The organism is Isoptericola luteus, assembly GCF_020297055.1.
Classification (GTDB): Bacteria; Actinomycetota; Actinomycetes; order Actinomycetales; family Cellulomonadaceae; genus Isoptericola; species Isoptericola luteus.
Map to the genome: position 1 here is coordinate 115,015 of NZ_JAIXCQ010000002.1, position 115,343 is coordinate 230,357.

Consider the following 115,343-nt stretch of genomic DNA (forward strand, 5'->3'; position numbering starts at 1 on the left):
GCGACTTCCCGACGCGCACCGCGCTCACCCCCAGCGCGGAGAAGAGCGGTCCTCTTTGCACCCGCTCCAGCTCGATCTCCAGCGCGTCGCGACGCGACGGCGCCTCCGGGGAGAGCAGGTCCTCCACGCTCGCGCCGAGCGCGCGCGCCACCGCCTGGAGGCGCGCGATGGTCGGCTCGCGCTTGCCGTTCTCGAGCATCGAGACCTGCGACGGCGCGCGCCCGATCGCTGCTCCCAGCTCCTCCAGGGTCATCCCGCGCCGGGTGCGCAGGTGCCGTACCCGGCGGCCGATCGTGAGCGCGTCGGGCTCGGCGTCGAGCGGGATGGTGGTGCCCGCGGCGCCGGCGTTCCTGGTACCCGGGGCTGCTGAGGTCGAGAAGGCCATGGTCGAGGGTGACATGCGCCACGCCTTCCGTCCAGGAGAAGAACCGTGAAACTTCTACGCAGATTCGCTGGCCGAGCCGGTGCGGGGCACGCCAGAGTCGTCATCACGACAGACGTTCCACCGCGATCCCCCCGGGTCGCCACGACCGAGAGGCAGCTCCCATGACCGCCACCCTGGAGCCCCAGTCCACCCAGACCGCCCGCACCGGCGACCAGACCCAGACGGCCGCCGAGCTCGCCGAGCGGTGGGCCTCCGACCCGCGCTGGGCCGGCATCGAGCGGAGCTTCACCGCGGACGACGTCGTGGCGCTGCGTGGTTCCGTCGCCGAGGAGCACACCCTCGCGCGTCGTGGCGCCGAGCGCCTGTGGCGCCAGCTGCACACCGAGGACTACATCAACGCGCTCGGCGCGCTGACCGGCAACCAGGCGGTGCAGCAGGTCAAGGCAGGCCTGCAGGCCATCTACCTGTCCGGCTGGCAGGTCGCGGGCGACGCGAACCTCGCGGGCCAGACCTACCCGGACCAGTCGCTCTACCCGGCCAACTCGGTGCCGGCCGTCGTGCGCCGCATCAACAACGCCCTGCTGCGCGCCGATCAGATCGACGTGTCGGAGAACGGCACCCCCACCCGCGACTGGGTGGCGCCGATCGTGGCGGACGCCGAGGCCGGCTTCGGCGGTCCCCTCAACGCGTACGAGCTGATGAAGTCCATGATCACCTCCGGCGCCGCGGGCGTGCACTGGGAGGACCAGCTCGCCAGCGAGAAGAAGTGCGGCCACCTGGGCGGCAAGGTGCTCATCCCGACGCAGCAGCACGTGCGCACGCTCAACGCCGCGCGTCTCGCGGCCGACGTCGCCGACGTGCCGTCGGTCGTGATCGCCCGCACCGACGCCGAGGCCGCCACCCTGATCACGTCCGACGTCGACGAGCGCGACCGTGAGTTCCTCACCGGCGGCCGCACCGGCGAGGGCTTCTACGAGGTCCGCAACGGCATCGAGCCCTGCATCTCGCGCGCCAAGGCCTACGCGCCGTACGCCGACCTCATCTGGATGGAGACCGGCACGCCCGACCTCGAGCTCGCGCGCCGGTTCGCCGAGGCCGTCAAGGCCGACTACCCGGACCAGATGCTGGCCTACAACTGCTCGCCGTCGTTCAACTGGAAGAAGCACCTGGACGACGAGACGATCGCGAAGTTCCAGCGCGAGCTCGGCGCCATGGGGTTCAAGTTCCAGTTCATCACCCTCGCCGGGTTCCACGCCCTGAACTACTCGATGTTCGACCTCGCCCACGGGTACGCCCGCGAGCAGATGTCGGCGTACGTGCGGCTGCAGGAGGCCGAGTTCGCCGCCGAGGACCGCGGCTACACCGCGACCAAGCACCAGCGAGAGGTGGGCACCGGGTACTTCGACCGCGTGTCCACGGCGCTCAACCCCGACGCCGCCACCCTCGCCCTCGCCGGCTCCACCGAGGCCGCCCAGTTCTGACCCCCGCGAGACAGAGCCCTTCTCCATCTCGCGGAAGACCGCCGGAGGTACGCCATGACCACGCTTGCTCCCCCCACCACCCGTCGCACCACCGACACGCCGCTGGCCGACACGGCCGCAGGCCCCGCCACCTGGGGCTCCGAGTCCCTCGCCGAGGGCAGCGTCACCCTCTCCGCACCGGTCGGTGAGCGCGACGAGGAGATCCTCACCCCGCAGGCGCTGGCGTTCCTGGCGATGCTGCACGACCGCTTCGCCGACGACCGCACGGCCCTCCTGCTCGAGCGTCAGCGCCGGATGCGGCGGATCGCCGACGGCGAGGACCCGGACTTCAACCCGGCCACGAGGCCCGTCCGCGACGACCCGTCGTGGCGGGTGGCGGGGTCGGCCGGGGCACCGGGGCTCGAGGACCGGCGGGTCGAGATCACCGGCCCGACGGACCCGAAGATGACGATCAACGCGCTCAACTCAGGGGCCCGCTGCTGGCTGGCGGACGCCGAGGACGCGCAGGCGCCCACCTGGCGCAACGTCGTCGAGGGCCAGCTCGCGCTGCACGACGCGATCCGGGGCGAGCTGACGTTCACGAACGACGCCGGCAAGCGGTACGACCTGCGCTCGGACAAGATCGCGGAGCTCCCGACGATCGTGTTCCGGCCGCGCGGCTGGCACCTGTTCGAGTCGCACCTGGCCTACACCGGCCCGGACGGCTCGACGCAGCCGGCGTCGGGCACGCTCGTGGACTTCGGGCTGTACCTGTTCCACAACGCGGCCGAGCTGATCGCCCGCGGGCGCGGGCCGTACTTCTACCTGCCCAAGCTCGAGGGGTACCGCGAGGCGCGGCTGTGGAACGAGGTCTTCTCGGCGGCGCAGGAAGCGCTCGGCATCCCCCTCGGCACCATCCGGGCGACGGTGCTCATCGAGACCCTGCCGGCCGCGTTCGAGATGGAGGAGATCCTCTACGAGCTGCGCGACCACTGCGCGGGCCTCAACGCGGGGCGCTGGGACTACCTGTTCAGCATCATCAAGTGCTTCCGCACCCGGGGCGAGTCCTACGTGCTGCCGGACCGCGGGCAGGTGACGATGACCGCGCCGTTCATGCGGGCCTACACCGAGCTGCTCGTGGCGACGTGCCACCGCCGCGGGGCGCACGCCATCGGCGGGATGAGCGCGTTCATCCCCGACCGCCGCAATCCGGAGGTCACCGAGCGCGCCGTCGCCCAGGTGTGGGCCGACAAGACGCGCGAGGCGAACGACGGCTTCGACGGCACCTGGGTGGCGCACCCGGATCTCATCGAGGTGGCCCGCGGCGCCTTCGACGAGGTGCTCGGCGAGGCCCCGAACCAGGTGTCCCGGCTGCGTGACGACGTCACCGTGGGTCAGGCGGAGCTGCTCGACGTCGCCTCCGCGCGGCGTGCCGGCGCGACGGTGACCGGCGCCGGGCTGCGCACCAACATCTCCGTGGGCGTGCGTTACATCGAGTCCTGGCTGCGCGGCGGGGGCGCCGCCGCCATCGACCACCTCATGGAGGACGCCGCGACGGCGGAGATCTCCCGCTCGCAGGTGTGGCAGTGGATCAACGCGGGGACCACCACCGACGACGGCGAGCCCATCACACGAGAGCGGTGCGAGGCGGTGCTGCGGTCCGTCGTCGTGGAGCTGCCGCGGTTCGGCGGCGACCGGTACGCCGACGCCGTCGCGCTGTTCCGCGAGGTGGCGCTCGGCGAGGAGTTCCCGCCGTTCCTCACCACCGGCGCGTACGCCCGCTACCTCGCGGCCTGACCGGCTCCCCGCCCGCGCCGGCCCCACCCACCGTCGGGGGGGGGGGGGGGGGGGGGGGGGGGGGGGGGGGGGGGGGGGGGGCCGGGGGGCGCCGGCGCGCGCCCCGCGCCCCGGGGCGCGGGGGGGGGGGGCCCCCCCCCCGCCCCCCCCCCCCCCCCCCCCCCCCCCCCGCCCCCCCCCGACGCGGGTGCATTCTCGGGCGGGGGCTGTGGATGAGCGCGGCGGCACGACGGCGATGTGCGGCAGGGTGTTGAGGCATGAACAGAGGCATGGACACGCTCACCGAACCGTTCCACCCGGGCGACCACGTCGCCGACGACGCCGAGCTCCTCGAGCTCGCCACGTTCCTCGCCGGGGGTGTCGCCGCACGACGTCGCTGCCTGACCCTCACGTGGCTCGACGCCGACGACCGCCTGCTCGGCCTGGTCATGCCCGTCTCGGACCTCCCCGTCGCACCCGAACCCTCGACGCTCCCCGGCCTCGGTGGACTGATGGGTGCGGTCCTCGCGGAGAACGCGCCCGGCGGCAGCGTCGTCGCCGTCCTGGAGCGACCCGGCGACCCGGCGATCAACGCCGGCGACCGGGCCTGGAACGCCGCGCTGCGCGCGCAGGACGACGCCCGGGTGCGAGGCGTGTTCGTGGCCGCCGGCGGCGCGGTGCGCCCCCTGACCCTCGACGACGCCTACGACGCCGGCGACGCCCCTGACGCCCCGTGACCTGCCGGCTCAGCGACGCGCCACGAAGTACGCGTTGATGAAGTCCTCGTCCAGCGTCTCCACCCGCACGTCCTCGAAGCCCGCCTCGGCCAGCATCCGCAGCGCGGTCTCCACGCCCCAGACGGTGCCCAGACCATCGCCGTCGAGCCCGAGGGACACCGTCATGCAGTGCATGGTCGAGACGGTGTACAGGTAGGGGGCCCACGGGATCTCGAGGTTCTTCTCCAGGTCGCTGGACGCCCTCATGTCGACCATCAGGAAGACGCCGTCCGGGTCGAGGTGCGCCGCGACCTCGGACAGCACCGCTGCCGGGTGCGCCTGGTCGTGGATCGCGTCGAACGCGGTGATCGCGCCGAAGGTCCCGGTCCCCGCGAGGTCCGCGACGTCGCGCACCTCGAAGCGTGCGTTCGGCAGGTTCCACTCCCGCGCCTCGGCGCGGGCCGCCTCGACGGCGTCGGCCTCGAAGTCGTAGCCCACGAGCTCGCTGCGGGGGTACTCGCGCGCCAGGAGGTTCACCGCATGACCCTGCCCGCAGCCGATGTCGGCGAGCCGGATCCCCTCGGCCAGCCGTGCGGCCAGCCCCGGTACCAGCGGGACGACCCGGTCGATCAGGGCGGCGTCGTTCGTCTGGGCGCTCTGCTCCGCCATGAGGTCGTGGAACCTGTCGAACGCCGGGTAGCCGACGCCGCCGCCCTCGCGGAAGCACCTGACGACGGGGTCCTGGACCCCGGCGAGCAGGGGCACGAACTGCATCAGGGAGGCGAGGTTGTCGGGGCCCGCGGCACGCGTGAGCACGGCGGCGTGCTCCGGCGGGATCAGGTAGGTGGCGGTGGCCGGGTCGTACGTGACGATCCGGGCCGCGGTCATCGCGCCGAGCCACTCGCGCACGTACCGCTCGTGCAGCCCGGCCTCGGCCGCGATCTGAGCGCTCGTCGACGGCGGCAGCCCGGCGAGGGTGTCGAAGAGCCCGGTCCGGTGGCCGATGCTGACCATGAGGGTCGTGGCGCCGGCGCTCAGCGCGCCGAACATCTGCCCGGCGAACTCCTGGACACGGGCAGGGTCCACCGCTCCTGCGGCGGCGGGTCGGGCGTCCGTGGTAGTCATCTCGGTGCTCCTTCGCGCGAGGTCGTTGCGGTGCTTGCGTCCACCACCGACGCTAGGGAGCGTCACCGGGGCCGCGCATCGGTCGAATCATGCAGACGTGCCCTGCCCGGTCCTGCACGGTGCGGTCCCTCAGAGCAGGTCGTGGTCCCGGGCCCACGAGACGGCGCCGGTGCGCGAGGAGAGCCCCGTCTTGACGTAGACGTTGGCGAGGTGCCGCTCGATCGTGCGTTCGCTGATCCCCAGGTGTCCGGCCGCCTGCCGGTTGGTCCTGCCGGCCGAGACTGCGGCGAGCACCTCCAGCTCACGGGGAGTGATCCCGGCGGGCGCGGGCGCGCGTCGCTCCTGAGCGGACAGGCGAGCCAGGTCGCGGGTCGCCCCGAGCCCGGAGAAGGCGGCGGCCGCAGAGTCGCGCTCCCGCCGGGCGGAGTCCCGGTCGCCGAGCGCGTCCAGCGCGGTGGCGAGGTCGGCGCGGACGCGCGCCACCTCGTACGGCGCGCCGACGGCGTGCCAGCGGGCCCTCGCCTCACGCAGCAGCACGACCGCCTCGGCGGCCTTCCCGGCGGCGGCGAGCGCGGTGCCCCGGCACCGTGCCGCCTCGGCCCGCCAGCCCGGGCTGTCGTACGCGACGGCGATCGTCTCGAGCTCGTCGAGGCACGTGGCGGCGCGGCCGGGATCGTCGGCCGCCAGCCACACCTCGACACCGGCCACCAGCAGCGGGGCCCGGTGCAGCGGGTGGTGCACGACGGCGAGCGCCGCGTCGAGCACCGACGCGGCGACGGTGACCCGCCCGCGCCGCAGGTGGCAGAGCGCAAGACCGGGCAGCGGGTCCCGGCCCAGCTCGTGCGCCTGCCGGTAGCACCTCTCGGCGTCGTCCAGGGCACCCCGCAGCCGGTGCAGCTCCCCCATCCGGTAGTGCGCCTCCGCCACCACGACCACGTCGAGGTCGGCGATCTCCCGCACCGCCCGGGACGCCTCCTCCTCGGCCCGGGCCCATTCGCCCTCGACCACCAGGAGCTGGACCCGGTGCACCCGGCAGATCCCGGTGAACATCACGGCGGGCGCGTGTCCACGGCACCACTCCTCGGTGAGGTCGGTCCAGTGCCGGGCGCGTCGGACGTCCGCGAGCTCGTAGCAGACCTGCATCATCCGGCAGTAGAGGTTGCCCGCCCACTCGGGCACGACGGATCCCGTGCGGACGGTCAGCATCGCCTCGTCCCACCGGCGGGCGGCGTCGACGGCCTGCCCCCGCAGCGACGCCACCTGCCCGAGGAGGAACAGGCCGAGCGCCTGCAGCGTCGGCTCGCCGGTGCCGTCCCCGATCTCCCACACCTGCCGGGCCAGCGCGTCCGCCTCGTCGAGGCTCGACGAGCTGCCCGCGCCGGCCTCCGCCAGCATCAGGTCGGCGTCGAGGGCGAGCAGGTAGCCGCGCTCGGGGGCGCCGGGCACCTCGTCGAAGATCCGGCGGGCGCGGGCGAGCCAGCCCGCCCCGACGTCACCGCGGCCACGCACGACCTCGGTGAACCCGAGCTCCAGCGCGACGAGCCCCGCGCGCGCCGGCTGCTCGGTCCGGAGCCTGCGGTACACCACGGCGTTCGCCGCACCGGACTCGTCCGGCAGCCCGAGCCACCAGCAGGCCGTCGCGAGCGCGGCGAGGTCGTCCGTGCCCAGCGCGTCGTCGCTCGCGGCGGCCGCGGCCCGGTACCGGTCGCGCACCGTCGGCCAGTCGTGATCCGCGAACGCCGCCCTCGCGGCGCGGAGTGCGGCGCCCCGCCCGTCCGACGACGGAGCCACGGTGCTCGACATGCCGACGTTCCTCCCCTCACGGTCAGACTACGGACGCCCCGGGCCGCTCACCCCGGAGCCCGGTGCTCCCGTCATCGCCGCCGCAAGCTCCTCGCGCGAGTGGATCTGCAGCTTCAGGTACACCTTCCGCAGGTGGTACTCCACGGTCTTCGGCGACAGGAACAGGGCCGCGGCGGCCTCCCTGGTGGTGTGGCCGTCCGCGAGCAGCAGACCCACCTGGAGCTCCTGGGGCGTGAGGTCGGCGTGCCAGGTGTCGCCCGACCGCCGGACGACCTCGCCCGTGGCGGTGAGCTCCCCGGCGGCGTTGTCCGCCCAGCGCACCGCGCCGAGCTCCTCGAAGGTGGCGAGCGACGCCCGCAGGTGCGGCCGTGAGTCCACACGGCGGCCGGCCCGGCGCAGGCGCCTGCCGTAGGCGAGCCTCGTCCGCGCGGTCTCGAACACGTCCGCCGTCCGGCCGTGGAGCTCGAGAGCGGCCGGGAACGGGCCGTCCAGGTCCTCGTCTGCGGCGACGAGGGCGGCCGCCCGCGCGGCCCGCGCCAGCGCCCACGGCCGCCCCTTGGCGCCGGCCGCTGCCGCGTACGGGCCCACCCGCAGGCGCGCTGCCGGCAGGTCGCCCGACCGGACCAGCGCCTCGACCAGCTCGGGCACGGGCGCGAGGTCGACGTCCTTCATGCCCCGGCGTGCCAGCAGCCCCTCCAGCCCGGTGAGCTCGGCCACGGCGGTCGCGACGTCGCCCACCGAGAGCGCCAGGTCGCCCAGCGCGAAGTGCACCCACGCCTCGAGCAGGTACATGTCGCCGTCGCGGCACAGGGTGAGGGCCTCCGACGCGTCGGACCGGCAGCGCTCCTCGTCCCCTTGCCGGGCCGCGTGCCAGCAGCGGCCGGCCAGGGCCGCGGCGAGCGGGCCCACCTGCCCGGTCTCACGCGCGATGTCGACCGCCAGGGTGTACTCCGCCGTCGCGCGGCCCCATTCCGAGCGGGTCGCGTGGCCGCGTGCGGCGAGGAACAGCAGGTCGGGCAGGTCGGCGACCGTCGCGACCCGGCGGACCTCCGGCACCTGGCGTCCAAGGTCCGCCGCGTCTGCCGCGTCACGCAGGTACAGCGGCGCGATCATCAGCCACTGCCACCAGCGCGGGTCGGCCGCGAGGTGTCGCTCGGCGGCGAGGAGCGGCACGGCGGCGGCGACCTGGTCCGTGCCGCCGCGGCCCGCGAGGACCCGGGCGATGCCGCAGCCGAGCAGGGCCAGGGCACGGACGCGCGGCGTGGACGCGACGGGCGCGAGCGCCTCCAGCTCGTCCGCGAGGTCGACGGACGTGGCCGTCTCCCCCAGGAAGAACGAGACGTACGCCGCGTCGGCGAGGTGCTGGACCCGGTCGTCCGGTCTCGCCGCGTCGGCGGCCAGCCGCCGCAGCATCCCGACCGCGTCGCGCAGCGCCCCCGTCCGCGAGGCCACCCGGGCCCGCAGCTCGAGCGCCGCGCCGTCGGTCGCGGGATCCGGCGGCTGCCGGGTCAGCTCGTCGAGCAGGCCGAGCGCGCCGCGCGCGTCGCCGGCGGCCCAGGTGGCGCGGGCGGCGCGGAGCAGACGGTCGCGCCGGGCGGTCGGGGACGCGCTCAGCGCGGCGGCGCGGCGGTAGGCCGACGACGCGACGGCGTACCCCGCGCGCACCTCCGCCCGCTCGCCCGCCGCGTCGAGCATGCGGGCGATCTCCTCGTCGACGCCCCAGACCGCCGCGGACAGGTGCCAGGCGCGCCGGTCGGCGTCGGCCGGCGACAGCGCCGCCGCGACCGCACGGTGCACCGCGCGCCGCTCGGCCGCGCCCGCGTGGGAGTACACGACCGACTGCAGCAGCGGGTGCCGGAACCGCAGGACGCCGCCACCGCCCACCGTCACCAGGCCGGCGTCCTCCGCCGCGGCGAGAGCACCGGGGTCGAGGCCGAGACCTGACGCGGCGGCCGACACCACGGCCGTGTCGCCGTCGGCCGCCGCCGCGACGAGCAACATCTGCCGGGTCGCGTCGGGCAGCCGCCGGACACGGTCGGCGAACGCCCGGGTGATGGTCTGCGGCACGGTCGACGGCAGGCCGGGGACCTCCGGCCACAGGGGGTCCGGGTGGGCCGCGAGCTCGATGAGCGCGAGCGGGTTCCCGGCCGCACGGGCGTTGAGCTCCACGAACCGCGCGTGCGGCACCGGCGCACCGACGGTGCGTTCCACGAGGTCCCGGGCGGGCCCGGCGTCGAGGCCGGTCAGGCCGAGCGCCGGGATCCCTTCCACGAGTGGGTCGGCCTCGGGCGTCCGGCCCGCGAGGAGCATCGCCACCCGGTCCGCCGAGATCCGGCGGGCGGCGAAGAGGACGGCCTGGGCCGACGGCGCGTCGAGCTCCTGGAGGTCGTCGACCAGCACGAGCACCGGTCCGCCCTCCGCGAGGCGGGTCAGGATGCCGAGCGTCGCGGCGCCGACGGCGAGACGGTCGCCGGGGTCCGCGTCGGCGCCGCGCCGCGCGCCCTCCCCGGCACGCCGCGGGGCGCCGCTCTGCGCGTCCCCCAGGGCGAGGGCCGACGCGAGCGCGTCCGCCTGTCGCGCGGGGAGGTCGGCGAGCAGGTCGAGGGACGACCCGAACAGCTGGGAGAGCCCGGCGAACGCGATGCCGGACTCCGCGGCCGTCCCGGTGGCCCGCAGCACCCGCAGCGAGCCCTGCGCCCGGGTGGCGGTGTGCTCGAGCAGCGCGCTCTTGCCGACGCCCGGTTCTCCGAGGACGGCGAGCCGGCCGGCCTCCCCGAGCCGGGCCCCGGCCATGAGTCGGCCGATCCTCGCGACCTCGGCGTCGCGCCCCAGGAGCACCCCCCGAGTGTAGGCAGCGTCGCACGACCAGGTGGGGCCCCTGACGCGATCTCACCCGGCCGGTCCTTACGGTCGGTCGATGGACGCCAGCGCCCGCCGGCGACCGGCCGACGGAGGCGACGATGACCGACACACGGACGACTGGCGACCCGACCGAGGCACCGCAGGTCGACATGGACACCCTGATGGCGTTCGTGTTCCGCGCCGTCGAGGAGGCGGGCGCGACCCTGAACGCCGGCCTCGTCGTGATGGGCGACAAGCTCGGGTGGTACCGGGACCTCGCGCAGCACGGGCCGAGCACGCCCGCCGAGATGGCGGCCCGCACGGGCACCGCGGAGCCGTACGCCCGCGAGTGGCTCAACGCGCAGGCCGCGGGCGCGTACGTGACCTACGACCCGGCGTCGGGCCGCTACACGCTCCCGCCCGAGCAGGCGGTCGCGCTCACGGTCGAGGACAGCCCGGCGTTCCTGCCCGGCCTGTTCCAGATCGCGCTGGGCACGGTGCACGACACCGACCACATCCTCGACGCCGCCCGCGCCGGCACCGGCGTCGGCTGGCACGAGCACGGCGTCGACGTGCACGTCGGTTGCGAGCGGTTCTTCCGCCCCAGCTACCACGCGAACCTCGTCGGCTCGTGGCTGCCCGCCCTCGACGGCACCGTCGACCGGCTGACGCAGGGGGCGGTCGTCGCCGACGTCGGCTGCGGCCACGGCTCGTCGACCATCCTCATGGCGCAGGCGTTCCCGGGCTCGACGTTCGTGGGCTACGACTACCACGAGGGGTCCATCGCGACCGCCCGCGAGCGGGCCGAGGCGGCCGGCGTGGGTGACCGGGTGCGGTTCGACGTCGCGTCCGCGCAGGACTTCGCGGGCACCGGCTTCGACCTCGTGACCATGTTCGACTGCCTGCACGACATGGGCGACCCCGTCGGCGCCGCCCGGCACGTGCGGGGCGCCCTCGCCGACGACGGGACGTGGATGATCGTCGAGCCCATGGCCGGGGACCGGGTCGAGGACAACCTCAACCCCGTGGGCCGCGCGTACTACGGCTTCTCGACCCTGCTGTGCACGCCGACGTCGCTCGCCCAGGACGTCGGGCTGGCGCTCGGCACGCAGGCCGGGCCAGCGCGCATCCGCGACGTCGTGACCGCGGGCGGGCTCTCACGCTTCCGCGAGGTCGCCCGGACGCCGTTCAACCTGGTGTACGAAGCCCGTCCCTGACGCGCCGACCGCGCGCTCCCCCCTCGCCGAACAGGAGGTTGGCACCGCAATCGACCGCTTGAGGCTGTCAAAGCGGTGTCAACCTCCTGTTCGGCCGGGCCTGGGGCCGCTTCGGGCTCAGGCCGCGTAGCGGGGCGCCAGGGCTTCCGTCTGCGCCATCGGCCTGAGCGCCCGAAGCGCATTCCGCCGATCATCTCTGAGGCGCATGGAAGCGAGCGGGACTGAGCACCGTCGACGTCCTCGCGAGACATCCCCGGGAGAGGAGCTCGGTGAGGTCCGCCGCCTGCGCGAACGGACGCCTCCGCCTCCGGTTCGCATCGAGCTGGGCCGATGGGGCGAGGGAAGCCACCCCTGTCCCTGCCCTGCCCCTGCCCGAGCGGCGGGTAGAAGGCCCCGAGCTCAAGAGATTGCTCGACAATCTGCTCCCCTGAGGGCGTGGCGCGCACCGTGCTCGAACGCGAACATCTCGCGCACCCCGGCGACACCTTCGGGCTGCTCGTGCGCGTCGGCGCCGAGTGTGCCGGCGCCGTGCAGCTCCTCCCCCCAGGCACGGCCCCCTCGCACGGGGACCATCGGGCAGCGCCGCGAGGTGCACGTGTACCACCCGATGGCGCTGCACCCCGACGTCGAGTCGTTCGACGTCAGGCTCGACCAGCTGCTGCGCAGCAAGGTGGCCCTCAAGGATGCCGTGGTCGTCCCGCAGGAGGTCAAGGAGGACGAGCTCGTCTCAGCCCTGCACCTCCGCTGACCTCACGCTGCACCCCTCCCCTTCCCCGCCGAACAGGAGGTTGACACCGCAATGAGCGCCCTGAGGCCGGTATTGCGGTGTCAACCTCCTGTTCGGCGGGGAAGGGGAGGCGGGGCGCCAGGAGGCCCGCGGCGCGGGATGGGTCAAAGTTCCTGGACTTCCGCGCCGCGGCGGAATACTTTCACCTCGGACGACTGCTGTGACCGGATTCACAGCGTGCGAGACGAGAGGCGGAGCCGTGGCCGACGTGCTGGTGCTCAACGCGGGCTATGAACCGCTGCACCGCGTGTCGCTCAAGCACGCCGTGACGATGCTCGTCCGGGGCGTCGCGGTGGTCGAGGAGTCGGTCGAGGGCCACACGTTCGGGCCGTATCCGCTTCCCCGCGTGCTGCGGCTGGTGCGGTACGTCGCGATGCGGTGGCGGTACCGCTCCGCGGGGCGGCCACCCGTCACCAAGGACGGCGTCAAGCGGCGCGACGGCGAGTGCGCGTACTGCGGCGGCCCCGCCCAGACGGTCGACCACGTGGTGCCGCGCTCCCGCGGCGGGGACACGTCGTGGCTCAACCTCGTGGCGGCGTGCGAGCCGTGCAACGCGCGCAAGGCCGACCGCACCCCGCTCGAGGCCGGCATGCCGCTGCGCCTGGCCCCGTTCGTGCCGCCGCCGGAGCACGGGCTGGTGCGCCGGCAGCGGCGGTTGCCCGCCGCTGCCTGACGCCGCCCGCCACCGCCCGCCGGCTGTCTGACGACGCCGCCGGCGCGCGTCGCCGCGCGTCAGGCCAGCGGCTCGCTCTCCGGCGGGTCGGTGACCAGGGGCGTGGCCCCGGTCATGGGGCTGGACCCCGTCGCGGTGAGCGCACGGGAGGCGATGACGGCGCTGGCGAAGTTCGCGTGGCACGACGTGCAGTACCACTCGGGGGTGGGCACCGGCACCTCGAACCCGCCGTACACGACGTCCGGCTCGGCGTTCATCACGTCGTCCTGGAACGTCATGCCCCACACCACGCGCTTGGTCTTGCCGCGAGCGCCGCACCCGGGGCACTGCGGTCGCATCCGCGCACGCTGGGCGGCGACGGTGTGCGCGTGCATGAGGTCGTGGCAGGGCTCGCACAGCAGGTGGACGTCGCGCACGACCTGCTCCAGGGTGCGCCCGCCGGCGGTCGTGGTGCCGAGGCGCACGGCGCCGTCGTCGTGGGCGTGCATCTGCTGCACGTCGACGAAGCGTTCGCACGACGCGCACCGCTCCTCGCGGCGCATGGCCCATCCGGTCACGGCCCGGTGGCCGAGGATGCGCAGGGCGTGCACGTCGGGTGCCGTCTTGCTGGTGCCGCAGTCGCCCGGGTCGAGGGTGTGCACCGGCCCGGTGCGGAACTGGTCGGCGATCCCGTCGAGGACCAGGCGGGCGTGCTCGGCCGGCAGCCAGCCCGACGACCCGGTGTAGTTGTCGGCGCCGTCGAACAGGTCCGCCCACACGATCGGACGGTCCGGGCCGAACAGGTCGTCGGTGACCCAGCTCTCGCCCTCGGTCGCGCCCATGAGCTCGACGGCGGCGACCACGCCGGCGTCGCCCAGGACGGTCACCACGACGTCCCCGCGCTGCGGCCCGTCGTTGCCACCCGGGAGGCTGTGCTCGCGCGAGCGGGTGGCGATCGCGATCGACTCGCGCAGCCACTCGGCCGACCAGTGCAGGTAGACGGACGGCACGAGCCACGCGGGCATCGCCGACAGGGAGGGCAGGGTCTCGTTCTCTCGGGTCACGGGCAGAACATATCGGGCGAGAGCCCCTGCGCGACACCCGGTGGCCGGGTCGTTCCCTGCGTCGCGCTCAGGCGGTAGGTTCGCGACCAGGCACGACGGCGTCGCCGGCGCTCCGGCGGTGATGCTTGCTGAGGGCAGCCGCCACCCGAGGAGGGGCCGGATGGACATCGCACTGTGGGTCGTCGCTGGGTTGCTCGCCCTGCTCTACCTCGCCGTGGGCGTCGTCAAGCTCGTCCGCGGCAGGCGCGGGCTGGCCGACCGCATGCCGTGGGTGGAGGACTTCGGCGACCTCGTGGTCCGGTTCGTCGGGCTGTGCGAGATCGCCGGAGCGGTGGGCCTGATCCTCCCCTGGGCGACCGGCCGCGTGCCCGTCCTGACGCCGGTCGCCGCGGCGTGCCTGGTCGTGCTGCAGGTGCTCGCGATCTCCGTGCACGTGCGCCGGCGGGAGACGTCGCAGCTGGGCATCAACGTGCTCCTGGCGCTCCTCGCGGCGTTCGTCGCCGTCGGCCGGTTCGCCGACGTCCTCGCCGCCTGACCGACGCCCCGCCGCCCGACGCCGCCTTCAGCGCGCGTCGGCCGACCGCTCCCACTCCTCGTCGGTGAGCAGCCGTGACCGGATGAGGAAGCGCACCCCTTCGGGCGCCTCGACGCTGAACCCGGAGCCTCGCCCGGGCACGACGTCGATGGTCAGGTGGGTGTGCTTCCAGTACTCGAACTGTGCCCGGCTCATCCACACCGGCACGGTGAACTCGTCCCGCGGCGCGCCGGGCCGGTCCTCCGTCTCGTCCTGGAGGTCCAGGTCGCCCAGGTGCACGTCGGCGTCGCCGAGCAGCAGGTCGCCGTCGGGGTAGCACATGGGGCTCGAGCCGTCGCAGCACCCGCCGGACTGGTGGAACATCAGCTCGCCGTGCTGACGCCGCAGCCGGGCGAGGAGCCCGGCCGCGGCGTCCGTCACGGCGACACGGGAGATCGTGTCGTCGGTCATGTCTGGTCCGTCGCCGCTCAGAAGAACCCGAGCTTGGTGCCCGAGTAGCTGACCAGCAGGTTCTTGGTCTGCTGGTAGTGGTCGAGCATCATCTTGTGGTTCTCGCGCCCGACACCGGAGCCCTTGTACCCGCCGAACGCCGCGGCCGCCGGGTAGGCGTGGTAGCAGTTCGTCCAGACGCGGCCCGCCTCGATGGTGCGCCCGGCGCGGTACGCCACGTCGCCCTGACGCGACCAGACGCCGGCGCCGAGCCCGTAGAGGGTGTCGTTGGCGATCTTCATCGCGTCGTCGAAGTCCCCGAACTGGGTCACGGACACCACGGGCCCGAAGATCTCCTCCTGGAAGATCCGCATCGAGTTCTTGCCCTCGAAGACGGTGGGCGTCACGTAGTAGCCGCCCGCCAGGTCGCCCTCCATCTCGGCGCGGTGCCCGCCGGTGAGCACCGTCGCCCCCTCGGCCTTGCCGATGTCGATGTACGACAGGATCTTCTCGAGCTGGTCGTTGCTCGCCTGGGCGCCGATCATCGTGTCGGTGTCGAGCGGGTTGCCCTGCGTGACGGCCTTGGTGCGCTCGAGCGCGTCACCGAGGAACTGGTCGTAGATGTCGGCCTGGATGAGCGCGCGCGAGGGGCACGTGCACACCTCGCCCTGGTTGAGGGCGAACATCGTGAACCCCTCGAGCGCCTTGTCGTAGAAGTCGTCCCGCTGCGCCGCGACGTCCGAGAAGAAGATGTTCGGGCTCTTGCCGCCCAGCTCCAGGGTCACGGGGATGATGTTCTGCGAGGCGTACTGCATGATCAGGCGTCCCGTGGTGGTCTCGCCGGTGAACGCGATCTTGCGGATGCGGGGGCTGGACGCGAGCGGCTTGCCCGCCTCGACGCCGAAGCCGTTGACCACGTTGAGCACGCCCGGCGGCAGCAGGTCGCCGATGATGTCGACGAGGAACAGGATCGACGCGGGCGTCTGCTCCGCGGGCTTGAGCACCACGGCGTTGCCCGCCGCGAGCGCCGGCGCCAGCTTCCAGGTGGCCATGAGGATGGGGAAGTTCCACGGGATGATCTGCCCGACGACGCCGAGCGGCTCGTGGAAGTGGTACGCGACGGTGTCCTCGTCGATCTCGGAGATCGACCCCTCCTGGGCGCGGATGGCGCCCGCGAAGTACCGGAAGTGGTCGATGGCGAGCGGGATGTCGGCGGCGAGCGTCTCGCGGACGGGCTTGCCGTTCTCCCAGGTCTCGGCGACGGCGATCTCCTCGAGGTGCGCCTCCATGCGGTCGGCGATCTTGTTGAGGATGTTGGCGCGCTCGGTCGCCGACGTGCGGCCCCAGGCGGGGGCGGCCCCGTGCGCGGCGTCGAGGGCCGCCTCGATGTCGGCGGCGTTGCCCCGCGCCACCTCGGTAAACGGCTGCCCGTTGACGGGGCTCGGGTTCTCGAAGTACTGCCCGCTCGACGGCGGGACGTACTCGCCGCCGATCCAGTGGTCGTAGCGGGGCCGGTACTCGGCGATCGCCCCGGGCTGGCCGGGGGCTGCGTAGACGGTCAAGGGATGCCTCCTCGCAACGTGCTCGCGGCGCCTCGTCGCGCCGCGATGCCGCGACGGTAGACGGCGGCGGGTTGCAGCACCGTTGCAGTCGTCGCCCGGGCGGTAGCGGGCTGGCAGGCGGACCGAGCCGCCGGCACGGGCCGACGCCCAGCCGGCGCCTGACCGGCGCCAGCCCGTCCCCGCGGGCTCAGCCGCCGAGGTCGGCGTCGAGCAGGGTGACGTGGGCGAGCGCCCGGATGGCCTGCGGGCTGCCGTGCGGCGCGGCGGCGAGGAGCCGCACCCAGGCGGCGTGGTCGTCGGTGCCGTCGATGCCGCGCACCCACGTGTCGAGCGCGGCGGGGTCACCGGAGGCGAGCACGGCGGCGCGGACCTCCGCCGCGAGCTCCGCGCGCAGCCGCTCGACGCCGGGTGCCACGGACCTGCCCAGCAGCGGGGCCGCGTAGGCGTCCAGGGCGCCGTGCACGTCCCCGGCGGCCAGCGCGGACCGCACGAGCCCCGCGTCGGTGCGCAGCGGCCGCCCGAGCCGGTACGGCCGCGAGTCGGCGAGCAGCGGCCCGACGACGCGGCGCAGCCGGGAGACCTCGGCCCGCACCGTGACGTCGGACAGCGCCCCGGGGTGCAGCAGGACGGCGAGCTCCTCGGCACCGAGCCCGCGCGGGTGCTCGGCGAGGAGCAGGAGGATCTCCGCGTGCCGCAGCGACAGCGGACGTGGCCCGTCCCCGGTGCGCAGCAGCGGGCGGCCGAGCACCTGGAGGTCGACCGGCGCCTGGTCCGCGGCGGCACGGCCGCCGGCCCCGACGGCGCGCGCGGCGAGCTCCCGCTCGACCGTGGCGACGGTGGCCCGGACCAGGGACAGCACGACGTGCGAGGCCGCGGCCCGCCGGCCCGTGACGTCGAGCACGCCGACGACGCGCCCGGCGGGGTCGCGGATCGGGGCGGCGGCGCAGCTGAGCTCCTGCACGGGACGGGAGAAGTGCTCGGCGCCGATCACCTGGACGGCGCGACGCGTGGCCAGCGCCGTACCGGGCGCGTTCGTGCCCACGCGGTCCTCGCGCCAGACGGTGCCCTCGACGAACCCGACCCGGTCGACGACCCGCCGCAGACGCCGGTCGCCCTCCACCCACAGCAGCCGCCCCGCCTCGTCGGAGACGGCCACGACCAGGCCGTCGTCGGCTGCGCCGTCGACCACGAGCTCACGCACCACCGGCATCACCGCCGCGACGGGGTGCCCGGCGCGGTACGCGGCGAGCTCGCCGGAGGCGAGGGAGACGCCCGGACGGGGGGTGTCGGGGTCGACGCCGCTGTGCAGCGAACGGCGCCAGGACTCGGCGACCACGGGGTCGACGCCCCCGGGCGCCTCCCCCGTGCCGAGAAAGCGCTCGTAGGCGGCCCGCACGGAACGCGGGTCACGGCGCACGCCCGTGCCGCCGCCCGTGCCGCCGCCCGTGCCGCCGTCCGCGCCGCCGACCGCGCGCGCCCTCGAGGCGTCCGACCGCTCCACCCGACCTCCCGACGTCGTCGTCCGGTGCGTGCGTGCGGCCAGTGTAGGGCGCCTCGGTCCCGACGGCCGGGCTGCTGCCTCAGTTCCGTCCGAACGCCGCGCGCAGCTCGTCCTTCGCCCGCTCGAGGACGTCGCGCCGCCCGGCGGGCAGGCTCTTCCCCGCGCGGTTGACGGAGAACGTCAGCATCGACATCGCCGACTGGTACGGCGTGCCCCGGCGCCGGTCGCCGGCCTCCGCGGAGCGCTGGAGGGTCGCGGCGATGCGCGCGGGGTCGTCGTCGTCCTGCGTCGCCCTGCCCGATGCTCAGCCCGTCACCGGCATCGTGCGGCTCAGTCGCGCTGCGCGAGGCGCCTCGCGAGCACGGCGCACACGACGAGCTGGAGCTGGTGGAAGAGGATCACCGGCACGGCGATGACGCCCGCCGCCGCGACGGGGAACAGCACGCTCGCCATCGGCAGGCCGGTGGCGAGCGACTTCTTGGACCCGCACATGAGCAGGGCGACGCGGTCCTCGACCGGCAGCCGCAGCGCCGCCCCGCCCCACCAGGTGACGGCCAGCATGACGCCGAGCAGCAGCGCGCTCACCGCCAGCAGCGCCACGACCGCCCACGCCGAGATGTCTGCCCATACGCCGGCGGCCGAGGCCGCGGCGACCGCGGAGAACACCACGACGAGGATGGTGCCGCGGTCCACGGCCTGGGTGAGGCGGCGGCGCGCGCGGACCCGCTCGCCCACCCAGGGCTGCAGGAGTTGCCCGACGACGAACGGTGCCAGGAGCTGCAGCAGGACGGTCCGCAGGCCGCCGAACCCGCCCGAGGCCCCGGCGGCGACGCCGTCCGCACCGCTCATCAGCCACAGCACCAGCAGCGGGGTCAGCACCATGCCCAGCACGTTCGAGACGGTGGCGCCGCAGATGGCACCGGCGACGTTCCCGCGCGCCACCGACGTGAACGCCACCGACGACTGCACGGTCGACGGGAGCAGCGCCAGGTACAGCATCCCGGCGGCCAGGGGCGCGCCCACCAGCGGCGTGACCGCCCACGCCACCACGAGCCCGAGCACGGGGAACACCACGTACGTGGCGGCGAGGATGCCGCCCTGCAGCCGCCAGTTCCGCAGCCCCGCCCACACCTCGCCCGTGGACAGCCGCATGCCGTAGACACCGAAGAGGACGGTGACCGCGACGTCCGCCACGACGTCGGCCACCCGCTGCACGTCCGGCCCGATCGGCACCACCATGCCCAGCACCAGGACGCCGACCAGGGCGACGACGAACGGGTCCACCCACCGGCTCAGGACACGACGCACCGGGCGAGTCTACGGACCGGCCCCGCGCCCCGGGCGGCGCGCGCTCCGGCCATGCGCTCCGGTCGTGCGCTCCGGTCGTGCGCTCCGGTCGTGCGCTCCGGTCAGTGTGTCAGCGCACGACGCAGCCCGTCGACGAGCGGCGTCGTCGGGCGGCCGATCAACCGGGCGAGGTCGCCGGACGTCTCGGACAGCAGGCCGTCGCCCGTGTTCGCGTCGAGGCCGGCGAGGAACCCGGCGGTGCCCTCGTCCAGCCCCGCGCCCACGAGCAGGTCGCGGTGCTCGTCGGACGTCAGCCGCCGGTAGGCCACCGGGCGGCCCAGGATCTCGGCGGCGGTGCTCGCGAGCTCGTCGAAGTCCCACGCCGCGTCGCCCGACAGCTCGTACACCGCGCCGTCGTGCGACCCGTCGCGACCGACGTCCAGCGCGACGACGGCGGCCGCCTCGGCGTAGTCGCCACGGCTCGCGCTGGCGACCCGGCCGTCCCCGGCGCTGCGCGCGATCTCGCCGGTCTGCGCGGCCTGCTGCACGTCGGGGACGTAGTTCTCCGTGTACCAGCCGTTGCGCAGGAACGTCGTCGAGAGGCCGGACGCCGCGAGCAGCTCCTCGGTGGCCTTGTGCTCCGGCACGACCACCAGCGACGAGGTGTCGGCGTGCGGGGCGCTCGTGTAGACGACGCGGGAGACGCCGGCGCCCTTCGCCGCGTCGGCCACGGCGCCGTGCTGGCGGACGCGCTGGCCGATCTCCGAGCCGGAGACGAGCACGAGGACGTCGACGCCGTCGAGGGCGGTCGCGAGCGTCTCGGGGCGGTCGTAGTCGGCCTCACGGACGACGACGCCGCGGCCGGCCAGGTCGGCGACCTTGCTCGTGGTGCGCGCGAGCGCCACGACGTCGGCGGGCGAGGCGCCGCGGGCGAGCAGCGACTCGACGACGAGCCGGCCGAGGTGGCCGCTGGTTCCGGTGACGGCGATGGACATGCTGGTGCTCCTTCGGGTGCGGGCGGCACGGCCGAGCGCCGGGCCTCCGCCAGTATGCACTTACTTTTCGTTAGTGCCACCCATTACGCAGCATGGCGTGCCCAACAGTGCCCGCGGCGGGGAGGAGCCGTATCCTGGCGCGATGACGGACGCCCGCCCCCTCGAGGATTTCGGCCCCACCGACGCCATGGTGGCCGACGTCTTCCAGCGCGACTGCACGTCGCGCCAGCTGCTCGAGGCCGTGACGGGGCGATGGGGCGTCCTCACCGTGGTCGGTCTGCGCGACGGAGCCGTGCGCTTCAACGCGCTGCGCCGCCGCATCGACGGCGTGAGCGAGAAGATGCTCGCCCAGACCCTGCAGACGCTCGAGCGCGACGGCGTCGTCGTGCGCGAGGTGCGTGCGACGATCCCGCCGCACGTCGAGTACTCCCTCACCGCCCTGGGCCGGCGCGTCGCCGACGACCTGACCAGGCTCATCGACGTCCTCGAGGGCGCGACCGTCGAGGTCGCCGCGTCCCAGCGGGCGTACGACGCCCGCCGGGACGCCTGACGTCACCCGTTGTAGCGCACGTACAGGTAGACCAGCACCGCGGCCACGACGAGGCCGACGATCACGGCGAAGACGATCTTGCCGACGCTGAAGGGCCGCTTGCCGACGACCTGGCCGGTGTTCGCGTTGACCATGACCTGCCACTGCTTGCCCGCGTACACGTAGGTCGCGATCCACAGCGGGAGCAGCACGAGCTTGAACATGACGTCGGCGTACGTGGTCCGGACGGTGCCGACACGCTGCTCGTCGCCCCCGATGTCCTGGCGGACGTCGCGCGTGATCGTCTTGGCCATCGTCGACTTGGCCCGCTCGAGGCCCTCGGGCGGCTCGACCTCGTACCGCGCCGCCGAGAACCCGGCGAGGTACTCCGGCCGGAACGGGGCGGCGTCCTCGAGCCGCCATGGCCCGAGGCGGGCGAGATCGCGCTCGGCGACCTGCGAGGAAGCCGGGACGAGCACGTCGTCGAACGACCGCTCCACCTGCCCCGACACGGGCTTCCAGCTCACGCGGCGCTCCTGCCGCTCCTCGTCCCCGTTCTTGACCGTGACGTAGTACGCGTCGCCGCGCTGGCCCGTGTACGCGGACGACGTCTCGGCGTCGAACGTCCAGTGCGGCAGGTACGAGCCGTGGAGCGACTCCGTGTCGCCGACCTTCTTGAGCTCGCCCGGCGCGAACCAGCGCGAGCGCACCCAGCGGCGGAACGCCTCGCGGGCCTGCGCCCGCTCGACGCCGAACGGCACGACCGCCTCCGGCTGCACGAGCCCGTCGGCCTCCGCCACGGCCACCAGGTGGCCGCCGCAGAACCGGCACGCGACGGACAGGTCGGTGCCCTGCGTGGTCGCGCCGCACCCGTCGCACGTCAGCAGGCGGTCGTCGAGGAGCGCGGCGCTCGACCCGGCCTGGGCGGCGGCCCACGCCTCGAACGAGTGCTCGTCGACGGCGTCGTCGTCCGCGTGGACGATCGCCTCCTGTGCGCCGCACGCCACGCACCTCAGGTGCCCGGTACCGGGCGCGTACGCGAGCTGGGACCCGCACGCCTCGCAGCGCGTGCGGACGAGCTCGCCCTGGGCGTCGTTCACCGTCAGCCCTCGCTGCTCGTCGACGTGCCGGGTGCCGGCGGCATCGGCGGCAGCGGCGGCGGCGCCGCGGCGAAGAGCGAGGCGAGCGCTGGCACCTGCCCGGCGGCCGTCCAGGCAGCCATGCCCTGCTGCCACACGAGCGTCTCGCGCGTCACCTCGCCGGCGTGGACGCGCGCACCGAGGTCCGTCGTCGTGCCAGGACCGGCCTGCGTGCCGCCGACCGCCCAGAACCACGACGGCGTGGCCGGCAGCGGCGGCGGGCCGGCCTGAGCCGCGGGGGCCGACGGCGCAGCCTGGGCGCCGGGCGCGAGCGTCTGGGCCATCTGCTGGCCCATCGCCATCCCCATGCCGAGCCCGAGGCCCTCGCCCGCGCCTCCCGGGTTCGCGGCGGCGGTCTCGATCGCGTTCGCCGTCTGGAACTTGGTGTACTGGTCGAGGTTCCCGACCACGGCCATCTGGGTGCGCTTGTCGAGCGCCGCCTCGACCTCCGGCGGGAACGACACGTTCTCGAGGACGAAGCGCGGGACGGCGACGCCGTACTCGGCCAGGTCCGCGGTGAGCTGGCCCGCGAGCCGCTCGGCGATCTCGCGCTGGTTCGCGGCGAGGTCGATCGCGGCCACGCCCGCCTCGGCGAGCGCCTGGCCGAGCTGCCCGACGATGAGACGACGGAAGTAGTCGGCGATCTCGTCGGTGCGGAACTGCGGGTCGGTGCCCACCAGCTGGCGCAGGAGGGCGGCCGGGTCGACGACCCGCAGCGCGTACGTGCCGAACGCACGGAGGCGGACCGCGCCGAGCTCGGGGTCGCGCAGGATCACCGGGTTCTGCGTGCCCCACGTGAGGTCCGTGAACTGGCGCGTCGCGACGAAGTAGACCTCCGCCTTGAACGGGGAGTTGAACCCGTACTTCCAGCCCTTGAGGGTGGACAGGATCGGCAGGTTGCTCGTCTCGAGCGTGTACGTGCCCGGGCCGAACACGTCGGCGAGCCGGCCCTCGCTGACGAAGACGGCCGTCTGGCCCTCGCGCACGACCAGCTTGGCCTGGTTCTTGATCTCGTTGCCCTGGCGGGGGAACCGCCACACGATCGTGTCCCGGCTCTCGTCGAGGAACTCGATGATGTCGATCAGCTGTCCACGAAGCTTCTCCATGAAGCTCATCCGGACTCCTTCGGTGTCGTACGAGTCGGGCGCGGGCGCCCCGGCGGGCAGAGCATAGCGGCGCGCACCCACGACGATGAAACCCTCAAGGATTGGTCAAACACCGAGGCCCGGGCGCCGGGGCGGCCGATCGTCGGGCCGTCGCGCTCCACGCGCCGGTGACGCGCCGGCACGAATTCACCCGGCGGTCAGTACTCGACGCGCGTGCCGAGCTCGCGCCAGGCGTCGAACGGGGCGAGCGGGCGGCTCGCGCGCGCCTGCCCGACGACCATGATGCTGCCGGACCGCCGGGTCGCGGCGTCCGCGGAGAAGTAGTCGTAGAACACGGCGTCGTCGAAGCCCGCCGCCGCGGCGTCGTGCCGGTCCGCGGCGAAGCGCACGGCCTCGACGCGGGCCCACAGCGCCGAGGCGAGGCACATGGGGCACGGCTCGCAGCTGGAGTAGAGCGTGGCGCCCGTCAGGTCGAAGGTGCCGAGGTCGGCGCACGCGCGGCGGATCGCGGTCACCTCGGCGTGCGCGGTGGGGTCGTTGTCCTCGGCGACCCGGTTGGTGCCCTCGAAGGCCCGGCCGTCGGCGGTCACGAGCACGGCGCCGAACGGCCCCCCGGCCTGGGCGACGCTCGCGACGGCGAGCGCGACGGCCCTCTCCAGGTGCTCGGCGTGACGACGTTCTCCAGGACTGCCTCTCACTGTGACCTCCCACGGTCTCGGCGACGACCGACTCCCGCCCGGCTGATGGCTGCCGGTGTCGGATCGACGCGTCTGGTCGACCACCGCCCGACTCTTCGTCAGGCGGCCCGGGCCCGCCGTCGGCACGACGACGCTAGCAGCGGGCACCATCTCCGCCCCGTCTCAAATTGTGGTCCCAAATGCTGGACATGCTCTGTCGGCCCACGTCGCCGTGTTCCTAGAGTGGCCCTGGACCCACCCGCCCCGCCGATCCTGGAGGAACCATGGCCGCACCCACCGACCCGACCCCGCGCCTTGCCGAGTACGCACACCCCGAGCGGCTGGTGACCACCTCCTGGCTCGCCGAGCACCTCGACGAGCCGGGCCTGGTCGTGGTGGAGTCCGACGAGGACGTGCTGCTCTACGAGACCGGGCACATCCCCGGCTCGGTGAAGATCGACTGGCACACCGACCTGCTCCAGCCCGTCGAGCGGGACTACCTCGACGGCGCCGGGTTCGCCGACCTGCTGGCCGACCGCGGCATCTCCCGCGACACGACGATCGTGCTCTACGGCGACAAGAACAACTGGTGGGCCGCGTACACCGCCTGGGTCTTCACGCTGTTCGGCCACGAGGACGTCCGCCTGCTCGACGGCGGCCGCAACCTGTGGGTCGCGGAGGGCCGCGAGCTCACCACCGACGTCCCCACGCCCGAGCGCGGCGACTACCCCGTCGTCGAGCGCGACGACACCACGTTCCGCGCCTTCAAGGAGGACGTGCTCGCCCACCTGGGCAACGGCCCGCTCGTCGACATCCGCTCCCCGCAGGAGTACACGGGTGAGCGCCTGCACATCCCGGACTACCCGGAGGAGGGCGTGCTGCGCGGCGGCCACATCCCCACCGCGCACAACGTGCCGTGGGCCACGGCGGTCGCCCAGGACGGCACCTACAAGCCGCGCGCCGAGCTCGAGGCCATCTACCGCGAGGGCGGCCTCGGGATCGCCACGGACGACTCGGTGATCACGTACTGCCGCATCGGCGAGCGCTCCAGCCACACCTGGTTCGCCCTGCGCTACCTGCTGGGCATCGACGACGTGCGCAACTACGACGGCTCCTGGACGGAGTGGGGCAACGCCGTGCGCGTGCCGATCGTCTCCGGCGCCGAGGTCGGCGAGGTCCCCGGCAAGGCCAAGGCCGCCCAGGCCGCCTGACCGCCGAGCCCCCGGTCGGGCCCGTCGTGCCTTCGTGCCGACGGGCCCGACCTCTGGCCGGAGGGTCCGACCGGTGACCGGACGGGTCCGACCGGCGGCCGCCCGCGTACGAGAGACTGGATCCATGACCGACACCCCTGCGCTGCCCGCGGCGCTCGCGGAGATCCGCGAGGACTTCCTCGCCCTGCCCGAACGCGAGCGGCTGCAGCTGCTGCTCGAGTTCTCCCACGAGCTGCCGGACCTGCCCGAGCGATACGCGTCCATGCCCGGTCTGCTGGAGCGCGTCGAGGAGTGCCAGTCCCCGGTGCGCGCGTTCGCCGAGGTGGACGACGACGTCGTGCACTTCTACGCGACGGCGCCCGCCGAGGCGCCCACGACGCGGGGGTTCGCGTCCATCCTGGCGCAAGGGCTGTCCGGGCTGTCCACCCAGCAGGTGCTGGACGTCCCCGACGACTTCCCGCTGATGATCGGGCTCAACCGTGCCGTGAGCCCGCTGCGGCTGGGAGGCATGGCGGGCATGCTCACGCGGGCCAAGCGGCAGGTGCGCGAGCAGCTGGCCGCCTGAGCCCTGCCCCGGTCGCTCAGAAGTCGAACAGGTCGCCCAGCCAGGACTCCTTCTTCTTGCGGCGGCGGTACTCGTCGCGGCGCGGGTCGTACGGCCGGTCGTCACGACGACGCTCGTCGTAGCGCGGGTCGAACCCGCGGTCGTCGCGACGCCGATCGTCCGGCCGCCGGTCCGCCGTGCGCCGGTCGGGCACGGGCCGGTCGTCGAGGCGCGGGGCGTAGGGCATCGTCGGGGCCCCCGCCTCCGCCGCGATCTCGGCCTCCATCGAGCGGTCGATGATCTTGTCGAGCTCCCCCCGGTCGAGCCAGACACCGCGGCACTGGGGGCAGTAGTCGATCTCGACGCCCTTGCGCTCGGTCATGACCAGGACGGCATCGTCGTGCGGGCACTGCATCGTGGGCTGCTCCTCGTTCGTCGCCGGACGGGCGTCGCCCGGCGTGCGGCATCGGCGGCATCGGCCTTGTGCACGCCTGAACGTGCCGCGCCCTCCTGAGGTTCCCACACCCTGTCGCCCGGCCAGCCCCGCCGTGGCACCTCCCGGTGTGCGAGAGTGTGCCCATGACGGTGCTCGTGGCCTACAACCCCTCGCCACACGGTGAGGCGGCGCTCCGGACCGCGATCGACGAGGCGGCCCGCCGACGGGCCCCCCTGCACGTCGTGGCCCTGGCACCGCCCGACGACGGCGGCCCCGGTCCGCTCGAGGCGCTGCTGGCCGCCGTGCCGGACACCGTGGAGGTCCAGCCCGTGACCGTGCGGCCGCACGGCACGGAGCCGGCCGACCTCATCCTCGACACCACGGAGAGGACGGGGGCGGTCCTCGTCGTCATCGGGTCCCGCAAGCGCTCGAGCACGGGCACGTTCCTCATGGGCACCACGACCCAGCGCGTGCTGCTCGACTCCCCCGTGCCGGTGCTCGTCGTCAAGGACGTCTACGACGCCTGACGCCACCGCGCGGTGACCGCCCGCGACCCCGGCCTCACCGACCAGCCGTCAGCTCTCGGGGTCGCTGCCCCGAAGCTCTCGCCCGGCGCGCCGGCACCACCAGCGGTCGCAGGTCGGCCCGCGCGGCGCCGATCGGCTCGACCGGCACACGCTCCACGCCCCCCGCCTCGGACACCCACCACGACAGGTTCGGCGCCAGGGCCGCGTAGCTGTCTCGCAGCACGTAGCGCAGCACGGTGTCGGCGAGCCGGACGCCGTCGCGCCAGGCGTCCGTGCCCGACGGCAGGGCGAGCACCCGCAGCCCGCGGCGGAAGACCTCGCGGCCGTCGACCACCTCGTACCCCGGCACGATCCGCCGCACGGTGCTGAGCGCACGGAACATGAACGGGGGCGCCTGGACGAGCAGCAGCGGGGCGTGCGGCGCGAGCTGACGCGTGAGCCGCCGGTCGTCGAACACCACCCCGGCGGCGCGCAGCTCGTCCGCCATCCACTGCAGGGACAGGTCGGACAGCCCGCAGCGTGCGCCGCCGCCTCCGACGTCACCGTGCGTCCCGGGGAACCACACCTGCTCGACGCGGCCCGGCGGGTCGTCGTCGGGCACGCTCCACAGGCACGGCGCGAAGGTGATCCGGCGCTCGTCGATGGCGAGGGCCTGCCGGGCCGTCTGCACGATCGAGCCGAGGGAGACGTCGTGGAAGCGGTTCTGGCGCCGCGACGGCCCCGGCACCCCGAGCGCGCCGACGGTGTCGAAGACGCCGAGGAAGCGCACCGGGACGGCGTGGCCGTGCGCGGCCTTGAACGTCGCCTTCGCCGCCCGGACCTCGTCACCCCGGCGCAGGACGGCGTCGGCGCGGCGTCGCCGCCACGACCCGGGACGGGTCCGCTCCACCGCGCGCTCGGCGGCGGCGACACGGCGCGGCGTGGGCGGCTTGAGCCGGTAGACGCGCTCGGCCTCGCAGAGGAGGCCCTCGTCGACCGCGTCGGCGCGCAGCAGCCCCACCTGGGACAGCATCCCGACGATGCTGCGGGCCGTGTACGCGCCCCGGGAGTACCCGACGACGACGATCTCGTCGCCCGGGCGATAGTTCATGGTCAGGAACCGGTAGCCGTCGACGACGTTGCGCGTGAAACCGTAGCCGAACGCACCGCCCAGGAGCTGGTCGACGAGGTAGCCGCGGGCGCCGACGCCCGGCACGTAGCCCACGACCTGCGAGACGCTCTGGCCGCCGGGCCCGGCGCACTCGCCGACCCGCACCGCTCGCGCGAGCTTCTCGATGTTCGACACCTGGTCGTTCACCGCGTGGTTCCACGTGCCGTCACAGCACAGCACCAGTCGTCTCATGATGGTCCCTCCACCCTTGACGGAGGCGGCCCGGAACCATCCTGATACCGCTCGACCGGCGCGGAGGGCGGTTCAGCGCAGCCGGCGCAGGAAGTCCCGCGTGCGCTCCCGCTGCGGGTCGTCGAGCACCTGGCCGGGGGTGCCGCGCTCGTGCACGCGGCCGGCGTGGAGGAACACCACCTCGTCGGCGACCTCGCGGGCGAAGCCCATCTCGTGGGTGGCGACGAGCATCGTCGTCGGGCCGCCGGCGACCCCGTCCGCGCGCAACGACAGGAGGAGGTCGAGCACCTCCCCCACGAGCTCGGGGTCGAGCGCCGAGGTCACCTCGTCGAGCAGCAACAGCTCGGGCCCGTTCACCAGGGCCCGCGCGATCGCCGCCCGCTGCTGCTGGCCGCCGGAGAGCTGGTCGGGGTACGCCCGCGCGACGTCGGCCAGCCCGACCCGCTCCAGCACCGCCATCGCAGCGTCCTCGGCCTCGGCGCGGCGCCTCCCGTGCACGACGCGCGGCGCGAGCGTCACGTTGTCGAGGACCCGCAGGTGCGGGAACAGGTTGTACTGCTGGAAGACCATGGCCAGCCGGGCGCGGACGGCGTCCGCGTCGACCCACGGGTCGGCGACGTCCTCGCCGTCGAGCAGCACCTGCCCGTCGTCGACGTCTTCGAGCAGGTCGACCACGCGCAGCAGCGTCGACTTCCCGGATCCCGACGAGCCCACCACGACGACGCACGACCCCTGCTCGACGTCGAGGTCCACACCGTCGAGCACGACGTTGAGGGCCGCACCGGTGCCGAACGACTTGCGCACGCCGCGCAGCGACAGCAGCGGCGCCCCCGTCACACCGCCAGGGGCCCTCATCGCACGACCCCCGCGCCCGCGACGCCGCGGAGCTGACCGCGCCACCCCTGGCGTGCCGACCACGCGTCCACCACGCGGGTCAGCGGGATCGAGATCACGAGGAACAGCAGGCCCGCCACCACGTACGGCGTGAAGTTGTAGTCACCGGTGGTGGCGATCTGCGCGGCCCGGATCGCGTCCACCGCACCGAGGATGGAGATGAGCCCCGAGTCCTTCTGCAGGGACACGAGCATGCTCGCGACCGGGGCGGCCACGTTGCGCACGGCCTGCGGCAGCACGACCCGCCGCACCGTCTGGCCGCGCGTGAGGCCCAGGGAACGCGCTGCCGCCACCTGCGACGGGTGCACCGACTCGATGCCCGCCCGGAACAGCTCGGCGAGGAACGCCGTGTACGTCAGCACGATGGCGAGCCCGCCCAGGAACGCGGCGCTCACCGGCAGCCAGGTCAGTCGCAGCGCCGGCAGCCCGAAGCCGACCAGCAGCAGCACCAGCAGCAGCGGAACGCCGCGGAACACGTCGACGTAGGCCACCGAGAGCAGCCGCAGGGGGAACAGCACGGGCAGCCGTGACGTGCGCACCACGGCGATCAGCATGCCCACGACCAGGCCCACCCCGCTCGCGACCGCCCACACCCGCAGGTTGAGCCAGAGCCCTTCGGCGACCTGGGGCAGCACCTCCCACGCCCGCTCGGGCGAGAAGAACGCCTCGCGCGCCCGTTCCCAGCCCGGCGCCGTGACAACCACGTACCCGACGGCGGCGACCACGAGGGCGGTGGCCACGCCCGCGACCAGCAGCGCACGGCGCCGCTGGGCGCGGCGGAACGCCGTGCGGGCCCGCGCCCGCTCCGACGGCTGCCAGCCGTCGGCCGCCTCGTCCCCCGCGGAGCTCACCTGCGTCCGACCGGTCAGGAGAGCTCGGGGACGTCGTCGGACTTCAGCCAGGTCGTCTTCAGCTCGTCGAGGGTGCCGTCCTCGGCGAGCGTGTCGACGGCGGCCGAGACGCACGCGGTCAGGGCCGAGTCCTTGTCGAGGACGAGTCCGAGCTGCTCCGGCTCGCCCACCGACGGCAGCGTGCCGACGACGTGCGTGTCCGGGAAGTAGACCGTCGTCGCGGCCACGCCCTGGTCGACGTCCATCACCATGGCGTCGACCGTGCCGGAGCTCAGTGCCGTCATGCCGTCGGCCACCGCGCTGAACGGCACGACCTCGACCTTGTCGCCCCATGCCGCCTCGGTGACGTCGAGCGACGTCTGGGAGGCGGTCACGCCCACCTTGGCGCCCTCGAGGTCCGCCAGGCTCGCGGCGGCGGAGAACTCGCCGGAGTCGGCGACGATGACGCCCTGCCGGCTGGTGAGGTACGGGCTGGAGAAGTCGACCGCGCCCTTGCGCTCCTCGGTGATGGTGGTCTGGTAGGCCGCGACGTCGAACGGCTTGATCGCCGGGCTGATGATCTGCTCGAACGTCACCGACTCCCAGACGACGTCGTCCTTCGCGAAGCCCAGCTCGTCCGCCACGGCGTACACGAGGGCGGACTCGAAGCCCTCGCCGCTGGTCGGCTCGCCCACGTACCACGGCTCGAACGGCTCGCTCGCACCGACGGTGAGGGTGCCGTCCGTGAGGGTCTGCAGACCCTCCGGGGTGCAGTCCGCCGCGGCGGCGCTCGACGACGAGCTGCCCGGCTCCTCACCGCCGTCCGACGAACAGGCCGCGAGCCCGAGCGCGAGCGCCGGGACGAGGGCGGCGGTGAGAGTGCGACGGGACCGGAGTACGAGGGGCACGGCAGGGCCTTTCACGCGAAGGGGGTGCGAGCAAGGAGACGCAGCCGAGCCTATGCGCGCCGTGGCGGGCTCAGGGCCCTGCCGCCCGTGTCCCCGCTCACACCCCGCACCCGGACGTCCGGCCGCCTGGCACGCACGTCAGGGATGCACGTGTGCGGCGTGACCCGTGCGCGCGGAGATGTCCTGCTCGGCCTGGCCCAGCAGGGCGTCGGCCAGCCGGCGCAGCGCACGACCCGCCGCGACCTCGTCTCCGATGACCGGCACCTCGACGTCGCCCGGGTCCTTGCGTGCGTGCCCCACGGCGCGGATCGCCCCGACGTCACCGTGCTCGGCGGGTCCGGCGACGAGCGTCGCCTCGGCCGTCGTGCTGCCCGCGGCCTCCAGCAGCGTCAGCTGGACCTGCCAGGTGACCGAACGCGCCGGGGTGGGCTCCACGACCTGGTCGTCGTCACCGTGACGCACCAGGGTGTCCGCACCCGGGAAGACCAGGGTCTCCTCCCCCGTGTCGGACCAGCGCACCCGGTACGGCGGCGACCCGTCCTCACGCTCGCAGGCCACCACGACGCCGTCCCTGACCGCGCCGCCCACGACCCCCGACGCCACCACGATCCGGTCGCCCACCGTCGCCCTCATCGCCGACCTCCTCGATCCGTCACCGCACCGGTCCCTCCCATCATGCGCTCCTGGCCCCGGCCCGGCAGGGCGGCCTCACCACGACGGCGTGGACAGCTGCACGAGGCCGACCGCCCCGTACACGGCCATCCCGATCGCCAGGAGGATCCCGGCGACGTCGAACGCCACACCTCCCCAGCCCAGGACGATGGCCTGCACGGCGATCGAGCGCACCTCCCGCTGCGAGGACGGTTCGACCTGCCCGAGCCGCCCGAGGACGCGATACCCCAGGACCAGCGCCAGCACCGAGCCGATACCACCCAGCCACAGCAGTCCCAGGATCAGCGAGGTCACCGCCAGCCGCTTCGTCTCGGCGTGGCCGCTCGGCGAGAACGCCGGCATCGTCACCGGCGGGTGCTGCTGTGTCATCGGAGCCCTTCGTCGACGCCTGTCGCGGGCGCTCGCCGGCGACTGCTCGAACGTAGCCTCTGGCGGGGCGGCGGACCCGCAGTCATCCACAGGCCGGGCGCCGACGTCGTCGATCGGGGGTGAGCGGCCAGCCCGCGTCGAGGGGGAACGCGAAAGGCCCGGGCCTACTTTCGTAGGTCCGGGCCTTTCGGATGTCCTCAGACATCCTGTGGTAGCGGGGGCAGGATTTGAACCTGCGACCTCTGGGTTATGAGCCCAGCGAGCTACCGAGCTGCTCCACCCCGCGTCGACTCCCTGAACATTACGGCATGGATTCCGGCGAGACAAACCCACCAGGGCCATATCCAGGCAGATGGGACGCAGGTCACATCCGCGCGGCGGCGGGGGCGCGTCGTCAGCCGCGGGATTCTGCCGAAAACCCGGGGCGGCCCTCCTCAGAGTCCGCTCCGCTCCACAGAGCGCGGGAGCCGCCATCCGGTCGGATGGCGGCTCCCGTGATGGTGCTGACCGGGCGTCCCGGGATCAGCCCCCGAGCTCACCCTCGGCTGCGATCGCAGCCTCGATCGCCGCCTGGAGGCGGTCCTGCGCCTCGCCGTACGCCGCGAAGTCGCCCTCGGCGAGGGCCGCGTCGGCGTCCTGCATGGCCTGGTTGGCCTGCTGGAGCGCCTGGTCGAGCTGCGCCTGCGCGTCACCGGCGGGCGCGGTGGCCTCGCCCGACGGCTCGGTCGACGGCTCCCCGGACGGCTCGGTGCTCGGCTCGGCCGACGGTTCGGTGCCGCCGTCCTCGCCCTCGACGGGAGCGGTGGGCACGTCCGTCTCCACCTCGCCCTCGGCGTCGCCGGCGTTCGCGCCGGAGTCGCCGCCGAACACCTGGTCGAGAGCCTCGTCCAGGGTCTCCGCGTACCCGGTCTGGTCACCGAAGGCGACCAGCACGCGACGCAGGAGCGGGAACGGCGTGCCCTCGGACGACTGGATGTAGACCGGCTGCACGTACAGCAGGCCGCCACCCACCGGCAGGGTCAGCTGGTTGCCCCGCACCACGCTCGACGAGCCGCGTTCCAGGATGTTCAGCTGTTCCGAGATGGTCGGGTTCGAGTCGAAGTTGTTCTGCACCTGACCCGGCCCGGGCACGGTCGAGTCACGGGGTAGCTCGAGCATGCTCAGCTTCCCGTAGTCGTCGCTCTTCTCGCCCGCCGTCGACCCGGCGTCGCCGTCGGCCGCGAGATACCCGGTGAGGATCTCTCGGTCGGTGTTGCCGCCCGGGATGAAGGTGCTCGTCAGTGAGAACGACGACGTGGCGGCGCCCGGCATCTGCAGCGACATGTAGTACGGCGGCTGCAGCGGCTTGGGGCTCTCTCCGCCCACCGTCGGGTCCTCCGGGTTGTCCCAGAAGTCCTGACCGGAGAAGAACTGACCGGCGTCCTCGACGTGGTACTTGGTGAGCAACGCCCGCTGGACCTTGAACAGGTCCTCGGGGTAGCGCACGTGGCTCATGAGGTCCCCGGACATCTCCGACATCGGGCGCACCGACGTCGGGAACACTCCCGACCACGCCTTGAGGATCGGGTCGTCCGGCTCCCACGCGTACAGCGTGACCGTCCCGTCGTAGGCGTCGACCGTGGCCTTCACCGAGTTGCGGATGTAGTTGACCTCGGGCTGCGTCTCGACCGGCACGCCCTGCGCCGCGAGCGTCAGGGAGTCGGCGGTCGCCTCCTGCATCGGCTGCGACGAGGAGTACGGGTAGGCGTCGGTCGTGGTGTACGCGTCGACGATCCACTTGACGCGGCCGTCGACCACCGCCGGGTACGTCCGGTTGTCGAGCGTCAGCCACGGGGCGACCTTCTGGACGCGCGACTGCGGGTCCCGGTCGTAGAGGATCTGCGACGCCTCGGTGACCCGGTCGGAGAACAGGATCTGCTCCGAGCCGAACTTCAGGGCGTACAGGAGCTTCGCGCCGAACGAGCCGATCTCCGGGCCCGCCTGGTGGTCGTCGGTCGGGAACGTGGTGTTGACCTGGCCGCCGCCCTCCTCGTCGTCGGCCTGGTAGTCCAGCTCCCACGGGGTCGTGCCCTCGGGCGCACCGACGATCGAGTAGTCCGTGGTCTCGGGGCTGAAGTAGATCCGCGGCTCGTACCCCTTGTCCGTGAGCGCACCCTGGGTGGGGATGCCGCCCTCGTAGAACGCGGGCTGGCCGTCCGGGCCGGGCTGGTTGCCGTACGCGGCGACGACGCCGTAGCCGTGCGTGAACACCGTGTGGTCGTTGACCCAGTTGCGCTGGCTGTCGCCGAGGCCGTCGAGGTTGAGCTCCCGCACCGCGATCACGGTGTCCCGCGACTCCCCGTCGATGTCGTACCGGTCCACGGCCAGGTTCGCCGTGAAGTTGTAGTACTGCTTGTTCTGCTGCAGCTGGCGGAACGACGGGCTGACCACCTGGGGGTCGAGCAGGCGCACCGACGCCGTGGTCTCGGCGTCGTCGCGCAGCGCGCCCGGCTCCGCCTCGGTCGTGGCGTCGTACGACGTCGTCTCCACGTCGTCGAGACCGTACGCGGCCAGCGTCGAGTCGATGTTGCGCTGGATGAACTCCGCCTCCAGCTCCTGCGCGTTCGGGTTCACCTGGAACCGCTGCACGACGGCCGGGTAGATGCCGCCGATCGCGATCGCGGAGACCACCATCAGGCCGACGCCGATCGCGGGCAGCCGCCACGAGCCGCGGATCGCCGCGACCACGAAGAGCGCGGCCACCAGCACCGCGACGCCCGTGAGGATCTGCTTCGACGGGATGACGGCGTGCACGTCGGAGTACGACGCACCGTCGTACTTGGCGTTGGTCGACGTGAGCAGCGAGTACCGGTCCAGCCAGTAGTTCGCGGCGATGAGCAGCATGAGCACGGCCGCGAGGACCGCGAGGTGCACGCGCGCCGCGGGGGTGGTCCGGGGTTCGCCGTCGGCCACCGGGCCGAGGCGCAGCCCGCCGTAGAGGTAGTGCGTCACCAGCGCCGCGATACCGGCGATGACGACGACGACCATGATGAAGCTGACCACGAAGCGCAACGCCGGCAGGGTGAAGACGTAGAACCCCAGGTCGATGCCGAACTGCGGGTCCTCGGTGCCGAACGCCGAGCCGTTGAAGGCGAGCAGCACCGTGCGCCACTGCGCGGACGCGGCCACGCCGGCGAAGAACCCGACGAGCACCGGCGCGGCGATCGTCACGACCCGCCGCAAGGGCTCGACGGCCTCCCGGTACTGGTCGAGGGTCGCCTGCTCCGGGGTGGACGGCGCGTACACGGGGCGCACGCGGTAGCCGAGCGTGAACGACGAGAACACCGCCGCCCCCATGATCAGGAAGCCGACGACGAACAGGACCGCGCGCGCACCCCACTCGGTCCAGATGACGTTCGAGAAGCCGAGCGCGTCGAACCACATCACCTCGGTCCAGAACTGCGCGAGGAGGAGCACGGCGACCACGACCACGGCGACCACCGTCAGGGTGATCGCGAGCGGGCTGCGCCGTCGCTTGGCGGGCGGGCCACCAGGACGTCGGCGGGGCGGGGCAGCAAAGGACACGGTGCGGGCACCTCATTCGTGCTCGGGACGGGTGGACGTCCTACCTGAACGTCTCGGGTCCCTCCCAGGTTCCCACGGTTCGCCCCACCACGTGCCCCCACGTCGTCACGGTCCCGTCACGGTCTCCGTGACGGTGCGGTCACGTGCCGGCAGGGGGCGTCAGGAGCCGGAGGTGCAGGTCGGCAGGTCGTCCGCCTCCCCGGCGCCGATGGCCTCGACGGCCTCCCGCGCGTCGGCGAGGGTGGAGATCCGCACGACGCGCAGGCCGTCGGGCACGTTCCCCACGACCTCGGCACAGTTGCTCGCCGGCGCGAGGAACCACTCGGCATCGTCCCGGACGGCCCCGTACAGCTTCTGGCGGATGCCCCCGATGGGGCCGACCAGCCCGTCGACGCTCATGGTCCCGGTGCCGGCGACCACCGCTCCGTCGAGCTCGTCGGCCTCCGTCAGCTTGTCGATGATGGCGAGCGCGAAGATCGTGCCCGCGCTGGAGCCGCCGATCTCCCCGGGACGGATCGTCACGTCCACGGGGTAGTCGTACTCGGGCTCGAGGTAGACGCCTAGCGCCGCCCGGCCGTCGCCCTGGCCCGTGGTGACGGTGAGGTCCTCGTCCTCCCCGCCGCGCTCGACCCCGAGGACGACGTCGTCGCCCGGGGTGACGTCGTCGAGCCCCGTGAGCAGGTCCTGGTGGGTCACCACGGGCGTGCCGCCGATGCTGCGCACGACGTCTCCCGGCTCCACCACTCCCTCGGCGCCGGACCCGGGCACCGCGGCCGCGACGGTCAGGGTCGCCGGCACCTCGAACCCGAGCTCCGTGAGGGCAGCCACGGTGGCCGACTGCTCCGAGCTCGTCATCTGCGCCTGCAGCACCTCCTGCTGCTGCTGCGGGGACTCCTCGCCGAAGACCAGCTCGACCGGCTGCACCGACCGCTGGGTCGAGAACCAGCCCTGCAGGACGTCGCCGAGCAGGATGTCCCCGCCCGGTCCCCCGAAGGCCGAGACCGTGGTGAGCCGCAGCTCGCCGGTGACCGGGAAGGTGGGCGCACCCTCGATCTGCACCACCGGGACGGCGGTCGCGCTCGCGCCGTCCGCCGCGCCGGAGTCGCTCGCCGACCCGTCCGACTGCTCGAGGAGGCCGAGCGCGTCCTCGGTCGGTCCGGGCGCGCGGATCGCGTACGGCGCCGGGAGCACGAGGAGGACGGCGGCGAGCACCGCCGTCAGCAGCAGGGAGATCCCCAGGGTCACGCTCCGCGGGGAGACCGGCGGGGCGAAGGGCGTCGGTGCGTCGTCGGGGGTGAGCACGTCGCGGTCGAAGGTCACCGCCCCATCATCCCCGACCTGCCCGAGGACGCAGCACTCCGGCGGGAGGCGACACGCAGGGTCAGGGGTTCCTGCGCCCAGAGCGAACCTGCTCCGCGTCGCACCTTGGCCGGGCACCGCGCGTGGTTACGGTGATCTCGCGCCAGTTCGCCGCACGCCAGCCGAGGAGCCCGACATGAGCAACCTGCCCGACGACCCCGAGGGTGCCGAGGAGCGCGAGCGGATGCTGCACTCCATGCTCGAGGGATTCTTCGGCGACCGCACCGACGAGGTCCTCGCCCAGATGCGCGCCCAGGGGATCGACCCGGCCGCGCTGGCGGGGGTCCCCGGCGCCGGCGCCCCCGACCCCGCCGTCATGCAGCAGGTGCTCGCCCAGGTCCAGCGGTTGCTGTCGGCGTCCGGCGACGGCCCCGTGAACACCGACGTGGCGCACGACGTCGCCCGCCAGGTCGCCGCCAGCGAGGGCGACCCCTCGCTCACGGGCGGCGAGTCGAAGTCGGCCACCGACGCCCTGCGGCTGGCCGAGCTGTGGCTGGACGCCGTGACCGACCTGCCGCCGGCGGGCGGGCCCTCGCACGCGTGGAGCCGCTCGGAGTGGGTCGAGGCGACCCTGCCGGCCTGGAACCGGCTGGTGGCCCCGGTCGCGACGTCGGTGGCCGAGGCGCTGGCGACCGTGCTGCGCGACCAGCTCCCCGAGGACCTGTCCGGCAGCGGGATGCCCGCCCTCCCCGGCCTGCCCGTGGGGGCGCTCGGCGCGCTCGATCCTGCCGAGATGATGCGTCGCCTCGGCGCCGCCGTGTTCGGCATGCAGACCGGCCAGGCCGCCGGGACCCTGTCCCGGGAGGTCTTCGGCGCGACCGACGTCGGGGTGCCGCTGCTCGCCGAGCCCGCCACGGTCCTGCTCCCGACGAACGTCGCCGCCTTCGCCGACGGCCTGGACGTCCCGCTGGAGGAGGTCAGGCACTTCCTCGCGCTGCGGGAGGCCGCGCACGCACGGCTGTTCGCGCACGTCCCGTGGCTGCCCGCCCATTTGCACGCGCTGGTCGAGCAGTACGCCCGCGGCATCACGATCGACCTCGACGTGCTCGAGGAGCAGATCCGCGGCATCGACCCGAGCGACGCCGAGGCGCTGCGGGGAGCACTCACCGGCGGCGTGTTCGGCCTGCAGCACACCCCGCAGCAGGAGGCGACGCTGCTGCGGCTGGAGACTGCGCTCGCGCTGGTGGAGGGCTGGGTGACCGAGGTGGCCGCGGCCGCCGCCCTGCCCCACCTGCCCCACACGTACCCGCTGCGCGAGATGATGCGCCGGCGCCGGGCCGCCGGCGGCCCGGCCGAGCACACCTTCTCCACGCTCGTCGGGCTGGAGCTGCGGCCGCGCCGGTCGCGCGAGGCGACGGCGCTGTTCGCGCACCTGCTGGCCGAGGGCGGCCCCGAGGCCCGCGACGCCGTGTGGCAGCACCCCGACCTGCTGCCCGACGACGCGGACCTCGACGACCCCGCCGGTTACCACGCGCGCCGCGCCGCGCTCGCCGAGGAGCAGGCCGACGTGGACGCGGCGCTCGCCCAGATCCTGGGCTCCGCGGACGCCGACGGGACGGACCCGTCGGACCGAGGCGGCGACGAGGGACGCGACGAGGACGGCTCTGGGGAGCCGGGCCCGGCCGGGGGACGCTAGCCGGCGTCGTCCTGGACGAAGGACACGCCCTCGAGGAACCCCCGGGCACGATCGGTGCGCGGGTAGGCCTCGAGCAGCTTCCAGAAGTCGGGCCCGTGCCCGGCGTGGACCAGGTGCGCCAGCTCGTGCAGCAGCACGTAGTCGAGGACCCACTCGGGCATGCCCTGCACCCGCGTCGAGATACGGATGGACCCGTCGACGAGCGTGCACGACCCCCATCGCCGCTCCTGCTGCGACGACCAGGACACGCTCGTGGGGCGCGGCCGGCCGCCGAGATACTTCTGCGCCAGGTCGCGCGCCCGCTCGGCCAGCTCCTCGTCGGAGGGCCGCCGCCGACGCTCCTTGTCCTCCAGACGGGCCAGCATCTTGGCCACCCACTCGCGCTCCTGGTCCCGCGAGAAGCGCGCAGGAATGGCCACGACGGTGCGTTCACCATCGCGGTACGCGCTCACCGTGGCGGTCCGACGGCGGCTCCGTCGAACCTCCACAGACGCCATCGTGTCGTGGGCCACGGCACGACCGTACCGGGAATTCGTCATCTTTGTGAACAAGAACACACGTCAATAGCCTGCGGCCGGGCCTGTGGACGACGCCGGCCAGGGCCGCCGACGTCGTGCCAGAGTGGCGGACATGACGCCCAGCGGATCGAGCACTGCCCCTGTGCCGGCGCCCCTGCGGCTCCGTACCGGGACCCCGGTGGTCGACCGCGGCGACGGCGAGGTCCAGCTCGGTACCGATCCCCGGTGGAGCGTCGTGCTCACCGGTCTCTCCCCCGCCGAGGCGGGCTGGCTGTGCGACGCCGCGGTGCGCCGCCACCGCTCCCTGAACCAGGTCTCGCGGCGGTGGGGGGTGGACGCACAGCGACGGGCGCTGCTCGAGCAGGTCCTCGAACGGGCGGGCTACATGGTGCCCGCACACCGCGGCGAGCCGGGTGCGCTCGTGGACCGGGCCGCGGACGCCGTCGTCCTCGGCGCGCTGCGACCCGACGACGCCGGGGACGCGACCCTCGCAGAGCGCGCGGGCCGCACCGTGGGCCTGTCCGGGCTGGGCCGGATCGGCGCGCTCACTGCCGAGCACCTGGCCACTGCCGGCATCGGGACGCTCGTGCTGGACGATCTCGAACCGGTGCAGGTCGTAGACCTCGGCATCGGCGGGTACGAACGGGAGGACGTCGGCCGGACGCGGGCATCCGCGCTGGCGGGTCGGCTGCGGGCGCGGCACCCGGAGACGCTGGTGCTCGGGCCGGACGACGCGGCCGCGCCCGACGTCGTCGTCGAGGTCCAGGCCCACGCCGTCGACCCGGGCCGGTACGAACGGCTCCTGGGCAGCGGCGTGGCACACCTGCCCGTCGTCGTGCGGGAGGCGGACGTCGTCGTGGGGCCCTTCGTCGTGCCGGGGGTCTCGGCGTGCGTCGGGTGCGCCGCACGTCACGCGGCCGACCTCGACGAGCGATGGCCCGTCGTGGCCCGGGCGCTGGTCGGCGCCTCCCGGCCCGCGCCGCAGGAGACGACGCTCGCCGCCCTGGCCGGCGTGCTCGCGGCCGGGCAGGTGCTGGCCTTCGTCGACGGCGCCCGTCCGGTCACGGCCGGTGCCCAGCTCGAGGTCGCGCTGCCCGAGGCCGTGCCGCGACGACGACCGGTCAGGCCGCACCCCGCCTGCGGCTGCACCGCGCTGCCGGGGCCGTCCTCCCGATAGGGAGACGAGCCCCGACGAGAACACGAAGGGGCGGGTCGCATCGTCCGCAGCCCGCCCCTTCGTCCGCTCTCACCGGGACCCGTCGAGATCCCGGCGACGCCGGCGGTCATGCCGCCGCGGTCTCCGACTTCCGCGGCCGGCCACGACCGCGCTTGCGGGCCACGACCTTGCCGTCGACGAAGACCTCACCGCCCCACACGCCCCAGGGCTCCTGGCGGTCGAGGGCGCCCGAGAGGCACCCCGCCTGGAGCGGGCAGGTACGGCAGAGCGACTTGGCCGCCTCCACCTGGGCCGTGTGCTCGGCGAACCAGAGCTCGGGGTCGTTGGTGCGGCAGGGCAGGAGCGCAGCGAACTGGCGGTCGAGCTCGTCCGCCTCGGCCGCGCTCTGCGTGAGGGGTTGATGGGGAGTCCAGGGGCCGGATCCGCCCTGGGGGATCGTGTCGAGCAGCCGCTCGTCCAACAGCTGTGCGAGACGCACGAGTTCCTCCGTCAGGTCCTGAGGTTGAGATGAACTTCGATGTTCAGGACCTGCGGATGGTCCCCTGCTGTCAGGGGTCCGGCTCGTGCGACCTGGTGAGGTCTTCTTCCCTGGGCGGAAAGACGAAAGCCGCGGGTCCTTGGGTGGACTCCGCGGCCTGGACCGGTGCTTAGACCGGTGGGCTCCAGGGGGCGGAGTCGGGAGCGCGAGTGTGGCCGATGGCTGCGACACCGCCGGCGTACAGACGCACGCGAGACGGATCGACGGACACAAGTCGCATCTGGGCAGAGGTGTGCCCGGACGCGCCGAATGCCGGCGCCTTCATCGTCACGATCAGGTGCTTCGTGTTCACTGCAAACTCCCCTCCTCACTGCGATCGGACCCGAGCCTCTCGGCACGCGTCACTCCGTCACGAACTCTTCGAGCATAGACGCTGCCTGCCGGGCTGCCACATCTTTTTTAGAAGTTTTTTTCCGACAAGTTTTTCGAGAGCCGCTGAACGTCCCTCGTCAGTCCACCGCACCGCCCACGATGGCGAGGATCGTGGCCCCGTAGCGGTCGATCTTGGCCGGACCGATGCCGTTGATCCGGGCCAGCTGCGCCACGGACGTGGGCTTGAGCTCCGCGATCGCCGCGAGGGTGGCGTCCCCGAGCACCGTGTAGGCAGGCTTGTCCGTCTCCCGCGCCACCGACAGCCGCCACTCCCGCAGGGCGTCGAACAGCGCGACGTCGTGGTCGCCCGTGAGGCGCTGGCGCGCCTGCCCCCGCGCCGCCCGCGACCGCCCACGACCGCTCGGCTCGTCCGGCCACAGGCCGTCGAGGAACCGGGTGCGCTTGCGCGTCGCCCGGCCGCCCGGGTTGCGCGAGCGAGCGAACGACAGCTCCAGGTGCTCCCGGGCGCGCGTGACGCCGACGTAGAGCAGGCGGCGCTCCTCCGCGACGCCCTCGTCCGTCTCGGCCAGGGAGATCGGCATGAGCCCCTCGCTCACCCCGGCGAGGAAGACGGCGTCCCACTCGAGCCCCTTGGCTGCGTGCAGCGACGCCAGCGTCACCCCCTCGACCGTCGGGGCGTGCTGGGCCGACGCGCGCTCGGTCAGCTCCTCGACCAGGGTGGTGACCGTGGCAGGGGCGTCCGCGGGGGCCGCCGCGGCGACGTCGTCCGCGAGCGCCACGAGCGCCTGCATCGCCTCCCACCGTTCCCGGGCGGCGCCGCGCGCGGCAGGCGGCTGGGAGGACCAGCCGGCCGTGGTCAGGACGTCGCGCACCTGCTCGCCCATCGGCTGGTCCGGGTCGGCCGAACGCGCCGCCCCCCGCAGCAGGACGATCGCGTCGCGCACGTCCTTGCGCTGGAAGAAGCGCTCCCCGCCGCGCACCAGATAGCTGATCCCGGCGTCCGCGAGCGCCGACTCGAACGCCGCCGACTGCGCGTTGGTGCGGTACAGCACGGCGATCTCGCTGGCGCGCACCCCCGAGGCGATGAGCCGCCCGGCACGGGCAGCGATGCCGGCAGCCTCCGCCTCGTCGTCGTCGTACGCCGTGAAGCTCGCGGGCGGCCCCGGCGGCCGCTGGGCGACGAGCTCGAGCGCGCCGGCCACGCGGCCGCGGCGCAGCACCTCGTTGGCGAGGTGCACCACCTGGGGCGTGGACCGGTAGTCGCGTACCAGCCGCACCACCTCGGCGTCCGCGTAGGTGCGCGTGAAGTCGAGCAGGTAGTGCGGCGTCGCACCCGTGAACGAGTAGATGGTCTGGGACGGGTCGCCCACGACGCACAGCTCGCGCCGCCCGCCCAACCACTGGTCGAGGAGGAACTGCTGCAACGGCGACACGTCCTGGTACTCGTCCACGACGAAGTGCCGGTACTGGGACCGCACCTCGTCCGCCACCACCCGGTGGGACGAGAGCATGTCCGCGAGCATGAGGAGCACGTCCTCGAAGTCGATGACGCCCCGTTCCGTCTTGACGTCCTCGTACGCGGAGATGAGTCGTGCGACCGTCTGGTGGTCGAAGCCCGACGGCGGTGGCCGGTCGTCGGCGAGCGACGCCTTGACGTAGTCGTCGGCCGTGACGAGCGAGACCTTGGCCCACTCGACCTCGCTGGACAGGTCGCGGACGGCGACGCGGTCGACGCTTGCACCGACGCGGCGCGCGGCCTCCGCGACCGCCGGAGCCTTGTGCTCCATGATCCGAGGAGGGGCGCCGCCGACGACGCGCGGCCAGAAGTAGCCGAGCTGGCGCAGCGCCGCGGCGTGGAAGGTGCGGGCCTGGACGCCCGCGACGCCGAGCTCGCGCAGCCGGGTGCGCATCTCCCCCGCCGCCCGGGCGGTGAACGTCACGGCGAGCACCGACGTCGGCTTGTACGCGCCGCTGCGCACCCCGTAGGCGATCCGGTGCGTGATCGCGCGCGTCTTGCCCGTGCCGGCGCCCGCCAGGACGCAGACCGGGCCGGTCAGGGCCAGTGCGACCTGGCGCTGCTCCGGGTCGAGCGCGTCGAGGATCGCGTCGGGATGAACCCGGTCGAGGCCGGTGTTGCCTGGGGAGTTGGTGGCTGTCGACATCGTCTGCGATTGTCGCAGGCGCCGGCGACATCGCGTTCCCGTCGTCCCCAGGGCGACGCGGCACGCCCGCCAGAGCTCGTCAGAACCCGCCAGGACCCATGGAGGACCTCCCGATGACCGCCGCTCCGTCCGCCTCGCCCCAGGCCCCCGCGCCGGGCACCGTCACGATGTACTCCACCACGTGGTGCGGGTACTGCCGCAGGCTGCGCACGCAGCTCGACTCGGCGGGCATCGGCTACACGGTGGTGGACATCGAGGAGCAGCCGGAGACGGCCGCCTTCGTCGAGCAGGTCAACGGCGGCAACCGCACCGTGCCGACCGTCGTCTTCCCGGACGGGACCGCGGCGACCAACCCGTCGTTGGCCGACGTCAAGGAACGCCTCGGCTCCTGACCCCCGCGGACAGACGGTGGGTGCGGGGTCCACGTGGTGGGTCCCGCACCCACCACCTGTGCGGCGCGCAGGACGCACACGGCCGCTGGGCCGGCCCACGGGCGCCTACGGCTCGTCGATCGGGCCGCCGAACCACTCCTCGATCAGCGCCCGCGCGATCGACGGACGACCCGGCAGGCCGACCTGCCCCTCGTCCACCGCCCGGGCGAGCTCCGCCCGCGTGAACCACCGCGCCTGGGTGACCTCGACCCCGTCGACGCGCACCTGCGTGGTGCGGGCCCGGGCGCGGAACCCGAGCATCAGGGAGGCGGGGAACGGCCACGGCTGGCTCCCCCGGTACAGCACGCCGCCGGGGTCGGACGAGATCTCGACGGAGGTCTCCTCGGCCACCTCCCGGCGCACCGCCTGCTCGAGGCCCTCCCCCGGCTCCACGTAGCCCGCGAGGGTGGAGAACCGGCCCTCGGGCCAGTGCGCGGCATGGCCGAGCAGGAGTCGGTCGTCGTCGTCGACGACGGCCATGATCACCGCCGGGTCCGTGCGCGGGTACACGACGACGTCCTGTGCGACGCACCGGCGCACCCACCCCGCCTGCTCGACGACGGTCGGCTCCCCGCAACGGGCGCACCGGGCGTGCGCGGCGTGCCATGCGGCCAGGGCGACCGCCTCGGCGGCGAGGCCGTCGAGCTCGCGCCCGCCCAGCGCCCGCAGCCCCGCCCAGGCGTACCGCCGCACCAGGCGCGTCGCCGGCGCGGCCGGGGACACGCCCTCGATGTCGACGGCCTCCGTGTCGGCGTCGTCGGGCAGGACCAGCGCCAGGTACGCACCGCGGGTCGTGAGGTCCTCGCCCAGGAAGAGCCAGCGGTGCCCGGCCCGACCGTCCGCCTCGGGCTGGACGGACACGTCCGCGACGGCTCCCGGGCTCAGCAGCGCGAGCATCCCGCCGTGGTCGACGGCGGGGCGCCCCCGGTGCACCAGCACCACGCGCGTGGTCGCGTCCGCCAGCAGCCGTTCGAGGAGGTCCGGCTCCCCGCGCCGGTGGGCCGCGCGGTCGTGCGTGGCCCTGGTGTAGGTCAGGTCGGGGAGCGGGACGGCGTCGGACACGCTCCCGACCGTACCCGTGCAGGGGTGCCGTCGGGACTACGGTGGGCGGGTGCCACGCAGTCCGCTCGCCCTCGCCGCGCTCGCGACGGCCGCCGTCCCCGGTCTGGACGCCCTCTCGGTGCGCCCCGAGGAGCTCCCGGGCGACTACGACGTCGCCGTGGTCACCGCGGCCGACGAGCGCGAGTGGCTGGTCCGCGCCCCGCGCACCACGATGGCCGGCGCCGCCCTGGAGGCCGAGATCGAGCTGCTCGACGCGCTGCACCTGTACGTCGACGCCGGCGTGCTGCCGTTCACCGTCCCTCAGGTCGCCGGGTTCGCCCTGCTGCCCGAGGGCGGGCGCGCCGTCGTGCACCGCCACGTCACCGGGGCCCCGCTCGACCTCGACTCCCTGCGCCCGGGGCCGGGGCTGTCCGCAGACCTCGGCCGGACGCTGGCCGCCGTGCACGAGCTGCCGACCTCCGTCGTGGAGTCCTGCGGGCTACCGTCCTACACCGCCTCCGAGTACCGCGAGCGACGCCTGGTCGAGCTCGACGAGGCGGCCACCACCGGCAGGGTCCCGCCCACGCTCCTGCGCCGCTGGGAGGCGGCGCTCGAGGACGTCGCGCTGTGGCGCTTCCAGCCGGTCGTCGTGCACGGCGACCTCGCACCCGACCAGATGCTCGTCACCGGCGGGCGGGTGACGTCGGTCAGCGGCTGGTCCGAGGCTCGCGTCGCGGACCCGGCGGACGACCTCGCCTGGCTCCTCGTCGCGGCCCCGCCCGAGGCCGTCGACTCGATCATGGAGGCGTACCAGCTCCGCCGCACGGAGCTGCACGACGTGCGGCTCGTCGACCGGGCGCTGCTCGTCGGGGAGCTCGCCCTGGCCCGCTGGCTCCTGCACGGCGTGCGGCGCTCCCTGCCCGACGTCGTGGCGGACGCCGAGGCGATGCTCGCCGACCTCGACGAGGCGACCCGCGAGGACGCCCGCGCCTGAGCCGTCCCGGTCCCGCGACCTGGTCCTCTCAGGGGCGACGGCCCACCGGTGAGACGACGGACACGAGGGTCTTACCGGGTTCGGGCAGGTCGAAACACGACCCGAACACTCGCACAACATCGCCACAACCCGCCCGGGCGAGGATCGGCGGCAGCACCAACGCCGTCACCTCTCCGAAGGGTCGCCATGTCGTACGTGATGCCGCAGGACTTCGTCTCGCAGATGGTCGCCACGGGTGAGAAGAAGCTGTTCACCTCCACCCGGGACACGCTCATCCGGTCCTTCATGGGTGCGGCGCTCCTGACGATGGGGGCGGCGCTGGCCGTCACCATCAGCACGACCACGGGCAACCCGCTGCTCGGAGCCGTCTTCTTCCCGATCGGCTTCATCATGCTGTACCTGATGGGCTACGACCTGCTCACCGGCGTCTTCACGATGGTGCCGTTCGCCGTCCTCGCCCGCCGCCCGGGCGCGACGTGGCGCGGCGTGTGGCGCACCTGGGGGCTCGTGTTCTGCGGCAACTTCGCCGGGGCGCTCACCGTGGCCGTCCTGATGGCGATCACGCTCACCTACGGGTTCTCCACCCCGCCGGGCGAGATCGGGCAGGCCCTCGGCGCGATCGGCGAGAGCCGTACCGTCGGGTACGCCGAGCACGGCGCCGCCGGGATGCTCACCCTGTTCGTGCGCGGCGTGCTGTGCAACTGGATGGTGTCGACGGGCGTCGTCGCGTTCCTCATGTCCAAGGACACGATCAGCAAGGCGATCGCGATGTGGATGCCTGTCTTCCTGTTCTTCTACCTCGGGTTCGAGCACTCGGTGGTGAACATGTTCCTGTTCCCCTCGGGCCTGCTGCTCGGCGGCGACTTCACCCTCGTCGACTACCTCGTGTGGAACGAGCTCCCGACCGTGCTGGGCAACCTCGTGGGCGGCCTCGTCTTCGTGGGCCTGCCGCTGTACCTGACGCACTACCGCACCCGGCCCGAGCGGCTGCGCGTGGGCCCCGAGGGTCCGGGCGAGCCCGTCAAGGCCGCCGCCGAGGACCGGTTCTCCACACCCGTCGGCTGACCCCGGCGTCGGCGACGTCGGTCAGGCGCCACGCACCAGCGCCTCGAGCTCGGCCTCGTCGAGCAGCCGCTCCGGCCGGACGGTGACTCCCGTCGTCACATAGCAGAACGCGGCGGATACCCGCTCCACCGGCACCCCCGTGTACCGGGACCACGCCAGCCGGTACACGGCGAGCTGCACCTCGCGCGCCGCGCGCGCCGCGGCGTCCTTCGGCTCCCGTCCCGTCTTCCAGTCCACGACCAGCACCGCCGGCGCCTTGCCCTCCGCCGGGGGCGGCGCGTCCGGGTCGACGAAGACGGCGTCGATCCGGGACCGCAGCATGATGCCCGCCACGGGGGTCTCGACGTCGACCTCGACGGCGACGGGGCTGCGCGAGGCCCACTCGGAGGCCTCGAACCTGGCCTGCATCGTCTCGAGGTCGACGTCTGCCGGCAGCTCGCCGTCCTCCGCGCCGGCGAGGTCGTCGACGTCCAGGAGCGAGGACGCCGTGTAGAAGCGCTCGACCCACTCGTGGAACCGCGTACCGCGGCGGGCGTGCACGGTCGGCTCGTGCGGCACCGGGCGACGCAGCTGGAGCGCGAACTCCCCACGGTCGGCCGCCAGCCGCACGAGGCCCGACGCCGAGACGTGCGCCGGCATCTCGATCTCGCCCTGGACGTCACGCGCGCCACGCTCGGCCAGGAGGATCCCGGACAGCGCGACCAGGTCGCGCCCCGCCGCGTCGTGCAGCATCCCCGTCGGCGCCGCCTCCCCGACGGCCGCCGCGGCGGCGACCCGCGCCGCGGTGGCGCGCAGCACCGTGCGGGGCGACGGCGTGATCCCGATCACCGCGGCGGCGGCCTGCCCGGCGACGGTGTCCGGCGCGGCGACCGCGTCCAGCGCGACGTCCGGCGCGTCCACCTCGGGCCACGTGGCCGTCACCTCGACGTCGTCACGGGGGTTGCCGGTGCCCGGCTCCGGCGGCGGCGCCCAGGCGTCCCCCGCCACGACCCCCGCCTCGACGAGCTCGGCGAGGAACGGTGAGACGCGCCGCGGCGTGCTGCCCGTGCCCCACCAGTGCCCGGTGAGGTGCAGCTCGCGGCGGGCCCGGGTGAACGCCACGTAGGCGAGCCGGCGCTCCTCGGCCAGCCGGTGCGCGCCGCAGGCGAGCCGGAACTCGGCGCGCCGGTCGGCGAGGTCCTTCGTGTCCGTCGCGTCCTGCCACGCGAGCTCGGGCAGGTCGTCGGCGTCGCCGCGCAGGTGGTACGGCAGCGCCGCGAGGTCCGTGAGCCAGCCGGAGTCGGTGCGCCCCTGAGAGCTCTCCGCCTGGCTGGGGAACACGCCGTCGACCAGCCCCGGCACGGCCACGACGTCCCACTCCAGCCCCTTGGCCGCGTGCGCGGTGATCACCTGCACGGCGTCCGGGTCCGGATCACGGACCGGCATGTCGAGGCCGCGCTCCTGGTCGCCCGCCACGCCCAGCCACGCGAGGAACGCACCGAGCGTGGCCACGTCCGCCGACTGCGCGAACGACGCCGCCACGTCCCGGAACGCGTCGAGGTGCTCGCGGCCACGCTGGCTCACCCCGTCCCCGAGACCGCCCGCGAGCCGGTCCGCGAGGACCTGCGCCGTCGCGACCTCGACGTCGAGCCCGAGCGCGCGCTCGGCCTGTGCGACCAGCTCCGGCAGCGACAGGTACGTCAGGCCGCGCAGGTCGCGCAGGAGCCGGGCCAGCGCGCTCAGGCGGCGGTGCCCGTCCGCCGTCAGGACCCGGCCGTCGCGCGCGGCGCGGCCCGGCTCGGGCAGGTCGTCGAGCGCGTCCACGATCGACCGGTGGTCCACGACGTCGCCCTCCACGACCGCCGGCGTCCCGTCGTCGGCACCGGGGCCGCCCGGCTGCCGCCCCGTGGGCGGACGCGCCCCGTCCAGGCGCGCGAGGTCCGCGGCCCACGAACCCAGCGCGTGCAGGTCCGACGCGCCCAGGTTGACGCGGGGGCCGGTGAGCAGCCGCAGCAGCGAGTCGCCACGGGACGGGTCGTGCACCGCCTCCAGCAGCGCGACGACGTCGACGACCTCCGGGGTGGTGAGCAGCCCGCCCAGCCCCACCACCTCCACCGGGAGCCCGCGGCGGCGCAGCGCCACCTCGACCGCGGCGAACTGGGACCGCGCCCGGCACAGCACCGCCGCCGTGACGCGGCCGGACCCGTCGCGGCGCGCGGCACGCCGCCACCGTGCCGCGACGAACTCGGCGACGGCCTCCGCCTCCTCCTCGCTCGTCGCGGCGACGTGGGCGCTGACGACCCCGGTGCCCGCGTCCGGACGCAGGTCGAGGGGCGGCACGTCGACCCCGGTGCCCGTGGCGAGCGCCTGCTCCCGCAGGGGCGCGGCCGCGACGTTCGCCGCCGCCAGCACGGCGGCGTCGTTGCGCCACGACGTGCTCAGGTAGCGCACCGCCGCGGGCGCGCCGGCGCCGGTGCGGAACCGCTCCGGGAAGCGGGCGAGGCCCGAGGCCGACGCCCCGCGCCACCCGTAGATCGACTGGTGCGGGTCGCCGACGGCGGTGACCGCGTGCCCGCCGCCGAAGAGCCCGGCGAGCAGCTCGACCTGCGCATAGGAGGTGTCCTGGTACTCGTCGAGCAGCACCACCCGGTACCGCGACCGCTCCGTGGCGCCCACGGCCGGCACGGAGCGGGCGAGCTCGGCCGCGAACGCGATCTGGTCGCCGAAGTCCAGCGAGTCGGCGATGCGCTTGCGCCGCCGGAACTCGGCGACGAGGTCGAGCAGGCGGGTCCGCTCCGCGACGGAGTCGACGAGCTGCTGGATCTCCTTGGTGCGGCGCTTCTGCCGCGGACCGAGCGGCAGGGCGTCGAGCCTGTCGACGACGTCGCTCAGGGCGTCCCGCGCGTCGTCGACCGTCACGAGGTGCTCCCCGAGCGCCCCCGACAGGGCGATCACCGCACCGACCACGGTGCTCACGGCCTTGTCGGTGCCGAGGTCGTCCGCCCACGACTCCACGACCTGAGCGGCGAGCTGCCACTGGTTCGCCTCGCCGAGGAGCCGCGACCCCGGCTCGATCCCGAGCCGTAGGCCGTGGTCCGCCACGAGCGCGGCGGCGTAGGCGTTGTACGTCGCGACCGTGGGCCGCGCGAGCAGGTCCAGCCCGGAGGCCGCGCGCCCCCGGGCGCGGGCGAGCTGGGCCAGCCGGGAGGTCACTCGCGTGGTCAGCTCGCCGGCAGCCTTGCGCGTGAACGTCAGGCCGAGCACCTCTTCGGGCGCGACGAGGTCGTTGGCGATCAGCCACACGACGCGGGCGGCCATCGTCTCCGTCTTGCCGGAGCCGGCGCCCGCGACGACGAGCACGGGCTCGAGGGGTGCCTCGATCACCGCGACCTGCTCGTCGGTGGGCGCCGGGCGGCCGAGCAGCTCGGCGATCTGCCGGGCCGAGGTCCGCGGGGCCACCGGGGCCTCGGTGCCCGCCGCGGGCTCCGCCAGGGGGTCGGCGGCGTCCGACGGGCGCACGGCCGGCTCGCCCAGGAGGTCCGCCAGCTCGGGGAACCCGAGGTCGGCGCCGCGGTCGGGCAGGTCCAGCGCGTCCCACGCGGGGTCGGGTGCGTCGCCCTGCGGGGCGCCGTGTGCCGGCTCGGTCATCCGATCACGTTCCTTCCCTCGGGCTGGACCGGGCACGAGCGACGGACCGGGCACATGGGGCACAGCTCGTTCTGGTGCGCCGTGAAGCGCGCGGCGGCCATCGTGTCGGCCGCCCCCTCGACGAGCTCGCGCGCCCAGCTCGAGCCGTCGGTGCCGACGTCGAGCCCCGGCTGGTCCCGCACGGTCGGTGCCACGGTCGGGGTCCCGACGTAGACCAGCCGGGCGCCCGCGCTCCGCGTCCCGTCCGGCAGGTCGAGCGCGCCCTCGGTGACGGCGAGCTGGTAGGCCCCGAGCTGCGGGTGCTCGGCGGCCTTGGCCCGCGCCGGGGCGGTGCGGCCGGTCTTGAGGTCCGCGACGGCGACCGCGTCCTCGCCGGGCTCCCCCGCCTCCTCGACGCGGTCGATCTTGCCGCGCAGCCGGGCCCGGCCCACCATCACCTCGAACGCGGGCTCCACGAGCAGCGGCCTGCCCGCCTGCGCGTAGTACGCCGCGAGCCGCTCGATCATCTGCTCCGCCCGCCGGCGCAGCTGGCGCGCGGGCCACCCGTCGGGGAGAGCGAGCTCCGGCCACCGGCGGTCCAGCTCGCTCCGCAGCTCGGCGAGCGAGCCCTGCGGCAACGTCTCCGCGATCGCGTGCACGAGCGTGCCGAGCGTCTGGTGGGTGGCGTCCGGCGCCGTGGCACCGGCGGACTCGAAGGCCCAGCGCAGGGCGCAGCTGCTCACCGTCTCCACCTTCGAGGGCGAGACCACGACCTCGTCGGCAGGCCCCCAGAGCGGCGCGTCGGCCGAGGCGCCCGCCACGCCGTACCAGGTGCGCGGGTCGGCCTCCGGCACGCCGGCGCCCGCCAGGTCCACGAGCAGCGCCGCGGCCGCCTGCGCGGGCGCCGCCGGACCGCCGTCGCGCTGCGCCGTCACGTCGCGCACGAGCTCGCCACGAGCTGCCGCGACGACGCCACGCAGGTCGAGCGGCGGACCAACCGTGACGCGCCGCGGGTCCGGCCCGTCCAGGTGGCTCTCCCCGTCGGGACCGTCGTCGTCCGGCGGGGGCGGGGACACCAGGTCGAGGAACACCGACGGCGTCTCCTCCGCGTCCTCGACGGCGGTCACCACCAGCCGGCGCCGGGCTCGCGACGTCGCGACCAGGAACGACCGCAGCTCGTCGGCGAGCACCTGGCGCCGCGCCTCCGGGCCCCACCCGTGCGCGGTGCTGCTGCGGCCCGCGAGCAGCTCCACGAGCGCCTGCGAGCCGAGCAGGGAGTCCCGCAGCCGCAGGTCGGGCCAGACCCCGTCCTGCACGCCGACCACCGCCACGACGTCCCACTCGCGCCCGGCCGCGCCGGCGGGCGTCAGCGCCTCGACCGAGCGCGCGCCCACCGCGGCCGCCGCCAGCGAGTCGGCGGGCAGGTCCTGCGAGGCCAGGTAGTCCACGAACGCCGCGACGGGCGCACCCGGCATACGGTCCACGTACGTCTCCGCGGCGCGGAAGAGGGCGAGCACCGCGTCCAGGTCCCGGTCCGCCCGCCCTGCCGCCGGGCCGCCCGCGAGCGCCTGGTCGCGCCAGCGCTCGGCCAGCCCCGTGGCCGCCCACACCGACCACAGCACGGTCTGCGCCGTCGCACCGGGCTCCGCGGCAGCCTGCCGCCCGGCGGCGAGCACGCGCGCGACGGCGAGCGGGCTGCGCCGCACGGGAGCGGGCAGGGTCTCGGCGCGGGCCGGGTCGTCCAGCACCTCGACCAGCAGGGCGTCCGACGACCGTCCCCCGCCGCCGGCGAGCTCCTCGGCGCGCAGCGCGCGCCGGAGCCGCCGCAGCGCGACGGCGTCCAGGCCGCCGACCGGGGAGACGAGCAGCAGCGCGGCGGTGTCGGCGTCGAGCGTGGAGGTCGGCTCGCCCAGCTCGTCGGCGAGCATCCGGTCCAGCCCGCCCCCGCCGGCGCACACGCGCAGCGCGGCGAGCAGCGGTGCCACGGCGGGCTCGTCGCGCAGCGGGAGGTCCGAGCCGAGCAGCGCCACCGGCACCGACGCGGCGACGAGGTCGCGCCGGAGCGAGGCGAGCCGGTCGCCGCTGCGTGCCACGACCGCCATCCGCTCCCACGGTGTGCCGTGCAGCAGGTGCTCCGCACGCAGCTCGCGGGCCACGTACGCGGCCTCCTGCGCCGCACCGGCGAGCACCGCGACCCGGACGCCGACGGGCGCGTCGGCGTCCGGCACGGCGCCGTCGACGCCGCCGGAACCACCCGCACCGCCGGCACCACCGGCATCGCCGGGCGAGGTGCCGCGGGCGCCCTCGCGCACCTCCTCAGGAGCGCCCCGCCTGCCGTCGGACACGTCGTCGGACACGACGTCCGTTGCGTCGTCCGTTGCGTCGTCCGGACGTGCTCCCGCGCCGCGGTGCAAGGCACCGGAGACGGTGGCGACGCGCGCCGAGACGTCCCGGGTCACCGCACGCAGCGCCGCGGGCTGCCGCCAGGCGGTGCCGAGCACGACGGTCCGCGCGTCGAAGGCCCCGACGGCGCCCGAGCGGGCCGGAGCCGCCGCCCGGCCGACGAGGCCCGGCGCCGCGCCGCGGAACCCCTGGACCGCCGAGTCCGGGTCGGCCAGGAGCACCAGACGCGCACCCGCGCCGTGCAGCACGTGCAGCAGCCGCGCCGTCGCGACGGTCGCCTCCTGGTAGTCGTCCACGACCACGAGGTCCCACGACGGGCGCGGCACGTGCGGCAGCTCGGACTCCCAGGTGCCCAGCGCGTGCGCCGCCTCGTCGACGACGCCCGCGGGGTCGTAGCGGGCGCCCGAGTCCGGCGTCCCGAGGCGCAGCGTGGTGACGTCCAGGTACTCCTCGTAGAGCTGGGCCGCCATCCGCCACTCCGGCCGGTCGTGCCGCTCGCCGAGCTCCGCGAGGTCGACGGGCGCCAGCCCTCGCTCGGCCGCCCGCATCAGCAGGTCGCGCAGCTCCTGACGCAGGCCGCGCAGGCCGAGCGACTCCGGCGGCAGGTCGGGCGGCAGGTCGAGCTCGCTGCCTTCGCCCGCCACGTGACCGGCGAGCAGGTCGGCCAGGACGAGGTCCTGCTCCGGCCCGGAGACGAGCGTCGGGGGCGGGTCGCCGTGCGCCGCGGCCCGGGTGCGCAGCACCGCGAACGCCGCGGACGCGGCCGTGCGGACCATCGGCGCGCCCACCGTGCGGCCCGCGCGGGCCGTGACGACGTCACGCAGCCGGGCGGCCGCCCGGCGGGACGCCGCCAGCACCAGGACGCGCGCCGGGTCCAGCCCGTCGTCGAGCGCACGGACCGCCACCGTGGCGGCCACCGTGGTCCGCCCCGTGCCTGGCGCGCCCACGACGAGCGTGACCGGGTGCTCGCGAGCGGTGTCGACGGCGGCCTGCTGGGTGGCGTCCAGCGACGGCCCGGCCTGCCCCGGAGCGCCCGGCTCCCCGTGCGCCCCCGCCTCCGGCGGCGGCACGAGGCGCAACGCGCGGCCCGGCGCCGGGCGCGGCCCGGAGCGAGGCTCAGGGCGGGGCTCGGGTCGGCTCGCTGAGGTCACGGCCTGATTCGATCACGGGGCACCGACAGCGACGGAAGGCCCGCCCGGGCCTGTCGCGAACCCGGCACGGCGGTTTCGCCCTGCGCGGAGACCGGGCCGCCGTGCGCACCGATCCCGCGCCGGCTGGCTAGGATCGACGGGACGTCCGGGAGACCCCGGTGGACATCCGTGCCGGCCCCGCCGGCACAGCTCGCGAAGGAGACAACGTGGAGATCACGATCGGTGTGCAGAACCAGGCCCGCGAGCTGACGCTGGAGTCCGACGAGACCGCGGAGTCCGTCACCACCGCGGTGCGCGAGGCGATCGCCGGAGGCGGTGTGCTCGACCTCACGGACTCCAAGGGTCGGCGCATCCTCGTGCCCACGGCCTCCCTCGGCTACGTCGAGCTCGGGGCCGAGGAGCAGCGCCGGGTCGGCTTCGGCGGCGCGCACTGACGACCGGTCGCCGTCGGTGACGGCGGCCGTCTGACCGTCGCCCGGCCGCTCCGCCCGGCCGGGCGACGGTCAGGCCGTGCGACGGTCAGGCCGCGAGGTGCATCCGGTCCATGCGGCGTGTGTGCTCGGCCGTGAGCCGGGCCATGAACCAGCTCTGCAGGCCGCCGTCGTCGCCGGGCAGCGCGCCACCGTCGCGCTCCACGGCCGCCCGTGCGCGAGCGGCCAGCGCGGACAGCTCCGGGTGCGCCGTCAGCAGCGTCGGCACCAGCCCGAGCGCCTCGCCGACCACGCGGCGTCCCCACAGCCCGAGCCGGGAGGCCAGCACCGCGTCGGCCGCGGCCGCCGCGGTGAGCACCTCGCTCGCGTCGGGGACCTCGGCGTCCAGCGCCACCGCGCTCCGCAGCGCGTCCACCTGGTCCTGCGCCAGCCCGGCCGCGAGCAGGCGGCAGAAGTCCTCCGCCACCCCGTGGCCGACGACCCCCTTGAGCAGCCCCTCGTGCCAGTTCCCGGGCGTCGTCCGCGCGTCGAAGTCGGCGAGCACGCCGTCGAACGGCGCCATCACCGACGCCGGCTCGACGCCGTGGACGGCGGCCAGGTCGAGCAGCCCGCGCTGCCGGTGCAGGGCGCGCCCCGCGGCCGTGGCGAGGGCCTGACGGGTCCCCAGGTCGGGTGCGTCGACCGAGCGGCTCGCGAGCAGGCCGAACGCCGCCAGCTCGGTATAGGCCGCGAGCCCGGCGAGCGCGACCAGACCGGCGCCGCCCTCCCCCGTCGTCGGGCCAGGGTCCGCCGTGCCGTGTCGCTCGTTCACGCGCCCAGGATAGGCGCCGTCTGGCCGGCCCGTCCGCGCCGGTCGCACACCCGCCTCCCGCGGCGCTCGCTGGTGCCGACAAGCAGGTCGCGTACCATGGAGGGGTACCTCGGTTGCCCGGTCGTCACGTGCTGACCTGACCGCTCCGACCCGCGGGGCCTTCTCTCGCGGTGCTCGTGCGAATTTCCTCCACGATCGGCTGCCGACCATCTCGGCGCTCCGCGCGACCGTCGACGGCCCTCGGCCCGATCGGTGGGCCCACGGCACGCGCGCGCCGACGAGCACACGAAGGCACCAGTGACCACCACCGATACGACCGCCGACCAGGCGGGATCCACGACCGGTAGCACCCCCGACTACTCGTCCGCGGCCGCCATCCAGGCCCAGGACGTGAGCTTCGCCGACTTCGGGGTGCGCCCCGAGATCGTCCAGGCCCTGGCCGACTCCGGCATCACGCACCCCTTCCCCATCCAGGCGATGACGCTGCCGGTGGCGCTGCAGGGGCACGACATCATCGGCCAGGCCAAGACCGGCACCGGCAAGACGCTGGGCTTCGGCGTCCCGCTGCTGCACCGCGTCGTCGCCCCCGGCGAGCCGGGCTACGACGAGCTGCCCGCCCCCGGCCGGCCGCAGGCGCTCGTCGTCGCCCCCACGCGCGAGCTCGCCGTCCAGGTCGCGAACGACCTCGCCACCGCCTCCAAGAAGCGCTCGGTGCGCATCGCGCAGATCTACGGCGGCCGCGCCTACGAGCCGCAGATCGAGATGCTGAACAACGGCGTCGAGGTCGTGGTGGGCACCCCCGGCCGGATGGTCGACCTGCTCAACCAGGGCCACCTGAACCTCACGCGCGCCGCGACCGTCGTGCTCGACGAGGCCGACGAGATGCTCGACCTCGGGTTCCTGCCCGACGTCGAGAAGATCCTGTCGCGCACCCCGGCCGTGCGGCACACGATGCTGTTCAGCGCGACCATGCCCGGCCCGGTCGTCTCGATGGCCCGCCGCTACATGTCGCAGCCCACGCACATCCGCGCCGCTGAGCCCGACGACGACGGCGCGACCGTGAAGAACACGCGCCAGGTCGTCTACCGCGCGCACGCGCTGGACAAGGTCGAGGTGCTCGCCCGCCTGCTGCAGGCCGAGGGCCGCGGCCGCTCCATCGTGTTCGCCCGGACCAAGCGCACCGCCGCCAAGGTCTCGGACGAGCTGCGCGACCGCGGGTTCGCCGCCGGCGCCATCCACGGCGACCTCGGCCAGGGCGCCCGCGAGCAGGCGCTGCGCGCGTTCCGGCACGGCCACATCGACGTCCTCGTCGCCACGGACGTCGCGGCGCGCGGCATCGACGTCGAGGACGTCACGCACGTCGTGAACTACCAGTGCCCCGAGGACGAGCGCACCTACCTGCACCGCATCGGCCGCACCGGCCGGGCCGGCAAGCAGGGCACCGCCGTCACGTTCGTCGACTGGGACGACGTGCCCCGCTGGCAGCTCATCGACCGCACCCTGAACCTCGGGTTCCCGGAGCCGGTCGAGACGTACTCGAGCTCGCCGCACCTCTTCTCCGACCTCAGCATCCCCGAGGGCACCAAGGGCCGTCTGCCCAAGGATCAGCGCAAGCTCGCGGGCCTGGAGGCCGAGGAGCTCGAGGACCTCGGTGAGACCGGCAAGCGCACCAGCTCCTCCGGCGGGCAGCGCGACGGCGGACGGCGCGACGGCGGGCGCCGCGACGGTGGGGCGCGCGGCGACCGCGGCGGCTCGCGCTCCGGCGAGGGGTCGCGCGGCTCCGCACGAGGCGAGCGGCCCGCGACGGCGTCGGGCCCGGCGTCCGACACCCCCCAGGCCGGGGGCGGCGAGCAGGGCGAGCGCCGTCGGCGCAGCCGCAACCGCCGGCGCACCCGCGGCGGTCGTCCCGTCGAGGGTGGCGCGTCCGCCCCGCAGGCGCCGTCGGAGGGCTGACCCTCCGCTCCGATCGAGCGTGCTGACGTGTTCCTCGAACGCCACGTTCGAGGAACACGTCTGCACGCTCGATGCGTGTCCGGGGTCGGCCGTAGCCTGCGGGGATGCGACTGACGTTCCGTGCACCGCTGTGGCAGTGGCAGGTACGCACCGACTCGTGGTGGTTCGTGACCGTGCCGCCGGACGAGTCGGACACGCTCGCCGAGCTGCCCCTGCCGCCGCGCGGGTTCGGGTCGATCAAGGTCACCGTGACGGTGGGCGGCACCACGTGGTCCACGTCGGTCTTCCCGAGCGACGAGCAGAAGGGCTACGTGCTGCCGATGAAGAAGGCGGTGCGCCACGCCGAAGGGCTGGGCCCTGGCGACGTCGTCGACGTGACGCTGGAGCCCGTCGGGACGTGAGCCGGCGTCAGCGCCGCGGCGTGCTCACGCCCCCTGCTGCGCCATCCGGACGAACTCGGTGACCGCCGTCGCGATCCCCTGCACCGCGATCGCCGCGAGCAGGAGGCCCGCGATCCGGGTGATGAGCGTGACCCCGGAATCCTTGAGCACGCGGTGGATGACGTTCGCGAACCGCATCGACAGCCACAGGCTCACGTGCACCAGCACGATCGCCGCCGCGATGGCGACGAGCTGCGGCACCCCGCCCTCGTCGGACACCTTCGTCTGCTGGACGAAGACCATGGTGGCGACGATGGCGCCCGGACCGGCGAGCAGCGGCGTCCCCAGCGGCACGAGCGCCACGTTGACGCCCTTGTTGCCGCTCGGCGCCGGCTCCTCCATCTTGCCGGTGAGCAGGTCCATCGCGATGAGGAGGAGCAGCAGGCCGCCCGAGGCCTGCAGCGCCGGCAGCGAGATGCCCATGTAGTGCAGCACCTGCTGCCCGAACAGCGCGAACACCACGATCACGCCGAACGCGACGAGGATCGCCTGCCGGGCGGCCCGGTTGCGCTGCTTGTGCCCCATCGCGGACGTCAGCCCCAGGAACACGGGGACGGTGCCGGGCGGGTCCATGATGACGAAGAGGGTGACGAACACCTCGGTGAAGAGGGCGATGTCGATCACCTGGTTCACGGCCTGACCACGTCCAACGTTCCCCGTTCCTCGATCTGTGCCAGCACCTCGGGGGACGTCGTGTGCTCCCCGATCCGGTTGAGCTTGCCCGTGCCGTGATAGTCGCTCGACCCCGTGACGAGCAGGTCCAGCTCGTGCGCCAGCCCGCGCAGGCGGTCCCGCGCGGCGGCGTCGTGGTCGCGGTGGTCGACCTCGAGCCCGACGAGCCCGGCCGCGGCCAGGGCGGCCACGTCGTCGTCGGTGAGCGTCCGCCCGCGCCCGCCCGCCCCCGGGTGCGCGACGACGGGGACCCCGCCCGCGGCGAGCACCGCGCGGACGGTGTCGGCCGTCGCGGGCGCGTAGTGCGGCACGTAGTAGCGCGCACCGGGGTGCAGCATCGTCGCGAACGCCTCGTCCCGCGTGGCCACGACCCCGGCCACGACGAGGGCGTCCGCCAGGTGGGGCCGGCCGACGGTGGCGTCGTCCCCCGTCTGCGCGACCACGTCGTCCCAGGTCACCGGGAAGTCCTCGCCGAGCAGCTCCGCCATGCGCCGGGCCCGCGACAGCCGGTCGTCGCGCGTGCGGTCGCAGGCGGCTCGTAGCACGACGTCGTCCGGGTCGTGCAGGTAGCTCAGCAGGTGCACGCTCATGCCCCCGGCCGGGGTGCTCGCGCGGGTGGAGATCTCCGTGCCGCGCACGAGCGCGACCCCGGTGCGCGGCACGGCGGCCGCGGCCTGCGCCCAGCCCGCCGTCGTGTCGTGGTCGGTCAGCGCGACCACGCGCACGCCGGCCGCCGCGGCGGCCTCCAACACCTGGGCGGGCTGGTCCGTGCCGTCCGAGGCCCGCGAGTGGGTATGGAGGTCGATCACGGCCCAAGTCTAAGGACGCCGGACACACAAACTCTCCACGGAGCCCACCAGGGCCGGGCGCGGCACCCCCGTAGCCGCGGGGGACCATCGAGGGGATGCTTCTTCAGCCCGCGCTCCTGAGCGCCCCGGTCCGGCGACCCGGGCCCGACGCCCACCACCACCCGGTACCCCTCGTCGCCGCCGGCACCCCGGGTCGCACCGGCGTCGTCTTCGTCCACGGCATGCGCACGTCCTCGGCGATCTGGGACCGCCAGGTCGACCACGTCCGCGCCACCGGTCACGACGCCCTCGCCGTCGACCTGCCCGCGCACGGCGCACGCCGGGGCCAGCGGTTCTCGATGCCCGCGGCGTTCGACGTGATCGACGCCGCGACCCGGTCGTTCCGCCCCGGGACGGCCGTGGTGGTCGTCGGTCTCTCGCTCGGCGGGTACACCTCGCTCGCGTGGGCGGCCCGGCACGCGCGGCTCACCGCCGCCGGGCACGACGGGCCCCGCCTCGCCGGGGTCGTCGCGTCGGGCTGCACCGCGGACCCGCGGGGCAAGCCGGTGGCGCTGTTCCGGGACGTCGCCCGGCTGACCGTCGCGGGGGCGGCGGCGGTGCGTCGCGGCACGTCCGCGGCGGGCACGACGTGGCGCCGGGCCCTGACCGGCGGGAGCTCGATCGCCGGAGGTGCGGAGCCCGCCGCACTGCTGTACCCCGCCGCGTCCCGGGGCACGGTCCCCGCGGGCGCCGCGGCCGCCCCCGGCTGGGACGTCGTGACGGACGCGCTGAGCCAGCTCGCCGGGCGGTCCTCGACAGCCCACCTGCGCGAGATCGCGGCACCCGTGTGGCTCGTCAACGGGGCCCGTGACCGCATGCGGCTCGAGGAGGCGCGGCACCTGGCCGCGGCACGTGACGGGGCGCTCGTCGTCGTCCCGGCGGCCGGGCACGACGTCAACTCCGACGCCCCCGACGCCTTCAACCGGGTGCTGAGCCGCGCCCTGACGCACTTCGCGCGGGCCTGAGCCGCCCGTCGTCCGATCCCGTACGCCCGACCCCGAGCCGGTGGGAGACTGGTACGCATGACCGACGCAACCCTGCGCGACGAGACCACCCCCACCGAGGAGGTCACGGAGCGCGTGAACAACCGTTCCCACCGTCCCGACTCGGACGCCTTCAAGGCGTTCATCACCTCCCAGTGGGGCCCACGGGCGGACCTCGCCGTGGAGCCCGGCACCGCGGCACCGTTCACGGCGGAGCGCCGCGCGAAGCTGTCGGCCCGTTTCCCGGGCGTCCGCCTCGTCGTCCCGGCGGGCTCGCTGAAGGTCCGCTCCAACGACACGGACTACCGGTTCCGGCCGCACTCCGCGTTCGCGCACCTCACGGGCCTCGGTACCGACCAGGAGCCCGACGCCGTCCTCGTGCTGCACCCCACGGCCGAGGGCGCGGGCGACCCCGGCGCGGACGGCACCGGGTCGAACCACCACGCCGTGCTGTACGTGCGCCCCCTGGCCGCGCGCGACACCGAGGAGTTCTACGCCGACGCGCGCTACGGCGAGTTCTGGGTGGGCGCCCGCCCCTCGCTGGACGACGTCACGACGCTCACCGGCGTCGAGGCCCGCCACGTCGACGAGCTGCGCGACGCCCTGGCCAAGGACGTCGGCGCCGACGGCGTCCGCGTGCTCGTCGTGACCGGGTCGGACGACGCCGTCGAGGCCCTGGTCGCCGCGATCCGCGCCGAGGCGGGCGTCGAGGAGGCCGAGGAGGAGGACGCCGGGCTGGCCGAGGCCGCTTCCGAGCTGCGGTTCGTCAAGGACGCGCTCGAGATCGAGCACATGCGCGAGGCCGTGGACCGGACCGTCGAGGGCTTCGAGCAGGTCGTCCAGGCCCTCCCCCGGGCCCTGGCCCACCGCCGCGGCGAGCGGGTCATCGAGACCACCTTCGACGCCCACGCGCGGCTCGAGGGCAACACCGTCGGCTACGAGACGATCGCCGCCGCCGGCGAGCACGCCACCACGCTGCACTGGATCACCAACGACGGCCAGGTCCGCTCGGGCGAGCTCGTGCTGGTGGACGCCGGCGTCGAGGTCGACTCCCTCTACACGGCGGACGTCACGCGCACCCTGCCCGTCGACGGCACGTTCACCGACGTCCAGCGCCGCGTCTACCAGGCGGTGCTCGACGCCGCGGACGCCGCCTTCGCCGTCGCGAGGCCGGGCTCGAGGTTCCGCGACCTGCACGCCGCCGCGATGGAGGTCATCGCGGCGCGCCTGGAGGAGTGGGGCCTGCTGCCCGACGGCGTGACCGCCGAGGTGGCGCTGACGCCCGAGGGCCAGCAGCACCGGCGCTGGATGGTGCACGGCACCAGCCACCACCTGGGGCTGGACGTCCACGACTGCGCCCAGGCGCGTCGTGATCTGTACGTCGACGGCGTGCTGGAGCCGGGCATGGTGTTCACCATCGAGCCGGGCCTGTACTTCAAGGCCGACGATCTCGCCGTGCCCGCGGAGTACCGGGGCATGGGCGTGCGCATCGAGGACGACGTGCTGGTCACCGAGGACGGGCACGAGAACCTGTCGGCCGCGCTCCCCCGTCGTCCCGAGGACGTCGAGGCCTGGATGGCGCGCCTGCGCGGCTGAACCACCTCCGACCGACGGTCCGGTCCCGGTCCGGCAGGGATTCCTGCCGGGCCGGGACCGGTCGCGTCAGTGGCCGTGACTCAGGGGCGTGGCGGCCGGTACGGGTCCTCGGGCTCGCTGGGCTCCGCGGTCCTGCCGGGCTCCGCCGGCGCGCTGGGCTCCGCGGTCCTGCCGGGCTCCGCCGGGGCGCCGGGCTCGGCCGGGCTGCCCGACGGTGGGGTGTCCGTCGACGTGCTCGGCGAGCCGTCCGACGCCGGCCGCATCGCACCGTAGCGGGGCTCGCCGCTGGGCATGGTCCAGCGCGGGTCCGGGGTGCGCGGGGCGCTCGGAGCGGCCGCCGCCGGAGGCGCCGCCGGCGCGACGCCGGGCGCCGGTGCCCCCGCCGCGGGCACGCTCGGGGTGGTGCGCTGCGGGCCCTTGCCCAGCCCGATCTCCGACGTGAGCAGCATCGAGCGGGCCTCGCCCGCCTGCTCGGTCTGGCAGAGGATGGCGTAGGTGGAGGCCACGATCTGCGAGGACGACGTGAAGTCGCGCCGTCCGCCCGTGAACGCGTAGGACAGCACGGAGAAGAGCAGCCCGAACCCGGCGCCGAGGCCGATGGCCACGAACATCACGCCCGTGGCGGCCGTGCCGCCGAACAACGACAGCAGCAGGCCGACGAAGAACCCGAACCAGGCCCCGGACAGCGCGCCGGCCAGTGCCACCCGCCCGTAGGAGAGCCGCCCGGTGACCCGCTCCACCATGCGCAGGTCCGTGCCGACGATCGTCACGTGCTCGACGGGGAACTTGTTGTCCGACAGGTAGTCGACCGCCTGCTGGGCCTGGAGGTAGGTGTCGTACGCCGCAACCTCGTCGCCGCGCGGCAGGGTGGGGACGCGGGGCACAGGGTTCTGCCTGTTGAAGCTCATTCGCCCAGTCTGTACCACTGCATGGGGCGGCACCACCACACCCTGCGCCCTGCGGCGGCCTGCGGGTCCCCCCGCGTAGGCTGACCGCGTGAGCGTCGCTACCAGGGTCTTCGTGGCACGCCTCGCCGGCACCCAGGTCTTCGACCCGATCGGTGACGAGGTGGGGCGCGTCCGCGACGTGCTCGTCCTCGTGCGCGCCAAGGGCGCGCCGCGCGCCGTCGGGCTCGTCGTCGAGGTGCCCGGGCGACGACGCGTCTTCCTCCCCCTCACCCGGGTCACGAGCATCGACACGGGCCAGGTGATCTCCACCGGCCTGGTCAACATGCGCCGCTTCGAGCAGCGTGCGATGGAGTCCCTCGTGCTCGGCGAGCTGCTCGACCGCACGGTCACCCTCACCGACGGGTCGGGCGAGGCCACGGTGGAGGACCTGTCCATCAGCCGGCAGCGCAACGGCGACTGGCTGGTGGACCAGCTCTTCGTCCGGCGTCGCCGGCCGTCGAAGGGGCTGTCGCTGCGCCGTCGCGGCGAGACGCTCGTGGTGGCCGTCGACGCCGTGACCGGCCTCGCCGGGTCCACGCAGGAGCAGGCTGCGACGAAGCTCCTCGAGGCGTACGAGGACATGCGGCCCGCCGACCTCGCCGACGTCCTGCGCGAGCTCGGCGAGGTGCGGCGCCTCGAGGTCGCGAGCGCCCTGGACGACGAGCGGCTCGCCGACGTGCTGGAGGAGCTGCCGGAGGACGACCAGGTCGGGATCCTGTCGCGGCTGGAGTCCGACCGCGCCGCCGACGTCCTGGACGCGATGCAGCCCGACGACGCCGCGGACCTCCTCAACGAGCTGCCCCAGGAGCAGGCGGCGCGCCTCCTGGAGCTCATGGAACCCGAGGAGGCGAAGGACGTGCGCCGGCTCCTCGTCTACGACGAGGACACCGCTGGCGGGCTCATGACGACCGAGCCCGTCATCCTCGGCCCGGAGACGACGATCGCGACCGCCCTGGCGCAGATCCGCCGCCAGGACCTGCCGCCCGCGCTGGCGTCGATGGTGTTCGTCGTGCGACCGCCGCTGGAGACGCCGACCGGTCGGCTGCTCGGCGTCGTGCACTTCCAGCGGCTGCTGCGCGAGCCGCCGCACGCCTCGATCGGGTCCATCCTCGACACCGACCTGGAGTGGCTCACGCCAGACGCCCCGGTGGGCCGGGTGACGCGGCTCCTGGCGGCCTACGACCTGCTCGCGCTGCCCGTGATCGACACCGAGAAGCGTCTGCTCGGGGCGGTCTCCGTCGACGACGTGCTCGACCACATCCTCCCGGACGACTGGCGCGAGCACATCGACGAAGACCTCGAGGAGGTGCCGCGTGGCTGACCGCCTCGACCAGCCCAAGGAGAGCCGGCGCACCCTGATCCCCCGGGTCCAGATGGACCAGGACGCCGTGGGCAGGTCCACCGAGGGGATCGCCCGGTTCCTCGGCACGCCGCGGTTCCTCGTCTACCTCACGGTGTTCTGCGTGCTGTGGCTGGCGTGGAACTCGTGGGGCCCGGAGTCGCTGCGGTTCGACTCGGCGGCGAACGGCTTCACGGCGCTGACGCTGATGCTGTCGCTGCAGGCCAGCTACGCCGCGCCGCTCATCCTGCTCGCGCAGAACCGGCAGGACGACCGCGACCGCGTGACCGCCGAGCAGGACCGCCAGCGTGCCGAGCGCAACCTCGCGGACACCGAGTACCTGGCGCGCGAGATGGCCGCCCTGCGGATCGCGCTGGGTGAGGTGGCGACCCGCGACTTCGTCCGCTCGGAGATCCGCAACCTGCTCGAGGACCTCGACGAGCGCGACCGGACCGCGGAGGACCGCGAGCGTCCCTGACCCGCCGGGGTGCGGGTTAGGCTCACCCGCGGACGGGAGGTCCCCGTGCGGTCGTGATCAGGAGCAGCTCGTGGCACGTCAGGTGGTGCTCGTCAACGGGCTGCCCGGTTCCGGCAAGACGACGATCGCCCGCCCGCTCGCGGCGCTCCTGGGCGCTCCGCTCCTGAGCGAGGACGTCGTCAGGGAGGCGCTGGCCGACGTCGTGGACCACGGTGCGCACGCCGCTCTCGGTGCCGCCGCGACGGAGGCGGTGTGGCGGCTGGCCGCGGCGCCGATGGCGCTCGCCGTCGTCGAGTCCTGGTGGTTCCGCCCACGGGACCTGGACGGCGTGCTGCGCGGGCTGGCGGTCGCCGGCGCGGACGCCGTCGTCGAGGTCTGGTGCGACCTGCCGCCCGACGTCGCGCGCGACCGCTACGAGGCGGTGCCGGACCGGCACCCCGTGCACGCGGGCGGCCGTGACCCGGCGGCCGAGTGGGCCCGGTGGTCCGCCCAGGGCGAGCCGCTCGCCCTCGGGCCGGTGGTGCGGCAGAGCACGCGCGGACCGGTCGACACCGCCCTGCTGGCCCGGCACGTGCGGGCCGCCCTGCCCGGGCACACGGGGCGCAGAGGACGCGCCGGGCGCGCCGGGGGCCAGCACGCTGCGGGGACCTCCGACCCGCACGGATCGGGGCCAGCCGTCCCCCGAGCGAGCTACCCCAGCTGCTGACCTGCGGGCGATGTGCCCGCCGGCGCGCGCTCCTAGCGTTGTCGTCGGCCGCCGGTCCGCGCGGCCAGAGCAGCGACGGAGGCCCTCATGAGTACCACGACGAGTCCCACCACGACCCCCACCACGACTCCCACCACGAGTGCGACCACGAGCCCCACGACCGGACGACCCCGCGAAGGCACAGCGGGCGAGGCGGGCGGCCGCGTCGCACGTCTCCTCCGGTTCCCCCTGACCTGGATGCTGATCGGCCTGGTCGGCGTCGGGGTCGTCGGCCGCGTGACCGCACCGAGCGAGCCGTTCCTGATGCTCCCCGTGCTGGGTGCCGCGCTGGCGGTCGTCGTCTACCTGGTGGTCATGCGCTTCGTCGCACGACGACGCACGCCGGAGATCTCCGGCCGCCGCGCGGTGCCGGAGGCGGCACTCGGTGCTGCCGTCGGCGTGGGCTTCGTGGCCGCCTCCGCGTCCGTCGTCAGCGTGCTCGGCGGCTACTCGTTCACCTGGGCCGACGTGGACGTCCTCGCGGTCGCGGGCCCCTTGCTCGCGGTCGCGTGCGGCGCCGCCGTCACGGAGGAGCTGATGTTCCGCGGCTTCGGGGTGCAGGCCCTGGAGCGGCTGCTCGGCAGCTGGGTCGCGCTGGCGGTCACGGCGTCGTTCTTCGGCCTGGCGCACCTGCTCAACCCCGGCGCCACCCTGTGGTCCACGCTGGCGATCGCGATCGAGGCCGGCGGGCTGCTGGGCGCGGCGTTCCTGTGGCGTCGCAACCTCTGGTTCGTCATCGGGCTCCACTTCGCCTGGAACTCCACCGTCGGGCTGCTCGGCCTCCCCGTCTCCGGTCACACCGCTCCGGGGCTGCTCACCGCCGACGTCACCGGGCCCAGCCTGCTGACGGGTGGCGCCTTCGGCATCGAGGGTTCGCTGGTGACCGTGACGATCAGCGCACTGCTCGCCGTACCGATGCTCCTGCTCGCCCGGCGCCGCGGGACGCTGGTCCGGACGCGGCGCTCGCGCCCGTAGGCTCGATCGGGTGCCCGTCGACCCCGCCCCCGCCCTGGCCTCGTACCTTCGCCCCCGTGCGGCGCTCGGCCGGTGGGGCGCACCCGGGCCGGGCGTCCGGGACGGCCTGCTCGCGGCGTTGCTCGCCGTGCTCGGCTTCGTCCCGACGTTGTCGACCATCGGCGTCGAGCTCGCCGACCTGCCCGAGCGGCCGTCGGACGCGCTCGCCGTGACGCTCCTCCTCGCGCAGTGCCTGCCCCTCGCGGTCCGCCGCCGGTGGCCGGGGGTCTGCCTGGTGGTCGTCGGGGCTGCGTTCGCCCTGCACGAGGCCCTGTCCTACCCGCCGACGTTCGCGAGCATCGGCCTCTACGTCGCGGTGTACTCGGCCGGGGCATACCTGGCGCGGTCCCGCCGCGGCCTCGCCGCCGCGGCGGCCACCGCCTACGCCGCCCTGGCGGCCACGCTGCCCGGTCTGGGATCTCCCCACCGGCTCCCGGTGTTCCTCGCCTTCGCTCTGGTCCTGGTGGTGATCTGGTTGGCCGGCACGGGGATGCGCCGTCGGCGCGCCGACGAGGTCGAACGGCGCCGTCTGGCCGCCGCTGTCGCGACGGCGGACGAGCGAGCCCGGATCGCCGCCGAGCTGCACGACGTGGTGACGCACCACGTGACGGCGATGGTGATCCAGGCCGACGCCGGGCAGTACCTGCTGCCCTCGGCCCCCGACCGGGCCAGCGAGGGTTTCGCCGCCATCAGCGGTACCGGCCGCCGTGCCCTGACCGAGCTGCGGTACCTCCTGGGCGTGCTCGAGGCCACCGGTGAGACCTCGCCGGCAGGGAGGGCGCCGGCCCTGGGGCGCGTGAACGACCTCGTCGAACAGGCCCGCCAGACAGGTCAGCCGGTGGAGTGGACCGAGCACGGCGACCGGCGGCCGCGGCCCGACGCGGTCGAGCTCGCGGCCTACCGGGTGGTGCAGGAGGCGCTCACCAACGCGCTCAAGCACGCCGCCGGGCAACCCACCGTGGTCCGCCTGCGGCACGGCCACGAGGACCTCGAGGTCGAGGTGACCACGACCGGCCCCGCCGCCGCCGCACCCGCCACCACTCCCGCCGCCACCGCTCCCGCCGCCACTCCCGCCGTCACCGCTCCCGTTGTCACCGCACCGGTGTCGCCGCCCGGCGGACGCGGCCTCGCCGGTCTCCGTGAGCGCGTCCGGGTGCTCGACGGCGAGCTGGAGGCCGGCCCGCTGCCCGGCGGCGGGTTCGGGGTACGCGCCCTGATCCCATCAGTCCCGACCGTCCCGACCGTCCCGACCAGGAGGAGCTCATGACCGTCCCACCGGCGGAGCCGCGAACCCCGATCCGCGTGCTGGTCTGCGAGGACCAGGAGCTGGTGCGGATCGGCTACGTCACCATCTTCTCCGCGCAGCCCGACATGGAGGTCGTCGGGGAGGCCGAGGACGGGCGCGCTGCCGTGGAGGCCGTGCGCCGGCTGCGTCCCGACGTGGTGGTCATGGACATCCGGATGCCCGTGCTGGACGGCATCGAGGCCACGCGACAGATCGCGGGGCCGGACGTCGACGTGCCGGCCAAGGTGCTGATGACCACCACCTTCAACGTCGACGACTACGTCTACCAGGCGCTCCGAGCGGGGGCCAGCGGCTTCCTCCTCAAGGACTCGACGCCGGCCGAGCTGATCAACGGCGTCCGGACGGTCGCCCGGGGCGAGTCCCTGCTGGCGCCCACCGTCACCCGTGCCCTCATCGGCCGCTTCGCCGGCAGGCTGCGCCCGGCCGACACGTCCCGGCCCGCCAGGGACGCGGTCGTCGACAGCCTGACCGCCCGCGAGATGCAGGTGCTCGAACAGCTCGCCGCCGGGTTGTCCAACGCGGAGATCGCCGAAGAGCTCGTCATCACCCCGGAGACCGTCAAGACCTACGTGTCCCGGATCCTGGGGAAGCTCGGCCTGCGCGACAGGGTGCAGGCGGTGGTGCTCGCCTACCGGGTGGGCCTGGTCTCGCCGTCGGACGAGATCCCCGCGTCGTAGGCCCTGTCGGACCTCGTCAAGTACTCTCTCCGCACCACCCCGTGGTCGGCAGGTGCCGAACCGCTCGTAGGATCGACCCATGAGCACCACGGACACCACCGACGTCGCCGGTCGCGTCCGCGCGGCCCTGGCCGCCGTCATCGACCCCGAGATCCGCCGCCCCCTCACCGAGCTGGACATGGTCCGCTCGGTCGACGTGCACGGCGTGACCGACGCCGGCGCGCACGTCGTCGTGGGTATCGACCTCACCGTCGCGGGCTGTCCGATGAAGAGCCAGCTCGTGCGCGAGGTCACGGCCGCCACGGTGGCCGTGGAGGGAGTCGCGTCCGCCGACGTCGAGCTCGGCGTCATGACGCCCGAGCAGCGGGCGTCGATGCGCTCCCGGTTGCGCGGCGGGAACGGCGACCCGGTCATCCCGTTCACGCAGCCCGGCTCGCTGACCAAGGTGTACGCGATCGCGTCGGGCAAGGGCGGTGTGGGCAAGTCGTCCGTCACGGCCAACCTCGCCGCCGCGCTCGCCGCCGACGGCCTGAGCGTGGGGGTCGTGGACGCCGACATCTACGGGTTCTCCATCCCCCGCATGCTGGGCGTGGACCGCCAGCCCACGCGGGTGGACTCCATGCTGCTGCCCCCCATCGAGCACGGCGTGAAGGTCGTGTCGATCGGCATGTTCGTGCCCGCGGGTCAGCCCGTGGTGTGGCGAGGGCCGATGCTGCACCGCGCGCTCGAGCAGTTCCTCGCCGACGTGTTCTGGGGCGACCTCGACGTCCTCCTGCTCGACCTGCCCCCGGGCACCGGGGACATCGCGATCTCGGTGGCGCAGCTCCTGCCGGGCAGCGAGATCATCGTGGTGACGACGCCGCAGGCCGCGGCGGCCGAGGTGGCCGAGCGAGCCGGGTCCATCGCCACCCAGACGTCGCAGGGTGTCGTCGGCGTGATCGAGAACATGTCCTGGCTGGAGCAGCCGGACGGTTCCCGCCTCGAGATCTTCGGCTCCGGCGGCGGGCAGCGCGTCGCCGACCGGCTCGGCGAGACGCTCGGCACCGACGTGCCGCTGCTCGGGCAGGTGCCCCTCGACGTCACGGTCCGTGCGTGCGGCGACGACGGCACGCCCGTCGTGCTCGCCGCCCCGGACTCCCCCGGCGCCCGCGTGCTGCGCGACGTCGCCCGGTCGCTCGCGAAGCGTTCGCGCGGCCTGGCGGGCATGAGCCTCGGCATCACGCCCGTCACCCATTGACCTCCCGCCGACCTCCCGTCGGCCTCACCTCTCCCCTCTTGCGAAGGAGCAGCCCTGCCGTGAGCACGCCCGAGTGGCTCGAGTCCTGGTCCCCCGACGAAGGCGCCCGGCGGGTGCGCACGTTGTTCGCCGCGTCGTTCGACGGCGCCGAGCCCGACGGCGTGTGGTCCGCACCGGGCCGCGTGAACCTCATCGGGGAGCACACGGACTACAACGGCGGCCTCGCGCTGCCGACGGCGCTGCCGCACCGCACGTTCGTGGCGCTGCGCGGGCGTCAGGACGACGTCGTCCGGCTGGCCTCGGCGCAGGCACCCGGGGAGCGGTGGACGGTCCGCCTGGCCGACGTCGCGCCGGGGGCCGTGTCCGGGTGGGGCGCCTACGTCGCGGGCGTCGCCTGGGCGCTGCGTGCGGCCGGCCACGACGTGCGCGGCTTCGACGCCGTGGTCGACTCGTGCGTGCCGTTCGGCGCCGGGCTGTCGTCCTCCGCGGCGCTGGAGTGCGCGGTCGCGGTCGCCCTCGACGACGTGCACGGCCTGAGCCTCGCCGCCGACGACGCGGGCCGCGCCGCCCTGGCCGCCGCCGCCGTGCGGGCCGAGAACGAGATCGCCGGCGCCCCGACGGGCGGCATGGACCAGGCGGCGTCGCTCCGCAGCTCCGCCGGCCACGCCGTCCTGCTCGACTGCCGGCCCGGCCTGACACCGCTCGAGTCGGCGACGCCGGTGCCGTTCGACCCGGCCGCCGCGGACCTCACCCTGCTCGTCGTGGACACCCGAGCCGAGCACGCGCTCGTCGACGGGCAGTATGCCCAGCGCCGCGCGACGTGCGAACGCGCGGCGGAGCTGCTGGGCGTCGTCACGCTGCGCGAGGTGCCCGCCGACGGTCTGGAGGGGGCCCTGGACCGGCTCGCCGAGCACGACGACGACGGGGTGCTGCGCCGCCGGGTGCGGCACGTCGTGACGGAGATCGCCCGGACGCGCGAGCTCGCAGACCTGGTGAGCGCCGGGCGTGTCGCCGACGTCGGGCCGCTCATGGACGCGTCGCACGACTCCCTGCGCGACGACTACGAGGTGTCGGCCCGCGAGCTCGACCTCGTGGTCGACACCGCGCGGGCCGCGGGCGCCCTCGGCGCACGGATGACCGGCGGCGGCTTCGGGGGCTCTGCGATCGCGCTCGTGCGCCGTGGCGCCGTCGACGACGTCGTCGCCGCGGTGCAGCGGGCGTTCGACGACGTCGGTCTGCGGGCCCCGGGCTTCCTGCTGGCGCCGCCGTCGCACGCCGCGGGCCGCACCGCCTGACCCCACCTCGCGTCGTCCCCGGTCCGCCCTCCCGAGGTGCTTGCCGGGGACACCCGTGCCTACGGTGCCAGGACCCGCCCGCCGGGGCGGGGATCCGATCGTTCGAGGAGGAACGATGACCGTACGTACCACCTTCCTCAGGGCCGGCGCGGCCGGCCTGACGGTGCTCGCCGCAGCCGCCGCGTCCGTGGGCGCGTCCGCGTCCTTCGACGCCGAGCGGCACGGGACGCACGCCGGCGACGAGCGCGGGCACGGCCACGGCAAGGGACACGGGCACGGGCACGGGTACGGCAAGGACCGGGCCCGGAACGTCATCTTCATCCAGGGTGACGGGATGGGGCTCTCGACGCGTGAGCTGATCAGGATCGCGACCGAGGGCAAGGACGGTCAGCTCGCCATGGACACCCTGGAGTACGCGGGCTGGACCGCCACCGACTCCGTCGACCCCGACGACGCCGTCACGGACTCCGCGGCCGGCGCCACCGCCTTCTCCACCGGGGTGCGCACCTTCAACGGCGGCGTCGGCGTCGACGCGGACGGCAACCCCGTGACCACGCTGCTCGAGCGCGCCAAGCGGTCGGGCAAGGCGACGGGTCTCGTCTCGACGGCGCAGGTCACCGACGCCAGCCCTGCGGCGTTCGGCGCCCACGTGGTCGACCGGTACGACCAGAGCGAGATCGCCCGGCAGTACCTCGAGGACTCCCGGCCCGACGTGCTGCTCGGCGGCGGCGAGGACTTCTGGTACCCGGCGGGCGACCCCGGGGCCTGGCCGGACAACCCCGCCGAGGACCCGACCGAGGAGAGCAAGGGCACCGAGGGCAACCTCGTGGAGCGTGCCCAGGAGCTCGGCTACACCCATGTGAGCGACGCCGAGGGCCTCGCCGCGGCCGACGGCGACCGCCTCCTCGGCCTGTTCGCGAACGAGGAGATGTTCCAGCAGGCGAACGAGGGCGAGGGCGACGTCTACTCCCCGGAGGTGCCGCTCGTCGACATGGCCGCCGCGGCGCTCGAGGTGGTCTCCCAGGACCGCGACGGGTTCTTCCTGTTCCTCGAGGAGGAGGCGATCGACGAGTTCGCCCACCGGAGCAACGCCACGCGCACCATCGAGGCCGGGCAGGCGCTGGAGGCCACCGTGGCCCTGGCGCTCGACTTCCAGAAGAAGCACCGGGACACGCTTGTGCTGGTCGTCGGCGACCACGCGACGGGCGGGGTGGCGATCGAGAACGTCGACGACGAGGACGAGTCCGGCGCGGGCGCAACCGCCGAGGACGGTCCGTTCCCCGTGCCCGGGACCGACCTCGAGTTCACCGTCGACTGGACCACGGGCGGGCACACCGGGGAGGCCACGCCGATCACCGCGCAGGGTCCGGGCGCCCGAGGGCTCGGCGGCGCCCAGCTCAACACCGACGTGCACGACGCCGTCCTGCGCGCCATGTTCCCCCGCGGCCGGCGCTGACCCGTCGTGGGGGGGGGGGGGGGGGCGGGGGGGGGGGGGGCCCCGCCCCCCCCCCCCCCCACGACAGAGCTACAGGTCGTAGGTGGCGACGACGGCCGCGTGGTCGCTCCACCGCTCGTCGTACGTCGGCGCACGGTCGACCTCGACCTTGACCGCCCGCCCGGCGAGTGCCGGGTTGGCGAGCTGGTAGTCGATGCGCCACCCGCGGTCGTTGACGTACGACTGCCCGCGCCACGACCACCACGTGTACGGCCCGGGTCCGTCGCCACCGTGCGTGCGGCCCAGGTCGGTCCAGCCCAGCTCGCCTGTCCAGCGGTCGACGTACGCCCGCTCGGCAGGCAGGAAGCCCGCGTTCTTGAGGTTGCCCTTCCAGTTCGCGATGTCCACGGACCGGTGGGCGATGTTGAGGTCGCCGGCCACCAGCACCGGGTGCTCCGCGGACGTGAGCTCGGCGAGCCGCGCCGTCACCTTGTCCAGGTGGGCGTACTTGGCCGCCATCGTGTGCTCCTGGCCCACGGCGTTCGACCCCGAGTGCAGGTAGGCGGACACGACGGTGAGGAGGCCGCCGCCCGGCAGCTCGACGTCGGCCTCCACCCAGCGGCCGGTGTCCACGGGCGGCTCCGGCTCCCCGGCGGGGCCGTAGGCCACGAGCCCGGCGCGGGTCGCGCGCAGCGGCAGCCGTGACGCGACCGCCACGCCCGCCCGGCCCTTGATGTCGCAGGGCAGGTGCGCCACGTGCCAGCCGTCGAGGTGCTGGCGGGCCAGGTCGTCGGGGGCGCGGACCTCCTGCAGCAGCAGGACGTCGGGCGTCCGCTCGGCGATCCAGGTGTCCATGCGGCGGCGGAAGGCGGCACGGATGCCGTTGACGTTGGCGGTCGCGACGGTCAGCACGCCGACATCCCATCACACGTCGAGGCCGCCTCTCCCCCGTGCCCGCGTGAGAGTCGTCACCGCGCCCCCCCGGCGTCAGTCCCCGCGGTAGGCGGCCTCCAGCTCCGCGACGTCGATCTTGTGCATCCGCAGCATCGCCTGCATCGCCCGCAGGTTGGCGTCGGTCGTGTAGTCGCCGCACAGCTCCTCGAGCCGGGTCGGCACCACCTGCCACGACACCCCGAACCGGTCCTTGCACCAGCCGCACGGGCCGGGTTCCCCGCCGTCGGAGGTCAGGAGGTCCCAGTAGCGGTCCACCTCGTCCTGGCCGTCGACGCGCAGGTAGAAGGAGAAGGCCTCGTCCAGGTGGAACTCCGGGCCGGCGTTCAGCCCGGTCACCGGCAGGCCCGCGACGGTGAACTCGACGACGAACGGCTCGCCGGGCCGTGTGCCCGGCACGCCCTCGGGCGACGTGAGGACCGACTCGACCGACGACCCCGGGATGTGCTCGGCGTAGAACCGGGCCGCCTCGTGAGCCTTGTCGTTGCCGAACCACAGGTGTGCGCGTGCGGTCACCATGGCTGCTCTCCCTTGCGCAGGGCTGCGGTCCTCGCGACCGCTGCCGTCGTCTCTGAGACCGCGCCGCCGCGGCGAACTCATCGACGCCGGCGCCGTCCGGCCGAGGACGTCGGCATCGCGCCGGCCGGGTGCCCCGGGCGGGACGCTCAGCTGGCCGCGAGGCGCTCCTTCTCCTGCGCGACGTCGAAGGTCGCGACGGGCCACTGCGGGTCGATGTCCTCCAGCGCGTCCAGCAGCAGCGCCTGGACCGCGAGTCGCGCGTACCACTTCGCGTTCGCGGGCACCACGAACCAGGGGGCGTCCTGGGTGGACGTGCGCTCGAAGGCCGTCTGGTAGGCGTCCATGTACTGCGGCCACAGCAGGCGCTCGTCGACGTCGCCGGGGTGGTACTTCCAGTGCTTGTCGGGCCGCTCCAGCCGCTCGGTGAGCCGCGCCTTCTGCTCCTGCGGCGAGATGTGCAGCATGACCTTGACGACGCGGGTACCGGCGTCGGTCAGGCGCTTCTCGAAGTCGACGATCGCGCCGTACCGGCGCTCGATCTCGGCGGGCCGCGCGAGCTCGCGCACCCGGCCGATGAGCACGTCCTCGTAGTGCGAGCGGTCGAAGACGCCGATGAAACCCGCCGGCGGCAGCTCCCGCTCGATCCGCCACAGGAAGTCGTGGGCGAGCTCGGCGTCCGTCGGCTTCTTGAAGGCGACCAGGTGCACGCCCTGCGGGTCGGCCGCCCCGACGACGTGCCGCACGATCCCGCCCTTGCCGGCGGTGTCCATCGCCTGCAGCACCAGCAGCACCGAGGGCGTGGCGGCGTCCTCCCGGCTGGTGGCGAACAGCCGCTCCTGCAGGTCGCCGACCTCGTCCGCGCCGGCGGCCAGGTCCGCCCGCCCGTCCGACTTCTTGCCCCCGTACCCGGGCGTGGCGTCCGGGTCGACGTCCGCGAGCCGGAACCCCTCCCCGACACGCAGCAGCTCGGCAGGATCCCCGGTCCAGCCCTGCTGACTCTTCGCGGTCATGCGCTCAGCATGCCCGACGGCGCCGGCACCGGCCGCACGGAGAAGCCGCGCAGGTCGTCGGCGACGACGTCGGCCAGCACGCCGCGGTACGCGGCGATCCCGGCCAGGTAGAACAGCACCGACGGTTTCTTGCCCGGCACGTTCGCGCCGAACAACCACGAGTCGACCCGGGAGAACACGGTGGCCTCGGCGATCTCCCGGCAGGTCGCCGACCAGCGGCGCTCGACCTCCCGGGAGGTCTCGACGGTCGCCTGCTCCGCCTCGGCCCGCTCCACGAGCGAGGTGATGAAGTCCACCTGGAGCTCGATCGTGGGGACGAGGTTGGTGAACGGGCCGTTCGGGCCGAGCACCATGAACAGGTTCGGGAACCCTGCGGTGGCGACGCCGAGGTAGCTCGTCGGCGCGTCCCGCCAGTGCTCGTCGACGGTCACGCCGTCGCGCCCGACGAGGTCCAGACGGCGGTAGCTGCCGTCGACGGCGTCGAACCCCGTGGCGAGGACGAGCACGTCGAGCTCGTGGACGACGCCGTCGGCGGTGCGCACGCCCTCGGGGACGATCTCGACGATCGGGTTCTCCGGGAGGGAGACCAGCTCGACGTGGTCCTGGTTGAAGACCTCGTAGTAGCCCTGGTTGCACAGCGGGCGCTTCGCGTACGGCTGCGTGGGCGTGAGCCTGCGCGCCGTCTGCGGGTCGTCGACGATCTCCGCGATCTTGCGGCGGATGAACGCCGCGGCCGCCTCGTTCGACGCGGGGTCGGTCGCGAGGTCGTTGAACGTGCCGAACATGAAGTAGAAGCCGTTGCCGCGGTCCCAGGCCTCCTGGAACACCCGCTCCCGCTCCTGCGGGCTGGCGGCCGAGGCCGGCGTCGTCGCCTCGTCGAACCCAAAGCCCACCTGCGAGCCCCGGACCTGCGCCCAGACCTCGTCATAGCGGGCCTGGTACGCCTCGACCTCGCCCGGCTCGACCGGCCCGTCGCCCGACGGCACGCAGTACTGCGCGTTCCGCTGGAACACGGTGAGGTGACTGGCGCTCCGAGCGGCGGCGACGATGAGCTGGGTCCCGGTCGAGCCGGTGCCGATCACCCCGACGCGCCTGCCCTCGATCGAGAGGTCGTCGGGCCACTCGGCCGTGTGCACGACGCGCCCGGCGAAGGTGTCCATCCCGGGGATGTCGGGCACGTTGGTCGTCGAGAGCACGCCGAGCGCCGTGACGACGTAGCGGGCGGTCGTCGACGCGCCGTCGGCGGTGGTGACGGTCCAGGTGCCGTCCCCCTCGTCGAGGACGATCCCGGTGACCTCGGTGCCCAGTCGGATGTCCCGGCCCAGGTCGTGACGCCGCACGACCTCCTCGAGGTACGCCAGGACGTCGGCCTGGCCGACGTAGCGGCGCGACCAGCCCCACTCCTGCAACAGCTCGGCGTCGAAGGAGTACCGGTAGAACGGGCTCTGGGTGTCCGACGTGGCTCCCGGGTACCTGTTCCAGTACCAGGTGCCGCCCACGCCGGCGCCCTTCTCGAAGAGCCGCACCCGCAGGCCGAGTCGTTCTCGCAGCGCGTAGAGCTGGTAGAGGCCGGCGAACCCGGCGCCGACGACGATCGCGTCAAGGTCGGTGGTCTTCGCGGACATGCGCTCATCATGGCCGACGAGCGCGGGCCCGTCGCCCGGAACGGACGACGGGCCCGGGACGCTCCGGAACGGTGGTCAGCCGGCGAGCCGCTCCGCGGTCTCGACGACGTTCGCCAGCAGCATCGCGCGCGTCATCGGCCCGACGCCGCCGGGGTTGGGCGAGTACCAGGCCGCGACCTCGCGCGCGGCCGGGTCGATGTCGCCCACGACGCGCGACCGGCCCGTCTCCGGGTCGGTCTCGCGCGAGACGCCGACGTCGATGAGGACGGCACCGGGCTTGACCCAGTCCGCCCGGACGATGCCCTGCACGCCGGCCGCCGCGACGACGACGTCGGCCCGCCGGACCAAGGACTCCAGGTCGCGCGTCCCGGTGTGCGTGAGCGTGACGGTCGCGTTCACCGCGCGCCGGGTGAGCAGCAGGCCGATCGGCCGGCCCACGGTGACCCCGCGCCCGAGGACGACGACCTCCTTGCCCGCCAGGTCGACGTCGTGCCGCGCCAGCAGCTCGACGATGCCCCGGGGGGTGCAGGGCAGCGGGGAGGTGATCTCCTCGTTGACCCGGAGCACGAGGCGCCCGAGGTTCGTGGGGTGCAGGCCGTCGGCGTCCTTGCCGGGGTCGACGAGCTCGAGCACCCGGTGGGTGTCGATGCCCTTCGGCAGCGGGAGCTGCACGATGAAGCCGGTGCACGCGGGGTCGTCGTTGAGCCGGCGCACGGCCGCCTCGATCTCGTCCTGCGTCGCGTCGGCGGGCAGGTCCTCGCGGAGGGACTCGATGCCCACCTCCGCGCAGTCGCGGTGCTTGCCCGCCACGTACCACTGCGAGCCGGGGTCGTCACCCACGAGCAGGGTGCCCAGCCCGGGGGTGATCCCCCGCTCGCGCAGCGCCGCCACGCGCTCGCGCAGCTCTGCCTTGATGTCTCCTGCGGTGGCCTTGCCGTCCAGGATCTGTGCCGTCATCGAGAAGTCCTCACGTCGAGCATGCGGTGATCGTTCGCCGAGCACGGGTCCGGCGGGGATTCGCCGTCCGGATCCCCGCCGAACCCCGTGCTCGGCACCAGGGCGAGGGGCTACTGCTGGAGGCCGGGGTAGAGCGGGAAGTCCGCGGTGAGCTTCGCGACGCGCGCCGCGAGGGCGTCGACGTCGGCCGAGGCGCCGTCGCGCAGCGCGACCGCGATGATGTCCGCGACCTCGGTGAACTCGGCGTCGCCGAACCCGCGCGTGGCGAGCGCCGGCGTGCCGATCCGCAGCCCGGACGTGACACGCGGCGGGCGCGGGTCGAACGGCACGGCGTTGCGGTTCACGGTGATGCCGGCGTCGTGCAGGAGGTCCTCGGCCTGCTGGCCGTCGAGCGCGGAGTGGCGCAGGTCGACGAGCACCAGGTGCACGTCGGTGCCGCCGGTGAGGACGGAGACGCCCTGCTTCGCGACGTCGGCCTGGGACAGCCGCTCGGCGATGATCCGCGCGCCGCGCAGCGTGCGCTCCTGGCGCTCCTTGAAGGCGTCGGTGCCCGCGACCTTGAAGGCCACCGCCTTCGCGGCGATCACGTGCATGAGCGGGCCGCCCTGCTGGCCCGGGAACACCGCCGAGTTGATCTTCTTGGCGTACTCGGACCTGCTCAGGATGAAGCCCGAGCGGGGGCCGCCGATCGTCTTGTGCACCGTCGAGGAGACGACGTCGGCGTGCGGCACGGGGCTCGGGTGCAGGCCCGCGGCCACGAGACCCGCGAAGTGCGCCATGTCCACCCACAGCTTGGCGCCGACCTCGTCCGCGACCTCGCGGAACGCGGCGAAGTCGAGCTGGCGCGGGTAGGCGGACCAGCCCGCGATGATGACGTCCGGGCGGTGCTCGAGCGCCTTCTTGCGGACCTCGTCCATCTCGACGCGGTACGACTCGGGGTCGACGCCGTACGCGCCGACGTCGTACAGCTTGCCCGAGAAGTTGATCTTCATGCCGTGCGTGAGGTGGCCGCCGTGGGCCAGCTCGAGGCCGAGGATCTTGTCGCCCGCGTTGATGAGCGCGTGCAGCACGGCCGCGTTGGCCTGGGCGCCCGAGTGCGGCTGGACGTTGACCGCCTCGGCGCCGAACAGGTCCTGGGCGCGGGCGATCGCGAGGTTCTCCGCGATGTCGACCTGCTCGCAGCCGCCGTAGTAGCGGCGCCCGGGATAGCCCTCGGCATACTTGTTGGTCAGCACCGAGCCCTGTGCCTGCAGCACGGCGCGCGGCACGAAGTTCTCGGAGGCGATCATCTCGAGCGTGTCGCGCTGGCGGGCCAGCTCGCCGTCGAGGACCGCGGCGATCTCGGGGTCGAGCTCGGCCAGCGGCGCGTTGAAGGTGGGGTCGGGAGTGCTCATGCGGCGTTCTCCTGCTGTGTCGGACGGCGGTCGGCCGGCAGTGGCCGGCCATCGGGTGGTCGGGCAGTGTCGTCTTCGAGCGAACGGGCCCAGGCGAACGACCCGTCGTCTGCACAGCGTGCCGCTCCCCGGTGGTGATCCACCTGTACGCCAGTCGCGACGACTCGATGCTAGCCGATGCGACCGGCCGACGTACCCTCCGTGGCTGCCGGCGCAGCGGTGGCCACCGGCCAGCCCTCGTCGTCCCACGCCAGTCGCTGGATCGCCAGCCGGTGTGCGCCGCCCTCCGCACCGTCGTAGAAGTGGTACCCCAGGTACCCGGCCGCCAGGGACTGCCCGCCCGGCCCGATCATCGGCTCCTGCGTCGCGAGCACCAGGGTGCCGCCGCCGAGCGCCATGTCCGCGCCGTCGCGGTCCACGAACGGGCCGGTGACGTCCCGCGAGCGCCCCACGCGGATCGAGTACGTGGAGTCCACACCCGCGCAGCAGCGGTCCCACGAGACGAACAGGTAGTACCAACCGTCTCGGTGGACCACGTACGGCGCCTCGACCGCAGGCTCGGGAACGCCCGAGCGGCCGGCCACGCGCACCGGCTCGGCGCCGCCCACGACCTTGCCGCTCGGCCACTCGATCGGCACCTGCTGGATGCCGCTCCAGAACGACCCGAAGAACAGCCACGGGTCCCCGGCCTCGTCCGTGACGACGCCAGGGTCGATGGCGTTGTAGTCGTCCACGCCGGCGGTGGAGCGCAGCACCATGCCCTGGTCGGTCCAGCCGAACGCCGGGTCGTCGGGGTCGAGGGTGGTGGCCGTGGCCAACCCGATGGCCGAGCTGTTCGAGCCGAACGTCGACGCCGAGTAGTACAGGTACCAGGTGCCTTCGTGCTCGACGAGCTCCGGCGCCCAGAAGTTCTGCACGCCGTCGATCTCGTCGCGCACCCACGCCGGGTCCCCCGACGCGTCCCACGCGGTGCCGACCATCTCCCACGTGCGGCCGCCGTCGTCGGACCGGCGGACCTGAGGGGCACCGAAACCCACGCGCACGTCCCCCGTGGAGTAGACGAACCACGGCTCGCCCTCCTCGCCGACGACGAGCGCCGGGTCGTGCACCGAGAGGTCTCCGGACAGCTCGAGCGGCTCCGGCCGCGGCTCCCACGGCCGCGTCACCGCGAGCACGGCGCCCCCCGCGACGACCAGCGCCGCGACGGTCGCCGCGGTCGCGATCGCCGTACGCCTCGTGCCCTTTCGCGACGGGTCGGGCATCGCTCCTCCTCGTCGGCGTCGTCGCCCATCACGGGCGGATCTACATCGTTGTAGTGCACGAGCATGCCCTGGTGACGCCAGGAGCGTCAACCGAGCTGCCCCGAGCCGCGCCCACGCCGCCGTCATCCAGCCGGCCCCGCCAGCCCCACCAGCCCCACCAGCCCCGACCACCTGGTGCCACACCCGTGCGCCACGGGCGGGTCTGGTCGGCAGTTCGGTATCACCGCGGCAGTTCGAACTGCCGCGGTGATACCGAACTGCCGCACTGATGTAAAGCCGCGGGCCGGAACGGTCGTGGCCAGCGACGACACACCCAGGGACGCACCAGGCACACCGCCCGGCCGCCGTTCATCGTTGCAGAGCCGTGACCGGCAGCACTTGACCCCTGCGCCCGCTCGTGCAAGATTTGGCGCCGTCGATGGTTCTTCATCGATGTAAACCGTCCGGGGCGAAGCCGCCCCGGGAGCGGCCCGGATCTCCGAGAGGACCCCGTGATGAGGAAGTCACGCCTGATTGCCGGCATCGTCACCGCCCTGATGACCGCCGGTGCCGTTACTGCCTGCAGCTCAGGTGGCGGGAGCGGCGACGACGCCGACACCCTCACCTTCATGTTCCGCGGCGGAGAGGACGAGAAGGCGGCCTACCAGGACGCCATCGACCGCTTCACCGAGGACACCGGCGTCAAGGTCAAGGTGATCGTCACGGACGCCGACCAGTACGCCACGAAGCTCCAGGCGGCCGTCGCCGGCAACAAGGTCCCCGACGTCTTCTACGTCGAGCAGGGCAGCCTGCAGTCGTACGTCAGCTCCGGCGTCCTCATGGACATCACCGACCAGGTGGCCGCGCAGGGGGTGGACCTCGCGAACATCTGGGAGTACGGCGTCAACTCCTACCGTTACGACGGCACTCTGCAGGGCACGGCTGACGGCCAGCTCTACGCCCTGCCGAAGGACGTGGGCCCGATGGCGCTCGGTTACAACAAGACCATGCTGGAGGAGGCCGGCGTCGAGCTGCCCGACCCGGACGAGCCGCTGACCCGTGAGGCGTGGCTCGACATACTCAAGAAGGTCACCCAGGACACCGACGGCGACGGCGAGCTCGACCAGTGGGGCACGGGCCTCAACGTCAGCTGGACGCTGCAGTCGTTCGTCTGGAGCAACGGCGGCGACTGGACCAACGCTGACCGCACGCAGGTCACGGTCGACACGCCGGAGTTCGCCGAGGCGCTCCAGTTCTTCGCGGACCTCACCACCAAGGAGAAGGTCACCCCGGACCCGGAGCAGGCGCAGACGCTCGACACGTACCAGCGCTTCATGGCCGGCGAGATCGCGTTCTTCCCCGTCGGCCCGTGGGACGTCAGCACGTACAACGAGCTCGAGTTCGAGTACGACCTCATGCCCTGGCCGACAGGGAAGTCCGGTGAGCCCGCCACCTACATCGGCTCGCTCGGCATCGGCGTCTCGAGCTCGACCGCCAAGCCGGAGGAGGCCGTGAAGCTGGCCACCTACCTGTCCACGGACGAGACCGCCCAGCAGACGCTCGTCGACGCCAACATCCAGATCCCGAACCGGATCGACACCGCTGAGGAGTGGGCCGCGGCGCCGGACGCCGAGCCGGCCAACCGCCAGGAGTTCCTCGACATCGTCGAGAGCTACGGTCGTGCCATGCCCGCCGCGTTCACGTTCAGCCCCGCCTGGTACGACGAGCTGTTCGTCAACATCCAGCCGGTGATCGACGGCGACCGCGCGGCCGCCGACTACCTCGCCGAGGTCCAGCCCCGCATGCAGGAGCTCCTCGACCAGGCCAACGAGCAGGCGGAGCAGGCCGCAGCGGCCGGCGCCGCGGGCTGACCGCAGCGCACCGCTCCCCCTCCCGCGGGGGGGGGGGGGGGGGCGGGGGCGCCCCCCCCCCCCCCCCCCCCCCCCCCCCCCCCCCCCGCCTCTCGCACCCCGCACGAAGGAGTCAGCGATGACGTCCACCGCGGCGCCGGCCACGACCGGACCTCGCACCCCCGTACCGACCTCCGCACCGGCGACGCCCGGCGGCGGTTCGAAGCGCCTGCACCGCAGCGAGAAGAAGTGGGCGCTGGCCTTCGTCGCCGCGCCGGTGGTCGGGTACCTCCTGTTCATCGCGTACCCGACGGGGTTCGCGCTGTACGCCTCGCTGACCCGCTGGAACGGCCTCGGCCCCATGCAGTTCATCGGCCTGGAGAACTACGCGAACCTGCTGCACGACGAACGGTTCCAGCAGTCGCTGTTCAACACATTCTTCTACATGATCGGCATCCCGATCGGCCTGGCCCTGTCGCTCGCGCTGGCCATCGCCATGAACCGCAAGATCATGGGCCTGACGGCGTTCCGGACGATCTACTACATCCCCGTGATCTCGTCGCTCGCCGCGATCGCGATCCTGTGGCAGTGGGCGTACAACGGCGACTTCGGGCTCGTGAACCAGTTCCTGGGGTTCTTCGGCATCGAGGGACCCAACTGGCTGTCGGACGCGTCGTGGTCGAAGCCGGCGATCATCATCATGGCGGTCTGGAAGGGACTCGGGTACTCGATGCTGCTGTACCTGGCGGCGATCCAGTCGGTGCCCCGCTCCCTGTACGAGGCGGCCGAGCTCGACGGTGCCGGCTCCTGGTCGAAGTTCCGGGCGATCACGCTGCCGATGGTCCAGCCGGTGACGTTCTTCCTCGTGGTCACCAACATCATCGCCGGCGCCATGATCTTCACCGAGATCAACATCATGACGCCCACCGGCGGCCCCGAGTACTCGACGGCGTCCGCGGTGTTCCACATCTGGAAGCAGGCCTTCCAGTACCGCCAGATGGGGTACGCGACGGCGATGGCGGTGGTGCTGGGGATCCTCATCCTCATCATCACGCTGATCCAGTTCCGCCTGAACAAGCGCAGCAGCTTCGTCATCGACTGAGGCCGAGAGAGAAGACATGACCAAGGACCTGAGCCGCCGAGCTCGCTCGCGCATCACCGACTCCGCCGTCTGGGTCGTCCTCGCCGCCGGGGCGGTCTTCATGATCGCGCCGCTGGTGTGGATGTTCTCCACCTCGCTGAAGACCAAGCTGGAGGTCTTCGCGCTCCCGCCCGTCTGGATCCCCGAGCTCCCTCAGTGGGACACCTACGTGCGGATGTGGCAGGACTCGTACGTGCTGGACGGCTTCAAGAACAGCCTCGTCGTGTCGCTGACGGTGACGATCATCGGCACGTTCACCTGCTCGCTGGCGGCGTTCGCCCTGGCCAAGATGCGCCTGCCGTTCCGCAACGCGATCTTCATCGGCCTGCTGACGGGCATCATGATCCCGTTCCCGACGCTGATGATCCCGCAGTTCGTGATCTTCGCGAAGATCGGCTGGGTCGACACCCTGCTGCCGCTCATCGTCCCCGCGATCTTCGGCAACATCGTGATGATCTTCTTCCTGCGCCAGTACCTGACCAGCGTGCCGGACTCTCTGGTGGAGGCCGCGAAGATCGACGGCGCCTCCTACTGGCAGATCTTCTGGCGGATGATCATGCCGATCATCCGGCCCGCCGTCGCCGCGCAGTTCATCCTGTGGTTCATGGCGGTCTGGAACGACTACCTCGCACCGATCCTGTACCTGAACACGCCCGAGCGGCAGACCCTGCAGGTGGTCATCGCCAACATGAACGTCCAGTACGCGACGCAGCGCGACTACCCGCTGATCATGGCGGCGTCCGTGGTGGCGCTCCTGCCGATCCTCGTGGTCTTCCTCGTCTTCCAGCGCCAGATCATCGAGTCCGTCGCGCTCACCGGGACGAAGGGCTGAGATGACCGACACCGAGACCCGGACCGCCCTCGACACGGCGGCCTGGGGGGGCCGCCACGTCCACGACCCGACGGTCGTGCGCGACGGCGACGGCACCTACTGGCTGTTCTCCACCGACGCGCGGTACGACGGCCCGGTGCGTGGCGGCGTCCCGATCCGCCGCTCGCGCGACCTGGTCACGTGGGAGCTCGTCGGGTGGGCGCTGCCCGGCGTTCCCGGCCCGGCCGCGGACTGGTCCGGGGCCGAGGGCCTGTGGGCGCCTGAGGTCGTCGAGGTCACCCTCAGGGACGGGACGCGCGGCTGGCGGATGTACTATTCCGCGTCGAGCTTCGGCTCGCGCCGCTCCGCGATCGGGCTCGCGACGGCACCGCACCCGTCCGGGCCGTGGGCGGACCACGGGATCGTCGTCGCCAGCGACCACGTGGAGCCCCCCGAGGGGCTCGGGCACCCGAACGCGATCGACGCGAACGTCGTGACGGAGGCGGACGGGTCCCAGTGGCTCGTGTACGGCTCGTTCTTCGGCGGGGTCCACGTTCTGCCGCTCGACCCGGCGACGGGGCTCCTGGCTTCCGACGTCGCGGACGTCTCGGGCCGCCCGGGCGCCCTGCGCGACGCCCCGGGCCGCTGCCTGGCCCGCCGCCCGCGCGCCGCGGACGGCGCCGTGGAGGGCGCGTTCGTGCTCCCGCGGCCCGGCGGCGGCTGGGCGCTGCTCGTCTCCTACGACTCCCTCGCGGGGTCGTACCACCTGCGGGCGGCCGTGGCCGACCGGGTCACCGGCCCGTACCGCGACCGTGGCGGGCTCGACCTGGCTGACCTCGACGCTGCCGCGGCCGACCCCTGGGCGGTGGGCGTCCCCGTCCTGTCGGGACACCGCCTGGCCGGTGGCCGTGGTCTGCTCGGACCCGGGCACGCGTCGGTGCTCACCGAGCCGGCCCCGGGCGCGCCCGGCGTCCGGCAGCTGCTCGTGCACCACGTGCGCGACGCCGACGCCCCCACCGAGCACCGCGTGCAGGTGCGGCGCCTGGTCTGGACGCACGACGGGTGGCCGCTCGTCTCGCCGCAGCCCTGGGCCGGCACGGGGCGCGAGCAGGACGACGAGAGCCGGTGGCCCACCGACCCCACGGTCCTCGACGGGCCCTGGGAGTCGTTCGCCCCCGGGGCCGACGCGACGCACGTCCAGGACGGCGTGATCGGCCCCCTGCCCCGCCGTGCCGACGTCCGCGTCGTCGCGCCGGGCCGGTTCGCCTGGCTCGCCGACGACGGCGCCCACGTCTCGGCCGTCGTCCACCCTGGCTGGGACGCAGTGCGCGGGCGTGCGACGCTGTGCCTGAGCACGCTCGACGACCGGGGCCGCACGCTGCTCGCCACCAGGCTGCCCCGACCGGCCCCCGAGACCGCCCCGGAGGGAGACCGCCCGTGACCACCGACCCCTCGGGCCCGCAGGTCGAGGACCCGCGCGTCGCCGTGCGCCGGGGCCTCGCGGACGCGGAGGTGCCCGGCTGGGCGGGCGGCGTGATGGCGGTGCTGCGGTGGGTCACGCTGCTCGTCGAGATCAACGTCATGGTCGTGCTCGGCACGCTCGCCGGTGGCGTCCTCGCCGGACTGGGTCCCGCCCTGCGCGCGGGCAGCGAGGCCGCGGCGGCGACGACCGACGGGCCGACGCCCTGGCGCACCTTCTGGCGCACGTGGCGCGCCGAGCTCGGTCGCGCCAACCTGCTGTTCGCCCCGGTGTGGGTGGTGGCCGCGCTCCTCTGGCTCGACGGCGTGGCCGTCACCCTGCTGTCCGGGCCCGCCCGCTCGGTGCTGCAGGTAGGGCTCGTGGTCGCGATGGCGTGGAGCGCCGTCGCGCTCGCGTACTGGCCCCGGGTCGTGGGCCGCTACGGCGACGGCGCCGCCCGGACCTGGCGGTTCCTGCTGCTCGCCCCGCTGCTCGGCCCGACGACGACGCTCGCGGTGGTCGTCGTCCTCGGCGCCACCGCGCTCGCCGGCGCAGCACTCCCGCTGGTGGCCGTGCTCGCGGGCGTCTCGTTCCCGCTGTGGGCCACGGCCCGGCTCGTCGACGACCGCCTGGACCGCATCGACGCCCGGCCGGCCTGACCCGCCCTGAGCCGGCTTCCCCGGGCCCAGCCGCTCACCGGCGCCTGGACCCCGGTCTGTCCGGATTCCCGGGCGCCGGTTCCGCTCAGGCGGTCCGGGCGTCCTCGATCTCCTCCACGCCGCCGGGCTGCACGGCGGCCACGACCTGGCCGCCGCCCTCGAGGACGTCCCCCGTCGACTCCCGCCCGACGATCCGCGACGCAGGCACGACCCGCCGGAACGGCCGTGGCACGCCCGCCTCCGCGATCCGCTCGACGAGGAGCGCGACCGCCGTGCGCGCGATCTCCTCACGGCCCGGGTCGACGGACGTGATGGTCGGCACGGAGAACTTCACGTCGTCGATGTCGTCGAACCCGACGAGCGCGACGTCGTCCGGCACGTCGATCCGGCGCGCGTGCAGCGCGTGCAGCGCGCCGAGCGCCATCGCGTCGTTGAGCGCGAAGACGGCGTCCACCTCGACCCCGGAGTCGAGCAGCTGCGCCATCGCCTCGGCGCCGGTGGACCGGTGCCACAGACCCGCCTCCCCGACCAGCGCCGGGTCGAACGGCAGTCCCGCCGACTCGAGGCCCTGCCGGTAGCCCTCCAGGCGCAGGGCCGCCGAGCCCACCTGCTCCCCCTCGTGCGCGCCGACGACGGCGATCCGGCGTCGGCCCAGGGCTGCCAGGTGCTGGGTGACGGCCTTCGCGGCCGCGACGTTGTTCATCGTCACGTGGTCGGCGGGCGCGTCGAAGATCCGCTCGCCCAGCACGACGAGCGGCCGGTCGACGGACAGCAGCCCGACGTCGTGCGGCCCCAGCGCGAGGGGGGAGAAGATCAGGCCGTCCGTGAGGTGACGTCGCAGGCCTGTCAGCACCTCGATCTCACGCTCGCGGCTCGCGCTGGTCTGCTCGATGAGCACGGTGAGGCCCTCGTCCTCGGCCGCGCGGATGATCGAGTCGGCGAGCTCGGCGAAGTACGGCAGGGACAGCTCCGGCACGGCGAGGGTGATCATGTCGGTGCGTCGCGTCCGCAGGTTCCGGGCCGTGGTGTTCAGCCGGTAGCCGAGGTGCTCGATCGCCTCCTCGACCCGCTGCCGGGTCTCGGGCCGGATGTGGGGGTAGCCGTTGACGACGTTGGAGACCGTCTTGATCGACACCCCGGCGCGCTGCGCCACGTCGTGCATGGTCACGGCCACCGCCTTCACCGCCTCTCCGGCAGTGCCGCCGGTATCCAGACCCGCATCGGTCCCTCTCCTCGATTTCCCCACACAGCGTAGGGCACCGCACGCAGCGTCACGGGGTGCGCGGGATCGGCGGCGTCGGGTGATTCCGCAGCGTACAGCGGTGCGGGCGCGGTGCCGCGGGCGCGCCCTCGGGCCAGCAGGACGGCGCCCACCCCCAGCTCGGGGTCCGCGGGGCCGACCGTGACAGGGTGGGCCAGGTCGAGCTCGACGTCGTCGAGGACGACGGCGCCCGGCTCAGGACGGCTCGCGTCGACGTCCACCTGCTCGAAGCAGTGCACGACGGGCCCCCGCGCGAGCGCGACGCAACCCCGCACGGCGTCCACCCGCGGGTGGGCGCGCAGGACACGCACCTCGAGCGGCAGCTCGAGCCGGACCTCGCGGGCCCCGGCGGGGACCTCCGCGTACCCCGAACGCACCGCCACGGGCGCGGGGACGCCATCGACGGTCAGCCGCACCGCCGCCGGGTCCGCCCAGCCGGGGACCCGTAGCGCGATCGCCGGCAGCGGCGCGGCCGCGGTCAGGACGACGTCGCCGTCCCACGGGTACCCGGTGCGCACGGACAGGCGCGTCTCGCCCAGCACGACGTCGGCGTCGGCGTACAGGTGCAGCGCGACCGTGCCGTCGGCGGCCGACGTCGCGACCATCGTGTGCAGCGAGGCCAGCAGCCGTGCCAGGTTGGGCGGGCAGCACGCGCACGCGAACCACCCGCGGCGCCCCGACGCCTGGTACTCGTCGGAACCGTCGTGCCCGTCGCGCACCTGCAGCGGGTTGGAGTAGAAGAAGCGTGTGCCGTCCAGCGAGACCGCGGCGGCCACCACGTTGTGCAGGGCGTGCTCGACGGCGTCGGCGTACCGCCCGTCACCCGTGGCGAGCAGCATCCGCCACGCCCACTGGATGCTCGCGATGCCCGCGCAGGACTCCGCGTACGCCCGGTCGGGGGGCAGCTCGTACGGGTCGCCGAAGGACTCGTCCTTGTGCCGGGAGCCCATGCCGCCGGTGACGTACGTGCGGCGCCCCGCGGCGTCGTCCCACAGTCGCTGCGCTGCGGCCAGCAGCTCGGCGTCCCCGGTCTCGAGGACGACGTCGACGACGCCCGCGAGCAGGTAGAGCTGGCGCACCGCGTGCCCGGTGACCTCCGTGGCCCGGGCCACGGGCGTGGCGTCCTGGTGGTAGGCGGGGCCGAACGGGCCCGATCCGAGGCGACCGTGCCCACGCAGCTCGAGCATCCGGCGCGCGGCGGCGAGGTACCGCGCGTCGCCGGTCTCCCGGGACAGCTCGACCAGCGCCGACTCCACCTCCGGGTGGCCGCAGAACAGCGCTTCGCCGGCGTCGAGGCGGTCCGCCACGTCGTCGGCCCACGCCATCGCGACGTCGAGCAGGTCGTCGTTCCCGGTGGTCCGTGCCCTGGCCACGCCCGCCTGGACGAGGTGGCCGAGCACGTACAGCTCGTGGCCCCAGCGCAGGTCGGTGTACGGCTCCGAGAACGGCGCCGCGCCGCCCTGGACGTGCGAGTCCAGGTAGCCGGACGGCGCCTGGACCCGCGCGAGCAGTGCGATGATCCGCTGTGCCGTCTCCTCGTGCGCAGGCGTGCCGGCGGTGCCGTTCCCCGTGCGCGACGCCTCCCAGGCGAGCGCCTCGAGGGTCTTGTGCACGTCCGAGTCCGCAAAGTTGAACCCCCGGTAGGGGCCGCCGTGCCGCTCCGGGTCCGTCGGCGGGAGCAGACGGCGCAGGTTGTCGAGGGCGCCCGACGTCTCCAGTGCGTCGAGGCAGTGCGGGATGGTCGCGGCCCCGTTGCGCTCCTGCCACGCGCCGAGCAACCCCGTGGGCCGCAGCCGCACGGCGTCGGCCGGGAGGGGGCGCACCGCCGCGAACGACAGCGGTCCCCCGACCGGGCCGTGAACTCCCGGCGACGCGGGGTGCCTGGGGCGGCCGGGGGGACCTGCCGGCGCGCCGTGGCCGACGGACGTGTCGGGGCCGGCCGGACCCTGCGCGGTGCTGGGGCGCATGGGGGCTCCTCTTCGAGTGGGCGCGGCGCAGGTCGACCTGGCCCGGCGCCTCGGCCTTGTGCATCGTTGTACAGCAGGTCTGTTCTACACGGCCCGCACGACGTTCTCCAAACGCGTCCCGAGCGACGAGCGCGCCACCGCCACATCGGGCCGCCGGGGGGCAAGTGGTGCGCGGGGCAGCGCCCGTGGTTCAATCTACATCGTTGTATATCGGCTGCCGACGACGACTACTAACCCCTACCGCACCCTTCGACGAGGAACGTGAGAGCCCCATGCCCGACCCCCGCACCGCCCCCAGCGACCGCCGTGCCCCACGCGCCCGGGTCACCCTGCACCCCGACTTCCGCCGCGGCGCCGTCGACCGCCGGCTGTTCGGCTCCTTCGTCGAGCACCTCGGCCGCGCGGTCTACACCGGCGTCTACGAGCCCGGGCACGCCACCGCCGACGAGCACGGCTTCCGCCGCGACGTCGCCGACCTCACCCGTGAGCTGGGCGTGTCGATGGTGCGCTACCCCGGCGGCAACTTCGTCTCCAACTACGTCTGGGAGGACGCCGTCGGCCCCGTCGCCGAGCGCAAGCCGTTCCTCGACCTGGCCTGGCGCACCGTCGAGCCGAACCTCGTGGGCACCGACGAGTTCCTGCAGTGGGCCGAGCGCGAGGGCATCGAGCCCATGATGGCGGTCAACCTCGGCACGCGCGGCGTCGCCGCCGCGGCCGCCCTCGTCGAGTACTGCAACGGCGAGGCGGGCACCCGCTGGGCCGACCTGCGCATCGCCCACGGTCGCACCGAACCGTACGGCGTGAAGCTCTGGTGCCTCGGCAACGAGATGGACGGCCCGTGGCAGATCGGCCACAAGGACGCCCACGAGTACGGCAAGCTGGCCGCCGAGGCCGGCAAGGCCATGAAGCTCGTCGACCCGTCGATCTCGCTGGTCGTCTGCGGCTCGTCGTCCATGCAGATGCCCACGTTCGGCGAGTGGGAGCGCACGGTCCTGTCGTACACGTACGACCTGGTCGACCACGTCTCCATGCACGCCTACTACGAGGAGGTCGACGGCGACCGTGCGTCCTTCCTCGCGTCCGGCACCGCGATGGACCGCTTCATCGACCGCGTCGTGGCCTCGGCCGACGCCGTCGGCGCCGAGCGCCGCAGCGACAAGAAGATCACCATCAGCTTCGACGAGTGGAACGTCTGGTACCTCGAGACCCGCTTCCCGGGCGAGGCCAACCTGCCGATCCAGCGCGACGCCCCGCGCATCATCGAGGACGTCTACTCGGGCCTCGACGCCGTCGTCGTCGGCGACCTGCTGGTCACCCTGCTCAACCACGCCGACCGCGTGCCCGTGGCGTGCCTCGCACAGCTCGTCAACGTCATCGCGCCGATCATGACCGAGCCCGGTGGCGAGGCCTGGCGGCAGCCGACGTTCCACCCCTTCGCGACGACGGCGCGCCTCGCCCGCGGTACCGCGCTGGACGTGCGCGTCGACGCGCCCACGTACGGCACCGCCCGGCACGGCGACGCACCGGTGGTCACCGCCGCCGCGACCGTGGACGACGACGGCAGCCTCGGGCTGTTCCTCACGAACCGGTCGGACCACGAGGTCGAGGTCGACCTGGCGCACGTCGGCGCGGCCCTGGGAGTGAGCGAGGGGTGGCAGATGGTGGCCGACCACGAGGCCGCCGTGGCAGGGCCGGAGCACGCGGCCAAGGTCGCCGACTCCTGCTGGTCCGCCGTCGACGTCGCGGCCGCCGTCACCCCTGGCACCGACGGCTCGACGACGGTGCGCCTCGCCCCGGAGTCCTGGACCGCGCTGGCGGGCACCTTCGCCCGCGCCTGACCTCTGCCCCCACCACCCCGGGGCGCCGAGCACGGGGTCGTCTACGCCCTCCGGCCGGAGGGCGTAGACGACCTGCGTCCGGCGGTCCGGGTGGGGCTGTCTGCCGGGTCAGACCGCGACGGGCCGGTACTTGCGCACCACGCGGCTCACGGTGGTGCGGGACGCCGAGACGCGCTCGGCGATCTCGCTCTGCGTCAGGCCCTCCGCGGCGAGCTCGACGATGAGGCGGTCACGCTCGGAGGCGAACTGCTCGTCCGCCGAGAGGTCGCCCGGTGCCTGGTGCTCGTCGTTCGCGAGCGCGCGGGACTCCGCCGCGGCCCGCAGGTCCGGGCGCATGAGGTCGAACATCTCGACGCGACGCGTGTGCCCCGTCTCGGGGAGCGGCTCCGGCCAGCCGTCGGGGGCGGCGTCGGCGCGCACGTCCTCCGCGTCCCGCTCGGGCTCGGCGTCGACGCCGGCGTAGGCATCGGCATCGGCATCGGCATCGGCATCGGCAGCGTCCGTGGTGGCGCCGTGATCGTCGTCGGCCGCCGCGCGGACGTCCTCGTCACGCCAGTCGCCCCGGGCCTGCTCCGCGTCGTCCTCCGCGTACCAGGTGGCGTCGGCGCCGGTCTCGCGGGCCGCGCGGGGCCGCTCCCCCGGCTGGTCCACGAGCGCCGCGTGGAACTCCTCGGCGAACGGCGTGGGCTCGGCCGACGCCGTGAGGGCCGGCACGCTGTCGCGACCCACGAGGGCGCGCGACCGGACCTCGGTCACGGGCCCGCGGGTCATCCCCCGCTCGGCCGAGCTGGCGCCGATGGAGTCCAGCCGGTTGCCGTGGCGCTCGGCGGCCTCGAGCCGCTCGACCCACACCTGCATGCGCCGCTCGAAGTCCTCGACCGTCAGCAGCTTGAGGGCGCCGTCGCGCGCGGTGCGCTGACGGCGGTGCGCGCCGCGGACCTTGCGCATGCCCTGTCGCGACCCCGAGCTGTCCAGCCGCGCGTCGCGCCACGACTCCAGGGCGACGACGTACTGGTGCACCCGCCGCTCCCGGCGTCGCTCGTCGAGGGTGTGCCCCGTGACCATGTGCCGCTCGCCCACCAGCGCGAGGTGCCACATGAGGGCGGCGACGAGCGGCGGCACGAACCGGAACGCCACCATGTAGGGGGTGCTGCCGTTCGGCACCGCGACCTCGTGCAGCGCCGCGAACATGCCGGAGGTGCCGGACAGCACCCAGGTCAGCGTCAGCAGCACGCCGTAGGGCCGCCCCTCCAGGGCGGCGTTGCGCGCCATGAGGGCGACGGCGACGAGGCTGACCTCCAGGAAGCCCGCCAGCGCGTAGGCCTCGGGCCGCGACATGTGCGCGACCTCGAGCCCGAACAGGACCATGCCGCTGTAGGCCAGCGCGGTCGCGATGGTCGCGGCGACGACGACGGCCACCATGGGGAGGTGCCGGCCCCGATACCGGGGTCTCGGTGCGGCACTGCCTGCCGTGGGCACCGGCACGTCCTGCTCAGTCACGTATTCCTCCGAAATATGGTGATGGATCCATATATCAACAGGTCGTTGCTGACGAAGTCAACGGCCGCGCGGGCATCGGGAGCCGATCGTGACCATCGCCGGCCGGCGTCCGCGGCGAGGACCTGCCGACCCGCCCGATAGCCTGGACGCCATGGAGCTCCCCGAGCGCATCGGCCGCTACCGGATCGAGCGACTCCTGGGCGTCGGGTCGTTCGCGACGGTCTGGCTCGGGCACGACGAGACGCTCGACGTCCGGGTGGCGATCAAGGTGCTCGCGGAGAACTGGAGCCACGACCTGCGCGTCCGGGAACGGTTCGTCGACGAGGCTCGTCTGCTCTGGCGGCTGGAGGACCCGCACCTGCTGCGCGTCCATGCGTTCGACGAGCTGCCCGACGGCCGCCCCTACGCCGTCCTCGCCTGGGCCGACGGCGGGAGCCTGCGCGACCGGCTCGCCTCGGGCCGACCCGACGTCACCTCGGCCCTGCGCATCCTGCATGAGGTCGCCGCCGGGGTGCAGCGCCTGCACGACGAGCGGATCGTGCACCGTGACCTGACACCCGGGAACGTCCTCTTCCGCGGTCGCCCAGACGGCGAGCAGGCCGTCGTGGCCGACCTGGGACTCGCCAAGGAGCTCGCCGCCGCCTCCGGGCTGACGGCGCGGGCGGGCACCCCGGGCTACATGGCGCCCGAGCAGGACGAGCCGCTGTCGAGCGTGGACACCCGGACCGACGTCTACAGCCTGGGACGCCTGGCCGCCGAGCTCCTGACCGACCCCGCCGGCACGGGGCCCGGCCGGCGGCCCCGGCCCGGCGCCCCCTACGCCGTCGGCCACGTGGTGGACCGCGCCACGGCCCGGCGCCCCGAGGACCGGTACGCCGACGCGTCGGCGTTCGCGGCCGCCCTGACCGACGCCGTCCGGCAGACGCCGGGAGAGCCGCCGCACGACGTCGTCCGTCGCCCGCGATGGCGCCGTCCGGCGGCCATCGTGCTCGCGGGGATCGTCGGGCTCGCCGCCGTGGTGTGGTGGCAGGCGTCCGGCGCTCCCCTGGCCACCACCGCGGAAGGCCGCCTCACCGTGGCGCTGCCCGACGGCTGGCAGGGCCACGGTTCGGGGTGGTCCGGCCGGACCGGGACCGACGGCACGCTGGAGCCCGCGCTGGTGGTCTCGCCGGACCCGGACGCCTGGGGTACCGACCCCGCCGTGCCCGGCGCGTTCGTCGGCCTCTCAGCCGGTCTTGCCCGGGAGACGACGCCGGCCGACTACGTCGCCGGCCGCCGTCACGACCACTGCGACCCGCCGAGCACCACGCGGGTGGAGCACGACGAGATCACCTGGGTGGTGGCGACGTTCGACGGCTGCACGAGCGGTTCGCCGCAGGTCGTCGAGGCGGCAGGGACGGCGCCGTCGGGTACGGACCTCGTCTACGTCCAGGTCGCCACGCCGGCGGGGAGCGACCCGGGCCTCACGGACTCGCTGCTCGCCGGCGTCACGGTCGACCCGTAGGTCAGGGCAGCGGGACGGCGGTCCGCACCGTCTCGCCGTCGAGGCGACCCCACTCGATCTCGACCTCGGCGTCCGCCGGGATCTCGTAGATCAGGTACTCCGGCTCGGTCGTGCCGCCGGCGACGTTGTTCGTGTTCTCCAGCTGCGGGATGTCGCCGCGCCGGTCGCCGTCGATCACCAGGCGCACGTCGTCGACCGCACCGATGAAGCAGCTCCCCGGACCCACCGGGACGCTCGCGTCGAGGTCGATCCGCAGCATGAGCGAGTCGGCCGCAGCCTGGTCGGTCTCGGACGAGCGGCCGTCCTCGTCGAAGCCGAACCAGTGCGCCAGCGTCGCGCCGGTGATCTCGACGTCCATCGGGCACGTCCCGTCCCCCGGCCAGACCTGGATCCGCCCCGGGGAGTCGACGGTGACCGCCCGCGGGTACTCCGGGGCCGGGACCTCGCCGGACAGCGGGAGCCGGTCCTTGCGCCGGTCGAGCTCGCCGAGCACGAGGGCCGCCTGGTCGAGGTCCACGTCCGCCGCGGGGAGCTCGAACCCGTACCACCCCTCGGCCACCGCGCCGTCCGCGATGTTGCCCGTCGCGTCCGTGCGGACCACGTTCTCCACCGGCTCGCCCGTGCCGAGGTCGAGGTAGATGCCGTCCTGCAGCAGCAGGCCCGTGTTGAGCAGCCGGTTGGCGACCTCCACCTCGAGATAGAGGTGCAGGACCTCGCCCAGGACGGGCTCGGCGCCGTCGTCCACCCAGGTGTCCGGCGTCTCGTAGGAGACCTCGCCACCCAGCACGGTGACGTCGGCGGCGCGGTGGGCGACCGTCCGCTCGGTGATGGCGTCGACGACCCGCGCCACGTCCACCGCCGCGGCGTCGGCGGCGACGTCCTCGCTGCCGGCGTCGCCGGTCGGAGCCGGGTCGCTCGAGGTCCCGGCGAGCGGGCTGACCGCCTCGTCGGCGGGGCCGCCGCAGGCGCCCACCGCGAACGGGAGGGTCAGCGCCATCCCCACGGCTGCTGCGCGGACTGTCCTGTGCATCATGTTCTCCTCTGGTCGATCCGTCACCCCATGAGTCCGCGCAGCGGCCGGTACGGTTCGCTGCTCATGGTGTGATCCGTGTCACTCGGTGACGGTCATGCGGGCCCGCAGGCGCCGCCGGCCCTCGTGCACCCGGGACTTGGCAGTGCCCTCCGGGACCGCGAGCACCGCGGCGATCTCGCCGTACGAGAGCCCGACCACGTCGCGCAGCGCGACTGCCTCCGCGCGGTCGGCGCCGAGGCGGGCCAGCCCGTCGAGCAGGTCCACGCGGGTGCCCGCGACGACGCTGGTGCGCCGCGGGTCGGGGTGTTCCGGCGGCGGTCCCGAGCCCTCGAGCTCTGACCGCCGCCGCAACCGCCGGTACGTCGATCGTGACCGGTTGGCCGCGACGCCGTAGAGCCAGGTGCGAAAGGCCGACCGGCCCTCGAAGCTCTCGATGCTCCGCGACAGTGCCAGGAGCGTGTCCTGACAGGCTTCCTCGGCATCCTCGGCACAGGGCAGGAACCGGGCGCAGATCCGCAGGACGTCGGGTCGTACCCGGGCGAGCAGGGCGTCCAGAGCGGCAGGCCGGCCCGCAGCCGCAGCAGCCGCGAGGCGCTCCACCTCGTCGTCGATCACGGGCACAGGCTAGCGGCCCCGTCCGAGATGCGGACGCCCGCGTGCCGGGAGCGGGGGCCGCCGTCCGGTCGGACGGCGGCCCCCAGAGCGACCTGGGCGCGGACGGCCTCAGGCGAGCGGCTCCCACGGACCCCAGACCGTGAGCCCGGGCTCCTGGTTCCGCGTCCACCACCGCGCGGTGTAGCGCGCGCCGTCGTGCTCGACCACGTCGCCCGCCTCGAAGATCCGCGACGGCGTCCACACGGCGGTGCCGTCCGCCGTGACGGCGACCTCCTGCCACAGCCCCCAGACCGACGACCCCGGCTCCTGGCCCTTCGTCCACCAGGTCGCCTCCCAGAGGGCGCCGTCGTGCGACACGCGGTCACCGGCGGTGTAGACCGTGCCGGCCTCCCAGGCCTCCTCCTGCTCCTGCGCCTCGGCGAGGCGCAGGAACGTCACGGAGTACGCGGGGAACTCGTAGGTGAACTCGTTCGCCCCGCCGGCCCACGTGCGCTCGACGGGCACGACGGCGTCCGGGTCCCCCTTGGAGTTCGTCGCCGACGGGTCGGCGACGAGCTCCGTCACCGCGACCTGCTCGGCCACGGCGAACCCACCGGCGACGTCCACCGCGGTGCGTGCCGTCGAGCCGCCCGGGTTGACGACCTTGACGATGAGCTCCCCCGTCGCGTCGTCGTGCGTGACGACCTGGTAGAGCGACTTGGCGGCGGGCTCGGTGTAGGTGAGCTGCAGCTCGCCGTCGAGGTAGAGCTCGACGGTGCGCCCGCTGACGACGACCTTGACGTGGTAGTCCTGTCCGGTCGCCAGCGACCGCCCCTCGATGGCCGCGACCTCGTTCGCCGAGCCGCCCGACGCCCGCTGGAGCACGGAACGGGTGTTGTTCCACCCGCCGAGGTTCCACCAGTAGTAGTCGTTCGGCCCGCCGGCGGCGAAGCCGACGAGGAAGCCCTCGTTGCCCGACAGCTTCCGGGCGTCGAGCTCCAGCGTGTAGTCGCTCCAGTCGACGTCGTAACCGCCGGTCGGCACCGTGCGCGCGTCGGTCGTGGTGCCCGACTGCACGTACTCGCCGTCTGTCACCTCCCACGACCCGCCCACCGGCGACCACTGCGACGCGTCGGAGAAGGTGTCGGAGAAGAGCACCTCGCCCGACGTGTTGTCCGTGACCGTGACGTCGTCGTACGCGGCCTGGGTGGCCCACGTGGACAGGAAGACTCCGCCGTCGAGCGGCCCCTCGCCGTCGGCGGGCGGCCCGGTGTGGTTGCTCGGCACCACCTGGTCGCCCACGTTGTTCATGAACAGGTGCTGGTTCCAGTAGTTCACCGAGCCCCACGACTCGTCGTTGTCGAACCACATCATGTCCGGGGACCACTGCACGTAGTCCTCGTTGGCGAACATCGGCGCGTAGGAGGCGAGCTCGACGAGGTCGGAGTTGCGCTCCAGCCCCGTCATGTACGCCGCCTCAGCCAGCGCGTTGCCCCAGGTGTTGCCGCGCGAGGCATACTCGCCGAGGAACACGTGCGGCCCGGAGCGGTCGTAGGAGTCGTACCGCTCGTCGTTCTGGAGGAACCACGCCGGGTCGTTGTAGTAGTGCTCGTCGACCATGTCGACGCCCTGCTCACGGTTGAACTCCCACAGCTCGTCGAAGCGGGCACCCGTGTCGTCGGGGCCGGAGTTCGAGATGATCGTGACGTCGGGCCACGCCTGCGCGACCGCGTCGCGGAACGCCGGGAAGTTCTCCTGGAACGTGTCGGTGTTCTCCTCGTTGCCCAGGCCGATGTACCGCAGGTCGAACGGCTCGGGGTGGCCGAGCTCGGCGCGCACGGCGCCCCACTCGGTGTCGGCGTCGCCCTTGGCGAACTCGATGAGGTCCACGGTGTCGGCGACCCACCGGTCGAAGTTCGCGTCGCCCGAGTGCATCTCGCCGATGGTCGAGCCGCAGCCGTTGGCGCCGACGGAGACGACGGGCAGCGGGGTCGCCCCCAGGTCCTCGGCCCACTCCATGTACTCGAGGTAGCCGATGCCGTACGACTGGTTGTAGCCCCAGAAGTTCCAGTTGGTCGGCCGCTCCTCCACCGGCCCGACGGTCTCCTTCCACTGGTAGGTGCGCCGGCGGTCCTCCCCGTCGGAGCCGAGGTAGGTGTCGAACGTGCCGACGTTGGTGACGCAGCCGCCGGGGAACCTCAGGAACTGGGGGTTCAGCTCGTCGACCATCTCGGCGAGGTCCTTGCGCAGCACGCTCTTGCCGTTGACCGGCCCCACCCAGGTGTCCTGCGGGAACAGGGAGACCATGTCGAGGCGCAGAATGCCCGAGGCGCCGGAGACGACCTCGAAGCGGGCGTCGTTCGCCGTGCCGTCGACCGTCAGCGTCGTCGTGAGCTCCGCCCACTCGTCCGAGCCGTCGGCGGCGAGCGTGCCGGTCGCGTAGGTGGTCTCGCCGTCGGCGGACACCACCCGGACGGTCAGGTCCTGCGCCACCGGCGTGCGCGCCCACAGCGAGACGTCGTACGACTCGCCGTCGGTCACGGCCACGCCCTCGTTGTACGAGGAGTTGGCGACGCCGGTCGTGCCGTCGGAGTCCACGGTGAGGTAGTACCGGTTGGAGTCGTTCAGCCACTCGTCGCGCTCCGACTCCACCGCGATGTCGCCGCCGCCCACCCGCGACCACGCGGTGAGCCCCGTGAAGGACGCGTTGTCCGACGCGTTGAACTCGAACGATCGGTTGCGCACCAGCTCGGCGTACAGGCCGCCGTCGGCCGCGTAGTTGATGTCCTCGTAGAACGCGCCGTACAGGTCGTCGCTCATCTCGGTGCGCTCGGCGTCCGCGTCGATCGTCAGCTCGTGCTCGGTCACCGAGACCGGCACGACGACGAGCCGGGCGGCGTCGGCGAGCTCCGCGTCCGCGTCGACGAGCAGGGCACCGTCCGCGCCCTCGACGAGCACGTCGTCGCCCACCAGGACGGCGATCTTGCCCCCGCCGACGTCGCGCAGCCGCACCACCGCGGGCCCGTCGCCCGCGCCCCCGACCGTGAGCCGGTCGGTGCTGCGCACGACGGGTGCGCCGCCCGGCGTCGCCAGCGTCACGCCGCCGTCGACCTCGGTCGCGACGACGCCGGTCGTCTCGAGCGGCCGCTCGTCGACGAGGGCGAACCCGCCGTCGTCCACGAGATGACGGCCGTCCGCCCCCTGCAGCGTGAACTCGCCGTCCGGCACGACGTCCGCGCCCTCGGGGGCGACGAGCGCGAAGTAGTCGAAGACCACCTCGTGGCTCGGGGCCGACCCGGCGGCGAGCGCGTAGAGACCGACCTGGGTGGTGTCCGGTGCGAGGGAGGTGGACGCGACCTGCGTCCAGTCCACCTCGTCCCATACCCAGACCGTGAGCTCGTCGCCGACGCGCTCCAGCCGCAGGGTCTCGCCGGTCGAGCCCTCGCGCGGCGCGAACGTCGAGGAGTAGACGGCGCCGGTCTCGGTGCCCGTCTCGATGCCCACCGGCCCGTCCGCGAAGACCGTCGCGTGCGTCAGGCCGGCGCGCACGTAGTTGTCCGGGTCCTGCCACGCGATGATGCCGGCGCCCTGGAAGTCGGCGACGGGGGTCGCGGCGAGCGACGTCTGCGCGACGAAGTCCCCCGCGGGGACGTCGACCATGAAGATGTTCTCGTAGTTCGCGTCGCCCTGGTACGTGTCGCCGGGCTGCGACTGCAGGGTCAGCGCCCCGTCGCCGAGCGACCAGGCGGACGCCTCCTCGCGCTCGATGCCCCACCGGGCGTCGAGGGTGTCGCCGTCGAACTGGTCGACCCACGCACCGTCGGGCCGGGGCGCCGCGCCCGGGTCGGCGACGGTGACCGTCGCGGTCGCCGTGCCGTGCGGGGACGTGGCGGTGATCGTCGCCGTGCCCGCGGCGACCGCGGTGACCGTGCCGTCGTCGACCGTCGCGACGGCGGCGTCGCTGGTGGTCCAGGTGACGGACCGGTCGGTGGCCGTGATCGGGGTGACGGTGGCCGTCAGCGTCGTCGTGCCCCCGGGACGCAGCCGCACCTCGGTGCGGTCGATCGTGGTCCCCTCGGCGAGCAGGTCGGGCTGGTACGCCTCCGCGAGCGCCGTCTGCTCGGCCGCGGTGATCGGCAGCACGGTGCCGTGGCGCGGGTTGCGGGGCAGGTCGACGTCGGGCACCGCCGACCAGTCGCCGCTCGCCAGGTCGTCGGTGCGGAAGAGCATGTACCCCTGGCCGCCGTGGTAGGACGGCTGGTCGATCATGAGGTACCAGGAGTCGTCGGTCAGGGCCGGGAACACGGTGGGCCCCTCTCCTGCGGTGAAGGTGCCGCCCCACGGGTTGGGCTCGCCCACGCCGACGTGCTCGGCGACGAGGTCCCAGCCGTCGCCGTCGGTGACGCCCTGGGTGCGCCGCAGGTCCGTCGAGGACTCCTGGCGCACCGTCATGTCCGCCTCGTCCTTGGTGAAGCGGTAGTACGTGCCGTCGAGCTCGGCGACGGTGGAGTCGATCATGCCGCGGCCGTCGCCGCGCTCCATGTCGATCCACGGCTGCGGCTCGGAGAACTCCGTGAAGTCGGTGGTGGTCGCCGACATCATCCGCTGGTACGACGTCGCGATGTCACGGTCGGCGGGGTCGACGTCCTCCGGGTAGAGGGCGGACGCCCAGTACACGAGGAACTCGCCGGCGTCCGCGTCCCAGTGCGCCTCGGGCGCCCACAGGTTGCCGGCGTTCTCGGGCGCGAGCTCGACCTCGCGCTGCTCGGACCAGGTGACCAGGTCGTCGGACTCCCACACCATGAGGGAGCGCGAACCCGTCTCCTGCGCGTCGCCGAAGTTCCCGCCCCCGTAGATCTTGAGGTCGGTGGCCAGCAGGTAGTAGGTGCCGGTCTCCGGCGAGCGGGTCAGGAACGGGTCCCGCAGCCCTTCGGTGCCGAGCGTCGACTCCAGGACCGGCGCGCCGTCGTTCAGCGCGTGCCAGCGGGTCGGGTCGTCGGAGTCGCTGACGGCGAGGTAGATCTTCTCGCCGTCGTCGGATCCCTCCCCGGCGAAGTAGGGGAAGACGTAGGCGGCGGGGTCGTCGGCCGCGGCCGCCGGCGCGGACTCCCCGGGGGGCGCGGCCGCGGACGTCGGGCCGACGGCGAGCGCCGTCGAGGCGGGCAGGGCCAGGGCGAGGGCCAGCGCGAGGGGCGCCGACCGCCGGGCACGCGTATGCATCGTTGTAGAACCTCCGTGTCGTACGACGTCGTACCGATGACGGGGTGGGGCGGACGGACGTCCCGGCCGGCGCCGGCAGCGATGCCGCCGCCGGCCGGGCGCCCGGACGGGCGCTAGGTGCGCCGCACGGTGAGGACGCGCTGCAGGATCACGAACACCAGCAGCAGGCCGCCGATGACGATCTTGGTCCACCAGGAGCTCAGGGTGCCCTCGAACGTGATGACGGTCTGGATCAGGCCGAGCACCAGCACGCCCAGCACCGACCCCAGGACGAATCCCGTGCCGCCGGTCAGCAGCGTGCCGCCGATCACGACGGCGGCGATGGCGTCCAGCTCCATCGCCACGCCGGTCAGGGAGTACCCCGACCGGGAGTACATCGCGAACAGCAGGCCGCCGATGCCGGCGCAGGTGCCGCTGACCACGTAGACCAGCACCTTGGTGCGGGCCACGGGCAGGCCCATCAGGCGGGCGGACTGCTCCCCGCCGCCGATCGCGTAGACCGTGCGCCCGAACTGCGTGTAGTGCAGCAGGTAGAAGGCCACGGCCACCACGACGAGCGCGATCACGACGCTGGACGTGATGCGCCACTGCCCGCCGATCCACGTGTCCCAGCCCGCGAGGGCGACGAACGTCTCCTCGCTGATCGGGATCGACTCCGGCGCGACGAGGAAGCACAGGCCGCGCGCGAAGAACATCGCCGCGAGCGTCGCGATGAACGGCTGGATCTCGAAGACGTGCACCATGGCGCCCACGAGGAGACCGATCACCGAGCCGACGAGCACGACCAGCGGGATGACGACGCCCGCCGGCATCCCGGCGTTCAGCAGGTACGCCGCGGTGACGGCCGAGAGCGCCAGGACCGCGCCGACCGACAGGTCGATGCCGCCGGTGAGGATGACGAACGTCATTCCCACCGCCAGGACGATGAGGAACGAGTTGTTGATGAACAGGTTCGCCAGCACGCCCACCGACAGGAAGTTGTCGTACCGCATCCCGCCCACCACGAGGATGAGCGCGAGCACGACGAACGTCCCGACGACCGGCAGGTAGCGGCGGTCGAGGCGCAGGGCGCGGCGCGTCGCGGGCCCGCCGCCGCCTCGACGGGCGCGGGCGCCCTGGGTGGTCCCGCCGTCAGGCACCGTCGTCGTCATCAGGCCACCGCCTTGGAGGTCGAGGGACGGCGCACGGCTCGTTCGGCGAGCTTGCGACGCACCACCGGCGACTGCGCCAGGGTGACCGCCGCGACCACGAGCGCCTTGAACAGCGGGGTCACCAGGGGCGAGATGCCGAGGTTGGTGACGGTGAGGGTCAGGGTGGCGATGATCAGCACGCCGACGAACGTCCCCGACAGGGAGAACTTCCCGCCGGCCAGGGACGTCCCGCCGATCACCACCGCGAGGATCGCGTCGAGCTCGATGAACAGGCCGGCGTTGTTCGCGTCGGCCGCCATGACGTTCGAGGCGAGGATGAGGCCGGCCAGGCCGGAGAACAGGCCGGCCAGGGCGAAGACGGTCCAGACGATGGTGCGTGCCTGCACCCCCGCGAGCCGGCTCGCGGACGGGTTGATGCCCACGGCCTCCACCAGCATCCCGAGCGCCGTGCGCCGGGTCAGGAAGGACACCAGCCCGAAGACGCCGAACGCGACGAGCGTCGCCACGGGCAGGCCGAGCCAGAACCCGGCTCCCAGCGTCTTGAACGGCGCGCTGGTGACCGTGGTGATCTGTCCCTGGGTGATGAGCATCGCGATGCCGCGGCCGGCCGTCATGAGGATGAGCGTGGCGATGATGGGCTGGACCCCGACGACGGAGACGAGGAACCCGTTCCAGACCCCGAGCAGCAGGGAGAGCACGAGCGCGATGCCGATCGCGGTCAGGACGGTCCCGATCGCCTCCGGCTCGGGCGCCGTCGCGATGAAGCTCAGCGCGACGGCGCCGGCGATCGCCACGACGGCGCCCACCGACAGGTCGATGCCCCGGGTGGCGATGACGAGCGTCATGCCGAGCGCGACCAGCATGAGCGGGGCGCAGTTGCGCAGGATGTCGATCGGTGACCCGAAGAGGTGCCCGTTGAGCACCGAGACCGACAGGAAGCTCGGCCGGAAGATCGTGTTGGCCGCGAGCAGCGCCACGAGCGCCACGACGGGCCAGAACAGGGTGTGCGACGTGACGGCGCCGAGGCGGCCGGCGGTGCGCGGGGGTGGCGCGCTGGTGGCGGACATCAGTGGGTCCCTCCGCTCGCGATGAGTTCGACGACGTCGTCGAGGCCGACGGCCTCGCCGTTGGTCAGCTCCGCGACCTTCTGCCGGTCGCGCATGACGGCGATGCGGTGGCTGAGCCGCAGCACCTCCTCCAGCTCGGCGGAGATGAACACGACGCCCATCCCGCGGGACGCGAGGTCCGCCACGAGCCGCTGGATCTCGGCCTTGGCCCCGACGTCGATGCCGCGCGTGGGCTCGTCGAGGATGAGCAGCTCGGGCGCGGTGGCGAGCCACCGGGCGAGCAGCACCTTCTGCTGGTTACCGCCCGAGAGGTTGCGCAGCAGAGCGTCCGGGTTCGCCGGGCGGATGCCCAGCGCCGTGATGTACCGGTCGACGATCTCGTCGACCTGCTTGCCGGGCAGGCGGCGCAGCCAGCCGCGCTCCGCCTGCAGCCCGAGCACGATGTTCTCGCGCACGGTGAGGTCGCCGACCACGCCCTCGGCCTTGCGGTCCTCGGAGGAGAAGGCGATGTCGCGGTCGATCGCGGCCCGGGGGTTGCGCAGTCGGGCCGGCTCGCCCTTGACGTGCAGCGTGCCCGCGTCGGCGCGGTCCGCGCCGGCGAGCAGCCTGGCCACCTCGGTGCGCCCGGAGCCCAGCAGTCCGGCCAGGCCGACCACCTCGCCCGGGTGGACGTCGAGGTCGAACGGCTGGACGGAGCCGCGGCGGCCCAGCCCCACGGCCTGCAGGAACGGGGTGCCGGCGGTGGGGTCGACCGCATGGTCGGTGCGCACCTGGAGATCCTCCAGCACCTCCATGGTGCGCCCGATCATCCGCGAGACGAGCTCGCCCCGGCTGATCTCGGCCGTGCGGTACTCCCCGACCAGGCCGCCGTTGCGCAGCACCGTCATGCGGTCGGAGATCTCGTAGACCTGCTCGATGAAGTGGGAGACGAACAGGATCGCCACGCCCTGGTCCCGCAGCGCGCGCACGACCTCGAACAGGCGGGCCACCTCGTCGGCGTCGAGGCTGGAGGTCGGCTCGTCGAGGATGAGGACCTTGGCGTCGACGACCATCGCCCGGCTGATCGCGACGAGCTGCTGCACGGCGATCGAGTGGGAGCCGAGGGAGGACGCCGGGTCGATGTCCAGCCCCATGGTCGCCAGGTGCTCGGCCGCCCGACGGCGGGTGGCGCGCCAGTCGATCGCGCCGAACCGTCGCGGCTCGTTGCCGAGCATGATGTTCTCGGCGACCGTGAGGTTCTCGCAGAGGTTGACCTCCTGGTACACCGTGGCGATGCCGGCGCCCTGCGCCTCGCCCGGGCCGGAGAACCGGTGCGGTGCGCCGCCCACGAGGATCTCGCCGGCGTCGATGCCGTAGACCCCCGTCAGCGCCTTGATCAGGGTGGACTTGCCGGCGCCGTTCTCGCCCATGAGGGCGTGCACCTCACCCCCGAACAGGCGGAGGTCGACCCCGTCGAGCGCCTTGACGCCGGGGAACTCGATCGAGATCCCGGTCATCTCGACGATCGGCCGCGCCGTGTCCTTCGAGCTTGTCATCGTTGACCTTCCGTGGAGTGCCGTCGTACCGGCACGGTGGGCGCGACGTGCGCCGCGCCCACCGTGCCACGAGCCACCGACCGTCAGTACTGGCGGTCGGGCAGCGCCTCCTTGGCGGCCTCCTGGTCGAAGGCCTCGTCCTTGACGACGATCCGCTTGGGGACCTCCTCGCCGGCGATGACCTTCTTGGCGATCTCCGCCAGGTCCGGGCCGAGCAGCGGGTTGCACTCGACGATGTAGTTGATCTTGCCGTCGGCCAGGGCCTGCATGCCGTCCTTGACCGCGTCGACCGTGATGATCTTGATGTCCTCGCCCGGCACCTTGCCGGCTGCCTCGATCGCCTCGATGGCGCCCAGGCCCATGTCGTCGTTGTGGGCGAAGACGAGGTCGATGTCGTCGTACTTCTGCAGGAAGCCCTCCATGACCTGCTTGCCCTCGGTGCGGGTGAAGTTGCCCGTCTGCGAGTCGATGACCTCGATGTCGCTGCCGGCGATCGCGTCGGCGAAGCCCTGCTGGCGGTCGATCATCGGGGCGGCGCCCGTGGTGCCCTGCAGCTCGACGGCCTTGTAGCCCTCGCCGTCGTACTGCTCCACGGCCCACTCGCCGGCCATCTGGCCCTCGAGCACGAAGTCGGAGCCGATGAACGACTCGTAGAGGGTGTCGTCGGTGCTGTCCACGGCACGGTCGGTGAGGATCACCGGGATGTTCGCCGCCTTGGCCTCCTGGAGGACGGCGTCCCAGCCGGTCTCGACGACCGGCGAGAACGCGATGACGTCCACGCCCTGCTGGATGTAGGACCGGATCGCCTGGATCTGGTTCTCCTGCTTCTGCTGCGCGTCGGAGAACTTGAGCTCGAAGCCGTTCTCCGCCGTCAGGGTGTCCTGGATGGACTTGGTGTTCGCGGCCCGCCAGCCGGACTCGGCGCCCACCTGGGAGAAGCCGAGGACGATGGTGTCGGTGGCCGCCGCGGCGTCGCCACCGTCCGAGCCGGCGTCGGACGGCGCCTGCTCGCTGCTGCACGCCACGAGCGCGGTCGCGGTCAGGGTCGCGAACAGTGCGGCACCGACGCGTCGGAAGTTCTTGCTCATGTTCTCCTCCTCGAGACGCCGGTCGGCCGGTGGCCGCCCGGCCCGTGAGGTCGACGTCGACCCCCGGCAAGCTTGCGTTGTGACCGATAACATAGCGAACCTGTGACCGGTAACATAGGCCCGCGCATCACGATTCGGTAACTCCGTCGGAACCGAGCGGGGGGGACGCTCGCACGGCCAGGCGCGTGCGGTCAGCCCTCGGCGTCCGGGCCGGCCTCACCGGTGTCCGCGGCGATCATCTCGACGATGGTGTCGACCGTGACTCCCGGGCCGTTGCTGAGCTCGCCGATCTTCTCGCGGTCCTTGAGCACCACGATGCGGTCGCTGAGGCGCACCACCTCCTCGAGCTCCGAGGAGATGAAGACGACGGCGACCCCCTCGCCCGCGAGCCGTGCGACCCGGCGCTGGATGTCGAGCTTGGCGGCGATGTCGATGCCGCGCGTCGGCTCGTCGAGGATCAGCACGTGAGGTCGCGTGGCCAGCAGCCGGGCCAGGAGCACCTTCTGCTGCGTGCCCCCCGACAGCTCGCCGGCCGGCCGGTCCAGGTCGTCGGGCGACAGCCGGAGGGCGTCGAGATAGGTGTCGACGATCGCGTCCTGCTCGCCGCGGGACAGCGGCCGTGTCCAGCCGCGCAGCGCCTGCAGCGCCAGCACGATGTTCTGCCGCACCGTCAGCCCGGCGACGATCCCGTCGTCCCGCAGGTTCTCGCTCGACATCGCGATCCGGTACCGCAGCGCGGCCCCGGGGCTGCGCAGCTGCACGCGGGCGCCGTCGAACCACAGCTCGCCGCGGTCGGGGCGCTCCACCCCGCTCATCAGGCGCGCGAGCTCGGTGCGCCCCGAGCCGCGCAGGCCGGCGAACCCGACGACCTCGCCCCGGGACAGCTCGACGTCCGTGGGCTCCAGGACGCCGCGGCGCCCCAGGGACGCCGCCCGCAGCGTCACCTCGCCCGGCTGCGCGTAGTGGTGCGAGAGCCGCTCGGAGTGCAGCGCCTGGAGCGCGTCGATGTCCTCCCCGATCATCTTCGAGATGAGCTCGGCGCGCTCGACCTCCGCCGTGCGGTACTCCGCCACGACCCGGCCGCCCCGCAGCACCGTCAACCGGTCGCTCACCTCGAACACCTGCTCGAGGAAGTGGGAGACGAACAGCACCGCGGCGCCCTGGTCCCGCAGCCGCCGGACGACGCCGAGCAGGCGGGACGCCTCCGCCGCGTCCAGGCTCGACGTGGGCTCGTCGAGCACGAGCACCCGGGGCTCGAGGACGATCGCGCGCGCGACCGCCACGAGCTGCTTGGTCGCCGGCGACAGGTCCTCCAGGGGCGCCCGCGGGTCGACGTCCTCGAGGCCGAGCGCGGCGAGCGCGGCCGAGGCGCGCTCCCTGGTGCTCGACCAGTCGATGCCGAACCAGCGACGCACCTCGTGGCCGATCATCACGTTCTCGGCGACGGTCAGGTGCGGGCTCAGGTGCGACTCCTGGAAGACGGTCGCGATGCCCTCCGCCCGGCTCCGGGCCACGCTCTCCGGGGTGCGGGGCGCACCGTCGACCAGGACGTCCCCCGCGAGGATCGGCACCGTCCCCGTGAGCGCGCCGATGAGGGTCGACTTGCCCGCGCCGTTCTCCCCCATGAGCGCGTGCACCTCGCCCGGACGCAGCAGCAGGTCCACGTCGTCGAGCACCCGCGTCCCGGAGCGCTCCACGGTGATCCCGTACATCTCGACGACCGGGTCGGCCGGAGCCGTCCGCGGAGCCATCAGTGGGCCTTCCTCGGTGGCGCGCTCGACGCCCGGGCGATGATCTGGGCCGGGATCCGCGTCACGTCCGGGATCTCCCGCTCCTCGATCGCGGCTCTCAGGACGTCGACGATCGCGACGCCGAGCGCGTCGAAGTCCTGCCGGACGGTCGTGAGCGGGGGAACGATGTGCCTGGCCAGCGGGATGTCGTCGAACCCGACGACGCTGAGGTCGTCCGGCACCGAGAAGCCGCGGTCGTGGAGCCCGTGGACCAGCCCCACCGCCATGTCGTCGTTCGCGACGAAGATCGCGGTGTAGTCCGGCAGCTCGCGGATCCCGCGCGCGAAGTCGTACGCGAAGTCCGCCGTCCAGTCCCCGATGACCACGGGACGCTCGCGGACGCCCCACGACTTCGCCCGCGCGTGGAACGCCCGCTCGCGCGTCCGGGCGTCGAGCCAGTCGAGCGGGCCCGCGACGTGCAGGATGTCGCGGTGCCCCAGCGAGACGAGGTGGTCGACGGCGAGCGCCGTCCCCGCCTGCTGGTCGACCGTCACCGTGAGGAACGTCGGATCCTTGTCGGGCTTCACGACGAGCACGGGCACCCCGACCGCGATGCGGCGCAGGGCGGCGATGGACGACGACCGGGGCGCGACGACGCAGAGCGCGTCCACGCCCTGCGCGATCAGGTGGTCGACGGCCTCCTGGGGGGAGATCTCCTCCCCCGCCCGCAGCAGCACCGAGCTGACCGTGTACCCGGAGGCGCGGGCCGCGGACTCGACGGCGCGCACGGTGCTGGTCGGCCCGAACTCGACCGCGCTCTCCACGATGACGCCGATGCGGCGGGTGCGCTGGGTGGCCAGGGCACGGGCCGTCATGTTCGGGCGGTAGTCAAGCTCCTCGATGGCGCCCTCGACCCGGCGCCGGGTGGCGTCCCTGATGTGCGGGTGCCCGTTGAGCACCCGCGACACCGTCATGGCCGAGACTCCGGCGCGCTCGGCGACCTGCCGGATGTTCGGCCTGTCGGCGCCGGGACTCGCCATGCGGGGCCTCCATCGGGTTCGTCCGCCGGTCGCCGGCCGGCGCCGTGGCGTCGACAGCCTACCGAACGGGCCGGTGCCGGGTCAGTGCCGGGCCGGTGCCGGGCCGGTGCCGGGCCGGTGCCGGGTCAGCGCCGGGTCACAGGCCCTGCGCCACCCGGTGGTAGACCTGGTTCCAGCGCACCTGGTCGGCGAACCCGCGGCGCGTGGTCGACTCGTCGATGACGAGCAGCTCCGTGCGCGCGATGTCCGCGAACACCTCGAACGCCTCGATGCCGGCCGCCGTCGACATCACCGTGTGGTGCGCGCCGCCCGCGGTCAGCCACGCCTCGGCCGAGGTGGTGAAGTCCGGGCGCGGCGCCCAGACCGCGCGGGCCACGGGGAGGTTCGGCAGGTCGTGCGTGGGGGCCACGACGTCGACCACGTTCGCGGTGAGGCGGAACCGGTCGCGCATGTCGGCCAGCGACACGACGACGGCGCCCTGCGTGGCGTCCGCGTCGAAGACCATGCGGACCGGGTCCTCCTTGCCGCCGATGCCCAGCGGGTGGATCTCCACGCGGGGCCTCGACGTCGTGAGGGACGGGCAGATCTCGAGCATGTGCGCGCCGAGGATGAGCTCCGAGCCGGGCGTGAGGTCGTAGGTGTAGTCCTCCATGAGGGAGGCGCCGCCGGGCAGGCCCTCGCCCATGACCTTCGCCGCGCGCACCAGGACGGCCGTCTTCCAGTCGCCCTCGGCGCCGAAGCCGTAGCCCTTGCTCATGAGCCGCTGCACGGCGATGCCGGGGAGCTGGCGCAGGGCGCCCAGGTCCTCGAAGTTGGTGGTGAACGCCTTGGCCCCGCGCTCGACCAGGAACGTCTCCATGGCGATCTCCTGGCGGGCGGCGTACCGCAGCGAGTCGTGCCGCTCGCCGCCCTGGCGCAGCTCGGCGGCGACGTCGTACAGGTCCTCGTACTCGGCGACGAGCGCGTCCACCGCGGCGTCGCCTGTGGCCTCCACGGCCGCGACCAGGTCGTTCACGCCCCACGTGTTCACCGAGACGCCGAAGCGCAGCTCGGCCTCGGTCTTGTCGCCCTCGGTGACGGCGACGTTGCGCATGTTGTCGCCGAACCGGACGAGCTTGAGCTCGTGCGTGGCGGCCCAGCCCGCGGCGCCGCGCACCCAGGTGCCGACGCGCCGGGCCACGGCCGGGTTCGAGACGTGGCCCACGACCGTCGTCCGCGCGACGCCCAGGCGTGTGGCCAGGTAGGCGTACTCGCGGTCGCCGTGCGCGGCCTGGTTGAGGTTCATGAAGTCCATGTCGATCTCGGACCACGGGAGCTCGACGTTCGCCTGCGTGTGCAGGTGAAGCAGCGGCTTGCGCAACGCGTCCAGGCCGCCGATCCACATCTTGGCGGGGCTGAACGTGTGCATCCAGGTGATGACGCCGAGGACGGCGTCGTCCGCGTTCGCGTCGAGCATGGCCCGGCGGATCGAGCCCGCGTCCTTGAGCACCGGCTTCCAGACGACGCGCACCGGCACGTCGCCGGACGCGTCCAGCGCGGCGGCGACCTCCTGGGACTGCGCGGCGACCTGCTCGAGGGTCTCGGGGCCGTACAGGTCCTGGCTGCCGGTGAAGAACCAGACCTCGCGGTCCGCGTAGGGCTTGCTCATGGTGGGGAGATCCTTCCGGGGGTGGCGGGAGTGCGACGGTGGAGCGGGCCGGTCAGTGCTGGCCGTAGACGTTCTGGTAGCGGTCGTACAGCGCGTCGACGTGCTCGGCGGCGATGGGCAGCGGCTCGCCGAGCTGGCGTGAGACGTGCACCGTGCGCGCCACCTCCTCGACCATCACCGCGGCCTTGACGGCGGCCCGGGCATCCTTGCCGATGGTGAACGGGCCGTGGTTGCGCATGAGCACCGCCGGGCTGCGGTGACCGCCCAGGGTCTCGACGATGCCGCGGCCGATGGAGTCGTCGCCGATGATCGCGAACGGGCCGACGGGGATCGGGCCGCCGAACTCGTCGGCCATCATCGTCAGCACGCAGGGGATCTCCTCGCCGCGCGCGGCCCACGCCGTCGCGTAGGTGGAGTGCGTGTGCACGACGCCGCCGACGTCGGTCATGTGCCGGTACACGTAGGCGTGGGCCGCGGTGTCCGACGACGGCGACCGGTCGCCCTCGACCAGGGCGCCCTCCAGGTCGCACACGACCATGGCGTCGGGGGTGATGTCGTCGTAGGAGACGCCGGACGGCTTGATGACGAGGAGGTCGTCGGAGCCGTCGTCGGCGCCCCGCGGGTCGCGCACGCGCTCGGAGACGTTGCCCGCCGTCCACACGACGAGCTCCCAGCGGGGCAGCTCGGCGTGCAGGGCGGCGACGCGCTCCTTGGCGGCGTCGACGGCCGCGCGCAGGTGGGCGGGGACCGTGGTGGGGGTGCTCATGGGGGGTCTCCTTCGGGTCAGAGGGCGTCGACGGCGGCGCGCTCGACGGCGAGGCCTGCCGCGTAGCGCTCGAGGTACGCGGCGAAGCCCGCCACGTCGGCGGCGTCGGGCTCGGCGACGTCCAGCACGACGTCGGCGAAGACCCGCTCGCGCAGGTAGTTATCGAGGGCCGGTGCGGTGGCCTCGCCGCCCGTGCCGGTCGCGCCGTTCGCTCCGGTCGCGCCGTTCGCGGCGTTCGCGGCGGCCGCGAACGCGGCCAGGACGGCGATGCCCCAGGCCCCGCCCTCCCCGGCTGTCTCGCCGACGGCGACGGGGGCGTCGATCGCGCCGGCGAGCAGGCGCTGGGCGACGCCGGCCGTCCGGAAGAGGCCGCCGTGCGCGAACATCGTGTCGATGGCGACGCCCTCGCCGTGCAGCACCCGCATGCCCAGGGCGAGCGTGCCGAAGACGCCGTAGACCTGGGTGCGCGCGAAGTTCGCGAGCGTCAGCCGGCTGCCCGGCGTCCGCACCAGGAGCGGGCGCCCCTCGTCCAGGCCGGTGATCGGCTCGCCCGCGAGGTAGTTGTAGGCGAGCAGACCGCCGCCGTCGGGGGCGCCGTCGAGCGCCGCGCCCAGCAGGGCGCCGAAGACGGCGTCCGGGTCCGCGGGCCGGCCGAGCGCGGCCGCGAACTGCCCGAGGACGCCGGCCCAGGCGTCGAGCTCGCTGGCCCCGTTGTTGCAGTGCACCATCGCCACCAGGTCCCCGGCCGGCGTGGTCACGAGGTCGAGCTCGTGGTGCACGCTCGTCAGCGGCTCCTCGAGCACGACCATGGCGAAGATCGAGGTGCCGGCGCTGATGTTGCCGGTGCGCGGCGCCACCGAGCCCGTCGCGACCATGCCCGTGCCGGCGTCGCCCTCGGGCGGGCAGAGCAGCACGCCGGGCCGCAGGGTGCCCGTGGGGTCGAGCAGCGCGGCGCCCTCGACGGTGAGGTGCCCGGCGTCGGCGCCCGCCGTGAGCACCTGCGGCAGCAGGCCCTCGACGTCGAGCCCGGGGCGCCGGGCCGCGACGAGGTGCCGGAACTGCTCGAGCATCCGGGCGTCGTAGTCGCGGGTCGCCGGGTCGACCGGGAACATGCCGGACGCGTCGCCGACCCCGAGCACGTGGGCGCCGGTCAGCGCCCGGTGGACGTAGCCGGCGAGCGTCGTGAACGACGCGACCTGCGGCACGTGCGGCTCGTCGTCGAGGATCGCCTGGTACAGGTGCGCGATCGACCAGCGCAGGGGGATGTTGTACCCGAACAGCTCGGAGAGCTCCGCCGCCGCCGGGCCCGTGCTGGTGTTGCGCCAGGTGCGGAAGGGGGTGAGCAGCTCGCCGTCGGCGTCGAACGGCAGGTAGCCGTGCATCATTGCCGAGACGCCGAGCGCGGCGTACGTGGTGGGGCGGACGCCGAAGCGCTGCTCGACGTCGGCCACGAGGTCCGCGTACGCACCCTGGAGCCCGGTGTGGACGGCGTCCAGCGAGTAGGTCCACACGCCGTCGGCGAGCTCGTTCTCCCACGCGTGCGTTCCGCTGGCGACCGGTGCGTGGTCGGGACCGACGAGGCAGGCCTTGATGTTGGTGGAGCCGAGCTCGATGCCGAGCGTCGTGCGCCCGGCGACGATCGCCTCCCGGATCGCGGACGTGTCGTCCGGCTGCGCCGCCTGCATCATCGTTGCTCCGTCCCTGCCCGGCCGCCCGGGCGTCGTCGTGATCCGCCCATGTTAGCGCTCACATCGCTGACGCCCAAGCCCACCCCCGGCGTGCTCTGACCCACCCGTCGCATCGAGCGTGCCAACGTGTTCCTCATTCTCGGCCCTCGAGGAACACGTCAGCACGCTCGATGCTGTCGGGGGCGAGCGGCCCTCGACCGACTCCGCCGGACCGGGGCCGCCCGGCTCACCCCGAGCCCGGGGCGCGCAGCCGCCGCGACCAGCCCAGGAGCGTCGCGCCGGCGAGCACCAGCACCGCCGCGCCGAGACCGGCGACGGGTTCCCACCCACCGGCGCCGGTCGCGACCAGCGGCCCGCGGTACGGGACGGCCTGCCCGGAACGGGGATCGTCCGGGGGCAGGAGGGCGGCGCTCGCGTCGTCGTCCCCGGGCGCGGGGTCGCGCCCGTCGGACGGGTCGTCCGGACCCGGGCGCGGATCCGGTGGCGAAGTGGGGTCGGGCTCGTCCGTGGGCGTCGGGGACGGGGTGGGCGTAGGCGACGGGGCGGGTTCGTCGGCCGCCAGGACGCTGCTGCCGCCCAGGATGCCGGCGGTGGTGTCGGCGTACTGCACCGTCGACTTCTGGGCCTGCTCCACCGTGACGGGCAGCTCGGGATACTCCGTCTCGAACTGCTCCGAGCTCACGTTCTCGGTGGGCTGCTCCGTGAAGGTCACCCCGCCGAGCGCGAACTCGAACTCGAACACGGTGCCGTCCTGCTCGTACTCCCTCGTGAAGTGGAAGTCGCCCTCGTTGTAGGACGTCAGGTACTCCTGGAAGATCGCGTCACGGTCCCACTCGGTGCGCGACGGCCAGGCGGACGCGTCGTCGGACCCGATGATGTCGTGGAAGTCGCCGGGGCGGACGGCGTCGCGCTCCTTGATCCATTCCGCGGCGATCCTCGAGGTGTAGACGCGACGCAGGTCGGCGTACTGAGGCTCGGAGTTGACGATCTTCTCGAGCTCCGGGATGGCGATCTCGCGGATCTGCTGGAAGTTGTGCTCCTGGACGTCCTGCGGCTGCTCGCACGGCGGGTCGTAGTCGATCGGGAGCTTCGCCGCCTTGACGTCCATGGGCGCCTCGAGGATGTAGAGCCGCCCGTCCTGCTCGCGCACCTGCGCGGGCGCCGGCTCGATGAAGTACCGGTACGCCATCCAGCACGGGGCCCCGTTGACGTGGCGGAACGAGTCCCAGAGCTCGTTGCCCACCGGGTTGTCGGGGACCATGACGCGGGCCAGGTCGTGCTTCATCTCGAGGTCGGCCTCCAGCAGCACCCGGCCGGCGTCGGTCTGCGCGAGCTTGTCGTCCACGACCTGGTCCGGCTGGTTCGGGTTGAGGTTGACCCAGAAGCGCTGCGGGTCGAGCGCGAGCCACGTGAACATGGCGTCGGAGGCGAGGTCGAGCTTCTCCGCACCGCCCCACGACGGGTTCTCGAGCTCGTCGTCGTTGAGCTCCGCCCGGAACCCGTAGTCCATCCCCTCGCCCTCGACGGGCTCGGTCACGTACCGCAGCTCCATCGTGGAGAAGTCGATGCCGCCAGGGCCCCGGACGCGGTTGGCCGCGGAGGGCGCCTGGGCGCGGGCCTGAGCCTTGCGCCGGGCGTCGGCCTCGGTCTTGCCGGAGTTGCGCGCCTGATCGTTGACCGGGCCGCCCGACGACGTGCCGTTCCTGGGGTTGGTGAAGGCGGTGTCCTGACGCGTGTGCGGGCCAGGGGTGAACTGCGGGTTGTTCACCGCGCCGTGCCGGTACCAGCTCATGCTGTGGCGACCCAGCATCTGCTTGATCTTGGCCGGCGGGTCCTCGCCGAAGATGTAGACCACCCGGTACCCGCGCTGCGCCATCTTCTTGTCGAAGAGCACCTGCGACTCGCTGAGCCCTGCCCGGCCGGACTTGAACTCGTAGATGATCTTGGTGCTGCCGTTCGGCTTGATCGCGTCGAACTTGCGGTTCTCCTTGAGGATCTTGTCCGCGGCCTCCTGGCCGAGCTCCTCGACGAGCTCGGCGACGATCTCCGCGTAGACCTCCGGCATCTCGTCCCTGAGGGAGTACTGGCAGTACCAGTCGCGGCCCCCGAGCCTGAAGTACTCCGCCACCTCGCGCTCGTACGCGTTGCCGCCGCGGCTGTTCGCCTCCCCGGTGATGTACTTCGCGTTGACGTACTCGTTGAAGCCGCCGCCATACGGGTTGCCGCTCGCCTGGTTCTGCTTCCAGGCCGCCCACGCGTGCTCCGGGGTGCCGTTCTCGTACAGGCTCCGGTCGGGCTTGATCGTGGCGAGCTTCTCGGGGCTCGGCAGCTCGAGGCCCGACAACGCCCGGCGCGGGTTGGCGTAGTCGTACGTCCGGGACGTGTCCCCGCGCGTACGCCACTGGTACTTGCCGGTCGCCTTGAAACCCGGCAGCCCACGCAGGCCCGGCGCACGGTTCGGCGTCCCGTACATGTCCGTGCAGCGCTGGGGCGCGGCCTCGGCCGGTGCCAGACCACCCGGGGCGACGACGCCCGCGAGCAGAAAACCCACGGCGAGCACCATGGCCGCGGCGCGGCGCGCCCAGCCCGGTCTGCGACGGCGTGGGCGAGCGGTCGCAGGGGTCTGCGGCGGTGTCGTGGGCGTCATCGTGACGGCTCTCCGGAGGCGGTGAGGACTTCGTCGGCCGGACGAGCGGGCCGCATCGACGCGCACCCTTGTCGTCCCAAGCAACCACCGTAGGAGGTCGTGCCGCCCACCGCACGGCGAATACCGTCCGTACAGTGGCCGGATGGACGATGCCGACCCGTCGCCGGACGTCGAGACGTCCGGCCCAGAGCTCGCCACCTGGATCGACGGCGTGCCCGACCTGGTGCTGCGGCTGGACACCTGGCACACGCCGCCGGAGTTCCGGCCGGACCTGTCCGCCAGGTCGCTCCGCGTGCTCGAGGACGTGCTCGTCGCGAGCTACGCGCCCGGCACCCCGGGCTCCGCCGACCTGCTCCAGGGCGTCATGGCCTACCTCGGCGAGGCCCTCATGGCCGTGGGCGGCGGGCGCTGGGGCCGACGCTCCGGCCGCCCCGTCGTGCTGCCCGACGACGCACTGGGACTCGGCCCGATCGACCCGCTCGACCTGGTGAAGGACGTCGGCCAGGGCGCCACCGACGTGTTCGAGGGCGCAGCCCGCCGGGTGGGGGCCGCGGTCGCCGCCCGCCGAGCGGCAGCACCCGCCTGGCGTCCGACCAAGCGGGTCACTCCGGGACTGGACCCCGGCCAGGGCGGCCCCCGACATCCCTGGCTCTCGGCATGGCTGGCCGAGCGCACCGAGCGGTTCGAGGCATGGGCCGCCTCCCTGACGGGGGACGACGCGGCGCCGTCGCCGTGGGACTTCTCCCCCGGCTCGCTGAGCGCGCTCGGGCGCGAGGTCGTCGCCCGGTACCGCGACGTGGACACCTTTGCCGCCGACGAGCCCGGCGACGTCGTCCAGGGGTGCGTCTGGTACGCCGGCGAGGTGGCCGTGCGGCACCGCGCCGGCGCCTGGGCGTACCGGGAACCCGCCGAAGGCCTGCCCGCCCACGACGTGGAGCGCAACAT

The 115,343-nt window shown here is 73.8% G+C and carries 93 protein-coding genes, 1 tRNA gene, 2 pseudogenes and 1 riboswitch (2 of these 97 only partly in view); of the genes and pseudogenes, 39 read left to right on the forward strand and 57 right to left on the reverse strand.

Annotation, left to right across the window (positions count from 1 at the left end; translation table 11 throughout):
- Nucleotides 1-385, reverse strand: partial view of a helix-turn-helix domain-containing protein gene (locus LEP48_RS03590; protein ID WP_225564216.1) — the start only. It extends 1,127 nt beyond the left edge of the window; 385 of the gene's 1,512 nt are visible here — the first part of the coding sequence; its start codon is at nt 383-385; the stop codon falls past the left edge of the window.
- Nucleotides 386-546: 161 nt separating this feature from the next.
- Between LEP48_RS03590 and aceA the strand changes: the two genes are divergently transcribed.
- The 3 genes from aceA (at nt 547) to LEP48_RS03605 (ending at nt 4,358) form a co-directional block, all read left to right on the forward strand.
- Nucleotides 547-1,866: an isocitrate lyase gene (gene aceA / locus LEP48_RS03595; RefSeq protein WP_225564217.1), complete on the forward strand. Its 1,320-nt coding sequence runs from the start codon at nt 547-549 to the stop codon at nt 1,864-1,866.
- 54 nt (nt 1,867-1,920) lie between these two features.
- Nucleotides 1,921-3,642, forward strand: a complete 1,722-nt coding sequence (gene aceB, locus LEP48_RS03600; protein WP_225564218.1) for a malate synthase A — start codon at nt 1,921-1,923, stop codon at nt 3,640-3,642.
- A gap of 269 nt (nt 3,643-3,911) precedes the next feature.
- Nucleotides 3,912-4,358, forward strand: coding sequence for a hypothetical protein (locus tag LEP48_RS03605; RefSeq protein WP_225564219.1), 447 nt, complete (start codon nt 3,912-3,914; stop codon nt 4,356-4,358).
- 9 nt (nt 4,359-4,367) lie between these two features.
- Here the strand turns inward: LEP48_RS03605 and LEP48_RS03610 are convergent, their stop codons facing one another.
- The 3 genes from LEP48_RS03610 to LEP48_RS03620 form a co-directional block, all read right to left on the reverse strand.
- Nucleotides 4,368-5,462 (reverse strand): class I SAM-dependent methyltransferase, encoded by a 1,095-nt coding sequence (locus LEP48_RS03610; RefSeq protein WP_225564220.1) that lies wholly within the window; start codon nt 5,460-5,462, stop codon nt 4,368-4,370.
- 129 nt (nt 5,463-5,591) lie between these two features.
- The gene (locus LEP48_RS03615; protein ID WP_225564221.1) at nt 5,592-7,265 is read right to left on the reverse strand and encodes a LuxR family transcriptional regulator; all 1,674 of its coding nucleotides are present in this window, start codon (nt 7,263-7,265) and stop codon (nt 5,592-5,594) included.
- 27 nt (nt 7,266-7,292) lie between these two features.
- On the reverse strand, nt 7,293-10,103 hold the full coding sequence (locus tag LEP48_RS03620; RefSeq protein ID WP_225564222.1) for a helix-turn-helix transcriptional regulator: 2,811 nt from the start codon (nt 10,101-10,103) through the stop codon (nt 7,293-7,295).
- Between the two features lie 122 nt (nt 10,104-10,225).
- Between LEP48_RS03620 and LEP48_RS03625 the strand changes: the two genes are divergently transcribed.
- The 4 genes and pseudogenes from LEP48_RS03625 (at nt 10,226) to LEP48_RS03640 (ending at nt 12,783) form a co-directional block, all read left to right on the forward strand.
- The gene (locus tag LEP48_RS03625) at nt 10,226-11,323 is read left to right on the forward strand and encodes a class I SAM-dependent methyltransferase (RefSeq protein ID WP_225564223.1); all 1,098 of its coding nucleotides are present in this window, start codon (nt 10,226-10,228) and stop codon (nt 11,321-11,323) included.
- Nucleotides 11,324-11,758: 435 nt separating this feature from the next.
- Nucleotides 11,759-11,848, forward strand: a pseudogene (locus LEP48_RS18915) (hypothetical protein); the annotation flags it as partial.
- A gap of 70 nt (nt 11,849-11,918) precedes the next feature.
- Nucleotides 11,919-12,071: a hypothetical protein gene (locus LEP48_RS03635; protein WP_225564499.1), complete on the forward strand. Its 153-nt coding sequence runs from the start codon at nt 11,919-11,921 to the stop codon at nt 12,069-12,071.
- A 238-nt stretch (nt 12,072-12,309) separates the two neighbouring features.
- Nucleotides 12,310-12,783 (forward strand): HNH endonuclease, encoded by a 474-nt coding sequence (locus LEP48_RS03640; RefSeq protein WP_225564224.1) that lies wholly within the window; start codon nt 12,310-12,312, stop codon nt 12,781-12,783.
- A gap of 59 nt (nt 12,784-12,842) precedes the next feature.
- Here LEP48_RS03640 and LEP48_RS03645 read toward each other — a convergent pair whose 3' ends face one another.
- Nucleotides 12,843-13,826, reverse strand: a complete 984-nt coding sequence (locus tag LEP48_RS03645) for a hypothetical protein (protein WP_225564225.1) — start codon at nt 13,824-13,826, stop codon at nt 12,843-12,845.
- 160 nt (nt 13,827-13,986) lie between these two features.
- Between LEP48_RS03645 and LEP48_RS03650 the strand changes: the two genes are divergently transcribed.
- Nucleotides 13,987-14,361 (forward strand): DoxX family protein, encoded by a 375-nt coding sequence (locus LEP48_RS03650; protein WP_225564226.1) that lies wholly within the window; start codon nt 13,987-13,989, stop codon nt 14,359-14,361.
- A 27-nt stretch (nt 14,362-14,388) separates the two neighbouring features.
- Here the strand turns inward: LEP48_RS03650 and LEP48_RS03655 are convergent, their stop codons facing one another.
- The 6 genes and pseudogenes from LEP48_RS03655 to LEP48_RS03680 form a co-directional block, all read right to left on the reverse strand.
- The gene (locus LEP48_RS03655) at nt 14,389-14,811 is read right to left on the reverse strand and encodes a DUF779 domain-containing protein (protein WP_225564227.1); all 423 of its coding nucleotides are present in this window, start codon (nt 14,809-14,811) and stop codon (nt 14,389-14,391) included.
- Between the two features lie 17 nt (nt 14,812-14,828).
- Nucleotides 14,829-16,352, reverse strand: coding sequence for an acetaldehyde dehydrogenase ExaC (exaC, locus tag LEP48_RS03660; protein WP_225564228.1), 1,524 nt, complete (start codon nt 16,350-16,352; stop codon nt 14,829-14,831).
- Between the two features lie 187 nt (nt 16,353-16,539).
- Nucleotides 16,540-17,853, reverse strand: coding sequence for a GAF domain-containing protein (locus tag LEP48_RS03665; RefSeq protein ID WP_308009961.1), 1,314 nt, complete (start codon nt 17,851-17,853; stop codon nt 16,540-16,542).
- A 79-nt stretch (nt 17,854-17,932) separates the two neighbouring features.
- Nucleotides 17,933-18,121: pseudogene (locus tag LEP48_RS03670) on the reverse strand (DUF3175 domain-containing protein); the annotation flags it as partial.
- A 62-nt stretch (nt 18,122-18,183) separates the two neighbouring features.
- Nucleotides 18,184-19,161, reverse strand: coding sequence for a bile acid:sodium symporter family protein (locus LEP48_RS03675; protein ID WP_225564229.1), 978 nt, complete (start codon nt 19,159-19,161; stop codon nt 18,184-18,186).
- Nucleotides 19,162-19,262: 101 nt separating this feature from the next.
- Complete coding sequence (locus tag LEP48_RS03680) at nt 19,263-20,135, reverse strand: SDR family oxidoreductase (RefSeq protein WP_225564230.1); 873 nt, start codon at nt 20,133-20,135, stop codon at nt 19,263-19,265.
- Nucleotides 20,136-20,277: 142 nt separating this feature from the next.
- Here LEP48_RS03680 and LEP48_RS03685 point away from each other — a divergent pair, with 142 nt between their 5' ends.
- Nucleotides 20,278-20,685 carry a winged helix-turn-helix transcriptional regulator gene (locus tag LEP48_RS03685; protein WP_225564231.1) on the forward strand — a complete coding sequence of 136 codons (408 nt, stop codon included), beginning with the start codon at nt 20,278-20,280 and terminating at the stop codon, nt 20,683-20,685.
- 2 nt (nt 20,686-20,687) lie between these two features.
- Here the strand turns inward: LEP48_RS03685 and LEP48_RS03690 are convergent, their stop codons facing one another.
- The 3 genes from LEP48_RS03690 to LEP48_RS03700 form a co-directional block, all read right to left on the reverse strand.
- Entirely contained in the window at nt 20,688-21,764 is a 1,077-nt protein-coding gene (locus LEP48_RS03690; protein ID WP_225564232.1) for a hypothetical protein, read from the reverse strand.
- A gap of 2 nt (nt 21,765-21,766) precedes the next feature.
- Nucleotides 21,767-22,918 carry an SPFH domain-containing protein gene (locus LEP48_RS03695; protein WP_225564233.1) on the reverse strand — a complete coding sequence of 384 codons (1,152 nt, stop codon included), beginning with the start codon at nt 22,916-22,918 and terminating at the stop codon, nt 21,767-21,769.
- A gap of 188 nt (nt 22,919-23,106) precedes the next feature.
- Nucleotides 23,107-23,607: a nucleoside deaminase gene (locus LEP48_RS03700; RefSeq protein WP_225564234.1), complete on the reverse strand. Its 501-nt coding sequence runs from the start codon at nt 23,605-23,607 to the stop codon at nt 23,107-23,109.
- A gap of 263 nt (nt 23,608-23,870) precedes the next feature.
- On the opposite strand from LEP48_RS03700, the gene LEP48_RS03705 reads away from it, so the two are divergent.
- On the forward strand, nt 23,871-24,797 hold the full coding sequence (locus LEP48_RS03705; protein ID WP_225564235.1) for a sulfurtransferase: 927 nt from the start codon (nt 23,871-23,873) through the stop codon (nt 24,795-24,797).
- A 124-nt stretch (nt 24,798-24,921) separates the two neighbouring features.
- Entirely contained in the window at nt 24,922-25,362 is a 441-nt protein-coding gene (locus LEP48_RS03710; protein ID WP_225564236.1) for a SufE family protein, read from the forward strand.
- A gap of 16 nt (nt 25,363-25,378) precedes the next feature.
- Here LEP48_RS03710 and LEP48_RS03715 read toward each other — a convergent pair whose 3' ends face one another.
- Entirely contained in the window at nt 25,379-25,756 is a 378-nt protein-coding gene (locus LEP48_RS03715) for a TFIIB-type zinc ribbon-containing protein (protein WP_225564237.1), read from the reverse strand.
- Between the two features lie 164 nt (nt 25,757-25,920).
- Between LEP48_RS03715 and LEP48_RS03720 the strand changes: the two genes are divergently transcribed.
- Nucleotides 25,921-26,304: a universal stress protein gene (locus LEP48_RS03720; protein ID WP_225564238.1), complete on the forward strand. Its 384-nt coding sequence runs from the start codon at nt 25,921-25,923 to the stop codon at nt 26,302-26,304.
- 34 nt (nt 26,305-26,338) lie between these two features.
- Here LEP48_RS03720 and LEP48_RS03725 read toward each other — a convergent pair whose 3' ends face one another.
- From LEP48_RS03725 to LEP48_RS03765, 9 genes are all read right to left on the reverse strand, one after another.
- Nucleotides 26,339-27,646, reverse strand: a complete 1,308-nt coding sequence (locus LEP48_RS03725; RefSeq protein WP_225564239.1) for a DUF2235 domain-containing protein — start codon at nt 27,644-27,646, stop codon at nt 26,339-26,341.
- A 72-nt stretch (nt 27,647-27,718) separates the two neighbouring features.
- Nucleotides 27,719-28,501: an amino acid ABC transporter ATP-binding protein gene (locus tag LEP48_RS03730; protein WP_225564240.1), complete on the reverse strand. Its 783-nt coding sequence runs from the start codon at nt 28,499-28,501 to the stop codon at nt 27,719-27,721.
- Nucleotides 28,498-29,391: an amino acid ABC transporter permease gene (locus tag LEP48_RS03735; RefSeq protein ID WP_225564241.1), complete on the reverse strand. Its 894-nt coding sequence runs from the start codon at nt 29,389-29,391 to the stop codon at nt 28,498-28,500. The genes LEP48_RS03730 and LEP48_RS03735 overlap by 4 nt, the downstream gene beginning before the upstream one ends.
- Before the next feature lie 14 nt (nt 29,392-29,405).
- Entirely contained in the window at nt 29,406-30,278 is an 873-nt protein-coding gene (locus LEP48_RS03740; protein WP_225564242.1) for an ABC transporter substrate-binding protein, read from the reverse strand.
- Between the two features lie 138 nt (nt 30,279-30,416).
- Entirely contained in the window at nt 30,417-30,911 is a 495-nt protein-coding gene (locus LEP48_RS03745) for a dsRBD fold-containing protein (protein ID WP_225564243.1), read from the reverse strand.
- A 75-nt stretch (nt 30,912-30,986) separates the two neighbouring features.
- The gene (locus LEP48_RS03750; RefSeq protein ID WP_225564244.1) at nt 30,987-31,319 is read right to left on the reverse strand and encodes a hypothetical protein; all 333 of its coding nucleotides are present in this window, start codon (nt 31,317-31,319) and stop codon (nt 30,987-30,989) included.
- A gap of 209 nt (nt 31,320-31,528) precedes the next feature.
- Nucleotides 31,529-31,605: transfer RNA gene (locus tag LEP48_RS03755), tRNA-Met, on the reverse strand.
- Nucleotides 31,606-31,841: 236 nt separating this feature from the next.
- The gene (locus tag LEP48_RS03760) at nt 31,842-34,883 is read right to left on the reverse strand and encodes a UPF0182 family membrane protein (protein ID WP_225564245.1); all 3,042 of its coding nucleotides are present in this window, start codon (nt 34,881-34,883) and stop codon (nt 31,842-31,844) included.
- 159 nt (nt 34,884-35,042) lie between these two features.
- Nucleotides 35,043-36,203 (reverse strand): YlbL family protein, encoded by a 1,161-nt coding sequence (locus LEP48_RS03765; protein WP_225564246.1) that lies wholly within the window; start codon nt 36,201-36,203, stop codon nt 35,043-35,045.
- Nucleotides 36,204-36,378: 175 nt separating this feature from the next.
- On the opposite strand from LEP48_RS03765, the gene LEP48_RS03770 reads away from it, so the two are divergent.
- The gene (locus LEP48_RS03770) at nt 36,379-37,878 is read left to right on the forward strand and encodes a zinc-dependent metalloprotease (protein WP_225564247.1); all 1,500 of its coding nucleotides are present in this window, start codon (nt 36,379-36,381) and stop codon (nt 37,876-37,878) included.
- On the opposite strand, the gene LEP48_RS03775 is transcribed toward LEP48_RS03770, so the two are convergent.
- The gene (locus LEP48_RS03775; protein ID WP_225564248.1) at nt 37,875-38,417 is read right to left on the reverse strand and encodes a M48 metallopeptidase family protein; all 543 of its coding nucleotides are present in this window, start codon (nt 38,415-38,417) and stop codon (nt 37,875-37,877) included. The two genes, LEP48_RS03770 and LEP48_RS03775, sit on opposite strands and share 4 nt — an antisense overlap.
- A gap of 91 nt (nt 38,418-38,508) precedes the next feature.
- On the opposite strand from LEP48_RS03775, the gene LEP48_RS03780 reads away from it, so the two are divergent.
- The gene (locus LEP48_RS03780; protein WP_225564249.1) at nt 38,509-39,573 is read left to right on the forward strand and encodes a ThiF family adenylyltransferase; all 1,065 of its coding nucleotides are present in this window, start codon (nt 38,509-38,511) and stop codon (nt 39,571-39,573) included.
- A gap of 106 nt (nt 39,574-39,679) precedes the next feature.
- On the opposite strand, the gene LEP48_RS03785 is transcribed toward LEP48_RS03780, so the two are convergent.
- Nucleotides 39,680-40,051 (reverse strand): WhiB family transcriptional regulator, encoded by a 372-nt coding sequence (locus LEP48_RS03785; protein ID WP_308009962.1) that lies wholly within the window; start codon nt 40,049-40,051, stop codon nt 39,680-39,682.
- A gap of 509 nt (nt 40,052-40,560) precedes the next feature.
- Nucleotides 40,561-42,606, reverse strand: a complete 2,046-nt coding sequence (locus tag LEP48_RS03790; RefSeq protein WP_225564250.1) for an ATP-dependent helicase — start codon at nt 42,604-42,606, stop codon at nt 40,561-40,563.
- A 113-nt stretch (nt 42,607-42,719) separates the two neighbouring features.
- On the opposite strand from LEP48_RS03790, the gene LEP48_RS03795 reads away from it, so the two are divergent.
- Nucleotides 42,720-42,998 (forward strand): mycoredoxin, encoded by a 279-nt coding sequence (locus LEP48_RS03795; RefSeq protein WP_225564251.1) that lies wholly within the window; start codon nt 42,720-42,722, stop codon nt 42,996-42,998.
- Between the two features lie 105 nt (nt 42,999-43,103).
- Here the strand turns inward: LEP48_RS03795 and nudC are convergent, their stop codons facing one another.
- A complete protein-coding gene (gene nudC / locus LEP48_RS03800) occupies nt 43,104-44,099 on the reverse strand; it encodes an NAD(+) diphosphatase (protein ID WP_225564252.1) in 996 nt (331 codons plus the stop codon).
- Nucleotides 44,100-44,148: 49 nt separating this feature from the next.
- Here nudC and LEP48_RS03805 point away from each other — a divergent pair, with 49 nt between their 5' ends.
- Nucleotides 44,149-45,072 (forward strand): macrolide 2'-phosphotransferase, encoded by a 924-nt coding sequence (locus LEP48_RS03805; protein WP_225564253.1) that lies wholly within the window; start codon nt 44,149-44,151, stop codon nt 45,070-45,072.
- 186 nt (nt 45,073-45,258) lie between these two features.
- Nucleotides 45,259-46,137, forward strand: coding sequence for a formate/nitrite transporter family protein (locus LEP48_RS03810; protein ID WP_225564254.1), 879 nt, complete (start codon nt 45,259-45,261; stop codon nt 46,135-46,137).
- 21 nt (nt 46,138-46,158) lie between these two features.
- Here the strand turns inward: LEP48_RS03810 and LEP48_RS03815 are convergent, their stop codons facing one another.
- On the reverse strand, nt 46,159-49,764 hold the full coding sequence (locus LEP48_RS03815) for an ATP-dependent helicase (protein ID WP_225564255.1): 3,606 nt from the start codon (nt 49,762-49,764) through the stop codon (nt 46,159-46,161).
- Entirely contained in the window at nt 49,761-53,297 is a 3,537-nt protein-coding gene (locus LEP48_RS03820; RefSeq protein ID WP_225564256.1) for a UrvD/REP family ATP-dependent DNA helicase, read from the reverse strand. The genes LEP48_RS03815 and LEP48_RS03820 overlap by 4 nt, the downstream gene beginning before the upstream one ends.
- 206 nt (nt 53,298-53,503) lie before the next feature.
- Between LEP48_RS03820 and LEP48_RS03825 the strand changes: the two genes are divergently transcribed.
- Nucleotides 53,504-53,731, forward strand: coding sequence for a DUF3107 domain-containing protein (locus LEP48_RS03825; protein ID WP_225564257.1), 228 nt, complete (start codon nt 53,504-53,506; stop codon nt 53,729-53,731).
- 85 nt (nt 53,732-53,816) lie between these two features.
- Here the strand turns inward: LEP48_RS03825 and LEP48_RS03830 are convergent, their stop codons facing one another.
- Nucleotides 53,817-54,539, reverse strand: a complete 723-nt coding sequence (locus tag LEP48_RS03830; protein WP_225564258.1) for a ferritin-like fold-containing protein — start codon at nt 54,537-54,539, stop codon at nt 53,817-53,819.
- A 297-nt stretch (nt 54,540-54,836) separates the two neighbouring features.
- On the opposite strand from LEP48_RS03830, the gene LEP48_RS03835 reads away from it, so the two are divergent.
- On the forward strand, nt 54,837-56,492 hold the full coding sequence (locus LEP48_RS03835) for a DEAD/DEAH box helicase (protein WP_422723792.1): 1,656 nt from the start codon (nt 54,837-54,839) through the stop codon (nt 56,490-56,492).
- Nucleotides 56,493-56,596: 104 nt separating this feature from the next.
- Complete coding sequence (locus LEP48_RS03840) at nt 56,597-56,893, forward strand: DUF1905 domain-containing protein (RefSeq protein ID WP_225564259.1); 297 nt, start codon at nt 56,597-56,599, stop codon at nt 56,891-56,893.
- Nucleotides 56,894-56,917: 24 nt separating this feature from the next.
- Here the strand turns inward: LEP48_RS03840 and LEP48_RS03845 are convergent, their stop codons facing one another.
- Both LEP48_RS03845 and LEP48_RS03850 read right to left on the reverse strand, forming a co-directional pair.
- Complete coding sequence (locus LEP48_RS03845) at nt 56,918-57,565, reverse strand: MarC family protein (protein WP_225564260.1); 648 nt, start codon at nt 57,563-57,565, stop codon at nt 56,918-56,920.
- The gene (locus tag LEP48_RS03850; RefSeq protein WP_225564261.1) at nt 57,562-58,413 is read right to left on the reverse strand and encodes a PHP domain-containing protein; all 852 of its coding nucleotides are present in this window, start codon (nt 58,411-58,413) and stop codon (nt 57,562-57,564) included. The genes LEP48_RS03845 and LEP48_RS03850 overlap by 4 nt, the downstream gene beginning before the upstream one ends.
- Before the next feature lie 95 nt (nt 58,414-58,508).
- On the opposite strand from LEP48_RS03850, the gene LEP48_RS03855 reads away from it, so the two are divergent.
- Both LEP48_RS03855 and LEP48_RS03860 read left to right on the forward strand, forming a co-directional pair.
- Nucleotides 58,509-59,417, forward strand: a complete 909-nt coding sequence (locus LEP48_RS03855) for an alpha/beta fold hydrolase (protein WP_225564262.1) — start codon at nt 58,509-58,511, stop codon at nt 59,415-59,417.
- 57 nt (nt 59,418-59,474) lie between these two features.
- Complete coding sequence (locus LEP48_RS03860) at nt 59,475-61,031, forward strand: aminopeptidase P family protein (protein WP_225564263.1); 1,557 nt, start codon at nt 59,475-59,477, stop codon at nt 61,029-61,031.
- Nucleotides 61,032-61,111: 80 nt separating this feature from the next.
- Here LEP48_RS03860 and LEP48_RS18615 read toward each other — a convergent pair whose 3' ends face one another.
- Entirely contained in the window at nt 61,112-61,939 is an 828-nt protein-coding gene (locus LEP48_RS18615; RefSeq protein WP_225564500.1) for a YflT domain-containing protein, read from the reverse strand.
- An 88-nt stretch (nt 61,940-62,027) separates the two neighbouring features.
- Between LEP48_RS18615 and LEP48_RS03870 the strand changes: the two genes are divergently transcribed.
- The 9 genes from LEP48_RS03870 to LEP48_RS03910 all read left to right on the forward strand — a co-directional run bounded on the left by LEP48_RS03870 (nt 62,028) and on the right by LEP48_RS03910 (nt 71,525).
- Nucleotides 62,028-63,299 carry a magnesium transporter MgtE N-terminal domain-containing protein gene (locus LEP48_RS03870; protein ID WP_225564264.1) on the forward strand — a complete coding sequence of 424 codons (1,272 nt, stop codon included), beginning with the start codon at nt 62,028-62,030 and terminating at the stop codon, nt 63,297-63,299.
- Nucleotides 63,292-63,795: a DUF1003 domain-containing protein gene (locus LEP48_RS03875; RefSeq protein ID WP_225564265.1), complete on the forward strand. Its 504-nt coding sequence runs from the start codon at nt 63,292-63,294 to the stop codon at nt 63,793-63,795. The genes LEP48_RS03870 and LEP48_RS03875 overlap by 8 nt, the downstream gene beginning before the upstream one ends.
- Nucleotides 63,796-63,865: 70 nt before the next feature.
- Nucleotides 63,866-64,501 carry an AAA family ATPase gene (locus LEP48_RS03880; protein ID WP_225564266.1) on the forward strand — a complete coding sequence of 212 codons (636 nt, stop codon included), beginning with the start codon at nt 63,866-63,868 and terminating at the stop codon, nt 64,499-64,501.
- Between the two features lie 87 nt (nt 64,502-64,588).
- Entirely contained in the window at nt 64,589-65,515 is a 927-nt protein-coding gene (locus tag LEP48_RS03885; RefSeq protein ID WP_225564267.1) for a CPBP family intramembrane glutamic endopeptidase, read from the forward strand.
- A 10-nt stretch (nt 65,516-65,525) separates the two neighbouring features.
- Nucleotides 65,526-66,821, forward strand: coding sequence for a sensor histidine kinase (locus LEP48_RS18690; protein ID WP_225564268.1), 1,296 nt, complete (start codon nt 65,526-65,528; stop codon nt 66,819-66,821).
- Complete coding sequence (locus LEP48_RS03895) at nt 66,818-67,537, forward strand: response regulator (RefSeq protein ID WP_225564269.1); 720 nt, start codon at nt 66,818-66,820, stop codon at nt 67,535-67,537. Before LEP48_RS18690 ends, LEP48_RS03895 begins: the two co-directional genes overlap by 4 nt.
- 79 nt (nt 67,538-67,616) lie before the next feature.
- The gene (locus LEP48_RS03900; RefSeq protein ID WP_225564270.1) at nt 67,617-68,774 is read left to right on the forward strand and encodes a P-loop NTPase; all 1,158 of its coding nucleotides are present in this window, start codon (nt 67,617-67,619) and stop codon (nt 68,772-68,774) included.
- Between the two features lie 59 nt (nt 68,775-68,833).
- Nucleotides 68,834-70,069, forward strand: a complete 1,236-nt coding sequence (gene galK / locus LEP48_RS03905; protein ID WP_225564271.1) for a galactokinase — start codon at nt 68,834-68,836, stop codon at nt 70,067-70,069.
- Nucleotides 70,070-70,184: 115 nt separating this feature from the next.
- Nucleotides 70,185-71,525, forward strand: coding sequence for an alkaline phosphatase (locus LEP48_RS03910; protein ID WP_225564272.1), 1,341 nt, complete (start codon nt 70,185-70,187; stop codon nt 71,523-71,525).
- A 69-nt stretch (nt 71,526-71,594) separates the two neighbouring features.
- Here the strand turns inward: LEP48_RS03910 and LEP48_RS03915 are convergent, their stop codons facing one another.
- The 7 genes from LEP48_RS03915 to LEP48_RS03945 all read right to left on the reverse strand — a co-directional run bounded on the left by LEP48_RS03915 (nt 71,595) and on the right by LEP48_RS03945 (nt 79,222).
- Nucleotides 71,595-72,416, reverse strand: a complete 822-nt coding sequence (locus tag LEP48_RS03915; protein ID WP_225564273.1) for an exodeoxyribonuclease III — start codon at nt 72,414-72,416, stop codon at nt 71,595-71,597.
- Between the two features lie 75 nt (nt 72,417-72,491).
- Nucleotides 72,492-72,974 (reverse strand): VOC family protein, encoded by a 483-nt coding sequence (locus tag LEP48_RS03920; RefSeq protein WP_225564274.1) that lies wholly within the window; start codon nt 72,972-72,974, stop codon nt 72,492-72,494.
- Nucleotides 72,975-73,120: 146 nt separating this feature from the next.
- Complete coding sequence (locus LEP48_RS03925; RefSeq protein WP_225564275.1) at nt 73,121-73,984, reverse strand: PPK2 family polyphosphate kinase; 864 nt, start codon at nt 73,982-73,984, stop codon at nt 73,121-73,123.
- Nucleotides 73,981-75,609, reverse strand: coding sequence for a flavin-containing monooxygenase (locus tag LEP48_RS03930; RefSeq protein WP_225564276.1), 1,629 nt, complete (start codon nt 75,607-75,609; stop codon nt 73,981-73,983). The genes LEP48_RS03925 and LEP48_RS03930 overlap by 4 nt, the downstream gene beginning before the upstream one ends.
- A gap of 75 nt (nt 75,610-75,684) precedes the next feature.
- A complete protein-coding gene (locus LEP48_RS03935) occupies nt 75,685-76,566 on the reverse strand; it encodes a bifunctional methylenetetrahydrofolate dehydrogenase/methenyltetrahydrofolate cyclohydrolase (RefSeq protein ID WP_225564277.1) in 882 nt (293 codons plus the stop codon).
- A 110-nt stretch (nt 76,567-76,676) separates the two neighbouring features.
- Nucleotides 76,677-77,960, reverse strand: a complete 1,284-nt coding sequence (glyA, locus tag LEP48_RS03940) for a serine hydroxymethyltransferase (RefSeq protein ID WP_225564278.1) — start codon at nt 77,958-77,960, stop codon at nt 76,677-76,679.
- Nucleotides 77,961-78,040: 80 nt separating this feature from the next.
- A riboswitch (ZMP/ZTP riboswitch) is annotated at nt 78,041-78,128 on the reverse strand.
- A 2-nt stretch (nt 78,129-78,130) separates the two neighbouring features.
- A complete protein-coding gene (locus LEP48_RS03945) occupies nt 78,131-79,222 on the reverse strand; it encodes an arabinan endo-1,5-alpha-L-arabinosidase (RefSeq protein ID WP_225564279.1) in 1,092 nt (363 codons plus the stop codon).
- Between the two features lie 494 nt (nt 79,223-79,716).
- Here LEP48_RS03945 and LEP48_RS03950 point away from each other — a divergent pair, with 494 nt between their 5' ends.
- The 5 genes from LEP48_RS03950 to LEP48_RS03970 all read left to right on the forward strand — a co-directional run bounded on the left by LEP48_RS03950 (nt 79,717) and on the right by LEP48_RS03970 (nt 85,121).
- Nucleotides 79,717-81,072 (forward strand): ABC transporter substrate-binding protein, encoded by a 1,356-nt coding sequence (locus tag LEP48_RS03950; protein ID WP_225564280.1) that lies wholly within the window; start codon nt 79,717-79,719, stop codon nt 81,070-81,072.
- A 118-nt stretch (nt 81,073-81,190) separates the two neighbouring features.
- Nucleotides 81,191-82,153, forward strand: a complete 963-nt coding sequence (locus LEP48_RS03955; protein WP_225564281.1) for a carbohydrate ABC transporter permease — start codon at nt 81,191-81,193, stop codon at nt 82,151-82,153.
- Between the two features lie 16 nt (nt 82,154-82,169).
- Complete coding sequence (locus LEP48_RS03960; protein WP_225564282.1) at nt 82,170-83,024, forward strand: carbohydrate ABC transporter permease; 855 nt, start codon at nt 82,170-82,172, stop codon at nt 83,022-83,024.
- Between the two features lies 1 nt (nt 83,025).
- Nucleotides 83,026-84,444 (forward strand): arabinan endo-1,5-alpha-L-arabinosidase, encoded by a 1,419-nt coding sequence (locus LEP48_RS03965; RefSeq protein ID WP_225564283.1) that lies wholly within the window; start codon nt 83,026-83,028, stop codon nt 84,442-84,444.
- Nucleotides 84,441-85,121 carry a YesL family protein gene (locus tag LEP48_RS03970; RefSeq protein WP_225564284.1) on the forward strand — a complete coding sequence of 227 codons (681 nt, stop codon included), beginning with the start codon at nt 84,441-84,443 and terminating at the stop codon, nt 85,119-85,121. Before LEP48_RS03965 ends, LEP48_RS03970 begins: the two co-directional genes overlap by 4 nt.
- Before the next feature lie 85 nt (nt 85,122-85,206).
- Here LEP48_RS03970 and LEP48_RS03975 read toward each other — a convergent pair whose 3' ends face one another.
- On the reverse strand, nt 85,207-86,283 hold the full coding sequence (locus LEP48_RS03975) for a LacI family DNA-binding transcriptional regulator (RefSeq protein WP_225564490.1): 1,077 nt from the start codon (nt 86,281-86,283) through the stop codon (nt 85,207-85,209).
- A 17-nt stretch (nt 86,284-86,300) separates the two neighbouring features.
- Nucleotides 86,301-88,349 carry a glycoside hydrolase family 127 protein gene (locus tag LEP48_RS03980; protein ID WP_225564285.1) on the reverse strand — a complete coding sequence of 683 codons (2,049 nt, stop codon included), beginning with the start codon at nt 88,347-88,349 and terminating at the stop codon, nt 86,301-86,303.
- A 272-nt stretch (nt 88,350-88,621) separates the two neighbouring features.
- On the opposite strand from LEP48_RS03980, the gene arfA reads away from it, so the two are divergent.
- The gene (gene arfA / locus LEP48_RS03985) at nt 88,622-90,187 is read left to right on the forward strand and encodes an arabinosylfuranosidase ArfA (protein WP_225564286.1); all 1,566 of its coding nucleotides are present in this window, start codon (nt 88,622-88,624) and stop codon (nt 90,185-90,187) included.
- Nucleotides 90,188-90,295: 108 nt separating this feature from the next.
- Here the strand turns inward: arfA and LEP48_RS18695 are convergent, their stop codons facing one another.
- Nucleotides 90,296-91,687, reverse strand: coding sequence for a helix-turn-helix domain-containing protein (locus LEP48_RS18695; RefSeq protein ID WP_225564287.1), 1,392 nt, complete (start codon nt 91,685-91,687; stop codon nt 90,296-90,298).
- A gap of 151 nt (nt 91,688-91,838) precedes the next feature.
- Between LEP48_RS18695 and LEP48_RS03995 the strand changes: the two genes are divergently transcribed.
- Nucleotides 91,839-93,191 carry a serine/threonine-protein kinase gene (locus tag LEP48_RS03995; RefSeq protein WP_225564288.1) on the forward strand — a complete coding sequence of 451 codons (1,353 nt, stop codon included), beginning with the start codon at nt 91,839-91,841 and terminating at the stop codon, nt 93,189-93,191.
- 1 nt (nt 93,192) lies between these two features.
- Here LEP48_RS03995 and LEP48_RS04000 read toward each other — a convergent pair whose 3' ends face one another.
- The 13 genes from LEP48_RS04000 to LEP48_RS04060 form a co-directional block, all read right to left on the reverse strand.
- Nucleotides 93,193-94,221, reverse strand: coding sequence for a hypothetical protein (locus tag LEP48_RS04000; protein ID WP_225564289.1), 1,029 nt, complete (start codon nt 94,219-94,221; stop codon nt 93,193-93,195).
- 81 nt (nt 94,222-94,302) lie between these two features.
- A complete protein-coding gene (locus LEP48_RS04005; RefSeq protein ID WP_225564290.1) occupies nt 94,303-94,839 on the reverse strand; it encodes an RNA polymerase sigma factor in 537 nt (178 codons plus the stop codon).
- Nucleotides 94,840-94,947: 108 nt separating this feature from the next.
- A complete protein-coding gene (locus LEP48_RS04010) occupies nt 94,948-100,038 on the reverse strand; it encodes an alpha-L-arabinofuranosidase C-terminal domain-containing protein (RefSeq protein WP_225564291.1) in 5,091 nt (1,696 codons plus the stop codon).
- A 113-nt stretch (nt 100,039-100,151) separates the two neighbouring features.
- Nucleotides 100,152-101,189, reverse strand: coding sequence for a galactofuranose ABC transporter, permease protein YjfF (gene yjfF / locus LEP48_RS04015; RefSeq protein ID WP_225564292.1), 1,038 nt, complete (start codon nt 101,187-101,189; stop codon nt 100,152-100,154).
- Entirely contained in the window at nt 101,189-102,256 is a 1,068-nt protein-coding gene (locus LEP48_RS04020) for an ABC transporter permease (protein ID WP_225564293.1), read from the reverse strand. Before LEP48_RS04020 ends, yjfF begins: the two co-directional genes overlap by 1 nt.
- Complete coding sequence (locus LEP48_RS04025; protein WP_225564294.1) at nt 102,256-103,791, reverse strand: sugar ABC transporter ATP-binding protein; 1,536 nt, start codon at nt 103,789-103,791, stop codon at nt 102,256-102,258. The genes LEP48_RS04020 and LEP48_RS04025 overlap by 1 nt, the downstream gene beginning before the upstream one ends.
- An 83-nt stretch (nt 103,792-103,874) precedes the next feature.
- Complete coding sequence (locus tag LEP48_RS04030; protein WP_225564295.1) at nt 103,875-104,879, reverse strand: ABC transporter substrate-binding protein; 1,005 nt, start codon at nt 104,877-104,879, stop codon at nt 103,875-103,877.
- Between the two features lie 191 nt (nt 104,880-105,070).
- Complete coding sequence (locus LEP48_RS04035; protein WP_225564296.1) at nt 105,071-106,630, reverse strand: sugar ABC transporter ATP-binding protein; 1,560 nt, start codon at nt 106,628-106,630, stop codon at nt 105,071-105,073.
- The gene (locus LEP48_RS04040; protein ID WP_225564297.1) at nt 106,630-107,649 is read right to left on the reverse strand and encodes a LacI family DNA-binding transcriptional regulator; all 1,020 of its coding nucleotides are present in this window, start codon (nt 107,647-107,649) and stop codon (nt 106,630-106,632) included. Before LEP48_RS04040 ends, LEP48_RS04035 begins: the two co-directional genes overlap by 1 nt.
- Before the next feature lie 136 nt (nt 107,650-107,785).
- Nucleotides 107,786-109,297: an L-arabinose isomerase gene (gene araA / locus LEP48_RS04045; RefSeq protein ID WP_225564298.1), complete on the reverse strand. Its 1,512-nt coding sequence runs from the start codon at nt 109,295-109,297 to the stop codon at nt 107,786-107,788.
- A 52-nt stretch (nt 109,298-109,349) separates the two neighbouring features.
- On the reverse strand, nt 109,350-110,063 hold the full coding sequence (locus tag LEP48_RS04050; protein ID WP_225564299.1) for an L-ribulose-5-phosphate 4-epimerase: 714 nt from the start codon (nt 110,061-110,063) through the stop codon (nt 109,350-109,352).
- A gap of 17 nt (nt 110,064-110,080) precedes the next feature.
- Nucleotides 110,081-111,751 carry a xylulokinase gene (locus LEP48_RS04055; protein ID WP_225564300.1) on the reverse strand — a complete coding sequence of 557 codons (1,671 nt, stop codon included), beginning with the start codon at nt 111,749-111,751 and terminating at the stop codon, nt 110,081-110,083.
- 226 nt (nt 111,752-111,977) lie between these two features.
- Complete coding sequence (locus tag LEP48_RS04060; RefSeq protein WP_225564301.1) at nt 111,978-114,302, reverse strand: hypothetical protein; 2,325 nt, start codon at nt 114,300-114,302, stop codon at nt 111,978-111,980.
- A 238-nt stretch (nt 114,303-114,540) separates the two neighbouring features.
- Between LEP48_RS04060 and LEP48_RS04065 the strand changes: the two genes are divergently transcribed.
- A protein-coding gene (locus LEP48_RS04065) for a hypothetical protein (RefSeq protein ID WP_225564302.1) crosses the window boundary here: on the forward strand, nt 114,541-115,343 show its 5' portion. 190 nt of this gene lie beyond the right edge of the window; the window shows 803 of its 993 coding nt (coding positions 1-803); it begins with the start codon at nt 114,541-114,543; the stop codon falls past the right edge of the window.

Bases quoted from the DNA above. Each gene is read 5' to 3' on its own strand.
- LEP48_RS03655 (WP_225564227.1), bottom strand. From the start codon at position 14,811: ATGACCGACGACACGATCTCCCGTGTCGCCGTGACGGACGCCGCGGCC.
- LEP48_RS03995 (WP_225564288.1), top strand. From the start codon at position 91,839: ATGGAGCTCCCCGAGCGCATCGGCCGCTACCGGATCGAGCGACTCCTG.
- LEP48_RS03770 (WP_225564247.1), top strand. From the start codon at position 36,379: ATGAGCAACCTGCCCGACGACCCCGAGGGTGCCGAGGAGCGCGAGCGG.
- LEP48_RS03810 (WP_225564254.1), top strand. From the start codon at position 45,259: ATGTCGTACGTGATGCCGCAGGACTTCGTCTCGCAGATGGTCGCCACG.
- LEP48_RS03720 (WP_225564238.1), top strand. From the start codon at position 25,921: ATGACGGTGCTCGTGGCCTACAACCCCTCGCCACACGGTGAGGCGGCG.
- LEP48_RS03795 (WP_225564251.1), top strand. From the start codon at position 42,720: ATGACCGCCGCTCCGTCCGCCTCGCCCCAGGCCCCCGCGCCGGGCACC.
- LEP48_RS03615 (WP_225564221.1), bottom strand. From the start codon at position 7,265: ATGTCGAGCACCGTGGCTCCGTCGTCGGACGGGCGGGGCGCCGCACTC.
- LEP48_RS04010 (WP_225564291.1), bottom strand. From the start codon at position 100,038: ATGCATACGCGTGCCCGGCGGTCGGCGCCCCTCGCGCTGGCCCTCGCC.
- LEP48_RS03610 (WP_225564220.1), bottom strand. From the start codon at position 5,462: ATGACTACCACGGACGCCCGACCCGCCGCCGCAGGAGCGGTGGACCCT.
- LEP48_RS03750 (WP_225564244.1), bottom strand. From the start codon at position 31,319: ATGACACAGCAGCACCCGCCGGTGACGATGCCGGCGTTCTCGCCGAGC.
- LEP48_RS04030 (WP_225564295.1), bottom strand. From the start codon at position 104,879: ATGAGCAAGAACTTCCGACGCGTCGGTGCCGCACTGTTCGCGACCCTG.
- LEP48_RS03725 (WP_225564239.1), bottom strand. From the start codon at position 27,646: ATGAGACGACTGGTGCTGTGCTGTGACGGCACGTGGAACCACGCGGTG.
- LEP48_RS03980 (WP_225564285.1), bottom strand. From the start codon at position 88,349: ATGCGCCCCAGCACCGCGCAGGGTCCGGCCGGCCCCGACACGTCCGTC.
- LEP48_RS03745 (WP_225564243.1), bottom strand. From the start codon at position 30,911: ATGAGGGCGACGGTGGGCGACCGGATCGTGGTGGCGTCGGGGGTCGTG.
- LEP48_RS04040 (WP_225564297.1), bottom strand. From the start codon at position 107,649: ATGGCGAGTCCCGGCGCCGACAGGCCGAACATCCGGCAGGTCGCCGAG.
- LEP48_RS04025 (WP_225564294.1), bottom strand. From the start codon at position 103,791: ATGACAAGCTCGAAGGACACGGCGCGGCCGATCGTCGAGATGACCGGG.
- LEP48_RS03605 (WP_225564219.1), top strand. From the start codon at position 3,912: ATGGACACGCTCACCGAACCGTTCCACCCGGGCGACCACGTCGCCGAC.
- LEP48_RS03780 (WP_225564249.1), top strand. From the start codon at position 38,509: ATGACGCCCAGCGGATCGAGCACTGCCCCTGTGCCGGCGCCCCTGCGG.
- LEP48_RS03625 (WP_225564223.1), top strand. From the start codon at position 10,226: ATGACCGACACACGGACGACTGGCGACCCGACCGAGGCACCGCAGGTC.
- LEP48_RS03975 (WP_225564490.1), bottom strand. From the start codon at position 86,283: ATGCACGACGTGGCGCAGCGCGCCGGGGTGTCGATCAAGACGGTCTCC.
- LEP48_RS03885 (WP_225564267.1), top strand. From the start codon at position 64,589: ATGAGTACCACGACGAGTCCCACCACGACCCCCACCACGACTCCCACC.
- LEP48_RS03895 (WP_225564269.1), top strand. From the start codon at position 66,818: ATGACCGTCCCACCGGCGGAGCCGCGAACCCCGATCCGCGTGCTGGTC.
- LEP48_RS03840 (WP_225564259.1), top strand. From the start codon at position 56,597: ATGCGACTGACGTTCCGTGCACCGCTGTGGCAGTGGCAGGTACGCACC.
- arfA (WP_225564286.1), top strand. From the start codon at position 88,622: ATGCCCGACCCCCGCACCGCCCCCAGCGACCGCCGTGCCCCACGCGCC.
- LEP48_RS03950 (WP_225564280.1), top strand. From the start codon at position 79,717: ATGAGGAAGTCACGCCTGATTGCCGGCATCGTCACCGCCCTGATGACC.
- LEP48_RS03710 (WP_225564236.1), top strand. From the start codon at position 24,922: ATGACCGACACCCCTGCGCTGCCCGCGGCGCTCGCGGAGATCCGCGAG.
- LEP48_RS04000 (WP_225564289.1), bottom strand. From the start codon at position 94,221: ATGCACAGGACAGTCCGCGCAGCAGCCGTGGGGATGGCGCTGACCCTC.
- LEP48_RS03920 (WP_225564274.1), bottom strand. From the start codon at position 72,974: ATGGTGACCGCACGCGCACACCTGTGGTTCGGCAACGACAAGGCTCAC.
- LEP48_RS04020 (WP_225564293.1), bottom strand. From the start codon at position 102,256: ATGTCCGCCACCAGCGCGCCACCCCCGCGCACCGCCGGCCGCCTCGGC.
- LEP48_RS03910 (WP_225564272.1), top strand. From the start codon at position 70,185: ATGACCGTACGTACCACCTTCCTCAGGGCCGGCGCGGCCGGCCTGACG.
- LEP48_RS03815 (WP_225564255.1), bottom strand. From the start codon at position 49,764: ATGACCGAGCCGGCACACGGCGCCCCGCAGGGCGACGCACCCGACCCC.
- LEP48_RS03790 (WP_225564250.1), bottom strand. From the start codon at position 42,606: ATGTCGACAGCCACCAACTCCCCAGGCAACACCGGCCTCGACCGGGTT.
- yjfF (WP_225564292.1), bottom strand. From the start codon at position 101,189: ATGACGACGACGGTGCCTGACGGCGGGACCACCCAGGGCGCCCGCGCC.
- LEP48_RS04050 (WP_225564299.1), bottom strand. From the start codon at position 110,063: ATGAGCACCCCCACCACGGTCCCCGCCCACCTGCGCGCGGCCGTCGAC.
- LEP48_RS03680 (WP_225564230.1), bottom strand. From the start codon at position 20,135: ATGTCCATCGCCGTCACCGGAACCAGCGGCCACCTCGGCCGGCTCGTC.
- LEP48_RS18615 (WP_225564500.1), bottom strand. From the start codon at position 61,939: ATGAGCTTCAACAGGCAGAACCCTGTGCCCCGCGTCCCCACCCTGCCG.
- araA (WP_225564298.1), bottom strand. From the start codon at position 109,297: ATGAGCAAGCCCTACGCGGACCGCGAGGTCTGGTTCTTCACCGGCAGC.
- LEP48_RS04055 (WP_225564300.1), bottom strand. From the start codon at position 111,751: ATGATGCAGGCGGCGCAGCCGGACGACACGTCCGCGATCCGGGAGGCG.
- LEP48_RS03695 (WP_225564233.1), bottom strand. From the start codon at position 22,918: ATGAGCTTCATGGAGAAGCTTCGTGGACAGCTGATCGACATCATCGAG.
- LEP48_RS03730 (WP_225564240.1), bottom strand. From the start codon at position 28,501: ATGAGGGCCCCTGGCGGTGTGACGGGGGCGCCGCTGCTGTCGCTGCGC.
- LEP48_RS03945 (WP_225564279.1), bottom strand. From the start codon at position 79,222: ATGCCCGACCCGTCGCGAAAGGGCACGAGGCGTACGGCGATCGCGACC.
- LEP48_RS03775 (WP_225564248.1), bottom strand. From the start codon at position 38,417: ATGACGAATTCCCGGTACGGTCGTGCCGTGGCCCACGACACGATGGCG.
- aceB (WP_225564218.1), top strand. From the start codon at position 1,921: ATGACCACGCTTGCTCCCCCCACCACCCGTCGCACCACCGACACGCCG.
- LEP48_RS03860 (WP_225564263.1), top strand. From the start codon at position 59,475: ATGACCGACGCAACCCTGCGCGACGAGACCACCCCCACCGAGGAGGTC.
- LEP48_RS03855 (WP_225564262.1), top strand. From the start codon at position 58,509: ATGCTTCTTCAGCCCGCGCTCCTGAGCGCCCCGGTCCGGCGACCCGGG.
- LEP48_RS03960 (WP_225564282.1), top strand. From the start codon at position 82,170: ATGACCAAGGACCTGAGCCGCCGAGCTCGCTCGCGCATCACCGACTCC.
- LEP48_RS03715 (WP_225564237.1), bottom strand. From the start codon at position 25,756: ATGCAGTGCCCGCACGACGATGCCGTCCTGGTCATGACCGAGCGCAAG.
- LEP48_RS04035 (WP_225564296.1), bottom strand. From the start codon at position 106,630: ATGGCTCCGCGGACGGCTCCGGCCGACCCGGTCGTCGAGATGTACGGG.
- LEP48_RS03965 (WP_225564283.1), top strand. From the start codon at position 83,026: ATGACCGACACCGAGACCCGGACCGCCCTCGACACGGCGGCCTGGGGG.
- LEP48_RS03925 (WP_225564275.1), bottom strand. From the start codon at position 73,984: ATGACCGCGAAGAGTCAGCAGGGCTGGACCGGGGATCCTGCCGAGCTG.
- LEP48_RS03955 (WP_225564281.1), top strand. From the start codon at position 81,191: ATGACGTCCACCGCGGCGCCGGCCACGACCGGACCTCGCACCCCCGTA.
- glyA (WP_225564278.1), bottom strand. From the start codon at position 77,960: ATGAGCACTCCCGACCCCACCTTCAACGCGCCGCTGGCCGAGCTCGAC.
- LEP48_RS03685 (WP_225564231.1), top strand. From the start codon at position 20,278: ATGACGGACGCCCGCCCCCTCGAGGATTTCGGCCCCACCGACGCCATG.
- LEP48_RS03900 (WP_225564270.1), top strand. From the start codon at position 67,617: ATGAGCACCACGGACACCACCGACGTCGCCGGTCGCGTCCGCGCGGCC.
- LEP48_RS03650 (WP_225564226.1), top strand. From the start codon at position 13,987: ATGGACATCGCACTGTGGGTCGTCGCTGGGTTGCTCGCCCTGCTCTAC.
- LEP48_RS03930 (WP_225564276.1), bottom strand. From the start codon at position 75,609: ATGTCCGCGAAGACCACCGACCTTGACGCGATCGTCGTCGGCGCCGGG.
- LEP48_RS03705 (WP_225564235.1), top strand. From the start codon at position 23,871: ATGGCCGCACCCACCGACCCGACCCCGCGCCTTGCCGAGTACGCACAC.
- aceA (WP_225564217.1), top strand. From the start codon at position 547: ATGACCGCCACCCTGGAGCCCCAGTCCACCCAGACCGCCCGCACCGGC.
- LEP48_RS03935 (WP_225564277.1), bottom strand. From the start codon at position 76,566: ATGACGGCACAGATCCTGGACGGCAAGGCCACCGCAGGAGACATCAAG.